This window comes from Geothrix paludis, from assembly GCF_022808815.1.
In the GTDB taxonomy this organism is placed as follows: domain Bacteria; phylum Acidobacteriota; class Holophagae; order Holophagales; family Holophagaceae; genus Geothrix; species Geothrix paludis.
The window spans coordinates 56,914-168,211 of sequence record NZ_JAKZLC010000004.1; the positions used below are offsets into that span (position 1 = coordinate 56,914).

Genomic DNA, 111,298 nt, shown 5'->3' on the forward strand with positions numbered 1-111,298 from the left:
AAGGTGGGCACGGACGGGCTGCTGGGTGGCACGGCCCAGGCGCAAGTCACCGGAAGCCGCGGCTGGATCGCCGCCGGCGCCGAAGCCCAGAAGCAGGAGAGCGGCTTTCCCGATGACGCCTTCCGCCAGGCCGGCGGCTTCCTGCGCATGGGCACGAAGCTGGGCGGGGCCGACCTGACCGCCTTCTACCGCAACAGCGGCCAGACGGCGACCATCCCCTTCACCACCTCCGGCTGGCCCGCGGCCCGCAGCTACGAACCCCAGCGCGAGATGCGCGCCCGCCAGGAGAGCTGGGGCGCCAGCCTGCGCTGGGCCCTGGCGCCCACGCTGTCGCTGGAGAACACCCTCCAGGCCCTGGAGGGCCGCACGGGAGATCCCGGCGGGCCTCATCGCGAGCAGACGGACCGGGACTTCCGCCGCGTGGAGGACCAGCTCACCCTGCACTGGACACCGGCCCCCACCTTCCGCCTCTCCGGCCGCCTCGAGGGCCGCCAGGACACCAGCCACGCCCGGAACTACTACGACCCCGACACCTTCGCCGCCGTGCAGTACCGGGGAGAGGGCACGGACGTGGCCGGAGCCCTGGAGCTGCGTTGGACGCTGGCCGAGGGCCTGGACTGGACCGCGGGTCTGCGCCGCGACGCCGGCCACCGGGACCTCACCCGCTCGGACACGGGCCTCCGCAGCCGCGCAGGCAGCGCCGAGGCCGGCACCTGGCGCACGGGCCTCAACTGGGTGGTGGCGCCGGAGCTGCGCCTCTACGCCAGCGCGGGCCAGGGCTTCCGCATGCCCAACACCACCGAGTTCGCCCTGAACGCCCAGGCGGAAAGCCAGGACGGCGTGGCCTATCCCATCCTGCCCGAGCGCAGCCGCACCGTGCAGCTCGGCGCCACGGGCCAGTTCGCCGGCCACTGGGAGTACCGGCTGGAGGCTCAGCGCACCCGTGTTTCCGAGCTGCTGGCCTACGTCTATGACACCAGCTTCGCCTTTCCGCCCCTCTTCACCTCGCACTACGCGAACCAGGGCTCCATCCGGGCCCAGAGCCTGGAGGGCGCGCTGGGCTGGCGGGGCGGCGAGGCGGTGGCCTACGGCTGGGACCTGATCCTCCGCAACCAGGAGACCCGAGACCTGGACCACAACACGGAGGCGGACCGCTTCGGCGCCCAGAACACCGCCATCGTGCGGCACCCCTTCTTCACCGCGGCCGTGGCGGGCTTCGTCCAGTCGCGGACTTGGCGTGCCGACGTGCGCTTCGCCCGAGTGGGGCCCCGCTACGACCTGAACGACACCACCTACGAGGTGACCTCCACGCGCAAGCCCTACCGCGACCTAAGCCTGGGCCTCTCCCACGAGCCGCTGAAGCACCTCACCCTGGCCCTGCGCGGCGAACACCTGCTGCAGCCGAAACAGACCGTCCAGGATTGGCTCAGCGGCCGCTACGATCAGGATGGCGACGCCAGCCTGGTCTACGGATTCCCGGCCCCGGGCCCCCGCTGGACCCTCGCCGCGACCTGGAGGTGGTGATGCGACGCTGGCTTGCCTTCCTGCTGCTGGCCGCGCTGCCTCTCCTGGCGGCACGGCCGCAGCGGGTGGTGAGCCAGGCCGTGGGCACGGACGAGCTGCTGCTGGCCCTGGCGGATCCCGGCCAGATCGCGGCCCTGAGCCACATCGGCCGCGACGCGCGGTTCAGCGCCGCGGCCGGCGAGGCCCAACGGTTCCCGGCCCTCAAGGACAGCGACGCGGAAAGCGTGCTCCGCTTCCGCCCCGACCTGGTGCTGGCCGCCAGCTTCACCCGCCCCGAGACCCTGGCCCTGCTCCGGCGGACCGGGGTCCGGCTCGTGGTGCTGGACCGCTTCGACACGCTGGAGGACGTCTACGCCAGCCTCAGGATCCTGGGTCGCGAGCTGGGCCAGGAGGCCCGTGCCGAGGCCCTCATCGCCCAGTGCCGCGGCCGGGTGCAGGCCCTCACGGATCGCCTCAAGGGTGTTCGTCCCGTCCGCGTGCTCACGGCCGGAGCCTATCCCTTCACCGCCGGTTCCGGCACCACCTTCCAGGACCTCTGCGACCACGCGGGGGCCCTGAACGTGGCCGCCGAGGCCGGACTCAAGGGCCACGCGCCCACGCCTTCGGAGAAGCTGCTCACCTGGAACGCCGAGGTGCTGGTGATCTCCGGAGACCGGCCCGACGGATCGGATACCCGCGCCCGCCTGGCGGAGATCCCCCACTATCGCGTCCTGCCCGCCTTCAAGGCCGGCCGCTTCGTGGTTCTCCCCGGCGCCCTCATGTCCAGCGTCTCGCATCGCCGCATCGACGCCTACGAGATGTTGGCCAGGGCCCTCCATCCCGAACGTTTCAGGTAGACCACCCATGAAAACGCCAACCGCGGAGAACGCATGAGAACGCAGAGGCCAGAAAGGTCCTTCTCTGCGTCCTCCGCCTTCTCGGTGGTGAACTTCCGGAAAGGGTGGGTCGGATTCCGGATGTCGCTGGGATCCCGCCTGCTGCCCGGGAGGAATCCTTGAGGAACCGCCTGGCCATCCCGGTCCTCGTGGCGCTGCTAGTCATGGCCTTCCTGGCCTCGCTGGCCTTCGGCGAGCTGCGGCTGTCCTTCTCGCAGGTCGTGGCCGCCCTGGGCGGCGGCAGCGATGACATCGCCCGGACGGTGGTACGCGACTTCCGCCTGCCCCGCGCCCTGGTGGGCATGGCGGCTGGCGCGGCCCTGGGCGCCAGTGGCGTGGTCATGCAGGCCTTCTTCCGCAACCCGCTCGCCAGCCCCGGCCTCCTGGGGGTGAGCAGCGGGGGCGCCCTGGGCGCCGTGGCGGTGCTGGCGCTGGGCCCCATGCTGGGTTTCGCCTCCGCCACGCTGTGGGCGCTGCCCGCGGCTTCGGTTCTGGGCGCCTTCGGTGCGACGGGTGCGGTGCTGATGCTCGCCCAGCGGGGCGCGGGCACCGAGCGGCTCCTGCTCTCCGGCGTGGCTCTGAACGCTCTCCTGGGCGCGGGGACCAGCTTCCTGCTCACCACCACGGTGGGCCACTTCGAGGTGAACGCCCAGATCCTCTTCTGGCTCATGGGCGGCCTGGAGAGCCGCAGCTGGGAGCACGTCTGGATGGGCGTGCCGGCCATCCTTGCGGGCTGCCTCCTCCTGCTGCCCCTGGGGCGGGCCATGGACCTGCTGAGCCTGGGCGAGCACAGCGCCCAGAGCCTGGGCGTGGACGTGCGCCGCCTGCGCCGCCAGCTCATTGCCCTGTCCACGGTGCTCACGGCCCTGGCCACGGCCACGGCCGGCGTCATCGGCTTCGTGGGCCTGGTGGTGCCGCACATCCTCCGACTGGCCTTCGGTCCGGCGCACCGGCGCCTGCTTCCCCATTCCATGCTGGGCGGCGCGGCCTTCCTCCTGGCCTGCGATCTCGTTACCCGCACCTTCCCCATCGGCCTGCGCCTGGGCGTCGTCACGGCCCTGGTGGGCGGCCCCTTCTTCCTGTGGCTGCTGCGGAGGCCGCGGTGAGGCGAGTCCCCGGTCCTCAGTCCTCAGTCTTCAGCCCGGACACGGAGGCGGCGCCATGAGCGCGCCCGCCCTCCATGCCGCTGGGTTGTCCGTGCCGGGCCGGCTGGATGCCGTGTCGCTCGATCTCGGCCCCGGTGAACTGGTGGCGATGGTGGGGCCCAACGGGGCGGGCAAGTCCACGCTGATCCAGGCCCTGGCAGGATTGTTGCCGGCCCACGGAGCCATCCATTGGAATGGCCAATCACTGTCGCACATCCCTGCCGCAGAGCGGGGCCGGCGCCTGGCCTGGGTGGGACAGGAGGCCCACTTCGAGTTCGCCTTCCCGGTGCGCGAGGTGGTGGCCCAGGGCCGCTACGCCTGGGGCGACGATCCCACGGGCGTGGCCGAGGCTCTGGCGGAACTGGACTTGACGTTCCTGGCGGACCGCCCGGCGACGCGTCTCTCTGGCGGCGAACGCCACCGAGTGGCCCTGGCCCGGGCCCTGGCCACCCAGGCGCCCATCCAGCTCTGGGACGAGCCTGTGGCTCAGCTGGACGTGCGGCACGCGCTGGAGGTCATGCGCCTGGCCCGACGCCGGGCGGACGGCGGCGGCACCGTCCTGGTGAGCCTCCACGACCTGCGCGCCGCCTATCGCTTCGATCGCGTGCTCGTCCTGGATCGGGGCCGCCTTGTGGGCAACGGCGGGCCCCACGAGGTCCTCACCGCCGACCTCATCCGCCAGGTCTTCCGCGTGGAGGCCACGTTCGTCGAGTCCCTGGTGCCTGAGCTGCCACAGGATTGAGCGGTCTATTCACCGCAGAAAACGCGGAGGGAAGAAGACCACCCTTCGCGTTCTTTGCGGTGAAAGGCTGTTTCAAGCTTTCGGCGCCTGCCGGGACAGCACCCACCCCAGCCCCACGGGCCCTGCCACGGTGGTGAGCAGGAGGGCGCCGATGATGCCGGCCTGGATGTCGGGGCTCAGCAGGGGGGTGCCATGCCACTGGAGCTGAGCGCCGGTGGCCACGAAGATGAGGCCCACCTCGCCGCGGGGGACCATGCCCCAGCCCACCACCGCCGCGCGGGTGCCCCGGCCTCCCGTGTAGCCCGCCACGTACTTCCCGACCACGCCGAGCAGGGCCAGCACGGCCGCGAAGCCCAGGGTCCTGGGTCGGAAGAGGGCCGTGGGATCCACCTTGGCCCCCATGAGCACGAAGAAGAGGGGGGAGAGCACCGTCACGAGGGGGTGGACCAGTTCCTCGAGGGAGTGCTTCTCCCGGTGCTCCAGGTCCACGATGTGGGCGGGCTCCAGGATGAGGCCCGCGGCGTAGGCGCCCACGATGGAGGCCAGGCCCGCCAGGCTGCCCAGCCAGGCCAGCAGGAAGGCGAAGCCGAGGCCCAGGGGCAGCAGCACCTGCTCGCCTCGGAACCGGCTGGCCAGGCGGAAGAGGCGCGGCGTCGCGACGCGACCCAGCGTGAGGGCCGCCGCGAGGAAGCCCAGGGCGAGGAGGAGGGTTCTCGCCAGCTCGGAACCCAGGGATCCGCCTGGTCCGCCCAGCCCGCCCGTGGCCGAGGCCCCCACGAGACCCGACACCGCCACCAGCACCAGCAGGCCCAGCACGTCATCTACCACGGCGGCGCCCACGATGATGCGGCCTTCCACCGAGTCTGCCGCGCCCTTCTCCCGCAGCACCTGGGCGGAGATGCCGATGCTGGTGGCGCAGAGGCAGGCCCCGATGAACAAGTCCAGCACGAAGGGCGCGCCCTTGGGCAGCAGCAGCCAGGCCCCCGCCAGGCCCGCGGCCATGGGCGCGACCACGCCGATGGAGGCCACCCGCAGCGAGGCCGCGCCCACCTTCATCATCTGCGGCACGGTGGATTCCAGCCCCACGGCGAACATGAGCACCACCACGCCGAGGCCCCCCAGCAGCTCGGCGGCCGGGGAGGCCGCCACCTCCGGCACCAGGGGCCAGGCCCGGTGCAGGGCCGTGAGGGCCAGCCCCACGGCCAGCTCGCCGGTGACCGCGGGCAGCTTCAGGCGCACGGCCAGCTCCCCACCCACCTTGGCGGAGAGCCACAGCAGCGCCAGCAGCATCAGGGTGCCGGCGAGGGGGTCGTGAACCAGGAAGGCCAGGGTCATCCGGTACCTCGGGAAATGGTGTGACCCGAGGATACCTCACGGTTCATGGACATTCCCGCTCAGCCGGAGCCACAACGGGCCTCCACCAGCGGATGGGCACCCTCAGCTCTCTGCCGTACCGGTTCCCTCGCCCTGCTTCAGCCAGGGCAGGTGGTGGACATGGATGCGGCCCTCGAAGGTCACGTGAAGCCCGTCGCGCGCGGCGTCCTGGTGGTTCAGCACGGAGCCCCGCGCCCGGGTCTGGTCCAGCACGGCCAGGTCGATGTCCCCCACCAGCACCATCTCGGAGTTCGGGGCGGCCTCGGTGGCGATGCCATCCATGGGGAAGTGGTAGTCGGAGGGCGTGTAGACGCCGCTCTGGGCGTACTGCGCCGTGAGATCCGTGATGAGGGGCAGGCTGCCCACCATGCCGGCAGTCACCACGTAGATCTGGTTCTCCACGGCCCGAGCCCGGGCGCAGGTGGTGACGCGGCTGTAGCCCCGGCGGTCGTCCGTGAGGTAGGGCACCACCAGCAGCTGGACCTCCTGCTCCGCCTGGATCCGCGCCACCTCGGGAAACTGCACGTCGTAGCAGATGGACACGCCCATCCGGCCGAAGTCCGTGTCGATGATGTGGATCTCCTGGCCCGGCTCAAAGCGCCAGACGTTCCGCTCCGTGGGGGTGAGGTGAAGCTTGGGCTGGTGGACCGGCCCGTGGCCCGGCACGAAGATGGAGGCCACGTTCTGCAGCTTCCCGTCCACGAAGCGGGGATGGGTGCCCGCCACGATGATGCGGTCGTACTTCCGCGAGAGGTGGAGGAACAGTCCCTCGTAGTCGACCGTGAACCGCTCCGCCAGCTCCCGCATGGCCTCCGGCGGCGGGAAGCCGGGCCGCAGACAGCTCAGCAGCTGGACCGCCAGCAGTTCGGGAAACACGATGACATCGGCGTCGTAGTCGTCGCCCACATCCACGTAGTTCTCCACCTGGGTGGCGAAGGCGGCAAAGTCGGCCACGGGGCGCAGGGCGTACTGGATGCCGCAGACCCGCACGGGACGGGACAGGAATGGGGTGGGAGCCTTGAATCGCATGCCGTCGCCTCCTCAGAGTTCCATGACGATGAGAGCCGCGTGGCCCAGGGTCTCCGGGTCCGGAGCGTAGTCCCGGAGCACGCCGCGGACCTGGAACCCCACACGGAGCTGCTTGGACAGGGTGGAGTCGAAGATCCGGCCGGCCACCACGGCCTCCACGTAGGCCTCCGGGCTCATCTCGTGGGCCACGCGGTGGTAGCCGGGGATGCGGGCCCCGGCCACGAAGGCGCGGCAGCCCAGACGCCGGCCCAGCTCGATGCGGCCCTCGTAGAGAAGCCGCCCGATGCCCTGGTCCTGCCAGGCGGGATCCACGGCGATGTTCACGCCGTAGAGGGCGTCCCCCTCGGGATCATGGGTGGACAGGCTGCCCCGCCCTGTGATCAGGGACCAGGTGTGGGGGGCCAGCGCCGCCGCCAGGGGCACACGCTGGGCCGTGGAGGTCCCGACGAGGCGCTCGCCCGCTTCCACCACCATCTGGCCCTCGGGGAACCGCTCGATGTGGCGCAGGAGATTCTCGGCGGACCACACGGCCTCGGGGCCATGGGGCGGCGGATAGACGCGGGCCATCAGGTCCCGGATCCCGGGCACGTCGTCCGGGCGCCGGAGGCGGCGCAGCACGGGGGTGGGTGGGCCGAGCTCGTCCATGACGCTCCCGGAGAGGCCCCCAGGTTAACCCACGCCGCCAGTCTGCCCGTTCGGGCTAGCCTGGGGCATGCCTTGGATCGACCTCGCCGCATGGATCGCCGCCACCCTGCTCCTCGCGGGGCTGGCCCTCCTGCGCCGGCACTGGACCCGGCTGCCCGCCCTGGCCCCGGATCCCGCCCTGCCAGCGGACCCGCCCTCCGTGTGCCTCTGCATCCCCGTCCGGAACGAGGCCCTCGAGCTGCCCGCCGCCATCGACTCCTGGCTGGCCCAGGACTACCCGGCCCTGCGGATCGTCGTGGTGGATGACGGCTCCACGGACGGCAGCACGGAGATCCTCCGAAGCCGCGAAGCCGCCCGGCCGGACCGCCTGCGGGTGGTGCGCAACGACGACCTGCCCCCGGGATGGCTGGGGAAGAACCACGCCCTGGACCTGGCCGCCCGCCAGCCGGAGGCCCAGGCGGCCACCTGGCTGCTCTTCGCGGACGGCGATGTGCAGGCCTCGTCGGACCTCCTGCGACGGGCCGTGGCCTTCGCCTTGGCCCAGCCGACGGACATCCTGGCGTTGATCCCTGGCGTGGACGCCGTGGGACCTGCCGAGCGGGTGGTGCTGCCCCTGGCGGCCTCGGCCTTCCAGCTGCTGGTGCCCCCCCACCAGGTGCCGAACCCCCGCCACCCGGCCTTCTGCGGCGTGGGAGGCTTCACCCTGGTCCGGCGGGAGGCCTACGAGGCTGCCGGCGGCCACGCGGCAGCTCCCCTGGAGGCCATCGATGACATGATGCTGGCCCGGCGGATGAAACAGGCCGGCTTCGTGAACCGGGTGGCCCGGGGCGGCCCGGACCTGCACCTGCGGATGTACCACGGCCTGGGGGAATTGGTGCGGGCCATGCGGAAGAACGCTGCTGCCCTGCCCGCCTGGGGGCTCCTCCCCCTGCTCCTCCCGCCCGTGGCCCTGGTGATGCTCGCCCCCCTCTGGCTGCCCTTCGCGGGCCACCCGGGCTTGGCCCTGCTGCTCTGGCTGCTGGTGCCGGCCCTGGCGGGGGACGTCCAGCAGCGCATGACCGGCCGGCCCATGGACCTGCTCTGGGCCCTCTGGCCCCTGGACGCCCTGGTCTTCGCGGCCGGAACCGCCTGGGCCTTCGCGGACCGCCTCCGGGGGGTGAACCACTGGCGGGGCCGGGACGTCAAGCTGCGCTAGGCTGGTGGACCCGCCTCTCGCGGGTGGCTGAAAAGATTTTCTTGTTTTTTTCGCTTTTTGAATCCATCCTGGAAAGCACCCCTTCCGGAGGACCCCATGGCCGCAGCCGAACAAGATGACCGCCTGAAAGCCCTGTCCCGCACCGTCGCCGACATCGAGCGGGCCTTCGGCAAGGGTTCCATCATGAAGCTGGGCGACCGCATGAGCCCCGCCGAGGGCCTCGAGGTCATCAGCACCGGCTCCATCGCCCTGGACAGTGCCCTGGGCGTAGGCGGCGTGCCCAAGGGCCGCATCGTGGAGGTCTACGGGCCGGAAGCCAGCGGCAAGACCACCCTGGCCCTCCATATGGTGGCCCAGGCCCAGAAGAAGGGCGGCCTGGCCGCCTACATCGATGCCGAGCACGCCCTGGACCCCGAATACGCCAAGAAGCTGGGCGTGGACGTGGACAACCTCTTCATCAGCCAGCCGGACAGCGGCGAGCAGGCCCTGGAGATCTGCGACCAGCTCGTGCGCAGCGGCGCCCTGGACATCATCGTGGTGGACTCCGTGGCGGCCCTGGTGCCCAAGGCCGAGATCGACGGCGAGATGGGCGACAGCCACGTGGGCCTGCAGGCCCGTCTCATGAGCCAGGCCCTGCGCAAGATGACGGGCACCATCAGCAAGACCCACAGCTGCGTGGTCTTCATCAACCAGATCCGCATGAAGATCGGCGTGATGTTCGGCAACCCCGAGACCACCACTGGCGGCAACGCGCTGAAGTTCTACGCCTCCGTCCGCCTGGACGTCCGCAGCATCCAGAGCATCAAGGGCAACACCGGCGATCCCCTGGTGGCCGCCAAGGACGAGGACTCCTCCGTGGTGGGCAAGAAGACCAAGGTGAAGGTCGTGAAGAACAAGGTCGCCCCGCCCCTCAAGATCGCCACCTTCGACATCATGTACGGCGAGGGCATCAGCCGCACCAGCGAACTGGTGGAGCTGGGCACCCAGCTGGAGATCATCCAGAAGAGCGGCTCCTGGTACAGCTACAAGGACAGCCGCCTGGGCCAGGGCGCCGAGAACGTGAAGAAGCTCTTCACCGACAACCCCGAGCTGGCGGACGAGGTGGAGGGCCTCATCCGCGAGCGCCTGGGCATGAAGAGCACCGCCGTGGAAGTGTAAGCATCATCGACCTGCGCGCCCTTGGAAGGGGTCGGCAGACGGCGGCGGTCCCCAAAGGCCGCCGCCGTTTTTGATTTGACCGAAGGCGAAAGACGGGAACGCGAAGGGCACGAAGGCGGCTCCATTGCTCCGGCACAGGACATCCGGGCCTACGGCCCCTGGTCCACTGATCGCGCCCGCAGGGCGTCTTGGCGCCCTTCGCGTTCCCAATCTTTCCGTTGGGCGGGTGAGGCTAGTCCTTGTCCTGCACGCCCAGGCCCGCGCCCCGGAGATGCTTCGGCAGGGGCGCCGCGCCCTGGGCGCTGAACGGTGCGCCTGCGGGGGCCGCGGCCTTAGGCGCGGAGGGCCGGGGCCCCGGCTGGGCACCCGGCTGCGCCCCGGGCTGGGCCTGGAGGGACTTCATCTGCTCCGCGGTGGCGAAGGGCTCCAGGCGGGCGATCTGCTCGGCGGTGGGGAAGCCTTCGTAGCGGACGCGCCGGGGCCCCCAGATGTCCACGGCGGTACCGCGGACCTCGTGCATGCGGGGCAGGGACTGGCGCCAGTAGATCCCCAGCGGCTCGCCGTCCGAACCGGCGAAGCCGATGAGATCGGCCTCGGGAAGCAGGGTCGGGGCCCCGTCAGTCCAGGTGGCCATGGTGAGGGGCTTGCCCTGGCCGGTCTTCAGCAGGAGGACCGGGGCCGGACGTCCCAGACTGGGATCCAGGTCCTTCTCCTGGTTCCGGAGGGCCTCCAGGAAGTCCATGTTCTTCAGCTCCCGCTGGGGGGCCGACATGGGATGGGGCTCCTGGAGCCGGGCGGTCACCAGCTTGTCGCCGATGCGCTCCAGCACCGCGAGCTGGAGGACCGGGGCGCCGGCCTGGCTCGCGGCCTGGCCCTTCGCCTGGAGGGCCCGGCCCACTTCCTCCATGAGCTTGGGCAGCAGGATCTGGGGTGCCGCCAGCAGGGTGTCCGCCGTGGGGATGGCCAGGAAGGGATGCTGGTCCTTGAAGAGGCCGTGCCAGACCTCGGGGAGCAGCAGGCGGGCCGCGTCGGCCCCGTCGTGCCAGGGCGCCTGGTAGATGCCCGAGGGCAGCCGCACGAAGGCGCCCTCGCTGCGGTGGCGCAGGTGGTCCAGGGCCAGATCCAGCACGTCCTCGGCGGGCTGGTCCCAGATCCGGAGCCAGGCGGCGGGCATCACCACCTCAGCCACGCGGATCCGCGCCGTCAGACCGTCAATGAAGGCGTGGCTCCAGCGACCCTCGCGCTCGGCCCGCCAGGTGGGCACCAGCTCCGGCAGCAGGTGGTCCTGGGCGTCGATCCAGGGTTCCGGGAGGGGCAGGCCCAGCCGATGGGTCTCCGCCACCGCATCTGCCCATGCTTCACGCTCTTCCGCCCGGCGGTGGGCCTCGAAGGTCGGCACGAGCGCCTCCAGTCCCGGCAGGGACGCGGGCAGGCCCCGAGTCTCCAGCAGGGTGGCCAGCGACGGCAGGGGCGCCTCGTCGGCGCGGGAACGGAAGCGATCGAAAAAGCCCATGTTCAGCGGTCCAATCAAACAGTCCATTCTGACGCATTAAATGAAATTATGCTTGGGGAATGGAGCCTCGCGACACCCTGGGCCGCCCCCTCAAGGCGCTGCGCATCTCGGTCACCGACCGCTGCAACTTCCGGTGCACCTACTGCATGCCCAAGGATGTCTTCGGGCCGGACTACCCTTTCCTGGCCCGGGAGGCCCTGCTCAGCTTCGAGGAGATCACCCGGCTGGCGCGGGTCTTCATCGGCCTCGGCGTCACCAAGATCCGCCTCACGGGCGGCGAGCCCCTCATGCGCCGGGAACTGCCGGTCCTGGTGCGCATGCTCTCGGCGCTGCCCGGCCTGGAGGATCTCGCCCTCACCACCAACGGCGTCCTCCTGCCCGACCTGGCTCGACCCCTGAAGGAAGCCGGCCTGAACCGGATCACCGTCAGCCTCGACACCCTGCGCCCCGACCGCTTCCGGGCCATCAGCGACACGGACCTGCCCCTGGACCGCGTGCTGGCGGGCGTGGCGGCCGCCCGGGCCGCTGGCTTCGGCCCCGTCAAGCTGAACTGCGTGCTCAAGCGCGGCCTGAACGACGACGAGATCCTCGACCTGGCCGCCTTCGCCCGAGAGGGCGGCCACACCCTGCGCTTCATCGAGTTCATGGACGTGGGCACCACCAACGGCTGGCGGATGGAGTCCGTGGTTCCCGCGGCCCAGGTGCACCAGATACTCAACGCCCGCTGGCCCCTGGAGGCCCTCGAGGCCGGCGAGGACGCCGTGGCGCGCGGCTGGCGCTACCGCGACGGCAAAGGCGAGGTGGGCCTCATCGCCTCCGTCACGGCTCCCTTCTGCCGGGGCTGCGACCGGGCCCGCCTGTCCGCCGAGGGCAGCCTCTACACATGCCTCTTCGCGGGGCAGGGCCTGGACCTCAAGGGGCTGCTCCGCAGCGGCCACAGCGACGGGGACCTCGCGAGTCTCCTGGGTTTCCACTGGAAGCGGCGGGAGGATCGCTACTCCGAGCTCCGGCGCGGGGCCACACCCGGGCTGCCCAAGGTGGAGATGTCGCGCATTGGCGGCTAGGAAATCCTCCAGTCATCCGGGGTAGGATCTCCCCATGACGCCCCGACACGCCCTCGTCACCCTGGCCCTGGCCACCTTCCTCGGCGCGGCCGCGCCTGCGCCTCCTCCTACGGCCGCCCCTCCCGCGGCGCCACCTGCCGCGGTGGTCCATGGCGGCGCCGGCAGCCCGCGCGCCCGCATGGACGGGACGGATCCGGCCGCGGCGAAGGCCCTGGCGGCCCTGAAGGCCGGCGGCAGCGCCCTGGAGGGGGCCCTGGCCGGCGTGGTGGTGCTGGAGGATGATCCCCGCTTCAACGCCGGCACCGGCGCCAACATCCGCCTCGACGGGAAGACCATCCAGATGGATGCCGCGTGCATGGACGGCGCCACCGGTGGCTACGGCGCCGTGGCCGCCATCGAGCGCGTGAAGAACCCCGTGCTGGTGGCCCGCAAGGTCATGGACACGCCCCACATCCTCATCGTGGGCGAGGGCGCCACGCGCTTCGCCCGGGCCATGGGCTTCCCCGACTATGATCCCACCTGTGCCGAGAACAAGGCCCGCTTCCAGCGCGTGCAGGCCATCCTCAAGGGCTCGGACCCTCGCCAGCTCGAGGCTTGGAAGCTCTACGACTGGAAGAAGGCCTGGAACTTCCCCACACCCCTGAAGGAGGCCCTGGGCCCCTCCGACACCGTGGGCTGCGTCACCCGCGACGCCAAAGGGCAGTTCGCCGCCGCCATCAGCACCGGCGGCACCACCATCACCTTCTACGGCCGCGTGGGCGACGTGCCCATGTTCGGCGCGGGCATCTACGCCGGCCCCAAGGGCGCTGTGGCCTGCACCGGCAACGGCGAGGACATCATCAAGCACCTGGTGGCCAAGACCACCTACGACCTGCTGGCCCAGGGTCTCCCCGCCCAGGAGGCCGTGGATCGCGCCCTCAAGGCCTTCCCGCGCACCATCGACCTCGGCATTGTGGCCGTCGGCCCCACCACCACCGGCGGCGGCTGCAACTACAGCGCCGAGAAGAAGGCCTTCGTCACCGACTACCGGAACCAGATGGCGTGGAGCGTCGCGCAGTAGCCTCACGCTCTCCGCATCATCTGCGCGATGAGGAAGGCCATCTCCAGGCTCTGGCTGCGGTTGAGGCGGGGGTCGCAGCCGCTCTTGTAGGCGCGCTCCAGGTCGGCCTCGACGAGGCCCTCGACGCCGCCGGTGCACTCGGTGACGGGCTCGCCGGTCAGCTCGAAGTGGACGGCGCGGAGCCTCGAGCCGTGGGCGCGGTGGAGGTCGGCCACTTCACGCAGTTCCTGGAGGATGTCGCCGAAGTCCCTCGTCTTGAGCCCGCCCTTGGTCGTGCGCCCGTTGCCGTGCATGGGATCGCAGCTCCACAGCACGGGATGGCCCTCAGCCCGGGCGGCCTCGATAAGCGCGGGGAGGACGCGACCCGCCTTCCCCGCCCCGAAGCGCGTGATGAGGGTGAGGCGGCCCGGCTGGCGCTGGGGATCCAGCTTGGACAGCACCTGTCGCAGCTGCTCCGACGTCATGGAGGCGCCCACCTTCAGGCCGATGGGGTTGGCGAGACCGCGGATGTACTCCAGGTGGGCGCCGTCGAGCTGGCGGGTGCGCTCGCCGATCCAGAGGAAGTGCGCGCCCAGGTTGTAGTGGGCCCCCTTCTCGGGCACCCAGCGGGTGAGCGCCGTCTCGAAGGGCAGGTGCAGGGCCTCGTGGCTGGTGAACAGCTCACCGGTGCGCAGGTGCTCGGGCAGGCCGCCCAGGCACTTCACGAAGTCGAGGGAGGCCCGCACCTGCTCCAGCGTCTCCAGGTAGTGGCCCGCGTCCTCGCGGCTCCAGGGCAGGTCCCAGTGCTCGGGGTTGTGCAGGTCCGCGAAGCCGCCGTCCACCAGGGCCCGCAGGTGGTTCAGGGTGGCGGCGGCGCGGTGGTAGGCCTCCAGCAGACGCCGGGGATCGGCTTCGCGCTGGGCCGGGTCGAGCCCGTTGATGAGGTCACCGCGGTAGACGGGCACCCGCTGGCCGTCCACCATCTCCGTGTCCCCGCTGCGAGGCTTGGCGTACTGGCCCGCGATGCGGCCCAGGTGGACCACACCCGTGCGGCCGCCGTGCGTGATGAGCACGGACATCTGGAGCAGCACGCGCAGCTTGTCCTGGATGAGACTTCCGCGGCAGTCCGCGAAGGCCTCGGCACAGTCGCCGCCCTGGAGGAGGAAGCGCCGGCCCGCGGCGGCCTCGGCGATGAGGCTCCGGAGGTGGTCCACCTCCTCGGCCACCACCAGGGGCGGCAGCTCCCGCAGTTCCACCAGGGCAGTCTCGACGGCGGCGGCATCGCGGTAGTGCGGCTGCTGGGCCGCGGGCAGGCCGCGCCAGGAATCGGGTGTCCAGTCCTTCGCCATCGTCGTCGCAGTCATCGCACCACCTCCAGCGCCCGGGGGTAGCTGCCCAGAACCTTCAGCGAGACGCAGACACCCCGCAGCTCCTCCAGGGCCTCAGCCAGGGCCGGGTCTGCCGCGTGGCCCTCCACGTCGAGGAAGAAGACGTATTCCCAGAGCTTGCGCCGGGTGGGCCGGCTCTGGATGCGGCTGAGGTTCAGGCCCCGCCGGGCCAGGGGCTCCAGCAGGCGCAGCAGGGCGCCGGGGCCGTCCTGGGCCATGGCCAGCAGGGTGGTGCGGTCGCGGCCCGTGGGCTCGGCGGACTTGGGCCCCAGCACCAAGAAGCGCGTGGCATTGGCGGCCAAGTCCTGGATCTTCGTCTCGGCCACGCGGAGGCCGAAGAGGTCCGCGGCCAGCTCGGAGGCCACGGCGGCCCCCTCGGCGTCCTCCCGGGCCAGGCGGGCGGCCTCCGAGGTGGAGGGGGCCTCGATGCGGTCCGCTCCTGGAAGGTGGGCCTCCAGCCAGCGGCGGCACTGGCCCAGAGCCTGGGGATGGGAGTAGACCCGGCGCACGCCGCCCAGGTCGAGGCCGGGCCGCAGCAGCAGGGCCTGGTCCACGGGCAGGAGGATCTCCGCGCAGATGGCCAGGGAGCTGTCGAGGAAGGCATCGAGCGTGGAGTCCACCGAGCCCTCAGTGGCGTTCTCCACGGGCACCACGCCGTAGTCGGCGCGCTGGCGCTCCACGGCCTGGAAAACAGCCTGGATGGTGCCCTGGGGCAGGGCCTGGCCTGAGCCGCCGAACTGGTGCCGGGCCGCCAGGTGGGTGAAGGTGCCTTCGGGCCCCAGGAAGGCCACCCGCAGCGGCTTCTCCAGGCTCAGGCAGGCGCTCATGATCTCCTGGAAGACCGTGCGCACCGCCGGGGCCGGGAAGGGTCCGGCGCTGGCGGCCTCCAGGCGGGCGAGCACTTCCCGCTCCCGGGCCGGGGCGTGGAAGGGGGCCTCGGGCGCGGCGGCGGCCTTGAGGCGGCCCACCTCCGCGGCCAGGGCCGCCCGGCGGTTCAGCAGGGCCAGCACCTGATCGTCCACGGCGTCGATGGCCTGGCGGAGGCCGGGGAGGGACGGGATCTCGGTCATGGTGGACTCCTGGAATGCGAAAACCCCCGAGCCTTGCGGTCTCGGGGGCGATGGTTCGAAGCGGTTCCGGTTCTAGACGCCGCCTACCCTCGCACCCGAGGTGCGAAAGCTAAAGAAGAAGGCGCGGGAGGCGGTCATCACGGTCTAGACACCTTGCCGGAAAAGACCTTGGCCTGCAAGGAGATTCAGGCCCCGAGGCAGGCCACGACCTCCGCCAGGCAGGCCGCCCACACCTCATCGGGGGTCTCGTCCAGGAAGAACTCCACGGCATGGCCGGCGGGTCGGGCCTCGGGGTGCTGCGACCAGGCCTCGAAGAGGGCGTCCAGCGGGGCCGCGTCCAGGGCATTGCGGCGGAGCTTGTGGGATTTCCGCGTGCGGTCGGGATCGGGCCCGCGCAGGCAGACGCCCTCCCGGCGGGTGGCCACGAAGGTGAAGGCCTGCACCCACTTGCCGTCCATGAGCTGGTTGAAGTGGAAGAAGGCCCCGTGGTGGCTGCGGGAGTAGTCGAACACCCGGTGCTTCCCCCGCCACTTGGCCACCCAGAGAGTGAGGATGGCGGCCAGCCGGGCCCGCTCCGAGGCATGCTTCAGGCAGCTCTGGGCGTAGGGCAGGAATTCGTCGAGCAGGTCCACAGGGAGGCCTCCGGGGCCTCCACCCTACCGCAGGCCCGGCCTCTCCCGGAGCGCCATTCCACGCGGCATGCCGCGGCTGCACGTCCCTCTTTGGATCGGGGCTGGGCGACAGAATCGATTCAGAGTCTCGATCCCGTCGCATCACCACCACCGCCCCACAGCCGGGGCCAGGCGGAGATCCCGAAGGACGCCGCTGTTCCGCCACCTGGCGGTGTTCTCCCGAAGCCCTTCCGGATCCGCCAGTTGCTGACCCGAGGTCAGGGGCCACCGGGCGGCGGGGGCCGGATATTAACAACCAGATAATCCATACAGAATGATTGATACTCTAGCTAAGTCCTTATGATTCCAGGCCCCTGTGGCATGAGTCACAAGTGGCCCCGATTAGGTTTTTAGACACAGAAATCCCCGGGCGGTCATCGCATGCTGAACGGATCTGGAGGCTTCCATGTCCGACACGGCCCGCCCGCTCATCACCGCCGAGAACCTGCCCGCGCCGCACTGGCATGCCACCCACCAGGAAGCCCAGAAGCAGCTGACCGACATGGCCAAGGCCATCGGGGCCGGAGACTGGAAGCGCGTGGACCTCGGGGCCCGGTGGGTGTACGAGGAGCTCAAGCCCCACAACGAGGCCGAGGAGCGGGAGCTGCTGCCCCTGCTGGAGGAGCTCGGGGCCGAGGCCCTGGTGCAGCGCATCCAGGACGAGCACCGCCAGATGTGGGACCTGACCCTCCAGCTGCTCTCCGAGATCAACGAAGGCCAGGTCCGGGCGCCCCAGGCCCTCACGCTCCAGGGGCAGCGGCTCGTGGACCTGGTCCGCGACCACATCGAGATGGAAGAGCGGCTCATGCTGCCCCTCCTCAAGGGGAAGTCCATGTACTGGTCCGATGAGGAGACCCAGGACGGCTACCTCATCCTCGAGAAGAAGCTCATCGCCCCCGAGACCTGGTCCTTCATCGTGCAGGCCCCCCAGGTGGCCCGTGGCCGCAAGCCCGGCCAGTTCTTCATGGTGGCCCCCTTCCCCGAGAGCGAGCGCATCCCCCTCACCCTGGCCGGCGGCGACGCGAAGAAGGGCTACATCCACTTCATCATGCAGGAGGTGGGCGCCACCACGAAGGCCATGGGCAGGCTCAGCGCCGGCGATCGCCTCTTCGCCGTGGCCGGCCCCATGGGCACGCCGACGGAGCTGGCGGAGGAGGGCACCATCGTGCTGATGGCGGGCGGCTACGGCTCCGCCGCCATCCTGCCCGCCGCCGAGGAGCTCCACGCCCAGGGCCGCCGGGTCATCACCATCCTGGGCGGCCGCAGCAAGGAGCGCGTGCTGCTGGCCGACGAGCTGGGCGCCGCCTCCGCCGAGCTCATCGTCACCACGGACGACGGCACTCTGGGCCGCCAGGGCCTGGTGACCGACGCCCTCAAGGACATCATCGCCCGGGAGAAGGTCGCCCAGGTGGTGGCCGTGGGGCCCCTGCCCATGATGCGGGCCGTCTCGGACCTGACCAAGCCTCACGGCATCTTCACGCTGGTGAGCCTCAACGCCCTCATGGTGGACGGCACGGGCATGTGCGGCGGCTGCCGCGTGAGCGTGGGCGGCCAGACCAAGTTCGCCTGCTTCGACGGCCCCGACTTCGACGGCCACCAGGTGGACTTCAACATGCTCCGCATGCGCCAGGACTGGTACAAGGCGGAGGAGCACGACGCCTGCGATCCCTCGGAGTGCAAGATCGGCCGCGTGGCCGCCACGGGCCCCGTGGACTACTCCAAGTACCTGAACGAGCCCGTGACCGAGCTGGACTGGCAGAACCTGGACCTGAACACCATCAAGCCCAGCCAGAAGATGAAGATCCCCCGCCAGGAGATGGCCTGCCAGCCGCCGGAGCTGCGCGTGTGCAACTTCGACGAGGTGAGCCTGGGCCTCTCGCCCGAGCAGGCCCGGCTCGAAGCCGCCCGCTGCATCCAGTGCAAGCACCCCGCCTGCATCGAGGGCTGCCCGGTCAACATCAACATCCCCGCCTTCCTCATGGAGATCGTCCACGAGGATCCCCAGGGTGCCGCCCGCATCATCAAGGAGAGCTCCTCGCTGGGTTCCGTCTGCGGCCGCGTCTGCCCGCAGGAGAAGCAGTGCGAGATCAAGTGCGTGGTGGGCATCAAGGGCCTGCCCGTCTCCATCGGCCGCCTGGAGCGCTTCGCCAGCGACTCCATGCTGGGCTCCGACGAGCTGCCCCCGGTGGAAGCCCCCACGGGCAAGAAGGTGGCCGTCATCGGCGCGGGCCCCGCGGGCCTCACGGTGGCCGGCGAGCTCATCAAGAAGGGCCACCAGGTCACGGTCTACGACGCCCTCCACAAGCCGGGCGGCGTGATGCTCTACGGCATCCCCGAGTTCCGCCTGCCCAACAAGATCGTGGACCAGGAAGTGGGGACCCTCCGCCGCCTGGGCGTGAAGTTCATCATGAACACCCTCGTGGGCCGCAGCATGACCCTCGATGACCTGCGCAAGGACCACGACGCCATCTTCATGGGCACCGGCGCCGGCCTGCCCAAGATGATGGGCATCCCGGGCGAGGAGTACAAGGGCGTCTACACCGCCAACGAGTTCCTCACCCGCATCAACCTCATGCGCGCGGACCTCTTCCCCGAGTACGGCACACCGGTGACCGTCGGCAAGAACGTCATCATCGTGGGCGCGGGCAACACGGCCATGGACGCCTCCCGCGCGGCCCGCCGCATGGGCGCCGAGAAGGTCACAGTGGTCTACCGCCGCACGGTGAAGGAATCCACCGCCCGCAAGGAGGAGCTGGAGCACGCGCAGGAGGAGGGCGTCGAATTCAAGTTCCTCACCACGCCCGTGCAGCTCCACGGCAACGACAAGGGCTGGATGACCCATGCCGAATGCGCGGTCATGGAGCTGGGCGAACCCGGTCCCGACGGCCGCCGCAGCCCCAAGATGACCGATGAGCGCATCATGATCCCCTGCGACACCCTGGTGGTCGCCCTGGGCTTCGATGTGAACCCCCTCATCGCCCAGACCGACAAGGGCCTCAAGACCCTCAAGGGTGGGGTTGTTGTCGTCGACAACGAAACCGGCGAGACCTCTCTCCCCGGGGTGTTCGCGGGCGGCGACGTCATCACCGGCGGCGCCACGGTCATCCTGGCCATGGGCCAGGGCCGGCGGGCCGCCGCCGCCATGCACCGCCGCCTCATGGGAGCGCCCCAGGCTGCGGTCTGACCACCGGACCATCTTGTGATGAATATTGACCGATCCATCAGATATGATGGGCCTGCTTTGTTGCCTGTCCCGATTCTGGATTGCCTGTCCTGAAACCTATCCCCGGAAGCGCCCCGCGTACCACCCCGGAAGGAGCGAAACCATGAGCCAGCGAGTCATGAAGACCCTGGATGGGAACGAGGCCACCGCCTCGGTCGCCCATCGCCTCAGCGAAGTCATCGCCATCTATCCCATCACGCCCTCCTCGAACATGGGCGAGTGGGCGGACGAGTGGAGCTCCCAGGGGAAGACCAACGTCTGGAAGACCATCCCCTCGGTCATCGAGATGCAGTCCGAAGGCGGCGCCGCCGGCGCCGTCCACGGCGCCCTCCAGGCCGGCAGCCTCACGACGACCTTCACGGCGTCCCAGGGCCTGCTCCTGATGATCCCGAACATGTACAAGATCGCCGGCGAGCTGACGCCCTTCTGCATGCACGTCACCGCCCGCACCCTGGCCGCCCACGCCCTCAGCATCTTCGGCGACCACTCGGACGTGATGGCCTGCCGCCAGACCGGCTTCGCCATGCTGAGCTCCGAGAGCGTCCAGCAGGCCCACGACTTCGCCGCCATCTGCCACGCCGCCACCCTGCGCAGCCGGGTGCCCATCCTCCACTTCTTCGATGGCTTCCGCACCAGCCACGAGGTGGCCAAGATCGAGATCCTCAACGACGAGGACCTGCGCCACATGGTGCCCGACGAGCTGGTGGCCGACTTCCGCAAGATGGCCCTGACGCCCGATCATCCGATGATCCGGGGCACCGCCCAGAACCCCGACACCTTCTTCCAGGCCCGCGAGGCCTGCACGCCCTACTACGCGGCCTTCCCGGCCATCGTGCAGCAGGAGATGGACCGCTTCGCCGCCCTCACCGGCCGCCAGTACCGCCTCTACGACTACTTCGGCCACCCCGAGGCCGAGCGCGTGATCGTGACCATGGGCTCGAGCTGCGACGTCACCCACGAGTACGTCGAGTGGGCCATGAAGCAGGGCGAGAAGGTCGGCGTGCTGAAGGTCCGCCTCTTCAGGCCCTTCGCCATCTCCGAGTTCGTCCGTGCCCTGCCCGCCTCCGTGAAGAAGATCGCCGTCCTGGACCGCTGCAAGGAGCCCGGCGCCCCCGCCGATCCCCTGCACCTGGACGTGATCGCCGCCCTGCGCGAGGGCCGCGAGGAAGGCCACACCAAGCTCGATCCCATCGTCGTGGGCGGCCGCTACGGCCTGTCCTCCAAGGAATTCACGCCGGCCATGGTCCAGGGCATCTACGAGAACCTGGCCAAGGACGCGCCGAAGAACCACTTCACCGTCGGCATCATGGACGACATCAGCCACAGCTCGCTGACCTACGACGCCAGCTTCGACGTGGAACCCGCCGACGTGACCCGCGCCCTGTTCTACGGCCTGGGCGCCGACGGCACGGTGGGTGCCAACAAGAACTCCATCAAGATCATCGCCGAGGAGACCCCGAACTTCGGCCAGGGCTACTTCGTCTACGACTCCAAGAAGTCCGGCGCCATCACCATCAGCCACCTGCGCTTCGGGCCCCGTCCCATCAAGAGCGCCTACCTGGTGACCAAGGCCAACTTCATCGCCTGCCACCAGACGAGCTTCCTCGACAAGTACGAGATGCTCGAGACCGCCGTCCCCGGCGCCACCTTCCTGCTCAACACCCCGAACAACGCCGAGACGGTCTGGGACACCCTGCCCGTGGAAGTGCAGTCGGCCATCGTCGAGAAGAACCTCAAGCTCTACGTGATCGACGCCTACGAAGTGGCCAAGAACACCGGCATGGGCGTGCGCATCAACACCATCATGCAGACCTGCTTCTTCGCCATCTCCGGCGTGCTACCCCGCGAGGAGGCCATCGAGCAGATCAAGAAGGCCATCAAGAAGACCTACGGCAAGAAGGGCGACGCCATCGTCCAGAAGAACTTCGTGGCCGTGGATGAGACCCTGGCCCACCTGCACCAGGTGACGGTGCCCGGCAAGGTGACCGCCACCCGCAAGCGGCCGCCCATGGTGGCCGACGAGGCCCCGGACTTCGTCAAGCGCGTCACCGCCGTGATGATGGAGGGCAAGGGCGACCTGCTGCCCGTCAGCGCCTTCCCCGTGGACGGCACCTGGCCCGTGGGCACCACCAAGTGGGAGAAGCGCAACATCGCGCTGGAGATCCCCGAGTGGGACGCCTCCATCTGCATCCAGTGCAACAAGTGCGCGATGGCCTGCCCCCACGCCGCCATCCGCGCCAAGGTCTACGATCCCTCCGAGCTGGACGGCGCGCCGGCCACCTTCAAGGCCGTCGACTACAAGGGCCCCGAGTACAAGGGCCAGAAGTACACCATCCAGGTGGCCCCCGAAGACTGCACGGGCTGCACGCTCTGCGTGGAAGTCTGCCCCGCGAAGGACAAGAGCAACCCCAAGCACAAGGCCATCGACATGGTGCCCCAGGCCCCGCTCCGCGAGCCCGAGGCGGCGAACTTCCAGTTCTTCCTCGACCTGCCCGAGGCTGACCGCACCACGGTCAAGCTGGACGTGAAGGGCACCCAGTTCCTGGAGCCGCTCTTCGAGTTCAGCGGCGCCTGCTCCGGCTGCGGCGAGACGCCCTACATCAAGCTCCTCACCCAGCTCTTCGGCGACCGCACCCTCATCGCCAACGCCACGGGCTGCTCCAGCATCTACGGCGGCAACCTGCCCACCACGCCCTACACCGTCAACAAGGACGGCCGCGGCCCCGCCTGGGCCAACAGCCTCTTCGAGGACAACGCGGAGTTCGGCCTGGGCCTGCGCCTCTCGGTGGACAAGCACCAGGAGTTCGCCCTGGAGCTGATGCACCGCCTGGCCGCGAAGCTCGGCGACGAGCTCATCACGGGCATCGCCACCGCCGACCAGACCACCGAAGCCGGCATCAAGGCCCAGCGCGAGCGGGTGGAAGCCCTCAAGCAGAAGCTGGCGGGCCTCAAGGAGCCCGAGGCCAAGATGCTCTACGACCTGGCCGACTACCTGGTCAACAAGAGCGTCTGGATCGTGGGCGGCGACGGCTGGGCCTACGACATCGGCTACGGCGGCCTCGACCACGTCCTCGCCTCCGGCCGCAACGTCAACGTCCTGGTGCTCGACACCGAGGTCTACTCCAACACCGGCGGACAGGCTTCCAAGTCCACGCCCATGGGCGCCGGCGCCAAGTTCGCCATGGCCGGCAAGGCCATGCCCAAGAAGGACCTGAGCATGATCGCCATGACCTACGGCGGCATCTACGTGGCCAAGGTGGCTTTCGGCTCCCGCGACATGCAGACCGTGAAGGCCTTCCAGGAAGCCGAGTCCTACAACGGACCCAGCCTCATCCTCGCCTACAGCCACTGCATCGCCCACGGCTACGACCTGGCCCACGGCGCCGACCAGCAGAAGATGGCCGTGGATTCCGGCCACTGGCCGCTGTTCCGCTTCGACCCCCGCCGCATGGACAGGGGCGAGACTCCGCTCCAGATGGACTCGGGCGCGCCCAAGATCGAGCTCGGCCAGTACGTGCGCAACGAGACCCGCTACCGCATGATTGAGCAGCAGAACCCCGAACACTTCAAGAAGCTGCTCGCCCAGGCGCAACACGACACCACCAACCGCTTCTCGGTCTATGAACAGCTCGCGAAGCTCTCCATCAAGGGCAAGGAAAGCTGAAGGGGGAATCCATGAACCTCTCCACCACCTACCTCGGCCTCAAGCTGGCCCATCCGTTGATGGCGGGCGCCTCGCCCATGGTCGACGACATGGGCATGGTCAAGCGCCTCGAAGATGCCGGTGCCTCCGCCATCGTGATGCACTCGCTCTTCGAGGAGCAGATCACCCGCGAGGAAGAGGGCACCATCATGGACATGCAGCTCAGCTCGCATTCCAGCGCTGAGGCCCTGTCCTACTTCCCGCAACCCGACGACTTCCGTCTGGGGCCCGAGAAGTACCTCGAGCAGATCCACCGCATCAAAGCGGCGGTCTCGGTCCCGGTCATCGCCTCCCTGAACGGCACCACCTCCGCGGGCTGGCTGCACTACAGCAAGCTCATGGAACAGGCCGGCGCCGACGCCCTGGAGCTGAACGTCTACTACCTGGCCACGGATCCCAAGGAATCCGCCGCCGCGGTGGAAAAGCGCACCCTCGACGTGATCCGGGTCGTGAAGTCCCAGGTGAAGATCCCCGTCGCCGTGAAGCTCTCGCCCTTCTTCTCCTCCCTGGCCCACTTCGCCGGCGAGCTGGAGGCCGCGGGCGCCGATGGACTGGTGCTCTTCAACCGCTTCTTCCAGCCCGACATCAATGTGGAGGAGCTGACCGCCGAGCCGAACCTCCAGCTGTCCAGCCCCGAGGAGCTGCTGCTGCGGCTTCGCTGGCTGGCCGTGCTGCGCAGCCATGTGAAGGGCAGCCTCGCGGTCACCGGCGGTGTCCACGATGGCATCGGCGCCCTCAAGGCCGTCATGGCCGGCGCGGATGCCGTGCAGATGGTGTCCGCCCTGCTCATCCACGGTCCCGAGCGGTTGGCCCAGTCCCGCGCCGCCCTGGACGAGTGGCTGGACGAACACGAATACGAGTCCCTGGCCCAGGCCCGGGGCAGCATGAGCCTCCAGAAGTGCCCCAGCACCCAGGCCTTTACCCGCGCGAACTACATGCGAATTCTCAATGGTTGGAAGGCCTAGTGCCTTCTTTTGCCCACAAGGCCCCCGGAGAACCGGGGGCCTTGGCCATTGTGAAAGAAATCACACTCTTTGGATGTGATTGACCTGAAGATCGTCTATCATTCTTGATCGAATCATCTTCCATTTCCGCGTAGGTGACCATGCTTCCACTGTCCCAGTCCTCCGGTTACGCAGTCCTGGCCATGAGCTGCCTCGAGGATCCCGGTGGCAAGCCGACGCTGGTGGTGGACGTGGCGGCCCGCACGGGCTTCCCCCGGCCCTACCTCTCCAAGATGATCCACAAGCTCGCCAAGGTGGGCCTGGTGCTGGCCAAGCGCGGCAACAAGGGCGGCGTGGTGCTGGCCCTGCCCGCCAAGGAGATCACCCTGGACCTCATCGCCGAGGCGGTGGATGGCTCCGAGTGGCGGAACCAGTGCCTGCTGGGCTTCAAGGAATGCAGCGACGAGCGGGCCTGCCCCGCCCACACCTTCTGGAAGTCCGAGCGCGACCACATCCATCGCTGCCTGAAGGACATCTCCCTGGAGGAGATCCGCGCCTTCGAGCAGCAGAGCCGCACCTGGCGCCTGGCGGATGCGCTCCCCGAGAAGAAGCTCAAGCCCAAGCCCAAGAAGGCCGCCAAGCCGGCCGGGGCGAAGGCGCCGGCCCGCAAGCCCGCGGCCGCGAGGGCCACCGCGAAGAAGGCCTGATCCCCCGCCCCGGACATCCGCTCCGGGTCTTCAGGCGTGAGCGTGATCCCGCTCCGCGTCGACCGTGGTCAGGAAGCCATGGTCGGCGCGGAAGCGCTCCACGCCCGGATCCTGATGACGGGCCATGTCCGCCAGGGTGACCGAGCGCAGCCGAACCAGGATCTCCTGCAGGGTCTGCTTCCAGTAGTCGTGGAGCACGCAGGGCGTCTCCTCCGTGCACCCGGCCAGCCCCATCAGGCAGCGCTTGCGCCAAGCCACGCCGTCGATGGCCTCGGAGAGGTCCTCCAGCGTGATCTCAGCCGAGGGCTTGGCCAGAACGACGCCGCCGTGGTGGCCGCGGCGGGCGGTCACCAGACCCTTCTTGGCCAGCTTGTGGACCAGCTTCGAGAGGTAGGATCTCGGGATGCCGGTGTAGTCCGCCACGGATTCCACCAGGACCGGCTGCCCACCGGGCTCCTGGAGGCATCGCATGGCGCGCAACGCGTAACCGGTGGTCTGTGACAAGGGGAGCACACGCACCTCCATGGAGAGGGTTGTCTTGAGGTCTCATCAATGAGGATCCGTCGGTAATCTAACGAGTCAACCACCCTTGTGATCTTCGTCACCATCTGGATGGAGATTGTAAAAAAGAACAGACCCCTTCCGGCCCCTCTCGGAAGAATTCGACCCGGATCCTGGGGGGATTCCGGGTCGAATGAGGTGGCGGAAGGGACGGGGAACCCCGCCCCTTCCGGGCTGTGGTGGCTGGCTAGTGCACCTTGGCGGGGTCGTAGGTGGCCCCGGCGCCATGGCAGATGGCGCAGGATTCGCCGGCGACATTGAGGGCGCTGCGGAGCACTCTGACCTGCCCGCCCTGCTGGTTCATGTGGGCCTTGGCGATGGCGCTGTCATGGCAGCTGACGCAGGCGGCCGTGAAGGGCGTGGTGACCACGTCATTCGCGTTGATGGTCGCCAGCGCGGCCTTGGCGTCCGCGGGGGTCCGGTTGGTGGTGTTGAGGAACACGCCGTTGTCCGCTTCCTGGCGGGAGGCCAGGGCGTTGGCGGGCACGCTGCTGTAGCCGGTGGGCGTATGGCAGCTCTTGCAGTCGTTCAGGATGCCCGGGAAGCCGATGTTCGCCCCGTCGATGAGGTTGATGGCGGACGGCGTCCGATCGCGGGCGATCTTGATGGAGTCGTTGCGATCCTTCCCGGCATGCAGGCCGTGGATCATGTCCTTGAAGTTGTTGGTGACCTGCGGGAGCGCCAGGGCGGCGTTCGGCAGGGTCTTGTCGAACTGCCAGGCGGTGAGGATGGCCTGGTCGGCGGCCGTGAAGGCATAAGCCTGGATGGCGGTGTCCGAGATGCCGCGGCCGCTGGTGGTCAGGCCGGGAACGTGGCACTGGACGCAGACCTGGACTTCGTAGACGCGGTTGCCGCCGTGGCCTTCGAACCACTCGTGGCACTTGCCGCACTTGGCGGAATCGATGACGGTGCGGCGGGCGGTGTCGCCGTTCACGGTCTTGATGACCGAGATGGCGTGGCGGGCGACGTTACCCGTGGAGATGATCTGGGTGAAGTAGCCCTGCAGGGACACGGACCGCATCTTCGCCCCGGCGGGGAAGGTCTTCGTGCCCACCAGGTTCGCGGTGTAGTAGCCGCTGGCGTCGGGGCCGGAGAGGGTCCCGCGGGTGGCGGCGTAGTTGGGATCCAGCAGGTTGGCGATGGAGACGCTGATGGGCTGGAAGTTGGAGGAGCCGCTGCCGATGTTGTTGTAGTCGGCGGGGGTGTTCACGCCATCCTGGGGCTGGGCGTAGGCGAGCAGGAAGCTCGGCGAACCCGTGAAACCGTCCAGAGGATCGGCCATGCCGGCGACGGGGGCCTTGAAGGCCGCGTCAGCGCCGTCCACCTTGACCTTGAAGACCACGGTCGCGGTCGTGTCGGTGGCCGAGGCGGACTTGATCTCGTAGGTGACGTTCTTGAGGCCGGCGGGGATCGTCGGGTTGTTGGGCGTCACGTTGTTGGCCAGGTGGTAGGTCGTGATGGCCGCGGAGTCATGGCAGATGGTGCAGGCCTTGTCGTCCGTCTGGGGGACGTTGCTGCCCGGCATGTGGTTGGCGCCGGTGGCGAAGTCCACGGCGTCGTGGCAGGATCCGCAGGCGAGGCGGGAGGGCTTGGTGTTCCAGTTGGTCGACTGCGGGACATTCGAGTGGCACTTCAGGCACATCTTCTGCCCGCCATCGAGGATGGAGTAGCCGATGTTGTTGTAGAGCACGTTCGCGTAGTTGTAGCCGGTCTTGGTCAGCTCCTTGCCCATGTGGATCTGGTGCACCATCGTGGGGAAGTCGCCAGCGGCGGCGCCGTTGACCTTGTAGGTGCTGCCGGAGTACCCGGTGGCCGTGGTGGTGGCTTCGGCGCGGCCGAACTTGCGCTGGTCCGTGTGGCAGACCACGCAGTAGCGGGCTTCCACGCGGCCGCCGCCATGGAAGGCCAGCTTGTCGTGGCATTCGTTGCAGCGGTTGATGGAGACGACGTCGCGGATGTCCGTGCCGGCCGCCACAGCGGCGCCGGTGGAGGGCACGAAGTCATAGATCACGTTGATGGGGTTCTCCAAGGCGACGCCCGGGGTGAGCGTCACGCCGTCGGCCGTGTTGCTGCCGGTGCCGCGAGCGTTGCCGGAGAACTGCAGGGCGATGCGATGGACGAGGGTGGGCGCGTAGGTCACGTCGCCGAGGTCGGCCTTGAGGCTGGGAGCCGTGTAGGTCGCCGCGTCCAGGGCCGCCTGGACCTTGGTGATGTCGCGGTAGAACGTGTACTTGTAGGTGCCGTCGCCGTTGTCCACCAGGGTGCCGGTGTTGTCGGTGGAAGGCCGCGTGGGAGCGGCGGCGGCGGTCGTGGTCGGGGTGGTGGTCACGATGTAGCTGACCCATTTGCTGGGGGCCTTGGTGGTGGCATCTTCGGGCACCAGCTTCGCGATGGCGAAGGCCAGGTTGGGATAGCTGGCCGCCACGGCGGTGGAGCTCTTCGAGGTGGCGGCGCCGAGGCCCACGATGGGCGTGCCGGCGGCGTCCGTGAGCTTGAAGCTCACCACCGGGGCGGCGCCCATGGTGACCCCGGTGATCTGGCCCACCGGCTTGAGGGCGGCCCACTGATCAGGGGACAGCTTGGCGATGTCGACAAGCGGAACGGCATTGGTGCCGTTGGTTCCGTTCGTGCCGTTGGTGCCGTTCGTGCCGTTGAGGCCGTTCGCGCCGGCGGGACCGGTCTTGCCGTCGCAGGCGATGAGCGTCAGAAGCGCCGCGGCCGTCACGAGGGCTCCGCAGAGCTGTTTCAGAGGTCTCTGGTGCATGCTTCATGCTCCTTTCAGGGAGTCGAGCTGCGTTGTGGGTAGGGGGTTGGAAAGGGATTCCGTCGTATCAACGCAGTCGTCGCCTTCTGCGAGCACGAACACTGGAGAACGCCTCCCGGGAAGGGCGTGCCCCGCACGGGCGTTGGCCTGTGACACGGACACCACACACCTCCCGGTAGGAATGTTCCGTCAGGGATTCGTCAATGATGATCTAACGGTAATTTAATGAGTCAACCACCCTTGTGACTCGAGTCACCGCCTGATTCCTGTTTGGAAAATCAATTGGGATGCTGCTGAATCCTAGATCTCTTCCTATGTAGCAATAAGATGCATAGAGGACCTCCGTGGCGGCAGATTTTCCAACCTTCCGCTGAGACTCAAGCGCGCACTTTTCCAGGGGGCCATCCGAAAACCGGGACCCGGAGCCTGAAGGCGCCGGGTCCCGGGAGGGGGTGAAATGGCGGACCAGGACCGAGGCCCTGGTCCCTCACGTCACTTGAACGTCATGTGGACAGCCTTGATGTCGGCCGTGCGGCCGGCGCCGTGACAGACCATGCACTGCTCGACCTTGAGAAGCGCCGTGGCGCGGGGTTCATAGAAGGCCCCGCCGTTGCCCTGGAAGTGGGCGATCTCCGCCGCGGAGTCGTGGCAGTTGGAGCAGGCGGCGGTGATCGGCGAGCTCACCAGGGTGGTCGGCGCCGCGTCGGCATACGGCGTGGCGCTGCCGGTGGCGAAGTTGGTCGCGAAGCCCGCGCCATAGGCGGCGCCGGCCGTCACGAACGGCGAGTAGTAGGTGCCCGGAAGGACATCCGTGCCATCGCCCTTCACGACGTTGATCGTCGCGGGCATGGTGCCGGTGGCGACGGTCGTCCACAGCAGGTTGGGCAGAGCCGCCTGGCTGGCGCTGTTCCTGAAGTCGTAGGAGCCGGGCACGTGGCAGGCCTCGCAGTTGTTCAGGATGGCCGGGTAGGTGACTTCCCAGTAGTAGTCGCCCGCGGAGACTTCCCACGAGTACTTGTTGGCCCGCTTGTCGGCGGCGTGGATGGCATGGACGGCGTCCTTGATGTTCACGCCCCAGCCGGCGTTCACGCGGTTCACGTTGTGGCAGAAGGTGCAGGTCGGCGCGTCGTTGCGCTGGCCCGCGTGGTACACCTTCTCGGTGAAGATGCCCAGCGTGGCGTGGCAGTCGTTGCACTTCTGGTTGCTGACGATGGCGCGGCGGGCCGCGTTTCCGCTCACCTGCTTGATGACGTTGGGCGCCGGGACGCTCACGCCGCCCTGGCCGGTCCCCAGGACCTGGACCCACTTGCTGGTGGTCGTGTTGAAGGTCACCTGCAGGGGCGTGTAGGCGTAGCCCGCCACGTCGGTCTGGGTCAGGGGCTGGGTGGAGCTCAGGCCGTAGGTGTAGCCGATGCCGCCCGTGAGGTTGGTGGCCGTGGCGGGGATGGCCACGCCCGTCATGGTCAGGGTGTAGTAGCCATCGGTGTCAGGTCCGGCGAGGGTCCCGGCCTGGGTGGCCGAGAGGGTGTTCCCGTACTGGTCCTGGCCGTCCCCGCGCCAGAGGTTCTTGACGTAGGTGCTGACCGTGGCGTTCCAGTCGGCCGGAGTCGCGATGCCGTCCTGGGGCACGGAGAAGGCCAGGTAGACGCTCGGCCCGCCCGCGTAGTTGTCCCAGAATTCAGGGGTGGTGGCCCGGTCCACGAAGGTCTTGAAGTCCTTCCGGAGGCCGTCCTCCAGGAACCGGAAGACGAAGACCGGCTGCCGGCTGGCATTCAGGCTGACGGACTTGAAATCCCAGGTCACGAGGTGGGCGCCGTTGGGCAGGATGCCCGTGTAGCCGGCCACGTAGGACGCGTTGGTGTTGTTGTTGCCGCCGGAGACCAGCCAGCCGTTGCTGGCATTGGGCGCCACCACCGGCGTGTGGATCACCTGCATCTGGGACGCGCCGTGGCAGCTGGTGCAGTCCTTGTCGCTGATCTGGGCACCGCCCGCGTGATTGGCGCCGCTGCTCCAGATGATGGAATCATGGCACCCGCCGCAGGCGAGGCGACTGGGCACGGCCCTCCAGTTGTCGCCCTGGGGGGCGGTGGCGGACTGAGTGTGGCACTTCGTGCAGTTCCGCAGGTCCTGCGGGTAGGTGACTTCGTTGTAGGGCAGGAACTGGTTGTAGCCCTGGTAGTAGAGGAGCTCACCCGTGTGGATGTGGTGGACCATGTTAGGGAAGTTGGCAAGGGCCATGCCCTGCAGCTTCTGGGTGCTGCCATAGACGCCGTTGGCTTGCAGGACGTTGCCGGAGGACGGCAGAGAGTCGCCGCTGGCGTACTTCAGCTGATCCGTGTGGCAGACCACGCACAGGTGGGTGTCGTTGATGGCCGGGAAGAAGTCAGCGTGCATGGACAGCTTGGTGTGGCAGGTGTTGCAGGAGGCGGTGTCCACGATCACCCGCTCCGTATCGGTGGCCGCGACCGGCTTCCCGGTGGAGGGGATGAAGTCGTAGTAGAGGTTCGCCGAGGCGAGCACCTGGGTGGTGGTGCCGGGCTGGTTCCCGCCCACGGCCACCATCATCCGGTGGGTCAGGGTCGGATCGTAGGTCAGGTCGTCGAGATCGGACTTGAGGTGGCTGGCGTCATAGGCGGCCCCGTCCACGTAGCCCTTGGCCTTGGTGAGGTCCAGGGCGAACGTGTAGGTGTAGGTACCGTCCAGGTTGTCCTTCAGGGTCCCGTTGTTCTCAGGCTCGGTGAAACCGGGCACGGCCGCCTGGCCCGCGGCCGGAGTGGTCACTACGTTGTAGCAGACCCAGCGGCTGGGGCTGCCGTTGGTCCCCGGCACCAGCTTGGAGATCGCGAATGCGAAGTTGGTGTAGTTCCCGTTCGCCGCCTTGGCGGCGAGGCCGCTCACCGGTGTGCCCACGCCGTCGGTGAGGGTGAAGTTCACCACGGGCGCGCCGCCCATGGTGACGCTGTTGACCGTGCCCTTGAGGGTCAGCTGGGCCCACTGGTCGCTGGTGAGCTGGGCGGCGTTCACGGTGACGACGGCGTTGGTGCCGTTGGTACCATTGATGCCGTTGGTGCCATTGGTGCCGTTGGCTCCGTTGGCTCCGGCCGAACCGGTCTTGCCGTCACAGGCGATCAGCGCCAGGAGCAGGGTGGTGGCCGCGATGGCGCCACAGAGGTGTTTCAAGGGCCGGTGCTGCATGGTTCATCCTCCTTGAGGGAATCGGATGCGTGGATGGGCGGGGTGCCGGGAGGGCTCAGCCAGGCGTGCGCTGACCGCCATCCTCCGGGTGGGGGAGGGTGGCGGTCAGGGCATGGCCGGTGGTCTGTGGCATGGGAGCACACACCTCCTGAGCAGCAACTCCATCAGGATTTCATCAATGACGATCCTCCGGTAATTTATGGCGTCAACCAACCTTGTGACATCTGTCACACGACCCGTGACAATGAGCCGGCCCGGAAAGTCCCTGCATGAAAAAGCCCCCGGGTCGCTCCCGGGGGCTTGGTTAGCGGCGGTGCCTGGATCTAGCGGATCTGGGGTTTCGCCCCGGGCTGCCGGGCCACGATGCGCTTCCGGAGGGTCTGGAAGAGGTCGTTCGGCAGGATGTTCTTCGTCACCAGGAAGGCCTTGGAGAGGTAGGGACGGCCCGCGATGATCTTGTCAGCATAGGCATCCGTGATGCCCGGAAGGGTCTTCAGCTGGTCCTTGGTGGCGCTGTTGATGTCGATGGCCTTCGCATCCGCTTCGGCCTTGGCCTTGACCCGCGCCTTGACCTTGGCCGCATTGGCTTTGGTCTTGGCTTCCGTGGCGCCCTTGGCGCTCTTGGATGCGGCCTTTCGCGGCGGCTCGGTCTCCTGGGCCCGCAGGGAGGTGGCGGGAGCCAGCAGGGCCAGGGCGACCAGGGCCATCTTCAGGAGGGGAGTCTTCATGGGAACCTCATGGACCGGGGCCGGGATCCGGCCTGCGCGGCAGTATAGTCCATCGGCCGGAACGGCCGGATCGTTCAGAACGAAGGACCCGGAGCTGGAAGGCGTCCGGGTCCTCGTTCTTCACAGGTGCTGGTCGCCAGGGCGCGAAACCGCGCCCTGGCGGGGAGACATTACTTGAAGTTCATGTGGACGGCCTTGATGTCAGCCGTGCGGCCGGAACCATGGCAGACCATGCACTGCTCGACCTTGAGGAGCGCGGTGGCGCGAGCCTCGTAGAACGCACCGCCGTTGCCCTTGAAGTGGGCGATGGCAGCCGGGGTGTCGTGGCAGTTGGAGCAGGCGGAGGTGATCGGGCTGTTCACCAGGGTGGTGGGCGCCGCGTTGGTGATCACCTGGGTGCTGGCGGCGTAGGAGAAGCCGCTGCCGAAGGCATAGGCGGAACCGTAGGCGGCCGCGAAGGGCGACCAGTAGACGCCGGGAACGGTCTCGTTGCCCGTCACGATGGCGTTGACGGGGGTCGGGGTCGTACCGGTGGCGACGGTGGTCCACAGCAGGTTGGGAATGGCGGCCGCGTTGGTGCTGTTGCTGAAGTCGTACGAGCCGGGAACGTGGCAGGCTTCGCAGTTATTCAGGATGGCCGGGTAGGTGACGTTCCAGTAGGTGTCGCCAGCGGAGACTTCCCACGAGAACTTGTTCACGCGCTTGTCGGCGGCGTGGATGGAGTGGATCGCATCCTTGATGTTCACGCCCCAGCCGCTGTTCACGCGGTTGACGTTGTGGCAGAAGGTGCAGGTGGGGGCGTCGTTGCGCTCACCGGCGTGGTAGGTCTTATCGGTGAAGACGCCCAGGACGGCGTGGCAGTCATTGCACTTCTGGTTGCTGACGATGGAGCGGCGGGCCGTCTGGGCGGTGAAGCCGCTGGGCAGGGTGCCGCTGACGAGCTTGGCCACGTTGGGCGCGGGCACGCTCAGACCGCCGGTGCCGGTGGTGCCTCCGGAGTACGGGAAGGCGGGCAGGTCGATCTGGGTGAGCGGCGGGTTGCCGTAGCTGTAGTTGTAGCCGATGCCAGCCGTGATCTGGGTGGCGGTCGCGGGGACCGACGCCGCGAAGGTCAGGGCGTAGTAGCCGTTCGCGTCGGGACCGACCATGGTCGCGGCCGTGGTGGTCTTGTTCCAGACGTTCCGGATGGTGGCGCTGAGCGTCGCGTTCCAGTCGGCCGGAGTGGTGATGCCATCCTGGGCCACGCCGAAGGCCACGTAGGCGTTCGGGCTGCCGATGTAACCGGTCATCAGCTCGGCGGTGGCGTCGGCCGCGGCAGGAGCCGCGTTGAAGGCGACCGCGGTGCCGTCCATCATGAAGCGGAAGGTGAGGACCGGCTGGCCGGTGGCGGTCAGGGTGACGCTCTTCAGGTCGTAGGTGATCTGGTGGGCGCCGGCCGGCAGGATGCTCTTGTAGTCGGCGATGTAGGAGCCGTTGGTGTGGCTGCCGGCGACATAGCCGGGGTTGGGCACGACCATCGGGGTGTGGATGACCTGCATCTGCGAGGCGCCGTGGCAGCTGCTGCAGTTCAGGTCGCTGGTCTGGGGACCACCGGCGTGGTTGGTGCCGGCCACCCAGTCGATGCCGTCGTGGCAGGCGCCACAGGCCATGCGGCTGGGGTTGGTCTTCCACGCATCACCCTGGGGGGTGGCGGCGATGGAAGCGGTGTGGCACTTGCTGCAGTTGCGCAGGTCCTGCGGGTAGGTGGTCTCGTTGAAGGGGATCCCGGCGTAGAGGTAGCCGGTCTTCTGCAGGAACTCACCCGCGTGGAGGCGGTGGATGAAGGCCGGGAAGTCGGCGACGCCCAGGCCGTTGATCTTATAGGTGTTGCCGGTGTAGCCCGTGGCCGTCGTGGTGGCTTCGGGGTTGCCGTACTTGCGCTGGTCGGTGTGGCAGACCACGCAGTAGCGGGGATCGACACGGTTGCCGCCGTGGACTTCGAGGCGGGTGTGGCAGGTGTTGCAGGAGGACATGTCCACAATGTTGCGCTGCACGTCCGTGGCCGCGGGGACGGCGCCGGTGGCGGGCACGAAATCGTAGGTGATGTTCGCCGGATTCAGGATGGGCACGCCGGTGATGCCGGTGTTGGAGCCATCGGGGGTGTTGGTGCTGGTGCCGCGGGCGTTGCCGCCGATCTGGATGCTGACGCGGTGGACCAGGCTGGGCTGGTAGCTCACGTCGCCGAGGTCGGCGCGGATCTGATTCTTGGTGGCATCGTAGGTGTAGCCGTCCAGGAAGGCCTGGGCCGCGGTGATGTCACGGTAGAAGGTGTACTTGTAGGAACCGTCGCCGTTGTCGACCAGGGTGCCGGTGTTATCGGTGCTGGGCTTGGAGGGAGCCGCGGCGGTGGTGGTGGTGGGCATCGTGGTGACGATGTAGTTCACCCACTTGCTGGGGCTGCCGTTGGTGCCGGGCACCAGCTTCGCGATGCTGAAGGCGAAGTTGGCGTAGCTGGGAGCCAGGGCGGTGGAGGTCTTGGTGGTGAAGCCGAGACCGCTGACAGGGGTGCCCTTGCTGTCGGTGACCGTGAAGTTGACGACGGGCTTGGTGCCCATGGTCACGCTGGTGACGGTGCCGTTGAGGCTCATCTGGCCCCACTGGTCGGGGGTGAGCTGGGCGGCGTTCACGGTGATGACGGCGTTGGTGCCATTGGTGCCGTTGGTACCGTTGGTGCCATTGGTGCCGTTGGTGCCGTTCGCACCGGCGGGGCCTGTCTTGCCGTTACAGCCGATCAGCACCAGGGCGACGGCTGCGGTGGCGATCAGGCCGCAGAGCTGTTTCAAAGGTCGGTGTTGCATGCTGCATTCTCCTTAGGGGAGTCAAACTGCGGTTGGGTGGGCGGTGGATGAAGGTGTCTGTCGGCTTGGCTGGATAGGCACCTCCTTACTGGAAGCTCGTGCCGTGGCACAGGGTGTTGTTGAAGCAGCCGGGCGCGGTGCCGGCAGGCGCCGGGGTCACGGGCTTGAGCGAGGAGTTGGCGCCGTTGGCGTGGCACTGGGCGCACGCGGGGGCGTTCCCGCCGTTCGTGTTGACGTGGCTGGGCGAGGTGAACGTGGCGCCGCGCCAGGGGGCGTCGGGGTGCGGTGCCTTGGTGTGGCAGGACTTGCAGGACACGGCCAAGCCGTCGGTGTAGTTGGGGCCGTGGCACTTGGTGCAGTAGGCGAAACCGGAACCACCAACCACGGTTCCGCCGATCACCTGGGTCACGGCCGGAACGCCCTGGGCCCCGAGACGGCCGTGCTGGCTGGGGTCCGCCCAGCCGGCGTAGTGGTTCACGCCGCTGGTGTGGCAGCTGAAGCAGCTCACCTTGGAGATGCCGCCAGCCTGGGCCGGGTCCGAGGTCGACCCGTGGCAGCTCCGGCACTGGTCGGGCGCCTTGACGTACTCGGACCAGTGGATCTGCAGCCAGTTGGCGGGGTGCTGCCCCGTGGTGGCGTTGAACGGAGCGGCCTTCCCGGCGGTCCCGGCGCATCCCCAGGCGAGGATCGCGAGGGCCATCGCGAAGCAGCTTCCGACCATCAGTTTCATTCGGCTCATGGTGTTCCCCTTGGACGCGATGCGGATCTCTACCGGTGGCAGGCTGCGCACTTGTCGTTGTTGGCTCGGCCGTGGCAGGCGTAGCAGCTGGACGGATCCATCTTTCCTTCGATGCGGTGCTGGGTCATGAAGTCGCCCCGGTGCGGCGATTCCCGGTCGGGCCGGTCGCTGAAGCGGGTGGCGGGCTTCATGGGGACCTTGCCGCCGTGGCAGTCCGCGCAGAAGGACTGGGCATGGCAGGCGGCGCAGGTGTTGGAGTCCTGGTTCGCCTGGAAGCGGTGGTCCTTCACGAAGGTGGGCGTGTGGTCGAAGGCGGCGAAGGGCTTCTGAGCGCCCTTGGCCACGTCGTTGCTGTGGCACTCGGAGCAGATGGGACGGCCCGCGCCCAGTTCCTGGGGGTGGGTCGCCGCGAAGCTCGCCTCAGGCGAGATGAGGCTGCACGCCATCAGGACGCCGAGCCCCAGGAAGATGGCGGCGATCTGGAAAAGAGTCTTCCGGGCCATTAGCGGCCTCCCTTCTTGGCAAAGCCGAAGCGGTACTCGGCCCGCAGCAGACCGCGGGTCTCGTGCTTGGCGACGGCGGTGCTGCCGTAGCTGACGTCGCCGGACACCTTCACGTTCGAGGTGGCCTGGTACCCGAGCGAGCCCACCACTTCATACAGGTTCCGGATTCCGACGAGGTAGGGGTTGTCGGTCTCGTAGCGCTGGAGGATGCCGTCCAGGCTGGCGGAGAGCTTGCCCCGGTTGACCATGCCCCAGATGCGGGCCTCCTTGTGGCTCAGGCTCCGGTAGGGGGTGGCGGGATCCACGAACTTGGTGTTGGCGGCGTTCACCCAGTGGGCGCCGATGCCGCCGAGGAAGGTCCGCTCGCTGGTGGACCAGCGGAACTCGCCGCCGGCGCGGTTCACGTCGCCGAAGGTCTCGCGGTGCATATGGCGGTAGTCGGCCACCAGCTGGACGCCCGTGGGAGCGTTCCAGGTGAGGCTGCCCCCGAAGCCGCGGAACATGTCGTTGTCGTCCTGGCGGAAGAGGGAGGGGAGGTTGGTCCCGGCGAAGTAGGCGTAGAAGTTCCGTTCCGCGTAGTTCCCGGTCATGGTGACCTGCTCGCCGAGCTTCACGGTGGCGGTGTAGTCATGCTCGGCGATGCGGGACCGCTCGCGGGTGCCCGGAAGCTGGTCCGGATGGCTGGCCACGTCGAAGATGGTCCGGCCGCGGAGGTCGAAGACGGTGGCGGGGGTGATCCGGATGTCCACGCCCAGCTGCTTCCGCGTGTAGTCGATGGGCGACGGGATGTCGAGGTCCTTGGCCGCCTTCGTCCCATCCTGCAGGTAGGACACGCCGATCTCGCCGACCTTAGGCATGCGCCAGGCGAACCGGGTCCCGAAGATGAAGTCGCCCTGGAACTCGTAGTCCGACTGGTTCCGGGGATCCACCGTCTTGTAGTAGACGGGCTTGCCGCCGAAGGCCGACACGGAGAAGCCGCCCCGCAGGTCGGTCCGGACGCTGACGCCGTCCACCTGCTCGAAGCCCGTGGCCTGGTTGGCGGTGAAGCGGCCGGCCTTGACCTCGGCATTGGCCTGGTCGAAGCGGTACTGGAGGTAGCCGTAGTTCAGGTAGCCGCCGGACTTCGAGCCATCGAAGTTGCTGGCGTCGCTGAGATCCGTCCGGCCCCAGCCGAAGAGATGGAGGGAGAGGTTGTCGGTGCCCAGCTTGGTGGCATCGATGCCCAGGTACTGGGTGGCCGGGGTGAAGGTGGCCTTGTCAAAGCCCGGCGTCTCCTGCTTCCACATCTGGGCCATGGTGGTGCCGTAGAGGCTCACCTCCTGGCCCCAGGCCGTGGCAGACATCAGTGTGGCAAGCAGGACCACTTGGGTTCGTGGCTTCATGATTCGCCTCATGCGGTGGCGTGAATGGACCGGGGTGGAATGGCAGAAGAAACAGGAGCGGAATCTTGGGAAAAGCCTGCCGGTGCGAGCCGGGACGCAGGTGAAAGCTGATCCTGGCGTCAGAAACAAAACTATAGTCCCCACTCTGGCTACCTCAAGGGTGAAAATGCTCGATTCATTTATGAATGTATGGTTAATTATGACATTTGTTGGCAATTTTTGATTCAACATAAAACATCTAAAATTAATTATTTATGAGACAAACAACCTCCAGAATGGAAACTTTGGAAGGATTTCAGTTTCAACAGATTTACCCTCAGCAGACAAAGTTGTGACCTTTGCCACTGGAGAAAGGTTCCCGCTTTCGAGGCTGATTTCTGGCACGGGAACACCTCGGCGCCCCGGAAACGGGGGCCACGTGTCCGCTCCCGGAAACCCGGTCTGCTTTCCCTGGTCGGACCACGCTCCCTGTGACCCCGGGCACTGGCGCGACTCTGCATACTTCCGGCTTGGAAAAGGTTGGAGGTTTTCAATGACACAGAGCACCCTCGCGCTGGGGGTGGAGGCGGTGGGATGCGCCGCCTTCGATGCCGGCATCAAGGGCGCGTTCGGTTACCCGGGCACGCCATCCACAGAGGGGTTCGAGGCCGTCGAGCTGCTCATCCATGGCGCCCGGGACGGCCGGGTGGCCCAGTGGGCGGCCAATGAGAAGGTGGCCTACGACCTGGCCCTGGGCCTGAGCTACACCGGGCACCGCGCCCTGGTGACCATGAAGCACGTGGGCCTGAACGTGGCCATGGACGCCTTCGCCAACTCGGCCCTCACGGGCGTCCGGGGCGGCCTGGTCCTCCTGGTGGCGGACGACCCGGGCATGCACAGCAGCCAGAACGAGCAGGACAGCCGCCGCCTGGCCGAATTCGCCTGGCTGCCCTGCCTCGAACCTTCCACCGTCCAGGAATGTTACGACTTCACGTTCCGGGCCTTCGAGCTGTCCGAGGCCCTCCAGGTGCCCGTGATGCTCCGCATCGTCACGCGCCTGGCCCACTGCCGCGCCGCCCTGGCCCGCCGGGCCACCCAGGCTCCCACCAGCCTCGGCTTGGCTCCCGAGTCCACCATCCAGGACTGGGTGCTCATCCCCTCCAACGCCCGCCGCCGCTATGTGGACCTGCTGGACAAGCAGCCCCGCCTCATGGCCGAGACCACCCCCCTCAACCGCCTGGTCCCCGGCACCGTCCGCCGCGGCGTGGCCCTGGCCGGCATGGGCCGGGCCTACTTCGGCCAGCTGCTGCACGAGAACCCCGGGCTCGCCGCCCTGCCCCGCCTGGAGATCGCCGCCTATCCCGTGGATCCCGCCCTGGAGCAGGCCTTCCTGGGCCAAGTGGACGAGGTGCTGGTCTTCGAGGAGGACTACCCGGTGCTGGAAGAGCGCCTCGGCCTCCGCGGCACGGCCGCCGTCCGGGGCCGCCTGGACGGCGCCCTGCCCCGGACCGGGGAGCTGTCCCCCCGCCTCTTGAAGAAGGCCCTGGACCTGGAGCCTCCCACGGGGAAGGCGGCCATCAGCCTGGAACTGCCCGTGCGCGCCCCACGCTTCTGCGACGGCTGCGGCCACGTGGACGCCTACGGGGCCGTGCAGCAGGCCCTGGCCAACGTGGGCGCCCCGGATGCCCGCGTCTTCGGGGACATCGGCTGCTACACCCTGGCCGCCCAGGAGCCCATGGCCGCCATCCACGCGGTGGTGGAGATGGGCGCCAGCATCAGCATGGCCGTGGGCGCCGCCCTGGCGGGCCAGACCCCCGCGGTGGCGGTCATCGGCGATTCCACCTTCGGCCACAGCGGCCTTCCGGCCCTGCTCACGGCGGCGGACGCCGGCGTGAACGTCACCGTCGTCATCCTCGACAACCGCGTGGTGGGCATGACGGGCCAGCAGCCCAGCCAGGCCCTCGACCAGGTGGAGCGCATGGTGCGCGGCATGGGCATCGCGGAGGACCAGCTCCAGGTGCTGCTGCCCGTGCCCAAGCAGCACGAGACCAACGTGGCCGCCATGGAGGCGGCCCTGCGGCACCCCGGTCCTTCCGTGGTGGTGTTCCGTCGCGAGTGCATCCAGTCCATCCGCCGGGGCGTGCTGAAGGAGCACGACCGGGAGGAGAAGGCCCGGCAGGAAACCGCCTGCTGCGGCGCGGAGGTCCGTCCATGAGCGAGTCCCGCATCCACGGCATCGTCCTGTCCGGCGTCGGCGGCCAGGGGGTGCTCTCCCTCGCGCAGATCCTGCTGGAGGCCCTGCGCCGCAGCGACCTCCATGCGCTGCAATCCGAGATCCACGGCATGAGCCAGCGGGGCGGCAGCGTCCACGCCCAGGTCTGCTACTCGAAGGTGCCCCTCACCTCGCCCATCCTCGACGAGGGCGGCGCGGACCTGCTCATCGCCCTGGAACCCCTGGAGGCCCTGCGCTACGTATCCATGCTCCGCATGGACGGGCACCTGGTCGTCTCGGAGGAGCCCCAGATGGACATGGCTGGCTACCCGCCCCTGGACGACGTCTACGCCGCCCTCAAGGCGGTACGGGGCGCCCACCTCCTCGACACCGAGGACCTGGCGCGGCGCCTCAACCACCGCCAGGCCGGCGGCATGGCCCTGCTGGGCATGGCCTCCCGGTTCCTGCCCATCGACGACGACGTCTGGCGCGAGGTCATCGCCCAGCGCTTCGAAGCCAAGGGTGCCCGCGTCACCGAGAAGAACCTCGAGGCCTTCGAGGCCGGCCGCGGCCTGATCCACGACCCCGTAGGAGCCTGACATGCACACGACCACGGGATTCCTCCACGAGGGGCGGGCCTACGGCCTGCTCGCCGCCGCGGGCCTGCGGGTGCCCCGCCACGGTTTCCTGGAGGCCGGGCCCCTGCCCTTCGCCCCCGGCGAGCCCATCGTGCTCAAGGGCATCGCCGACCAGCTCTGGCACAAGTCGGACCAGGGCGCCGTCCACTTCGGGACCTTCGAGCCGGAGGCCCTGAAGGCCGAAGCGGCCGCCATGAAGCAGCGCGTCTCTGGCCATCCCTGGATCGGCGGGCTGGTGTGCGAGAAGGTGGCCTTCAAGCGCCTGGCCGGCCTGCCCACGGAGGCTCTGGTCTCCTTGAAGCGCGATCCGGAGGCCGGCTGGCTCGTGGTCTGCGGCATCGGCGGCCTCCAGGCGGACGCCTGGGCCGCCCTGGCCCCGCCCATGATCTGGCCCCTGGCCCTCTGCACGCCGGAGCAGGCGCTGGCGGACCTGCGCGAGCACTGGCTGGGCCGCACCTGGCTGGGCCGCCAGCGGGGCGCCGAGGCGCTCACGGATGAACCGAAGCTGCTGGCCTTCCTCCAGGGCCTGTGGAAGGCGGCCGAGGGCCTGGCCCGCGAAGGCGTCACCCTCCTGGAGCTCAATCCCGTGGTGCTGGACAGCGAGGGCCTTCCCACGGCCCTGGACGGCGTGGGCACCTTCGAGGCGGCCGCGGCCGAACCGCCCGCCACGCCCAACCCTGCCTGGTACCGGGCCCTGGTGGCGCCCCGCGACCTGGTGATCGCCGGCGTCTCCAGCCGCGAAGGCACCGTGGGCCGGATCATCCTGGAGAACGTCCAGCGCTCTGTCCTCCCCACCGGGGCCATTCGCCTCATCAAGCCCGGGGCCACGGAGTTCCTGGGCCTGCCCTGCCTCGGCTCGGTCGCCGACCTGGCCGCGGCCCCCACGGACCAGCTCATCCTCTCCCTGCCCGCGCCCCTGACCCTGGAGGTGGTGGAGCAGCTCTGCCGCCAGGGGGGCGGCGCCACGGTCGTCTACGTGGTGGCCGGCGGCCTGGGGGACGGCGCCGACTGCGAGGGCCTCGGGAAGCGGCTGGTGGCCTGTCTCGATGAGCACCGCCGCGCCGGGAAGTGGACGCCGGCCCTGGTGGGACCCAACGGCCTGGGGCTCTACAGCCCGGACCTGGACCTGAACACCCTCTTCATCCCCGACGAGAAGCTGCCCCTGCGGCCCCGGCCCGGCCACGCGGCCCTGGTGAGCCAGAGCGGCGCCTTTCTCATCACCCGCCTGAGCCGCCGCCCCGAGTTGGGCCTCCGCGCCGCGGTGGCCATCGGCAACCAGATGGACCTGCGCTGCTCGGACTTCCTGGCGGGCTTCGGCGCAGATCCGGCGGTGAAGGTGGTGGGCGCCTACCTGGAGGGCTTCGCCCCCGGCGACCTCCAGGCCACGGCGGAAGCCGCCAAGAAGCTCCGCGCTGCGGGTCGCCGCGTGCTGCTCTACAAGGGCGGGCGCAGCCAGGAGGGCATGGCCGCCGCCAGCAGCCACACCGGCGCCCTGGCGGGCGACCACGCCCTGCAGGCCAGCCTGCTGCGCCGGGCGGGGGCCATGCTGGCCGAACGCATCGAGGCCTTCGATGCCGCCCTCTCCTGGCTGGCCGCCTACGCCGAGGGGACGCCCCGCCGCGTGGCCATCGTGACCAACGCGGGCTTCGAGTCCGTGGCCTCCGCCGACCTGCTGACAGGCCCTTTCCGGGGCGCGAAGCTCACGGAGGCCGAGACGGCGACCCTCACGGCCACCATCGAGGCCCACGGCCTCACGGGTCTCGTGAGCGCCCGTCTGCCCCTGGACCTCACGCCCATGGCCGACGAGGCCGCCTACCTGGCCGGCACCAGGCTGCTGCTCCAGTCGGAGGCCGATGCCGTGGTGGTGGGCCTGGTGCCCCTCACCCGCCGCCTGGGCACGGCCGACCCGGCGGCCTTCGGCCCCTTCGCGAAGGCCCTGGCCGACCTGGCCCGGGAAAGCGGCAAGTGGGTGGGCGTGGCCGTGGAGGGCGGCGCCATCTACGACGCCTACCGCCAGGGCCTCCGCGAAGCCGGCCTGCCGGTCTTCCTCACCATGGAGGAGGCCCTGGAGGGCCTGCGGCTCATCGCGTCGGAACAATAACGACAAGGACTGGAACGCGAAGGTATTCCGGCTTGTGGTGAACACCTCCTCGCAGAGTCCGAGATCCCTATTTCGCGCTATTCGCGCTTTTCCTCGCGCCCTTCGCGTTCCGACTCCTTTCTTTCCCGCCCCTCTGTGATCTCCGGCATGGCCAGGAGGCGGATCTGGGGTCAGACTCTATTTCGGACCTGAAAGGACCGAAATGTCCCGAATCCTGCCCCCCATGCGCACCCTCCTGCCCGCCGAGCACGGGAGCTGGTTCATGCTCGGATTCCCACTGGTGCTGGGGCTTCTGGTCCGACCGAGCCTGGCCGGGCTGAGCCTGGGCCTGGCCGCCCTGGCTTTCTTCCTGGCCCGGCCGCCCCTCCGGCGGGTACTCACGGGGCAGCGGGATCCCCTCCAGGTCCGCGCCCTTCTGATGTTTGGATGCCTCGCAGGGGCCTTCGGGGGGCTCGCTCTCTGGCTTTCGGGCCCGCGATTCCTGTTTCCCCTCGCCTTTGCGGCCCCCCTGGTCTTCCTCGCCCTCCGGGCCGACCTCCAGCGGGCCGTGCGTTCCCTGGCCGTGGAGCTGGCCGCCCAGGGCGCCTTCGCGGGCCTGGCCGCCGCCATCCTCGCGGCCGGCGGGAGTTCCTTTCCCGAAGCCGGCCGGGCCTGGCTGCTGACGGCCCTGGTGGGCGGCGCCAACCTCGCCCATGTCCGACGGCTCCTGGGCCATGCCCACCACCTCGCCCCAGAGGAACTGAACCGCCGGCGAATCCCCGTACATGTCCTGCATCTGCTGCTGATCGGTGCCTCGGCCATCCTGCTCGCGCCCCGGGGGACGAGCGGCCTCCTGTGGACCGCCTGGACCGGCCTGCTCTACCTCCGGGCCCTGGCCCCCTACCGGCCCCTCCCGGCCCGAACCCTGGGCTGGCGGGAGGGCGGCCTGAGCGTGCTGGGCCTGCTGCTCCTCTGGCGGGCCCTGCTCTGATCTCGATCACAACTGGGGATGGACTCCCGAATCCCCCTGCACGACCCCAAAATCGGAAGTAATATTCCGGAATGATCTTCTCGACCGCCACCGGCTACGCCCTCCGTGCCCTCGCCGCCCTTCCCGAGGATGGAAGCTTCTGCCTGGCCAAGGACCTGTCGTCCCGTCTGGAGATCCCCGGCCCCTACCTGGCGAAGATCCTCCAGGGCTTGGTGCAGGCGGAGATCCTCGAATCCGTGCGGGGCCCCAAGGGCGGCTTCCGCCTGCTGCGTCCCTCCCACCGCATCACCGTGGGCGAGGTGGTCGTGGCCCTGGAAGGTCCGAACTCCATGGACGGCTGCATCATGGGCTTCCCCACCTGCGGCGGCGACCACCCCTGCCCCCTGCACGAGGCCTGGGGCGCCGTGAAAGCCCAGGTCGCCACGTCCATGACCGAGGCCACCATCCGGGACCTCCAGCTCATGGACCTGCGGCACCAGAAGGATGGCAAGGGCCGGCCGCCCTGCGAGAAGCCCTGAGCTCAGGCCTGGATCTGGATCCTGCGCCTTGAATCGCCCCGGTTTTGCCCTAAATTAGGACTTATCGGTCCGTTTCCACCCCGCATGCCCCTGGAGCCCAGCCATGAGCCTCCTCGCCGAACTCGACCTCGAAGCCCGGCCCCTGCTGGGAGCCGCCCTCGCCACCCTGGCCCTTGGCGTGGCCGTGGCCCTGGGCAGCCGGGGCGGGCGCTGGCTGGATCCGGCCCTCCTGGGCTACCTGCTGGCCACCCTCTTCGCCTGCTTCGGCGTGGCCTACCGCTACGTCTCCTGGATCGAGCGGCCCGCCACGCGGATGTACTTCCGCCACACCCTGCGCACCCTGCTCTCGCCCCGGGTCTTCAGGGCCCTGCCGAAGATGGCCTTGCTGGCCCTGGACCAGATCCTCCTCCAGCGGTTCATCGAGAAGCGTTCCATCAAGCGCTGGGGAGCCCACGCCCTCCTGGCCTGGGGCTGCCTCCTGGGCTTCGCGGTGACCATCCCGCTGGTCTTCGGCTGGGTCCGGTTCACCAGCGAGGGCCTGGACGCCACCCGCTACCAGGCCTGGGTGCTGGGCTTCCCCGCGGGCTCCTTCCCCCTCGACAGCTTCATCGCCTTCTGCAGCTTCCACATCCTCGACCTGGCTGCCGCCATGGTCATCGCCGGCTGCGTGTTGAGCCTCATCCGCCGCAAGCAGGACGAAGGAGACACCGCCACCCAGCGCTTCGACCTGGACCTGCTGCCCCTGGTGCTCCTCATCGCCGTGAGCATGACGGGCCTGATGCTCACCGCATCAGAAAAGTGGCTCCAGGGCCGCAACTTCGCCACCCTGGCCTTCCTCCACGAGCTGACGGTCATTCTCCTCCTGCTGGGCCTGCCCTTCGGCAAGCTCTTCCACGTGGTGCAGCGGCCTGCCCAGCTGGGCGTGACGATCTACAAGGCCGAAGGCGAGGCCGAGGGCCGCCTGGCCTGCAAGGGCTGCGGCGCGCCCTTCATCCGGGCCAACCAGCGCCGCGACCTCGGCGAGCTATGGAAGGTGCTGGAGCTGGATGGCGCCCGGCACAGTGCATCCGTCCACCACCTGGACCTGTGCCCCAGGTGCAAGCGGCGCCTGGTGGCCAAGGCCCAGGGCGACCGGCTCCACGGGGCCTTCGATCCCTTCGCCACCATCCCGGTGCATGCCGAGCCCATCCCCGATCCCACCTCGCTGAAGGCCTGACCATGAGCACGCTTCCCCTGTCCCAGGACCAGCTCCGCGCCCAGTTCGGCCCCCACTTGAACCTCGCCCCTCCCGGGGGCTGGCTGTCCGATCCCACCCCCGACAAGGTGGTGGAGACCCACTGCTGCTTCTGCGGCCAGCAGTGCGGCATCAAGCTCAAGGTGAAGGACAACAAGGTCATCGGCTTCGATCCCTGGGAGGAGTTCCCCTTCAACCAGGGGAAGCTCTGCCCCAAGGGCGTGAAGCGCTACCTCCAGGGCAACCACCCGGACCGCCTCACCAAGGCCATGAAGCGCACGGAGCACGGCTTCGAGCCCATGGACTGGAACGAGGCCATGGACCGCACCGTCTCCGAAATCCAGCGCATCCAGAAGGAACATGGCAAGGACGCCTTCGCCGTACTGTCCGGCGTGTCGCTGACCAACGAGAAGAGCTACCTGGCCGGCAAGTTCGCGCGGTTGGGCCTGCAGACGAAGAACCTCGACTACAACGGCCGCCTCTGCATGGTGAGCGCCGGCGCGGGCAACAAGAAGGCCTTCGGCGTCGACCGCGCCGCCAACTCCTGGGCTGACATCGAGCTGGCCGAGGTGATCTGGGTGGCCGGCTCCAACGTGGCCGAGTGCTCGCCCATCACCACCGACTACATCTGGCGGGCCCGGGACCGCGGCGCCCTCCTCATCGTGGTGGATCCCCGCATCACGCCCCTGGCCCGCACCGCCGACCTGGTGCTGCCCCTGAAACCCGGCACCGACACCGCCCTCACCAACGGCATCCTGCACCTGCTGAACAAGTGGAAGCTCATCGACTGGGACTTCGTGAACGCCCACACCAGCGGCTTCGAGCAGGCCGTCGAGGCCGTGAAGGACTGCACGCCGGAGTGGACCAGCCAGGTCACGGGCCTGCCCGTGGAGGCCATCGAGAAGGCCGCCCGCATCTGGGGCGAGGCTCGCACCAGCTTCCTGCTCCATGCCCGGGGCATCGAGCACCAGAGCAAGGGCGTGGAGAACGTGCTGGGCTGCATCAACATGGTGCTCGCTACCGGCCGCATCGGGCGCCCCGGCTGCGGCTACGGCACCATCACCGGCCAGGGCAATGGACAGGGCGGCCGCGAGCACGGCCACAAGTGCGACCAGCTGCCGGGCAACCGCGACATCAGCAACCCCGAGCACCGGAAGTACATCTGCTCGGTCTGGGGCTGCACGGACGACGAGCTGCCCGGCGTGGGCCAGAGCGCCCAGGAGATCATGAACGCCATCCACGCCGGCGAGATCAAGGGCCTCCTGCTGCTCTGCTTCAACCCGCTGGTCTCGCTGCCGGACTCGCAGTTCACCCGCGAGGCCCTCAGCAAGCTGGAGTTCTTCGTCTGCCTGGACTTCTTCCTCAGCGAGAGCGCCCAGCACGCCGACATCGTGCTGCCCTCCGCCCTGCACGAGGAGGACGAGGGCACCACCACCAGCGCCGAGGGCCGCGTCATCAAGATCAACAAGGCCGTGGACTGCCCCGGCGACGCCCGCCCCGACTGGCAGATCATGGTGGAGCTGGCCAGGCGCCTGGGCCGCGGGAAGTACTTCGACCACTTCACCAGCCCCGAGGCCATCTTCAATGAGCTGCGGGTGGCATCGAAAGGCGGCACCGCGGACTATGCGGGCATCACCTACGAGAAGATCGTCAAGAACATGGGCGTGTTCTGGCCCTGCCCCACCGAAGATCACCCCGGCACGCCGCGCCTCTTCGAAGGCGGGCAGTTCTTCCATCCTGACGGCAAGGCGAAGTTCATCCCCACGCCCTGGCGCCCGCCCATGGAGGTGGTGGATGACGAATATCCCATCTGGCTCACCTCGGGCCGCGTGGTCTTCCACTACCTGAGCGGCACCCAGACGCGGCGCATCGGCTTCCTGGTGGAGCAGTGCCCGCATCCCTACCTGGAGATCCACCCCCGCCTCGCCGAGAAGTACGGCCTGGCGGAAGGCGATGCGGTGGAGATCACCTCGCGGCGGGGCTCCATGGTCCTGCCCGCCAAGGTGGTGAAGACCATCCGCCCCGACACCGTGTTCATCCCCTACCACTGGGCCGGGGCCCTGTCCGCCAACCGCCTCACGGCGAGGCATCTGGATCCCGTCTCGAAGATCCCCGAGTTCAAGGTGAGCGCCGTGCGGCTCAAGAAGACCACCAAGGACCAGTTCTCACCCGAGCTGGCGGAGCTGCAGCGCATGGCCTTCGAAGCCCGCAGCAACCAGACCGACATGCCTGAGCGGGTGTTCTGATGGTGCCCCAGGACTACGGCTTCTTTATTGATCCGCAGCGCTGCATCGGCTGCCGCTCCTGCGTGGGCGCCTGCGCCGAGTGCGGCACCCACCGCGGCCGCTCCATGATCCACCTGGACGAGATGGACCGCTTCGACAGCCCACAGACGGTGCCCACGGTCTGCATGCACTGCGAGGATCCCATCTGCGCCCAGGTGTGTCCCTCGGACGCCATCAAGCGCAGCGAGGACGGCGTGGTGCACGCGGCGCAGAAGCCCCGCTGCATCGGCTGCCAGAACTGCGAGCTGAGCTGCCCCTTCGGCGTGCCCATCGTGTTCTCGGGCCTGGAGCAGATGCTCAAGTGCGACCTCTGCTACGACCGCACCTCCGTGGGCCACAAGCCCATGTGCGCCACGGTCTGCCCCAGCCAGGCCCTGCTCTTCGTCCGCAAGGACGAGGTGGCCAACATGCGCCACAACAAGCCCCTGCGCGACTTCCTCATCGGCAGTGTGCGGGTGAAGACCAAGAACGCCATCATGGTGCCCGATCCGGACACGCCCCTGCACCTGGATGCGGCTTTGCTTATAGATGGAGGCCTCTGATGACCTGGTGGCGCCGCGCCTTCCCCCTGGAGCTCGCCGAGGAGGGCCACTTCTCCCGCCGCGAGTTCGCCCGCTTCCTGGCCGTGGTGAGCGCCGGGTTCACCGCCGGCATCGGCTACCTGTGGCTTCGGAAGAAGCCCCTGGAAGGGGGCTCGGATCCGGAACCCGGCCACCACGAGACGCCCGTGGCCCTGGGCCTGGCCTCGGACCTCCAGCCCGGCCAGAGCCGCCTCTTCAAGTTCCGCGATGAGCACGATGCCTGCATCCTGATCCGCACCCCCAAGGGCGAGCTGCGGGCCTACCGGCAGACCTGCACCCACCTGGGCTGCGCCGTGCGTTTCCGGGGCGAGCGCCTGGAGTGCCCCTGCCACGAGGGATTCTTCGAGGTGGATCGAGGCTTCCCCGTCCAGGGCCCGCCCAGCCGCCCCCTGGGCGGCATCACCCTGGAAACCCGTCCCGACGGCACCCTCTGGGCGGTGGGCGAGCTGCCCAAGCCCACGGACCTCCCGGAACGCGTCGCCACCGCCTGCCCCCGCGAGGCCCGCACGGAGGTGACCTCATGAGCCTCCCCTCCCGCCCCAGGCAGGGCCATTTCACGGAGGCCGCCCTCGGCATCACGCTGCTGGTCCTCGTCATCCAGCTCTACCTGTTCGAGACCGTGCTCCAGTCCGTGCTGGACGGCCACCGGACTCTGCTCGCCGGGGCCTTCATCGCCTCGCTCGCCCTCACCGTCGTGGCCCTGGTCTTGGCTTTCAAGGCCCCCTGCCTGGACGACGACCCGGGCGCCTGACCCCCTAGGAATCCCCCCGTATGGAGCCTTCATGACCGCCCCCCGCCCCTCGCTGGAGCTGCTGGAACCCGATGTCGCCCGGGGGCTCGTGGCCCGGTTCCGCCTCACGGCCCTCCTGGGCCGGTTCCCGGAACGTCAGATCTGGTCGGCCTTCATGTTCATCAACGGGCTCGTCACCATCGGCCTGCTGGCGGGCCTGGCCATGCTCACCCGCACGCCCTTCGTGTTCCCGTCCCTGGGTCCCACGGCATTCCTGTTCTTCTTCACGCCCACCCTGCCCACGGCCAGCCCGCGCCACACCATCTACGGCCACATCATCGGCATCGCCTGCGGCTACGGCGCGCTGTGGCTCATGGGCCTCCACCACGCGCCGCCGGCCATGGTGATGGGGGTGACGCCCGCGCGCATCGGCGCCGCGGCCCTGTCCCTGGCCGCCACGGGCGCGCTGATGATCCTCTTCAAGGCCGCCCACCCGCCGGCCGGCGCGACAACGCTCATCATCTCGCTGGGCATCATCACCAAGCCCCAGCACCTGGCCATCATGCTGCTGGCCGTGGCCCTGCTCACCGTCCAGGCCATCGTCATCAACCGCCTCGCGGGGATCGACTACCCCCTCTGGGCCAAGCGGACCCCACCGGCAGGCTGACCAGGACTGAGAAGTCACGGAGTAGGATCAGAGGATGGCCATGAGCTGCGACCATCCCGACCTGCTGCCCCTGGACGAGGCCCTGGCCCGGCTCTGGGCGGCCCTCCCCGCACCCGCCTTCCCCGAAGTGCGGGCTGACCGGGATGATCCCGCCGCGGACCTGGCGGCCATGGACGGCGTGGCGCTCCGCTCCGAGGACGGCCGGGCCCCGCGCCGGCTGCTGGGCACTCTCTACGCCGGGGATGACCCGACGGCCTTCACGATCACCCCCGGCACCGCGGTGCGCATCATGACCGGCGCGGCCCTGCCCGCGGGCGCGGACGCCATCCTGCCCGTGGAGCAGCTGCGCGAGGAGGCCGGCCTCATCCATCCCCAGGCCGGCGTCGAAGCCGGCGACCATGTGCGGCGCCGGGGCGGCCAGGCGCGGGCCGGGGACCTCCTGCTGCCCGCGGGGACCCCGCAGAATGTGGCCCGCGCGGCCCTGCGGGCCTGGGTGGGCCAGCCCATCCCGCTCCCGGCGCGGATCCGCGTGGCCGTGGCGTCCACTGGCGACGAGCTGGTGGACGATCCCCGGCCGCATCAGATCCGGGATTCCAACGGTCCCATGCTGGCGGCCCTGACCCATGCCCTGGGGGCGGACGTCGAGCGGCGCCCCGCCCTGCCCGACGATCCCGAGGCCCTGGCCGCGGCCCTCCGAAGCCCGGGCGGCGCCCGCATCCTCCTGACCTCCGGCGGCGTGAGCATGGGCGAGCACGATCACCTGCCCGCGGTGCTGAAGGATCTCGGCGCGACCATCCTCTTCCACAAGATCCGCCTGAAGCCGGGCAAGCCCATGCTGGCGGCCCAGCTCGGGGACCTGCTGGTGCTGGGCCTGCCGGGCAATCCCGTGTCGGCCTACCTCAACGCCCTGCTCTTCCTCCCCGTGGCGCTGGCGAGGCTGGAGGGCCGCGCCCTGCCGGATCCCTGGCGCCACGGCCGCCTGGCCGGCGCGGTGCGCCACAAGGGCGATCGCCCCCTGCTGCATCCCTGCTGCCTCGCGGAGGGTCAGCTCCACCCCCTGCCCGGCAAGGGTTCCGCCGACCTCGTCACCCTCGCCCGGGCCGATGCCTTCGCGTGGATCGAGGCCCCCGGCGAAGAGGCGGGGACCAAGGTGCGCTACCTCACGGTGGTGTAGCCCCGCTCCAAATCGCCTGCGGCGATTTGGAGATAGAAAAAGATCTTTCCCCATCTCCAAAACGCGAAGCGTTTTGGAGCGCGGCTCAGCCCTTGGCGTACCGCTGCAGCTTCCCCAGGTCCAGGATGCGCACCACCGGGAAGGTGCTCTGGATGAGGCCGAGGTCGGTCAGCAGACGCAGGGCTCGGCTGAAGGCCTCGCGGCTGGCGCCGATGCACTGGGCCAGGTCCTCCTGGGTCTCCTGGAACTCCACCAGGGACCGCATGGGATGGGACTCGTGGGCCTCCAGCAGGAGCTGGGCCACACGCTCGGGCACGCTGTGCAGGCTGAGGGTCTCCACCAGGGTCACCAAGTGGCGCACCTTGGCGGCGAAGTGGTGGATGAGCATCTCGGCCACTTCGGGGTGGCGGTGGACGATCTGACGCAGGGGCGCGGAGGGGATGAGCCAGCACTCCGTCTCCCCGTGGGACTCGGCGCTGGAGGCGATGGACGCGCCGTCGAACACGGCCACCTCGCCCACGCAGTCCCCGACCTTGAGGAACTGGAGCACCTGGACCCGGCCGCGGCCGTCCGTGCGGAAGACCTTGAGGCCACCCTTCACCACCACGTAGACGCCCGGCACCTGGTCGCCCTGGGTGTAGACCCGGGCGCCGTCAGGGAACCGCCGCATCTCCGCGATGCTGGCCAGTTCCTCGGCAGCGTTCATCGGCAGCCCAGCCAGGAACTCGATCCTTCTCAGGTTGAGGACTGCTTGAGGCATGGGGCTCCACCAAGGCGCTAAGTCAGTTATCGCACATTTCCATCGGATTGTGATCCTGGTCACGTAGACGGGAACGGAACGACCAGTACTTTACCGCGTGGTTGGAATTTAGTCTGGCGAAAATCACATAGAACAAGGCCCCGGCGGCATCTGCCTACCGGGGCCTCTCTTGATGCGAATGTGTCTACTTCACGCGCTCCATGAAGGTGCGGTCCACCGTGTTCACGCGGATCTTTTGGCCCGCCTCCATGTAGGGCGGCACGCCCACGGTGATGCCGTTGTTCAGCTTGGCGGGCTTGTAGGAGCCGGTGGCGTTGGCGTTCTTCATGACGGGATCGGTCTCGAGGATCTCCAGCACCACGCTGGCGGGCAGGGTGGCGCCCATGGGCTGGCCCTCGTAGAACTCGATCTCCACCTGCATGTTGGGCTCGAGGAAGACCAGGTCGTCGCCCAGGAGCTCCTTGCTCACTTCCATCTGCTCGTAGGTCTCGTTGTTCATGAAGACCAGGTGGTCGCCGTCCTCGTAGAGGTACTCGAGCATGTGCTGCTCGAGGCTGGCCTTGTCCACCTTGTCGGCGCTGCCGAAGCGGTTCTCGCGGTTGATGCCGTCCTTCAGGCGCTTCATCTTCACCACCACGCGGGCCGGCAGGTTGCCGGGCGTCTGGTGCTCGACGCTGATGACGCGGCAGAGCTCGTTCTCGAAGTTGACGATCATCCCGGCGCGGACCTGGGTGGCGTTGATGAAGGGCATGGGGGACTCCCGGAGGGATGGGATGGCGGGGAAGAAGAAAAGGCCCCGATCGCGATCAGGGCCTTTGGGTGGTGGGCGTACCAGGATTCGAACCTGGGACTTCTACCGTGTGAAGGTAGCACTCTACCGCTGAGTTATACGCCCGCGGTCGACCAGAATAACCCAGGATCCGTCCGTTTCCAAGCCCAGATCAGCGGGCGGCCACCTTCCGCAGCGCGTGGGCGAGCCGGGGGGCCTCGTCTCTTCGCATGGAGCACAGGCCCACGCGCAGCCCCTCCGGCAGCGGCACCGTGAACACGCCCTCGGCCTTCAGGCCCTCGCAGGCCGCGTCCGGATCCGCCGCGGGGGCCGTGACGAAGAACCCTCCGGTCCAGCGGAAGGGCGCCATGCCTTCGGCCTGCAGGGCCGCATCCAGGGCCTGGGCGCGGGCGGCCATCACCTCGGACCAGTGGCGGTGCTCCGCCGCCAGCCGCGCCTGGGCCTTGCCGTCCCGCGCCAAGCGCAGGAGCAGGGACTGGGGGGCCCGGGGACAGTTGGACCAGGTGCCCCGGCTGGACTGGGTCAGCGCGGCCTGCAGGACCGGATCCTCGCACCAGGGGAAGGCCAGCGCGCCACCGCGGCCCCCGTAGAGGGTCATGGCCTTGGAGAGGGACATGGCGGCCCCCACCAGCACCCGGCCCTCGGAGCCCAGGGCCGCGTAGTCCTTCAGGGCCGCCGCCACGGCCTCGGGCTCGCAGGTGTAGTCCAGGTAGGCCAGATCCAGGATCAGGGTGACGGGGCCCAGGGCCGACACGTCGCGGAGGAGCCCCGCCAGCGCCGCGCGGCCCGGGGCGGACAGGCTGCGCCCCGAGGGGTTGTGGCAGGGATCGTTGAGCCAGACCACGACCCGGCCCTGGGCCTTCATCTGGGCCCGCAGGGCCTGATCCCAGGCCGCCGCGTCGAGCGGCTGTCCCACCGCCGGCCAGGGGGCCGTCTCCACCCGCATGCCGTTCTCGCCCGCCATGGTCGCGTAGGGCCCCCAGTAGGGCGCCGTGGTGAGGAGCGCCTGGCCCGGCTCCAGGAAGTTCCGGAGGGAGAGGGAGAGGGCCCCGCTGCCGCCGGGCGTGGCGCAGGCTGCGCCCGCGCCGTCGAGGGTGGGCCAGTACCGCTGGACCAGGGCCTTCAGGAAGGCGGGATCGCCGGCGATGGGCGCGTAGGGGGCCACGTCCATGGCGCCCAGGCCCCGCCACAGGTCCATCACCGTCTCATGCACCACCAGCTGCCCGGCCTCGTCCAGCAGGACGCCCACGGTGGCGTTGAGGATGGACTCGCCCGCCGCCTTCCGGGTCTGGGCCTCGGTGTTCAAGGCGAAGATGGGATCGTCCGCGGGAAAGTCGCGCCGGGTGGGGATGAGCTGCTCAGTCATGCTCTAGCCTACCGTCCCGGCCCCCCGGACGGCGCGGGAGGATGCGCCAGGGCATGGCGCAGGAAGGCCGCGGCTTGGCCCGCGAGCCCCCCGCCTACCTGGGCCCATGAAAAAGTCCGGGGGATGCTCAGGTCCGGGAGGGGAATCAGCTCGAGGGTCCCCCGCTGCAGCTCCCGCTGGATGCTCCAGCGGGAAAGGAAGCCGATGCCAAGCCCCAGCAGGACGCAGGATTTGATGGCCTCGGTATCTCCCACCACCAGGTCCGTGGCCCGGGGGCCCTGGATCCGCCGTGTCCTCCGCAGGATGCGTTCCACCACCACCCGCGTGCCCGAACCCGGCTCGCGCCAGATGAGCGGGATCCCGGCCAAGTCAGCCGCCGTGCGCACGGCCTTCAGCGGATCCGGCGCCCGGGCCGCCCGGACGGCCACCAGCTCGTCCTTCAGGTAGGGCTGCAGGGACAGCCCGGGGGCCCGCGTGAGCCCCTCCACCAAGGCCAGGGGGACGCGCCCCTCCCGCACCCAGGCGAGCACTTCGTCCGTGTTGCCGACCTCCAGGACCAGCGGAGCGGGCCGATGGCTGGCGGCGAAGGCCTGGAGCAGCGGGGGCAGGATGTAGGCGGCGGCGGTGGTGCTCGCGCCCAGGCGCAATTCCCCGGCGGGCTGCTCTTCGGCCTGAAGCCGCTCCACCGCCTCTTCCAGCAGGCGGTGGACCCGACGGGCATAGTTCGCCAGGAGGCGGCCCGTCTCGGTGAGCTGAACCCCGGAGGCGTGGCGGGTGAAGAGGGAGCGGCCCAGATCCGCCTCCAGCTGCCGGATCTGGGCCGTCACGGCCGGCTGCGACAGGTTCAGGAGGCTGGCGGCCGCGGAGATCCGGCCCGCCTGGGCTACCACCCGGAACGTCTCCAGGCGGCGGGGGTCGAGGTCATCACGCATCGGAGTCCATCCATTTTTCTGATGAGTCATTCATTATTACTATTATTTTTTTGGATCGAATGGGCCTACCTTCAATCCCCATGAAGCACCTCGCCTCCCTCCTCCTTCCCCTCGGCGCCCTCCTGGCCCTGGCCCCCTTCACCCCTGCCGCGGCGGCCCTGGTGGGGGGCGCCGCGCTAGCCCTCACCCTGGGCAATCCCGCGGCCAGCCTCACCCGCCGGTGGACCCACCGCCTGCTGCCCCTGGCGGTCATCGGCCTGGGCGCGGACATGAACCTGCGGGCCGTGGCCAAGGCGGGCCTGCACGGCCTCGGCTACACGGCCCTGAGCCTGGCCCTGGTGCTGGCCCTGGGCCTCTGGCTGGCGCGGACGCTGAAGGTGGACAGCGAGACCGGCCTGCTGATCTCCGTGGGCACCGCCATCTGCGGCGGCAGCGCCATCGCGGCGGTGGCCCCGGTGATCCGCGCCAAGGACCACGGCATCTCCGTGGCCCTGGCCACGGTCTTCCTGCTCAACGCCGCGGCCCTCGTGATCTTCCCGCCCCTGGGCCACGCGGCCGGACTGGGGCAGGACGCCTTTGGCCTCTGGTCGGCCCTGGCCATCCACGACACCAGCTCCGTGGTGGGCGCCGGGCTGGCCTACGGCCCCCGGGCCCTGGAGGTGGCCACCACCGTGAAGCTGGCCCGGGCCCTGTGGATCGTGCCGCTCACCTTCGGCATCGGCTGGGTCATGGCCCGCCGCGAGCCCGCCTCCGCCGACGCCCCGCCGGTGAAGAAGCCCTGGTTCATCGCCGGCTTCCTGGCCATGGCGGCTCTCGTCACCTTCGTGCCCGCCCTCCAGGTGCCGGGCCACCTGGTGGCCGCGGCCGCCCGGCGCGTCCTCGTGCTCACCCTCTTCCTCATCGGCGCGGGACTCAGCCGCGAAGCCCTGCGCAGCGTGGGCCTGCGCCCCTTCCTGCAGGGCCTGCTGCTGTGGCTGATCGTGGGTTCGCTGGGGCTTGGCGCCGTGAAGCTGGGGCTGCTCACGGTCAACTGAAGGCAACCGCGAAACACGTGAAATGACACGAAAACAAAGCGTGAAAGGCTGCTCTTGCCCTTTCGCGTTCATTCGCGCCTTTCGCGGTTCCAGCCTTTCATCCATTCATGTGAGCCCGATAATGCAGGTCTGGCTATTCGAGGTGTCCATGATCCGCCCCTTCCAAGGCATGGTTCCCAAGCTCGGCTCGCGGGTGTTCCTGGCGGAGAGCGCGCTGGTGCTGGGTGATGTGGCCATCGGCGACGACGCCAGCATCTGGTTCAACTGCGTCCTCCGCGGCGACGTGAACTGGATCCGCATCGGCGCCCGCACCAACATCCAGGACGCCTGCTGCCTGCATGTCACCAATGGGAAGTGGCCCCTGCTCATCGAGGAGGAGGTGAGCATCGCCCACCACGTGATGCTGCACGGCTGCACCATCCGGAAGGGCGCCCTCATCGGCATGAGCACGACGATCATGGACGGCGCCGAGATCGGGGAGGGCTGCCTCGTGGCCGCGGGCAGCCTGGTGCGCGAGGGCCTCCAGGCGCCTCCCCACAGCCTGGTGGCGGGCTGGCCCGCCCGGGTGAAGGGCCCCCTCAGCGAAACGCAGCGGGAGCTCGTGGCCAGCGTCTGGACCCGCTACGTGCGCTACAAGGAGGCCTACTTCGCCGACGGTTGGCCCGTGGCGGAGGCGCCGTCGATCCCCGACCCCCGGCCTGGATTCGCCGAGGGCCACCCCTTTCCCTGACCCTCAGTTCTGGGCCGCCGGCGGGTTCACCACCTCCCAGCCGTCCTCGGTGCGGCCCTGCACCTGCTCCTGGGTGTGGGTGACGACCTCGGCCGTCAGCACGCGCTGCTCGTTCCGCCGCGGAATCTCGGCCCGGAACTTCACGGACCAGGTGGTGACGCCCCCTTCCTCGCTGCGGTCCGGGTGGATCATCACCGCCCCGCCGGGGCCGGTCTCGCCGCCCAGGAAGGCCGGGCTCTGGGGATCGAAGGGGTTCTTCAGGACCGCCAGCTCCGGGTCCCGGAGGAGGTCCCGGATGAGGGTGTCCTGGAGCACGGGCTGGCTCGGATTCCGGGCCTGCCAGGCCAGGACGGCGGCGTCGGCCTTGGCCCTCGCCCGGTCGAGGTTGTGCTGAACGGCCGCCTCCCGGGCCAGCTCCCGCTGGAGCATCACGGTGGGGATGGCGAAGGCGCTCACGATGCCCATGACGGGCAGCATCAGCGCAGCCAGCACGAGGCCGATGATGCCCGTGACCAGGCCCGTGGAGGGGACGGGCGCGTAGCTCTGGGGGTCCGCCTTGGCCAGGCGCTTCGCCTTGGCCTGCTGCACCAGGGCCACGATGCCCAGGATGAGCGCCACGGGAAGGCCCACGCAGGTGAGCGCGAAGATGATGGAGAGGATGCCGCAGACCTTGGCAGCCTGGGCGCCGGGGGCAGGAACGAGCGCGGACGTCGGGAAGGCGTCGGACATGGGCATCTCCAATGGGGATGCATCCAGCTTCCCAGAAGACGGGGCTTCCCAGAAGGCGGAGCGATCCGGAAGATCGTCCCTCCCGCCCATTGACAGGCTGGGCTAGACTCTCGGGATCATGTCCCCCCTGCTGATCCTCCGCGTCCACGCCGATCTGCGCCTCGGGCTGGGGCACGTGGCCCGCGCCCTGGCCCTGCAGGAGGCCTGGCGCGCCCTCGGCGGCACGGCCTGCATCGCCGCCTCGGGGGATGAACGCGCCCGCCGGGTGGGCGGCGGCCGGCACCCCTTCCTGGACCAGGCCCTGCCCTGCGAGGCGATCTACCTGGGCGAGGCGATCCACGCGCCCCTGCCGGCGGAGCTGAAGGCCCGCGCCGCCGTGGCGCTCGTGGACCAGTGGGACACCAGCACCGAGTTCCTCCAGGCCCTGCGCCCCCTGAGGGTGGCCGTCATGGAGGACGACACGGATGCCCATGAGGTGGCGGACCTGCTCTTCCAGCCCTTCCTGGAGGGTGTCCACTGGGCGGACCACCCCGTGAAGGTGGTGGATGGGCGCAAGGTCCGGCCCTACGAGACCACCTCCGGCGCCTGCCGCGTGGTGCGCGGCGCCAACTTCATCGTGGTGGACAAGGCCGCGCTGGAGCTGCGTCCCAAGCGGATGCCCCTCCAGCCCCTGGCCGTCCACAAGCTGCTGGTCACCTTCGGCGGCAGCGACGGCCCCAACCTGGCGCAGAAGGCCTTCGACACCCTGGCCAGGCTGGCCTCCGAGGACCGCTGGCACGGCGCCTGCACGCTCCTGGCCCCCAACGGCATCCAGGGCGACCCCTTCCCGGGCTGCACCGTGGCCCGGAGCCTGCCGGCCCTCACCCGGCGCATCCAGGACCACGACGCCATCTGGTGCTCGGCCGGCGTGACCCTGGCCGAGGCCCTCTGCATGGGCGTCCCCGCCACGGTCTGGGGACAGAACGACCGGCAGCACGGCATCCTGGCGGACCTGGCCATGGCGAACGGCTGCTTCGACCTGGGCATGGGCCCCGAGGCCGACCTCGGCATCGTGCAGGAGGCGCTGACGCAATGGCTGGGTCCCGAGGGCCAGGACAACCGCCAGGAGCAGGTGCGCGACGGCATGGCCCTGGTGGACGGACTGGGCGCCTCGCGCATCGCGCAGGAGCTGTGGCGGTTGGCCGCGCCCCAGGGCTGAAATCCCGGCTTGACCCCACCGGCCTCCAACGATAAGCTTTCCCTTCTGTGGACTCGTCGCCCGTAGGGTGGTGTCTTCGCAGCCTGATGTGATCCCGGAGCAGGCCATGAGCACGTACTTCCCGAAAGCCGACGATCTGAAGCGCCAGTGGTTCCTGGTGGATGCCACCGGCATTCCCGTGGGCCGCCTGAGCACCGCCGTGGCGGATGTCCTCTCCGGCAAGAACAAGCCGACCTGGACCCCCTTCCTCGACACCGGCGACCATGTCGTCGTCATCAACGCCGAGAAGGCCGTCCTGACCGGCAAGAAGGGCGTGCAGAAGTTCTACCGCCGCACCACCACCCAGCCTGGCTCCATGAAGGAGGTCAAGGCCGAGGTGATGAAGGCCACCTACCCCGAGCGCATCATCGAGAGCGCGGTCAAGGGCATGCTGCCCAAGGGCCCCCTCGGCCGGGCGATGTACCGCAAGCTGAAGGTCTATGCCGGCCCCGAGCACGAGCAGGCCGCCCAGCAGCCCCAGATCCTGACCATCCAGAAGTAGAGGCGAGGACCCCATGGCCATTTCCCAGAACTACGGAACCGGTCGCCGCAAGAGCGCGGCCGCCCGCGCCTTCCTCCGCCCCGGCACCGGCAAGATCACCGTCAACGGCCGCAGCCTCGAGAGCTACTTCCCGAACGCCGTGCTCCGCATGATGGTCCACCAGCCCCTGGTGCTGGCCGACCTCGACGGCAAGTTCGACATGGTCATCAGCGTCGTCGGCGGCGGCCCCGCCGGCCAGGCCTCGGCCATCCGCATGGGCATCTCCCGCGCCCTGCTTGGCTACAACGAGCAGCTGAAGTCCCTCCTGCGCGGCGCCGGTCTCCTGACCCGCGACCCCCGCATGAAGGAGCGCAAGAAGCCCGGTCGCAAGGCCGCCCGTCGCCGCTTCCAGTTCAGCAAGCGCTAGTCGTTTCTCTGGAAGGGGGATCTTCGGGTCCCCCTTCCGTTTTTCCGGTCCACGGGATGCCGTGGGCGATTCGGGCGAAGGGATCCAACCCCGAGCCTTTCATCCCACCCGCGGCGCCTTCACCCCTACCGCCGCTTGACCAGGGAGGCCAGCATGGCTGCCATCCAGATGAAGGAACTCCTCGAGGCCGGTGCCCACTTCGGGCACCAGACCAAGCGCTGGAACCCCAAGATGAAGAAGTACATCTTCGGGGCGCGCAACAGCATCTACATCATCGACCTCCAGAAGACCCTGCGCCTCTGGAACTCCGCCGCGAACTTCCTGACCAAGGCCGCCAGCGAGGGGAAGAACTTCCTCTTCGTGGCCACCAAGCCCCAGGCCCAGGAGCTCATCGCCGAGCAGGCCGCCCGCTGCGGCGCCTTCTACGTCAACAACCGCTGGCTGGGCGGCATGCTGACCAACTTCGCCACCATCAAGAAGAGCCTCGAGAAGTTCCGCGAGATCGAAGCCACCCTGGCGGACCCCGCCCGCACGGCCATGCTCTCCAAGAAGGAGCTGCTGAACCTCGACCGCCAGCGCCTCAAGCTGGAGGCATCCTTCCACGGCATCCGCGACATGCGCTCGCTGCCCGAGGTCATCTTCGTCATCGATCCCCATCGCGAGGACATCGCCGTCACCGAGGCCAAGAAGCTGGGCATCAAGGTGGTGGGCATCGTGGACACCAACTGCGACCCCGACATGGTCGACTACGTGATCCCCGCCAATGACGACGCCATCCGCTCCATCCTGCTCTTCTCCGAGCGCGTGGCCGATTCCATCCTCGAGGGCCGCCAGTCCTTCCGCGACAAGGGCGACAGCGACGAGATGAAGAAGATGATGGCCGAAAAGATGGAAGTCGAGGGCTAGTCCCTCCCCGCCCCATTCGTCAGCCATCAGAGGGCCCGCCCGCTGATGGCTGATGGTCTGAAGACCCCACCCGATTTCAGGAGATCCCATGGCATTCACCGCCAATGACGTGAAGACGCTGCGCGAGAAGACCGGCCTCGGCATGATGGACTGCAAGAAGGCCCTGGAAGAGAACAACGGCGACATGGAGCAGGCCATCGAGTGGCTGCGCAAGAAGGGCATGGCCGCCTCCGCCAAGAAGGCCGACCGCATCGCCGCCGAAGGCATCGTTGAGGCCTACATCCACCCCGGCGGCCGCGTGGGCGTGCTGGTCGAGGTCAACGCCGAGACCGACTTCGTGGCCCGCAACGAGGCCTTCCAGCGCCTGGTGAAGGAGATCGCGATGCACATCGCGGCCGCCGACCCCGCGCCCCGCTTCGTCACCAAGGACGAGGTCACCCAGGACTTCCTCGACACCGAGAAGCGCATCGCCACCGAGCAGGCCCTGGCCACCGGCAAGCCCCAGAACATCGTCGAGAAGATCGTCGAGGGCAAGATGAACAGCATCTTCAAGGAGGTCTGCCTCCTGGAGCAGCCCTTCATCATGAACCCCGACCTCACGGTGCAGCAGTACCTGTCCCAGAAGACCGCCGAGATCGGCGAGAAGCTCAGCGTCCGCCGCTTCACGAAGTACATCATGGGCGAGGGCCTCGAGAAGCGCAGCGAGAACTTCGCCGCGGAAGTTGCTGCCGCCAAGTAGCTTTTCATCTGCTACAAAAAGGGCGGCCGTTCCGGCCGCCCTTTTTGTAGCCAGGACCACACCTCTGGATCGGAACCTCCATGAAATTCAAGCGCATCCTCCTCAAACTCTCCGGCGAAGCCCTCATGGGCGATCAGAAGTACGGCATCGATCCCGCGGTGGTCAACATGATCGCCGATCAGGTCAAGGCCATCCGGGAGCTGGGCGTGGAGGTGGGCCTCGTCATCGGGGGCGGCAACATCTTCCGCGGCGTGGCGGGCGCCACCAAGGGCATGGACCGCACCACCGCCGACCACATGGGCATGCTGGCCACCATGATCAACGCCCTGGCCCTCCAGGACGCCCTGGAGCACAAGGGCGTCCACACCCGCACCCTGTCGGGCCTGGAGATGCCCAAGGTGGCTGAGAGCTACATCCGCCGCCGGGCCACCCGCCACCTGGAGAAGGGCCGCGTGGTGATCTTCGGCGCGGGCACCGGCAACCCCTACTTCAGCACCGACACCGCCGCCGCCCTGCGTGGCAACGAGATCGCCGCCGAGGTGGTGATGAAGGCCACCAACGTGGACGGCATCTACACCGCCGACCCCAAGCAGGATCCCACCGCCACCCGCTTCGACCGCATCTGCTTCCAGGACGTGCTGGAGAAGGGCCTGCGGGTCATGGACGCCTCCGCCATCGCCCTGTGCATGGAAAACAAGCTGCCCATCCTCGTCTTCGACATGAACAAGCCCGGCAACCTCGTGGCCGCCGTGCAGGGCGAGGCCGTGGGCACGCTGGTCTCCTGACCGCCCGAAGACATGGCCCGGTTCCCGAACCTCCCCGATGCCACGGTCCTCACGGACCCGGAGGCCCTGGAACCCTACCGCGGCGATGAATCCCACGTGCAGGGGAGCCCGCCTCTGGCCGTGGTGCTGCCCAGGGGCCCCGCGGCCCTGAAGGAGCTGGTGCGTCTGGCCAAGGCCGAGGGCTTCGGCCTGGTGCCCCGGGGCGCGGGCACGGGCAAGGCGGGCGGCTGCGTGCCCGCGGGCGAACGGGCCGTGGTCGTGGATTTCTCCGCCTGGCGCGGTGAGCTGCGGCTATCGCCCCAGGACCTCTGCCTCAGCGCCCCCGTCAGCGCCCCCCTGCGGGAGGTGAAGGCCACGGCCGCCGCCGGGGGCCTCTTCTACCCGCCGGATCCCAACTCCTGGGAGAGCTGTGCCCTGGGCGGCACGCTGGCCACCAACGCCGGCGGCCCCAACGCCTGCAAGTACGGCATGACCCGCCACTGGGTGCTGTCCGTGGACGCGCTGCTGGAGGACGGCGAGGTGCACACCTTCGGCATCCACAGCGTGAAGGCCAACGCGGGCCCGGCCCTGGGCCAGCTCCTCATCGGCAGCGAGGGCATCTTCGGGTTCATCCTGGGCGCCACCCTGCGCCTCACCCCCCTGCCCCGGGAGCACGCCACCCTGCTGCTGCCCGTGAAACGCTGGGAGGACCTGCTGGACCTGCCGGGCCGCCTTGTGGGCGCGGGCTACCTGCCCAGCGCCTTTGAGTTCTTCGACCCGGCCGTGTTGGCGGAGCTGCGGGCCCACGGGCCCGAGGAAGCCCGCCGCCTGCCCGGCGAGGCCCTGGCCATCCTGGAGTTCGACGACCGCGGCTGCACCTCAGACGCCTTCCTCGAAGGTCTCATGGACCTGCTGGGCCCGGTGGCGGAGAACCTGGAGATCGCCTCGGACGCGCGCCAGCGCGCGGGCATCTGGGCCGTGCGCCGCATGACCAGCGCCTTCCTCAAGGAGCGCCACCCGAGGAAGGTGAGCGAGGACATCGTCGTGCCCCGCAGTCGCCTGCGCGAGTTCTTCGCGGGGCTGGAGCGCTTGGCCATCCCCAGCGTCACCTACGGCCACCTGGGCGACGGCAACCTGCACGTGAACCTGCTGGGCGCCGGCGACGCCGATCCGGCCCAGCTAGAGGGCCAGCTCCTGGACCTCTTCCGCCTCGCCCTCAGCCTGGGCGGCACCCTCAGCGGCGAGCACGGCATCGGCCTCGCCAAGCGGGAGGCTTTCCTGGCCCTGTCCGATCCCGGCCAGATCCGGGCCCTCCGCGCCCTCAAGCAGGCCCTGGATCCCAGCGGCCTCTTCAATCCGGGCAAGGTCATCTGATCAAGAGGCCCCGGGAGTAGACTCGCTCCATGACCGCCTGGGACCCCGACCTGCTGGCCGCGCCGCCCCTGCTGGACGGAGAGGACCGGCTGCCGCCGGAGCATAAGCTCTTCGCCCTGCGCACCCTGCCTCTGGGCGAGATCAGGGCCATCGGCTTCGACATGGACCACACCCTGGCGCGCTACCGGGCGCCGGAGATCGACGAGCTGGCCTTTAAGAAGGCGGTCCGCCTGCTGGTGCGGGACCGCGGCTACTCGCCGTGGCTCCTGGAGATCGGCTACGATCCGGCCTTCGCCGTGCGCGGCCTGCTGCTGGACGGGCTGCGCGGCAACGTGCTCAAGCTCAACCGCGAGCGCCAGGTGGTCCGCGCCTGCCACGGCACCCGGATCCTGCCCCGGCCAGAGCTGGACGCCGTCTACGGCCGGCGCCGGCTATCCATCTCCGCCAAGGGCTTCCGCAACCTCGACACGCTGTTCGAGATCCCCGAGGGCTACCTCTACGCGCGGATGGTGGATGGCTTCGACCAGGGCATCCTTCAGGCCGGGAACTACCTCCAGATCTTCCATGACGTGCGCTGGGCCATCGACACCGCCCACCGGAACGGGGAGATGAAAGGGGAGATCCTCGAACACCGCGACTTCTTCATCCCGAGGGATCCCCAGCTCGCCCTGGCCCTGGACCGGCTCAAGCGCGAGGGGAAGAAGCTCTTCCTCCTGACCAACAGCGAGTGGAGCTTCACCGCGGGCGTCCTGGGCCACCTGCTGGACGGCCAGGACGAAGCCCGGCCCCGCTGGACCGACTACTTCGACCTGATCGTGGTGAGCAGCCGGAAGCCGGATTTCTTCCTCGGCACGCCACCACCCGCGGCCATCGAAGGCCAGCCCCGCTGCTTCACCGGTGGCCATGCCGCCTGGCTGGAGGCCCAGCTGGGGGCCGAGGGCGAGCAGATCCTCTACGTGGGCGACCACATCTACGGCGATGTGCTCCGGTCCAAGAAGAACGCCTCCTGGCGGACCCTGCTGCTGGTGCCGGAGCTGGAGCACGAGATCAAGCTGCTGGAGGCGAAGAACCATGACATGCGGGACATGCTCCGCCTGGAGACCATCCGCCGCCGCACGCTCCGCCGGGCCTCCGTGCTCATGGACCAGTGGAAGCGCAACCGGGTGCGGCGGCACGTGCTGGGCCCCCGCCTCAGCGCCGAGGCCACCGTCGCCCTGGACCATGAGGCCGCCCACCTGGCCAGCAGCGCAGAGGCGCTCCAGCGGCGGGCCGAGATCCACAGCCTCGAGCTGGACACCCTCACGAAGTCCGTGGAGGCCGCCTTCAATCCCACCTGGGGGCCCATGTTCCGGGACCGGGACGAGCCGACCCGCTTCGCGGACCAGCTCCAGCAGTTCGCCTGCGCCTACACCGGCCGCGTGGCCAACCTCTACATGTACGACCCGCACATGACGGTCTACGCCCCGGTGCCCACCCTGCCCCACGAACGGGTGGGGTGAGACGGGTTTGGGCCGGAAGCTCGGAGAAAAGATTTTCTTGCCACCGATTTCAGTGATTTCGGTGATGAAAAGATGAACCCCGGCCCGACGCAGCATGGGCTCCATGGGGGGGGGGGGGGGGGGGGGGGGGGGGGCCCCGCGCCCCCCCCCCCCCCCCCCCCCCCCCCCCCCCCCCCCCCCCATGACTTCCGGCAAAGCCGGAAGCGGCCTCCGGCCGGCCCACGCGGGACACATCCGAGACGCCATCACCGCAATCGGCGAAATCGGTGGCGAAAAGGGCCCTTTTTCTTTCCCCCTCCGCGAGTTCGCGGTTGGCCGAGGTCAGCGGGTGACGCGGCTCCGGGCCTTGGCCTGGGCGATCACGTGCTTGATGGCGCCCACGGTCTGGTCCTGGTCGGCTTCGCTGAGGCCGGGCCAGAGGGGCAGGCTCATGAGGCGCTCACCGCTCCACTCGGTGTGGGGCAGGCCGTCCTGGGGCAGGTGCTGCGGGTGCGCGGCGTAGAAGTCCCGGTACCAGGGGTGGATGTGGGCCGGGCGGTAGTGGATGCCCGTGCCGATGTTCTCCTCCTTGAGGGCCGCCACGAAGGCATCCCGGTCCAGGCCGATCTTCTCGGGGTGGATGCGCAGCACGAAGAGGTGGAAGCAGTGGCCGTGGTCCGCGTCGCCGGGCCAGGGCAGCATCACTTCGTCCATGTCCTTCATCAGCTCCAGGTAGCGGTGGAACAGCACGCCGCGCCGCTCGTTGAAGCCGTCCAGCTTGTCGATCTGGTGCAGGCCCATGGCGGCCTGGAGGTCCATGAAGTTGGCCTTGCGGGCGGGCTCGTACACCTCCGTGTGGGGGCTGCCCTCCTTGGCGAAGCGCTTCCAGGCGTCCCGGTCGATGCCGTGGAAGCGCAGACGCTTGATGCGGCTTTCGTACTCGTCGTTGAAGAAGGCGATGGCGCCGCCCTCGCCCGTGGTCATGTTCTTGTTCGGGTGGAAGCTGTAGACGCTCATGATCGAGCGCGGGTTCCCGCCGATCTTGGTGCCCTTGTAGTGCGCGCCCATGGCCTGGGCCGCGTCCTCGATGACCCACAGGCCGTGCTTCTCCGCGATGCGCCAGATCTCGCCCATGGGGCAGGGCAGGCCCGTGAGGTGCACGGGGATGATGCCCTTGGTGCGGGGCGTGATGGCGGCTTCGAGCTTCACGGGATCGAGGTTCAGGGTCACCGGGTCGATGTCCACCAGCACCGGCACACCGCCCTGCAGCACCACCGTGCTCAGCGTGCTCACCCAGGTGAGGGAGGTCGTGATGACCTCGTCGCCCGGCTGCAGGTTCAGCACCTGCATGGTGATCTCCTGGGCCGTGGTGGCGCTGTTCATCGTCAGGCAGTGGGGCACACCGTTGTAGGCCTTCAGCTTCTCCTCAAAGGCCGCCGATTTCGGCCCCGTGGTGATCCACCCGCTGTGGATCGTGTCGATCATCTCCGCGATCTCCTCCTCGCCGACCATGGGGCGGGTGAAGGGGAGGAAGTGCAGGCGGCGAACGTAGGACATGGAAGCTCCGTACACGAGCGATCATTTTCACACATCGCGGAGGGAAGCTCCGCGATCGACCACAGACCGCCAGCTCGCCAGGTCCTAGGCGATCGGCATCGTGATCGTCAGGGTGCTGCCCTTGCCGAGGCCCTCGCTTTGGAGGTGGATGGTGCCGCCCATCATGCCCATGAGGTGCTTGCAGATGACGAGGCCGAGCCCGGTGCCACCGTATTCGCGGGCGTGGCCACCTTCGGCCTGGGCGAACTTCTGGAAGAGGCGTGCCTGGCCTTCGGGGCTCACGCCGATGCCCGTGTCCACCACCATGAGGGCGATGACGCCGGGGCGCCGCTCCACCTGGACGGCGACGCTGCCATCCTTGGTGAACTTCAGGGCGTTCGACAGCAGGTTGAGGAGCACCTGCTTCAGGCGGCTCGGATCCACCATCACCTCGGGCAGGCTGGTGGCGTCGGGCCAGACCAGCTCCACCCCGGGCCTGCGGGGGTAGGCCTCCGCGATGGGCTTCACCTCGTCCAGCAGCCGGTCGAGGCCGAAGGGTTCGGGATGGACCTCCAGGCGTCCCGATTCGATCTTGGCGAGGTCGAGAATGTCGTTCAGCAGAGCCAGGAGGTGCTGGCCGGAGCTGTAGCTGTCCTGGAGCATGGACCGCATCTCCTCGGCGTCGTCGTAGAGGCCGTCCATGACCAGGCGCGTGAAGCCCAGGATGCCCGTGAGCGGCGTACGCAGCTCGTGGCTGGTGAGGGCCAGGAACTCGCTCTTGAGCTGGTCCGCCTCGCGCAGGGCGTCATTGACGCGCTCCAGCTCCAGGGTCTGGCTCTGCAGCGCATCCCGCTGCTCAGAGAGGTCCCGGAACAACCAGGCGTTGTAGAGGGAGATGGCCGTCTGCCGCTGGAGGATGGAGATGGAATCCAGTTCCTCCTCCTCCACGCGCCGGTCCGCCGGCACCGCCAGGATCACGAAGCCCATGAGGAGGAGCTGGTGCTCGAAGGGGACGAAGTAGAGGAGGGCGCCATCGGGCCCCCGGAGCGGCGCCAGGGTGGCCCCGCCGCAGGGCTTGTCCAACCACTGGCTCTGGAACAGCACCAGGGGCATCTCCGGGAAGGGGTTCGGGGCGGGGAGCCGCATCTCCGACCATTCGACGCGGGTGAGCCCGGCCGCCTCCTTGGGCAGGTAGCTGGAGCCCCCGTCCTCCAGCGTCCACACCACGGCGCGAGGGCAACGGAATTCCTGCACCAGCACATCGAGGACCACGCTGACCACCTGGCCCCCCTTGGAGGTGGCGGCCAGGATCTCGGACACGTGCTGGAGGACCTGCATCTGATGCGACCGGCGGTTCAGCTTGGCGCGCAGCTCCCGCACCTCGTGCATGGCGACGGTGAACTGCCGCTGGGCCTGCATCAGCTCCGCCAGCAGCTCCGCGCCCTGGGGCCGCGGGGCCTGGCTCGCGGGGGCATGCTTGGGCCCGGAACCCGTGGCCGAGCCGAGGGGCGCGGACTTGCCCCCGGAGTCCGTCCTTGTGGCGGGCGGGGTCGGCTTGGGGCCGGAAGGCGGGGATGAGGAGGGCATCGGACTCCAGGATGGCCTCATGGGGCGACACTGCCAAGATGGAGGCATGGCCCCTCGCGCCCAGACCTTCCCCCTGCAACGGATCATCTTCCTGTCCGTGTCCGTGGTCCTGTGCCTGCAGGTGGGCTGGTGGATCCGCCTGCAGATCCGGGATTCGGGCCGGCTGCTGGAGGTGCGCACCCAGGGCCTGCTGGCGGCCCGGGCCCAGGCCTGGCAGATGGACACCCAGAGGATGCTCGACGTGCTCCACGCCCAGCGCGATCCCGCCTCCCCGGGCGGCGCGGTGGTGGGGCAGCTCCCGGTCATGCCCAGCCTGGCCGAGCGCCGGCAGGCCATCCAGGAGGCCTACCCCCAGGTGGAGCTGGTCCCGCGCCCCATGGCCCCGGACGACCCCCTCCTGCTGGACGGGACCGCCTACCTCACGGTGCGCCCGGGCCCTTTCCGGGAGCTGAAGGACCAGCGCTGGCACGCCGTCTTCCGGGCGAGCACCGAGGGCGCATTCATGGTGTTCGCGGTGCTGTTCGGCTTCGTCCTCCTCTACCGGAAACTCGCGGAAGAACTGGATCTCAAGCTGCGCCAGCGGAACTTCACCTCGGCCGTGACCCACGAGCTGAAGACGCCCATCGCCTCCCTTCGGGTGTGGACCGAGACCCTCTTCACCCGCGAGCTGGGCCCGGACCAGCGCCAGCGGATCCGCGGTCTCATGGAGAAGGACCTCGAGCGGCTGAACGAGCTGGTGGGCAACCTGCTGGATGTGGCGCGGGCCGAATCCGGAAGCCTGGTCCTCCACATGGGCCCCCTGGAGCTGGGGCCCTGGCTCCGGACGGTCTGCGAGGGGATGGACCATCGCCTGGGCCCCGGCGCCCTCGGCCTGACGCTGGAATGCACCCCCGAGGCCCTGTGGGTGGAGGCGGACCCCAAGGCCCTGGGCACCGTGGTGGAAAACCTGCTGTCCAACGCCTACAAGTACTCGGCCGAGCCCCGGAAGACCACCGTCACCCTCGACGGCGACGGCGAGGACGCCCTCATCGTGGTGAGCGATCAGGGCCACGGCATCGCCGCCAAGGACCTGCCCCGGGTCTTCCACCGGTTCTTCCGGGTGGGCGACGAGATGACCCGGCAGGTGGCGGGCACGGGCCTGGGCCTCTTCCTGGTGAAGGAGATCGTGACCCGCCACGGGGGGGACGTGCGCGTCGCCAGCCGCGGGTCCGGCTTCGGCTCCGCCTTCACCATCCGCCTGCCCCGGCGGACCGCTCCGGAGGCCGCATGAGCCAGATCCCCGCCCCCCCCGAGGCGGCCCTGGTCCTGGCCGCGGCCGGAGGCGATCCCGAGGCCTTCGAGACCCTCGTGCGCCCGCACCTGGGCATGCTTTTCCGGGTCATCGACCGCATCCTGGGCAACGAGGCCGAGAGCCAGGACGCCCTGCAGGACGCCCTCCTCACCATCCTCCGGGAACTGCCTGGGTTCCAGGGCGCCAGCAAGTTCAGCACCTGGGCCTACCGCATCTGCGTGAACCAGGCCCTCATGGCCCGGCGGAAGCGGATCCGGCGCCGGGAGGATGCCATTGAGGATCTGATGCCACGTTTCGCCGACGACGGGCATCACAAGGACGTGGACCTGCTCCTCGAATGGAGCGAGGACGCGGAGGCATTGATGAAGGTCGAGCGGGATGAGCTGAAGGCCAGGGTCCGGATGGGCCTGGACCGGCTGTCCGACGACCAGCGCGCCGTCTTCGTCCTGCGGGACCTCGAGGGCTGGGACACGGACGAGATCAGCCGGCACCTGGGCATCACGCGCGAGCTGGTGCGCCAGCGGGTCCACCGGGCCCGCCTGGCCCTGCGGGCCCTGCTGCCGGAATTCGCCCCCCGTCTGGCGGAGGACCGATGACGCTGCTCATGCCCACCTGCGCGGAAGTCGTCGACCTGCTCACGGACTACGAGGAGGGGGCACTGGGGCCCTTCGATTGGCTGGGCGTCAAGCTGCACTTGAGTCTCTGCCCGCCCTGCCGGGCCTTCCTGGACAGCTTCGAGCGCACCCCGGACCTGCTCCGGCGCCTCTGGCCCGAGCCCCCCGCCCCCTCCGCCGAGCGCGCCCTGGATGGCGCCCTGACGGCCCTGCGGCAGGGCCGGGTACCCCGCGGTCCCGTGCACCACCCCGAGGAGGTGGCCTGGCAGGCGCTGGAGCCCGGCGGGGACCCCCTCACGGCCCTGCTGCTGAAGGTGCACCTGGGGCATTGCGACAGCTGCCGGAGCCAGCATCCCGCCAGCGAAGCCATCCCCGCCGCGGGGCCTTCCGGCCGGGACGTCCTCAGCCTCCTCCGGCCCCACCTGCCCGCGGAGGATCGCTGGCGCTGGACCCGGCGGGGCCTCGGCGGCGCCCAGGTGGCCCGGCTTCTGCAGGATCCGGCCACCGGCGCCACGCTGAACCTGGCCCGCATGCCCGGCGGCATGAGCATGCCCCGCCACAGCCATGGAGGGGCCGAGCTGTCCCTGGTCCTGTCCGGCGCCATGCAGGACGGCCCCGCCCACCTCCGCCCCGGCGACTGGCTAGCCTGCGGCCCCGGCCAGCAGCACGGCCCAAGCACGGAGCCGGGCCTTGAATGCTGGGCCCTCCTCCGCATCGAGGGCGGCATCCGCTTCACTGGCTGGCGGCGTGTCCTGGGGACCGTGGGCTGAGGTGGTTCTCGTTCCGTAAGGCCAAGGATCTCCACGAAGGACACGAAGGAAAGACAAGGGCACGAAGGTGTTGCCCAGGGAAGACCCTACGTGGTCGTTCCCGCGCCCGCAGGGTGTATTCGTGCCCTTCGTGGAGGCCTTTAAGGGCTGGGTTGGGCCACTGGTTCCGGCCATGATCCAATGGGCCCATGACCGGACCTGCTGATCGGACGAAGGGCGCGGCCCTGGTGGCCCTGGCGGCGCTGTTGTGGAGCTCCAGCGGCCTCTTCATCAAGGTGCTGCCCCTGGGGGCGCTGCAGATCGCGTTCGCCCGGAGCCTGGTGGCGGCCCTCACCATCGCCCTGGTGGTGAAGCTCCGGGGCGGGCGGCCCTTCCCCCGACCCGACGCCCTGGCCCTCGCCTGCGCCCTCTCGTACGCCGGGGTGCTGGTCTGCTTCGTGGCCGCCACCAAGCTCACCACCGCGGCGAACGCGATCTTCCTCCAGTTCTCCGCTCCCATCTACCTCGTGTTCCTCGAGCCCTTCCTCGCCGGCCGCCGGGTGGCGGGCCGTGACCTCACGGCGGTGATGGTCTGCGTCGGGGCCATGGCGCTCTTCTTCGTGGGGCGCCTGGAGGCGGGCACCCTATCCGGCAACCTCGTCGGCATGGCCGCGGGCCTCTGCCTGGCCCTCTTCTCCCTCACCCTCAAGCTGCAGCGGGAGCGCCGGCCGGAGGCGGACCCCATCAGCTCCATCATCCTCGGGAACCTCCTGGTGGCGGCCCTCTGCGCCCCGCCAGCCCTGCGGGATTTCCATCCCTCCGCGGTCCACGCGGGCATCCTGCTCTACCTCGGCGTCTTCCAGATCGGCGTGGCCTACCTCTTCTTCAACGCCGGCATGAAGCACCTCAGCGCCACCGCCGCCGTGGTGACCGGCACCCTGGAGGCCGTCCTCAACCCCATCTGGGTGTTCCTGGGCATCGGGGAACGCCCTTCCGGCTGGGCCCTGCTGGGGGGCGCGATGATCCTCGGCACCATCGCCTGGTACAGCCTGCCGCCGAACCGCAAACCGGCCCGGGCCTGATCCGGGGCCCGCCTCCGAGTGGAGGAATCCGGGGGTGGCGCAAAGATGACTTAAGGGTTATCTTCTGCCCCAGGTCTCCCCGGCGGAGGTTCTTTTCATGCGCGGTCCATCCGAAGCCTTCCCCCTGGACGAGGCGTCCCTCCTCGCGGCCCTGGCGAGTGCTCCCGCACCGGACGCCCCGCGCATCCGCGAGCTGCTCGCCAAGGCGCGGGAGCTGAAGGGCCTGGACGAAGCCGACCTCCCGGCCCTCATGGCCCTGGAGGACCCGGAGCTGACGCAGGAGCTCTTCGCCACGGCCCGCTGGGTGAAGGAGCAGATCTACGGCAGCCGCATCGTGCTGTTCGCCCCGCTCTACGTCTCGAACCTCTGCGGGAACGAGTGCCTGTACTGCGCCTTCCGGGCCTCGAATCGCACCCTGCCCCGGCGGGCCCTGGACCAGGCGGAGATCGCCGCCGAAGTGGGCCAGTTGCTGGCCCAGGGCCACAAGCGGGTGCTCCTGGTGGCGGGCGAGGCCTACCCCGACGATGGGCTCGACTACATCCTGAAGGCCATCCGCACCGTGTACGCCACCCGCCACGGGGGCGACGCCATCCGCCGGGTGAACGTCAACATCGCGCCCCTGGAGGTGGCGGACTTCCGTCGCCTGAAGGATGAGGGCATCGGCACCTACCAGCTGTTCCAGGAGACCTACCATCGCGGCACCTACGCCCGGATGCACCCCCGTGGACAGAAGGCCGACTTCGACTGGCGCCTGGGCTGCATGGACCGGGCCATGGAGGGCGGCATCGACGACATGGGCCTCGGCGTCCTCTTCGGCCTCCACGACTGGCGCTTCGAGGTGCTGGCGCTGCTGCGCCACGCCCGGCACCTGGAGGCGCGCTTCGGCTGCGGCCCGCACACCCTCAGCGTGCCGCGCATCGAGCCCGCCGAGGGCTCGGCCACCAGCGCGGCCCCGCCCCACGCCGTCAGCGACGCGGCCTTCCGCAAGATCGTCGCCATCCTGCGCCTGGCCGTGCCCTACACCGGGCTCATCCTCAGCACCCGGGAGCGGCCCGAGATCCGGCGCGAGGCATTGGAGCTGGGCATCAGCCAGATCAGCGCCGGCAGCCGCACCAACCCCGGCGGCTACGAGGAGGACGCTCCCGAAGGCGGAGCCCAGTTCTCCCTCGGCGACCACCGGAGCCTCGACGAGGTGGTCCGGGAGCTGGCCGGGAGCGGCTTCCTCCCGAGCTTCTGCACCGCCTGCTACCGCCTGGGCCGCACGGGCGCGGACTTCATGGACCTGGCCAAGCCCGGCCAGATCAAGGCCCACTGCCTGCCCAACGCCCTCGCCACCCTGCAGGAGTACGCAGCGGACCACGCCAGCCCGGCCACGCGCGAGGCGGCGGAGCGGCTGCTGGCCGCGACCCTCGGGGACCTGGAGGGCCTGCCGCGGCGCCGGGCCGACGGCCTGGTGGACCGCATCCGGAAGGGGGAACGCGATGTGTTCTGCTGAGCTGCCCTCCGCCCCCCGCGGGCTCCGCCTGCACATCGGGCTCTTCGGCCGGCGCAACGTCGGCAAGTCCTCGCTGCTGAACGCACTCACCCGCCAAGAGGTGGCTCTCGTCTCGCCCCAGGCCGGCACCACCACCGACCCGGTGGAGAAGCCCATGGAGCTAGTCCCGCTGGGGCCCGTGCTCTTCGTGGACACGGCGGGGCTGGACGACGAAGGCGACCTGGGCGCCGCCCGCACCGCCCGCTCCCGCGCCGTGCTGGACCGCGTGGACCTGGGCATCCTGGTGGCCGAGCAGGGCGCCTGGGGCCCCTTCGAGCGCGGCCTGCTGGCCGAGCTGCGGGCCCGCGGCATCCCCGCGGTGGTGGCCCTGAACAAGGCCGACCTCGCGCCGGGCGGCGCGCCTCCTGATCCGGACGGGGCCACGGCCGTGGCGGTCTCGGCGGTGACCGGCGAGGGCCTGGAGGCGCTGAGGGCCGCCCTGCTCGTGGCGGCGCCCGGCGATCCCCCGGCCAGCCAGCACCTCATCGCGGACCTGGTGCCCGCGGGCGAGGTGGCGGTGCTCGTCATGCCCATCGACGCCTCGGCCCCCAAGGGGCGGCTGATCCTGCCCCAGGTCATGGCCATCCGCGACCTCCTGGACGGCGCGTGCCTCGCGCTGGTGCTCCAGGCCCGGGAGCTGCCCGTCGCGCTCGCCTGCCTGCGCCGCCCGCCGGCCCTGGTGGTCACCGACTCCCAGGCCTTCCGCGCCGTGGCCGAGGCCGTGCCGGAGACCATCCCCATGACCTCCTTCAGCATCCTCCTGAGCCGCCTCCAGGGGGACCTCCCGGCCCAGGCCCGGGGCGCCCTCGCGCTGGATGCGCTGCGCCCGGGCGATCGGGTGCTGGTGGCCGAGGGCTGCACCCACCATCCCACCGGGGAGGACATCGGCCGCGTGAAGCTGCCCCGCTGGCTGGCGCAGAAGGCGGGCGGCTCCCTGCGCTTCGACACAGTCCAGGGCCGGGACTTCCCCGGCGACCTGTCGCCCTACCGCCTCGTCGTGCACTGCGGGAACTGCATGGGCAACCGTGGGGAGATGCTGTCCCGGATCCGCCGCTGCGACGCTGCGGGCGTCCCCATCACCAACTACGGCCTCGCCATCGCGCACAGCCTCGGCATCCTCGAGCGCGCCCTGCGGCCCTTCCCCGGGATCCTGGAGGCGACCCATGCCTTGCAGCCCTGAGTTCCGCCTCGACCACGCGGGCCTGATGGCCTGGCTCCGGGAGGAGGATCCCCGGGAACTAGAGCGCCTGTGGGCCGAGGCGGACCGGGTCCGCCGCGAGCACGTGGGCGACGCGGTGCACCTCCGCGGCCTCATCGAGGTGTCTAGCCACTGCGTCCGGAGCTGCCTCTACTGCGGGCTCCGGGCCCAGGAGGAGGACCTGGACCGCTACCGGCTGGAGGCGGACGAGATCCTCGCCTGCGCGCGCCAAGCCGCGGTCCTGGGCTACAGCACCGTGGTGCTCCAGGGCGGCGAGGATCCCGGCCTCACGCGGGCCTTCATCGCGGAGGTCGTCCAATCCATCAAGCGCCAGACGCATCTGGCGGTCACCCTGTCCCTCGGAGAACGCGACGACGAGGACCTGCTCGCCTGGCGGGAGGCCGGCGCCGACCGCTACCTGCTCCGCTTCGAGACGGCGGACCGCGCGCTCTACCGGCGGGTCCACCCCAGCCTGCCGGGCCGCCTCAGCGACCGCCTGGGCCAGCTCCACCGCCTGCGGGCCATGGGCTACGAGATCGGCTCCGGCCTGATGATCGGCCTTCCGGGGCAGACCTGGGACACGCTGGCCACTGATCTCCTGCGGTTCCGGGAGCTGGACCTGGACATGATCGGCGTGGGCCCCTTCCTGCCCAGCCCCCGCACGCCCCTCGGCGGCCCCGGCGCTCTGGCCTTCCTCGCACCCCCGGCAGTGCAGGTTCCCAACGACGGGCCCACCACGCTCAAGGCCGTGGCCCTGAGCCGGCTGCTCTGCCCCGACGCGAACATCCCCGGCACCACCGCCCTGGCCACGCTGGACCGCGCCCAGGGACGGGAGCTGGCGCTCCTGCGCGGCGCCAACGTGGTGATGCCCAACGTGACGCCCCCGGCCTTCCGGGCGCGCTATGAGATCTACCCCGGCAAGGCCTGCGTGGGCGAGACGGCGGAGGCCTGCCGGGACGGCCTTGCGGAGCGTCTCCGTGCGCTCGGACGCTCCATCGCCAGGGGACCAGGAGGGCGCCTTAGCACACTCCGTCAAGAAAGGACGTTGTTCGCATCTCATCGTTGACATGAAGGTTGTCAATGGCCAGACTCCCTGCAGCCGGCGCCTCCGCCTTCAGGATTCCCAGCCTGATCCGCCCGCGCCTTTGACATCCGCCCCGGCCCAGCGGCCGGGGGTAGGAGATTCCATGCCGCAGCCCGTGCATGACTTCTATCAGGCCATGGCCGACCGGGTCGGCCGGAGCCTCGCCGACCGGGACGCCGAGCACCAGGTCGTGGTGCAGGTCGGATCCGCCACCTGCGAGCACGCGGCCGGCTCCCAGGCCGTGGCGGACGAGCTGGTCCGCCACATCCGGGCCTCGGGCCGGAAGGACATCCTCCTGCACCGCACCGGCTGCACGGGCCGCTGCTCCCGCGAACCCATCCTCGGCGTCCGGCTCCCCGGGCGGCTCCCGGTGAAGTACGAGCGGGTGAACCGCGACCTGGTCCACCGCATCTTCACCGAGCACATCCAGGGCGGCACCCCCGTGGCGCAGCATGTGCTGGACCACGAGGCCGGGCCGTTGCCGGAGCGCGAGCTGCTGTTCTGTGAGGGTTCCCGCTGCCACGGCTCCGGCCCCGGCCCGCGGGAGCGCTTCGCGGCCATGCTCGCGGAACGCGGCGTCTCCCGGGAGTCCGTCCGGATCGGCGCGGCGAGCTGCTTCGGCGCCTGCGGCCTGGCCTCCGATCATCTGGCCTCCGCCGGCCCGGCCACCTACGTGCTGGCGCGCCCCGAGAAGGTGCTCTACCGGGTGACCGGGGAGGAGGACCTCGCCGCCATCCTCGACGGCCACCTGATCGGCGGACAGGTCGTCGAGCGCCTGCGGGCCCAGGAGGAACCCATCGCCCTGGCCTTCATGGAGCGCTACGGCGACGTGGCCTTCTTCAACCGCCAGAGCCGCGTCGCGCTCCGCAACGCCGGCGTGGTGGACCCGGAGAGCCTCGACGAGTACGTGGACATGGACGGCTTCAAGGCCCTGGCCGACGTGCTCGAGCGCCGCGACCCCGACTGGGTGATCGGGGAGCTGACCAAGGCCCGGCTGCGCGGCCGGGGCGGCGGCGGCTATTCCACCGCCGCCAAGTGGACGATGGCACGGAAGCAGGCCGATGCCACCCGCTTCATCATCTGCAACGGCGACGAGGGCGACCCCGGGGCCTTCATGGACCGCTCCATGCTCGAGAGCGATCCCTTCAACATCGTCGAGGGCATGATCATCGGCGGCTTCGCCATCGGGGCGCAGAGGGGCTTCTTCTACATCCGCGCCGAGTACCCGCTGGCCATCCGGCGCATCCAGCAAGCCATCGAGACCTGCCGCGCCCACGGCCTCCTCGGCCGGAACATCATGGATTCCGGCTGGGACTTCGACCTGGAGATCCGGCTCGGTGCGGGCGCCTTCGTCTGCGGCGAGGAGACCGCCCTCATCCGCTCCATCGAGGGCGAGCGTGGCCAGCCCCGGGTCCGCCCGCCCTACCCCACGGACCGCGGACTCTGGGACCACCCCACCGTCATCAACAACGTGGAGACCTTCGCCAACATCTCGGCCATCCTCCGCTACAGCGGCGACTGGTACGCCCGTCTCGGAACGGAGAAGAGCGGCGGAACCAAGGTCTTCGCCCTGGCCGGGAAGGTGCGCCACACGGGCCTCGTGGAAGTGCCCCTGGGGACGCCCCTCGCGCGGGTGGTGAACGACATCGGGGGCGGCGTCACCGGCGGAAGAGAGCTCAAGGCCATCCAGACCGGCGGCCCCGCCGGCGGGTTCATCCCGGCTTCCATGCAACACATGGAAGTGGACTTCGAGCCCCTGCAGAAGGCCGGCTCCATCATGGGCTCCGGCGGGATGATCGTCCTGAGCGAGGACGACTGCATGGTCGATATCGCCAAGTTCTACATCGCCTTCAGCCAGGACGAGAGCTGCGGCAAGTGCACGCCCTGCCGCGAGGGCACCACGCGCCTCCTGGAGATCCTGGAGCGCATCACCCAGGGCAAGGGGGAGCTCTCGGACCTGGACAAGCTCGAGCGCCTGGCCCGCCTCTGCCAGCGCACCAGCCTCTGCGGTCTTGGCCGCGCCGCGCCGAACCCCGTGCTGTCCAGCCTCAAACATTTCCGCGGGGAGTTCCTGGCCCACATCGTGGACAGGCACTGCCCGGCGAAGAAGTGCGTGGCCCTGATCCACTACGAGATCAACCCGGAGAAGTGCGTCGGGTGCACGATCTGCGCCCGGAACTGCCCCGTGGCGTGCATCGCCGGCACCCGGAAGGAGGCCCACGTCATCGACCAGGCCGCCTGCGTGAAGTGCGGAAACTGCTTCGACGTCTGCAAGTTCGCCGCGGTCGACCGGGTGTAGGAGCGTGCCATGTCCCAGATGATCAACCTCACGATCGACGGCGAGACCATCCTGGTCCCGGCCGGCACCACGGTCATGGACGCGGCGGAGCGGCTCGGCATCCACATCCCGCGCCTCTGCTACCACCCGAACCTCAGCCTCGAAGGCAGCTGCCGCGTCTGCGTGGTGCAGGTGGAGGGCTTCGACCACTGCCTGGCCTCCTGCGCCACCACGGCCTGGGAGGGCATGGAGGTCCAGACCAACAGTCCGGTCATCCGGCAAGCCCGGCGCGACATCGTGGAGCTCCTGCTGGACAATCACCCGAAGGACTGCCAGACCTGCGACCGCGACGGCGTCTGCGAGCTGCAGAACCTGGCCTACCGGCTGGGCGTGCGGGAGCGCCACTTCGAGGGCCGTCGCAAGCAGTTCCCCGTGGACGACAGCGGCGCCTCGGTCGTGCGGAACGCCGAGAAGTGCATCCTCTGCGGCCGCTGCATCCGGGTCTGCGATGAGATCCAGGGCGTGGCCAACCTCAGCCAGCACGGCCGCGGCTTCACCACCGTGGTGGGCCCCGCGAACCTGGCCCCCATGGACGAGAGCGCCTGCATCCAGTGCGGCCAGTGCGTGAGCGTCTGCCCCACAGCCGCCTTCCTGGAGCAGGACCACACCGAGCGGGTCTGGGAGGCCCTGGGCCATCCCCGCACAGAGAAGCACGTGGTGGCCACCACCGCGCCCGCCATCCGCGCCGCCCTGGGCGAGGCCTTCGGCCTTCCGGTCGGAACCCCGGTCACGGGGAAGATGGTGACGGCCCTCCGCCGCATGGGCTTCGATGCCGTCTTCGACGTCAACTTCAGCGCGGACCTCACCGTCATGGAGGAGGCCCACGAGCTGCTGAAGCGGATGGAAGGCGGCGGCCCCCTGCCCCTGCTCACCTCCTGCAGCCCCGGCTGGGTCAGCTTCCTGGAGAAGTTCTACCCCGAGCTGATTCCGCACATGTCGAGCTGCAAGAGCCCGATGCAGATGCAGTCCACCCTCATCAAGAGCTACTACGCCCAGCAGAAGGGCCTCGACCCCCAGAACATCTACGTGGTCTCGGTCATGCCCTGCGTGGCCAAGAAGTTCGAGGCGGCCCGGCCCGAGCACACCCTGGACGGCCGCCCCACCACCGATGCCGTCGTCACCACGCGCGAGCTGGCCCAGATGATCAAATCCTACGGCATCGACTTCACCCGCCTGCCGGACGGCGAGTTCGACCATCCCCTGGGCACCTCCTCCGGAGCCGCCGACATCTTCGGGGCCACGGGCGGCGTCATGGAAGCGGCCCTGCGCACGGCGGCCTTCAAGCTCACGGGCCGGAACCTCGGGAACCTCGAGCTGACGGAGGTGCGCGGCGCCGCTGGCGAGATTCGCGAGGCGTCGGTGACCCTGGCGGGGAGGACCCTCAACGTGGCCGTGGCCAACGGCCTCCAGAACGCCAAGGTCCTGCTGGACGCGGTGAAGCGGGGCGAGAAGGAGTACCACCTCATAGAGATCATGGCCTGCCCTGGCGGCTGCATCTGCGGCGGCGGCCAGCCCTATCCCCCGATCGGCAGCTACACCATGAACCGGGACCTGGCGAAGGGCCGCGCCCGGGCCCTCTACGGCATCGACTCAGGCAAGACCCTCCGCTGCAGCCACGACAATCCCGACGTGCAGAAGCTCTACGAGGCGCTCCTGGACGAGCCCCTCAGCCCAAAGGCGCACTCCCTGCTCCACACGCACTACACCGCCCGCACCCCCCGGGGGATCCGATGACCACCTGCCCGCATTGCCCCACCGACAACTGGCCCGAACTGGAGCGGGGCTACCGCGCCATGCTCCCCGGGGACGTCCTCGCGTTCATCGACGGAAACCGGGATCGCGAGCACAGCGAAAGCCTGCTCATCGCCACGCTCCACATGGTCCAGGACCACTTCGGCCACCTGGGTCCCGGCCACCTCGAGGCCGTGGCCCAGCTCATGCAGATCCCCCTGGCCAAGGTCACAGGCGTGGCCACCTTCTACCACTACTTCCGCCTCCAGCCCCGGGGGAGGTACCTTATCAACGTCTGCCTCGGCACCGCCTGCTACGTGAAGGGCGCGGAGAAAGTGGCCCAGAAGCTCATGGACGAACTGGGCATCCACTTCGGCGAGACCAGCAAGGACGGCGTCTTCAGCCTGGAGAGCACCCGCTGTGTGGGCACCTGCGGCCTGGCGCCGGTGGTGATGATCGGCGAGGAGGTCCACGGCCCGCTCACCCCCGGCCAGGTCCCCGCCCTGCTGGAGACTTACCTCGCCCGCGCCGCCGAGGAGATGGCGAAGGTCTGAAGGGTCACAGCCTTCCCGAGGCCCGCATCTCCACGAACCCGGTGCTCAGCGGCACCAGCAGCACGCCCACCGCCAGGCCCACCACCCCGTGCCATCCCGCCAGGTGGTAGGCGTGGCCGCTGAGGGTGATGCCCGTGGCTCCGCCCAGGTAATAGAAGAGCACGTAGAAGGCGTTGGCCCGCCCCCGGCCGGCAGCGAGCCTCCGGTTCAGGGCCCCGGCCGCCGAGGCATGGATGGTGAAGAAGCCCGCGCAGACCAGGGCCAGGGCGAGGGCCATGGCCCATCCCCGCGGGATGAGCGTCACCGCCAGTCCCGCGCCGAAGACCAGCGATCCCGCCGCCATGGCCGCGCCGTTGCCGATGCGGTTGCTGAGACGGCCCGCCAGCGGCCCCGCCACCACGCCCACGAGGTAGGAGAGGTAGAGCAGGGTCACGGCGCGGGTGGACCAGTGGAAGGGCGCCCCGTGGAGGTAGAAGGGCATGTAGTTGAAGACCGAGGAGAACACGAAGAAGCCGCCGCCGCTCACGCAGTAGAGGCGGAACAGGTCGTGACGGAACAGCACGTCGCGGAAGCGCACGGTCTCCGTGCCATGGGCCGCCCCGCGGTCCTCCCGAGGCAGGCCCGCATGGGCCGCCAGGGTGGCGGCCAGCAGCAGGATCGCCGCCATGAGGAAGGCCCAGCGCCAATGGGCGGGCGGCAGCACGAAGCCTCCCAGCAGGCGGCCCGATAGCCCACCCACCACGGTGGCGGAGACGTACGACCCCATCACCACGTTGAGCCGCTCCGCGGGCATCTCCCGGGCCAGGTAGGCGGCCAGGCAGGTGGTGAGGGCCGGCACGAAGAGCCCCTGGACGAACCGGGCGGCCACGAGCAGGGGCAGCGTCGGCGCCAGGGCCGACGCCACTCCGGCGGCGGCCACCACCAGGCCCCCCGTGAGCAGGATGGGCCGGATGGCCATGCGGTCCGCCAGGGCGCCGAAGGGCAGGTTCGCCAGGGCGATGCCCAGCACCACGGCGGACACGGTGAGCGAGGCCGTGCCCTCGCCCACGCCGAAGGTCTGGCGCAGCACCGGCAGCACCGGCTGGGGGATGTAGACCGTGGTGAACACCGCGCTGACCAGGGCGAAGACCAGCCACTGGAGCCTGGAGAACGGGTCGCGGGACATCCTTTCAGCATAGCTTCCCCGCTCGGCGGACGGCGGGCTTGCGCGGCTCCGCTATGCTGGGTCCGTCCCCTGGAGTCGCCATGGCCGCGCCACGTCCTTCCATCCCCGGCCCCCTCATCCTCGGTCACCGCGGGCTCTCCTCGAAGCACCTGGAGAACTCCATGGAAGCCTTCCGCGCGGCCCTGGCCGCGGGCATGGACGGCTTCGAGCTGGACGTGCAGCCAACCCGCGACGGCGTCTGCGCCATCCTCCACGATGACGACCTGGCACGCACCGCGAACGGCTCGGGAATCCTGCGGAAGATGAGGGCCGCCGAGCTGCCCGCCCTGAAGAACGGCGAGCCCGTGCCCCGCCTGGCGGACGCGCTGGAGCTGCCCGCCAAGCTCATCAACGTGGAGCTGAAGGGCGAACCCGGCTGGCAGCAGGCCCTGGCCACGGTGGAGGCCGCCGAGGTCCTGGACCGCGTGCTCTTCAGCAGCTTCGAGCACAGCGAGGTGCTCCAGCTCTGGGCCGCCTGCGAGACCGCCCGCTGCGGCTTCCTGTGGGAGACGGACGAGGCCCTGGACCTCACGCCCGAGGAGCTGGCCGACCTGCCGGAGGCCCTCTGGCTGCACCCACCCCTCAAGGCCGTGAAGGCCCAGCCCCGCCTCTGGCAGCCCTACGCCGACCGCCTGGCGATCTGGGGCATGAAGACACCGGCCGAGGCCAAGGACCTGCCCTTCACCCCCGCCGTGCTCATCGTGGACGGGCTGTAGCCCTCAACCCGCCCGCTCTGCCCGGGCCAGCGCCTCCCGCACCTTGACCCGGAGCTTCGAGGGCGTGAAGGGTTTCTGGAGGAAGGGCACCTGGGCCTCCAGCACGCCATGGCGCAGGATGGCATCGTCGGTGTAGCCCGACATGAACAGGACCGCCAGGCCCGGATGGTGCACGAGCACCTGCTCGGAGACCTGGCGCCCGTTCATCCCCGGCATGATCACGTCGGTGAGGAGGAGGTGGATGCGGCCCGCGCCCTGGGCGTGCTGGGCGCACAGGGCCAGGGCCTCGTCCCCGTTCCGCGCCTCGAGGACCGTGTAGCCCGCCTGTCGCAGCACACTCCCCGCCACCTCGCGCACCTGGTCCTCGTCCTCGACCAGCAGGATGGTCTCGCTGCCACCCTCATCAACCGGCAGGGCGGAGGCCCCGGGGGCGTCCGGGCAGTCCTTCTCGCGGATCTCCGGGAAGTAGATCTTGAAGGTCGAACCCACGCCGACCTCGCTGTAGAGCCAGATGTGCCCGCGGCTCTGCTTCACGATCCCGAAGACCGTGGCGAGGCCGAGGCCCGTCCCCTTCCCCCGCGCCTTCGTGGTGAAGAAGGGCTCGAAGATGCGCGCCTGCGTGGCCTTGTCCATGCCCAGCCCCGTGTCGCTGACGGCCACCATGACATGGGGCCCCGGGGCCACGCCCAGATGCTCGGCGGCGTAGGCCCCATCGAGATCGGCGTTGGCCGTCTCCAGGGTGAGCGTCCCGCCTTCCGGCATGGCGTCCCGCGCATTGATGGCCAGGTTCAGGATCACCTGCTCGACCTGGCTGGGGTCCGCGAACACCTTCATCAGGCTTTCCGGGCAGCGGATCTTGATCTCGATGTGCTCGCCCAGGAGCCGCCTGAGGATCGGGCTGATGCCCTGCAACACCCCGTTGAGGTCCAAGGCCTGGGGAGCCAGGATCTGCTGGCGGCTGAAGGTGAGGAGCTGCCGGGTCAGGCTGGCCGCCCGCTCGGAGGCCTGCCGGATCGCCTGCAGGTGGGCGTTCCCCGGGTGGCCCATCTCCAGCACCTCGGACGCGCCGAAGATCACGGTCAACAGGTTGTTGAAGTCGTGGGCAATGCCGCCGGCCAGGCGGCCGACCGCCTCCATCTTCTGGGCCTGGCGGAGCTGCTCCTCGCTGCGCAGCAGCGCCTCGTTCGCCTGCTGGAGCTCCGCCGTGCGCGCCTCCACCCGAGCCTCGAGGTGGACCTGGAGGTCCCGCAGCTGCCGGTTCGCCTCCTGGATCTCCTGGGCCCGCTGGAAGATCTCCGCCTCCACCTGGGAGGCCCGGTCCCTCAGTTCATCCGCCAGATGGCCCTGGGCGCGATGGGCCTCCTTGAGCCGGACGAACTCCGTCACGTCCTCCACCCGGTGGAGGATGAACCGCACCTCGCCGGCCGGGGACAGGACCGGGGCGTTCAGCGGGCTCCAGTAGCGCCGCTCGAACCCTCCTCCTTCGGAGGACGGTCGCTGGATGTCGTACTTCTGCACGGCCATCGCGTCGGGCCGTTTGAGGGAGAGGACCCGGTGGAGCGACTCGCGGAGGTTGGCCACGCCGGTGGCGGCCGGATCATCCGGATTGTCCGGGAACACCTCGAAGATGCCCCGGCCGAGGATGTCCTCCCGTTGGGTCAGGGAGGCCGAGAGGTAGGCGTCGCTGACGCCCACGATCACCAGGCCGGGGTCCAGGACCAGGTACAGCCCCGGCAACGATTGGAAGAGGAGCCTGAAATCAGGCTCCGGAGGGCCTGGTCTGGCGTCCGCAAGCGGCATGTCGCGACCTCCCGCATCCTCCGCGGTGTGCGCCAGTATAGTCAGCGCCTCATCACGACTTCCACCCTTGGGGGAGGTCCGCCGGGAAAGGAATCCCTCACAGCAACCGCCGCTTGAGCGCCGCCTGGTCCGCCGCCAGGGGCTCGCAGAGCAGGGGCTTGTCCAGCAGGTCGCTGAGGGACTTGGGCAGCGGGATCTCCCGGCCCAGGGTGGGCTCCAGGGACTCGCGGAACTTCGCCGGGTGTGCGGTGGCGAGGAAGACGCCCTGCTCGCCTTCGCGCAGCTGGTTCTGCAGGACGCCGCAGGCCACGGCTCCGTGGGGATCCGCCAGGTAGCCGTCGCGGTCGAGGTCGAGCACGGTCTGCCGCGTCTCTTCGTCCGTGCGGCTGCCCCAGCGCAGGGCCGTGGCCATGGCGCCGTGGTCGCCCCGGAACAGCGCGTGGATGCGCTCCCAGTTGCTGGGCGCGCCCACGTCCATGGCGTTGGAGAGCGTGGCCACGGAGGGCCGGGGGCGGTACTCGCCCGTGTCCAGGTAGTCCGGCACCACGCGGTTGGCGTTCGTGGCCACCACGAAGCGGGCGATGGGCGCGCCCGTGGCCTGGGCCAGCAGGCCCGCGTAGAGGTTGCCGAAGTTGCCGCTGGGCACGGCCACCACCAGCGGGGCGCCGCGTTCCGCCTGGGCCGCAGCCTCGTAGTAGTACAGCAGCTGCGCCAGGAGGCGGGCGATGTTGATGCTGTTGGCCGATGTCAGCCCTAGGCCGCCGACGAGGTCAGGGTCCTCGAAGGCCCCCTTCACCAGCCGCTGGCAGTCGTCGAAGGCGCCCTCCACCGCCAGGGCCAGCACGTTGGCGCCGCAGGTGGCGAACTGGCGCTCCTGCAGGGGCGACACGCGGCCCGCGGGATAGAGCACCACGGCCCGGACGCCCGGCACCCCAAGAAAGGCGCTGGCCACGGCCGCGCCCGTGTCGCCGGAGGTGGCCGTGAGCACGGTGCGCGGCTTCGCGGCGGCATCCAAGGCCAGCACCCGGGCCAGGAAGCGGGCGCCGAAGTCCTTGAAGGCCAGGGTGGGCCCGTGGAAGAGCTCCAGGGCCGAGAGGCCGGGCCGCACGGGCACCAGGGGCGCGGGGAAGGTGAAGGCGGCGCGGGCCATGCCCTCCACCTCGGGGCGGGACAGTTCGTCGCTCAGGAGGCGGTGGAGGGTCTCTGCGGATCGCGTCTGGAAATCCAGCTTCAGCAGATCCACCGCGTCGGCGAAGCGGGGGATCTCGACCGGGGCGAAGAGGCCACCGTCCGGGGCCAGGCCCTGGTGGGCGGCCTCCAGGAACGTGGCCTGGATGGCAGGATTGCGAGTGCTGGCGAGCTTCATGGCTGGGCCTCGAGGAAGAGGGGGCGGGGCACGGGCGAGAGGAGTCGGGCGCCCTCCAGATCCAGGGCGCAGATCCAGGTCCGGCTGGCGAGGCCGGCCTGCGCGAAGCCGTGCTGGAGGGCCACCGCCACGGCGCCGGCGTCCGTCTCGTCGCCGGCCACGGCGAAGATCGACGGACCGGATCCCGACAGGGTGCAGCCCATGGCCCCGGCAGCCAGGGCCCCGTCCTGGGCGGCGCGGAAGCCCGGCACCAGGGGGGCGCGGTGGGCCTCCACCAGGGGATCGCGCAGGCAGCGCACCAGGAGGGCCCGATCGCCGGTGTGCAGGGCATGCACGAAGCCCGCGAGGTTGCCGGCGAAGTCCACCGTATCCACCCAGGCCGGGCGCGCCGGCAGGGCCGCCCGGCTTTGGGCCGTGGGCAGCTGGAACTCCGGGTGGGCCACCACCAGGAGCAGGTCCGGGGGCCAGGGCAGGCGACGGGCCGCGGGCTTCCCGTCCCGGCCAGGAACGGTCAGCTGGAGGCCGCCCAGCAGGGAGGGGGCCACGTTGTCCAGGTGGATGCCGCCGCTGGTCGAGCCCTCGGCCCGCCCCGCCAGCTCCAGCAGCTCGGGCACGCCGAGGGGATCGCCACAGAGGGCCTGGAGGGCCGCCAGGGTGGCCACGATGGAGCTGGCGCTGGAGCCCAGGCCGCTGGCCACGGGGAGGCGCTTCTCCAGGCGCAGGGCGAAGGGGCCGGCCGGGCGGCCCTGAGCCTTGAGCGCGTCCTGGTAGAGGCCCGCGGCGCGCAGCACGAGGTTGGGACGCGTGTCCCCGGCCAGAGCCGCCGCGAAGGGGCCCTCCAGATGGAAGGAGGCCTCCGCCGCCGGGGCCGCATGCACGAGGTCGCCCAGGAGGCTGCCATCCAGGGGGGCCAAGGCCCCGCCCAGCAGGTCGAAGCCCGCGGCGAAGTTGCCGATGCTGGCCGGGGCATAGGCCGTCACGCCGTTCGAACCAAAGCCGGGCTCCGTCATGAGGACCTCCGCCGCGAGGGCCGGGCGCCGCCGGGCACCAGGCGCAGCACGTCCGCCAGCACACCCGCGGCCGTCACCTCCGCGCCCGCACCATAGCCGCGGATGACCATGGGATGCGGCTGGTAGCGCTCGGTGAGCAGGGCCAGGGCGTTCTCGCCGCCCTTGATGGCCATGAAGGGATGCTCCCCATCCACGGGCAGCAGCCCCACGCGACAGCCGCTGTCCGAAAGACTGCCCACGTAGCGCAGGGTCTTTCCCTCGGCTTTCAGGGCCGCCAGGCGCTCGCGGAAGGGCGCGTCCAGCTCCGGTAGCCGCGCCATGAAGGTGGGGATGTCGCCGCTGGCGTCGAAGGACGCGGGCAGCAGGCCCTCCACCTGGACATCGGCCAGCTCCAGCTCCATGCCCAGCTCCCGGGCCAGGATGAGGAGCTTGCGGGCCACGTCCATGCCGCTGAGGTCGTCCCGGGGATCGGGCTCGGTGAAGCCGCTCTCCTTGGCGGACCGCACGGCCTCCGACAGGGGCACGCCGTCCCCCAGCAGACCCAGGATGTACGACATGGACCCGGAGAGGATGCCCTCGGCGCGCAGTACGCGGTCGCCGGTGAGCACCAGGTTCTTCACGGTGTCGATGATGGGCAGGCCCGCGCCCACGTTGGCCTCGTAGAGGAAGCGCAGGCCGCGCCGCGACGAGCGCTCCCGCAGCTCGCGGTAGAAGGCCTGGGAGGCGCTGTTGGCCTTCTTGTTGGCGGTGACCACGTGGAAGCCCGCGTCGAAGAGCTCCGGATAGCGGCCCGCCAGCTCGCCGCTGGTGGTGCAGTCCACCAGCACGGAGAGGGCCGGCGGGCCGTTGCGTACCACCGCCATCAGGCGGTCCAGGTCCATGGGCTCGCCCTGGGCCAGGTCCTCGCGCCAGTGGTCCAGGTCCAGGCCCTTGGCGTCCAGGCGCATGCGGCGGCTGGTGGCGATGGTGGTCACCCGCAGGTCCAGGCCCTGCGCAGCCAGCTTGGCCTGCTGCCGCTGGATCTGGCCCAGGAGGCTGCCGCCCACGTTGCCGGCCCCCAGCAGGTGCACGTCCACCACCACCTGGGTCCGGAAGAAGCGGCGGTGGATGTGTGGCAGGGCGCGGGCGCCCTCGGCCTCCTCCACCACGGCGGAGATGATGCGCTCGCTGGCCCCCTGGGCGATGGCCACCACGTTGCAGCCCACCTCCGCCAGCGCGTCGAAGAAGGTGCCCGCCACGCCGGCCCGGGTGCGCATGCCGTCGCCCACGATGCTGAGGACGGAGAGGCCGTCACGCAGGTCCAGGGGATCCAGGAAGCCCGCCGCCAGCTCCGCGGGGAAGGCCTCCTGGATGGCGGCCACGGCGCCAGGCCCGTCCGCCTGGCGCACGGCGAAGCAGATGGACAGCTCGGACGAGCTCTGGGTGATGAGCACCACGGAGATGCCCTTGCGCGCCAGGGCGCCGAACACGCGGCCCGCGATGCCGGGCACGCCCAGCATGCCCGGGCCCGTGAGGTTTACCACCGACAGCCCCCGCAGGAAGGAGATGCCCCGCACGCCGCTGGGGGGCGGCGGCACGGCCTCGCGGATCACGGTGCCGGGGTGGGCGGGATCGAAGCTGCTGCATACCCGCACGGGGATGCCCCGCTCCCGCACGGGGGGGATGGTCTTGGGATGGAGCACCTTGGCGCCGAAGAAGGAGAGCTCCATGGCCTCCTCGAAGCTGGCCTCCGGCAGGGGGAAGGCCTCGGGCACCAGCCTGGGATCGGCGCTGTAGAGGCCCACTACGTCGGTCCAGATCTCCAGCAGGTCCGCCTCCAGGGCCGCGGCGGCGAGCGCCGCGCTGTGATCGGAACCGCCCCGGCCCAGGGACAGGATGCGCCCCTGCTCGTCGCCGCCGAAGAAGCCCGGCAGCACCCACAGGCCGCCCTCCCCCGCCTTCACCGCGGCGAAGCGGGCCCCGGTCTCCGCCAGGCAGGGCCGGGCCTGGAGGGGGTCGCCCTCCACACGGACGTATTCCACCGGATCCAGGTAGCGGGGCTCCAGCCCCCGGGCCCTCAGCAGGGCCACGAGGATGGCGCAGGAAGCCCGCTCACCCAGGCTGGAGACCTGCGCCCGCACCGAAGGCGGCCCCTCCTCCAGCAGGGCCATGCCGTGGAGCAGGCGGCGGCCCAGTGTCTCCAGCTCGTCCAGCTCCGCGCGGAGGCTTGCCGCGCCCGGCCCCAGCTCCCCCGCCAGGGCTTCCACCACCTCGGCGTGGAGGGCCCGGAAGGTGTCCATGAGGCGGTCCGCCGCGGCGGGGTCCGGCACGCGTCCGTCGTTCACCAGCAGGTTCGTCACCCCGGCCATGGCGGAGGCCACGACGCAGACGCGGTGGGTGGTCCGGGCGGCGCCCACCAGGTCCGCCACGGTGCGGAGCCGCGCGGCGCCGGCGACGCTGGTGCCGCCGAATTTCATGACGCGGATGGGAGTGGGCTGCATGGGGGGCTCCGTCGGATCAAAACAGTCGGATCAAAACAGAAAGCCCCGCGGGGTGCGCGGGGCCGAATCTGAAGGAAGGGTCAGGTCAGGCGCCGCGGTGGTCCGGGTGCGTAATGGTACCGTTGGTGGTGGTCATAAAGCTGGACATGCCGGTGCCCATCGCGCCCAGGCGCGCGGCGCCCATCGCGGAGATCCGCGAGGCACTCAGGAGCTGTTCAGACACTCGAACCATGTCCGACATCATCCGGGAAGATGGTGGAAAGTCAATCAAATTGCTTCACACGACGGCCCAGGGCCACGCTGCTGCCCAGCCACAATCCTGAGCAGCCCACCGCGGCCAGGCCCACGGGGATGGCCAGGGCCGCGAAGGCCGTGGGGGCCCAGACCCCCAGCAGGTCGCCGCCGCGGTAGATGAAGGTGTCGATGAAGGGCTTCGACTTGTAGCGCTCCTCGGGGCCCAGCGGGATGTAGAGGATCTCCCGGGCCGGGCGGTCCACAGCGTAGTGGAGGCCCCGGCGCAGCACCTGGAACAGGGCCATGACGCCGAAGGTGGGCCAGGCCCACAGGGCGCCGAAACCCGCCAGGCTCAGCACCGGCAGGATGGACAGCACCACCGGGACGCCCAGGGCCGTGATGAGGCGGCCCGTGAAGAACACCTGGGTGACCAGGGTGAGGACGTTCACCCAGAGGTCGATGCGGGCGAAGGCCGCCGTGCGCGCCGCCGTGCCGTGGAAGGTGCGCTCGACGATGGCGCCCTGCTGCAGGTAGAGGAAGGTGCTGGTGATGGTGAAGAGCAGGATGTAGGCGCAGATGAGCTGGAGGTAGCGGGAGGTGGCGATGAGGCGCAGGCCCGCCAGCAGGCCCGGCCCCGGTTCCCGCGCTCCGTGGGCCACGTCGCCCAGGGCGAAGATCGCCGCCAGGCGCTTCACGCACTGCACGGCCAGTTCCAGCGTCAGCGCGGAGAGCAGCAGGAGGGAGAGAGGATCCACCTTCACCTGGAGGCCGCCCAGGGCGGCCCCCTTCGTGAGGGCCCCCGTCACCGCCGCGCCGGCGATGGCCCCCAGGCTCCCGCCCATGGCGATGAACCCGAAGAGCCGCTTGCCCTGGGGCTCGGACCACACGTCGGACATGAGGCCCCAGAACACGGACACCACGAAGAGGTTGAAGACGCTGAGCCAGATGTAGAAGGCGTAGCCCAGCGCCGCGCCGCCGTGGCCCGGCAGCAGGCGGAAGGCCAGGAAGAAGGCCACCATGTTCAAGGCGAAGAAGCGGTAGGCCCAGGGGATGAAGCGCCGCCGCGGCAGCTTCGACACCAGGGCGGCGAAGGCCGGGTTCGCCAGGGCCATGGCCAGCAGGGTGCCCGTCATGAGCCAGGGCAGCTTGTCCGCGCCCCGGGCGATGCCCATGGCCTCGCGCACGGGCCGCAGCAGGTAGTAGCCGAAGAGCAGCAGGAAGAAGTACAGGGCGGACCAGGCCAGGGCCGGGGCCTCGCCCTCCTCCAGCATCACGAGGCGACGGAGCAGGCGGGCGGGCGTCATGGGACTCCGGAAAAGATGTTGCGGATGCGAATGGGAGGAGTATATATCGATTCACGATGCATCAGCCCCAACCCGATCGCCGGAGGTTCCTATGACCGTCTCCCGCCGCGAGTTCCTCCAGTGGTCAGCCGCCGCCTCGGCCCTGGCGGCCACGGGATGCCGCCTGTCCACCACGCCCGCCAAGGCCGCGCCCAAGCGCATCCTCATTCTCGGCGGCACGGGCTTCCTGGGCCCCGCCACCATCGAGATCGCCCAGAGCCGCGGTCACCACGTGACCATGTTCAACCGCGGGAAGACGCGCCCCGACCTCTTCCCCGGTGTGGAGAAGCTGCACGGCGATCGCGACCCGAAGAAGGGCGAGGGCCTGAAGGCCCTGGAGACGGGCACCTGGGACGCCGTCATCGACAACAGTGCCTACTACCCGCGCATGGTGGCCGCCTCCGCCGGCATGCTGGCGCCTCGCGTGAAGCAGTACCTGATCATCTCCAGCATCAGCGCCTACAAGGAACCCAACCCCGAGAACGGCACCGAGGACGCGCCCCTGGCGACCCTGGCCGATCCCGCCGTCGAGGAGATGGGGAAGGAATACCAGAACTACGGCGGCCTCAAGGCCCTCTGCGAGCAGGCGGCCCAGAAGGCCCTGCCCGGCCGCACGGCGGTGATCCGGCCCGGCTACATCGTGGGCCCCGATGATCCCTCGGGCCGCTTCACCTACTGGCCCGTGCGCTTCGACAGGGGCGGCGAGCTCGCCGTGCCCGGCGGCGCGTCCGATCCGGTGCAGATCATCGATGTCCGCGACCTGGCGGCCTGGCTGGTGCATCTGGTGGAGCAGGGCACCGTGGGCACCTTCAATGCCTGCGGCCCCGACAAGCGCCTGGCCTGGGGCAGCCTCGTGGAAGCCTTCCAGAAGGCCGGGAACGCGAACGCCAAGCCGGTCTGGATTCCCACGGAGTTCATGGCCAAGCAGAAGGACATCGAGTTCCCCATCTGGGCCCCCTACGCGGGCGAGACCAAGGGCTTCCACACCTGGCGCAACGACCGCGCCGTGAAGGCCGGCCTGCGCTTCCGCCCCGCCCTCGAGACCGTGAAGGACACCCTGGCCTGGTACAAGACGCAGGAGAAGGTGGAGAAGGGCCGCACCAAGCTCGCCGGCCCCAGTGCCGAAGCCGAGGCCAAGCTCATCGCAGCCTGGCGTGCGGCATCCAAGCTCAAGGGCTGACCGGATCCGCCCCTCCGTGGATGCAGGCCCCATGCGACAATGGCCTCCATCCACGGCGAGCGACAAGGATCCCCATGACCTCCCAGCCCGATAAAGCGCCCAAGAAGGACAAGCCGAAGAAGCAGACGCCGGAGCAGCGCCAGGAGCTCATGCGCTACAACCGCATGATGTACGGCCCCACGGCGAAGGAGATGAAGCCCGCCGCGAAGAAGGTCAACTTCGGGGCGGCCTACCTGGATCACCCGAAGTTCCAGAGCCTGATGACCGCCTTCAAGCGGGGCACGGCCTTCAAGTTCGAGGTCACGGACAAGGGCAAGACCTACACCATCGCCACGGATGGGACGGACATCCTGTTCAACGGGAAGACCATCTTCTATTCCCGCCCCATGAACAAGTACGAGGACCACCTGCTCCTCGACCGCGTCTCCATGACCCAGTACCAGACGACGGATGCGCTCATCCACCTGGCCTTCGCCGTGCTGCGCAGCCTTCCGGAGCTCGCCGGGCATTCGCTGGTGTACATGGAGCATCAGTTCTACTACGGCGCGGAGCCCCTGGAGGACGGCGTGGCCCAGCAGGGACCCAACCTCCTGCTCGGTTCCTATCGGCACAGCAAGGTCCAGGAAAAGACCCGGGGCTAGGCACAGGCCGGACGGGTCAGTTCTGGATGTAGTGCACCAGCTGCTCGATGGTGAACTGCTGGTCGGAGATGGTCTCCTTCACCAGGTCGCCGATGGAGAGGATGCCCAGCACCTCGTTGTGCTCCGAAAGGACCGGCAGGTGGCGGATGTGCTTGCCCGTCATGAGGGCCATGCACTCCTCCACGGTCTCGCCCAGGGTCACGCAGCTCACCCGCTCGCTCATGATCTCTCGCACGAGGGTGTCCTTCGAGGACTTGCCCTTGAGGATGATCTTCCGCGCGTAGTCCCGCTCCGAGAAGATCCCCACCAGGCGGCCCCCCTCCAGCACCAGCAGGGCGCCGATGTCGTGCTGGGCCAGCAGGGTCAGCGCCGTGAACACCGTGTCGTCGGGGCCTACCGAAACCAAGGGCTTCTTGCCTTGGATCAACTGGGCGAGTGGTCGCATGCGTGCCTCCCCGGCGCCGGGCTGGATGGAATGGATGGCCCTGACTATACGGCCAAGGGCGGCCCAGTGGGACCCTCCGGTTCCGGGAATTCGTGATCCATGGCGTGGATTTCCCCGGGGCAACGCATTTATGATGCATGGGTCAGCTTTTTGAAAGCCTGCCCGGACCTGCGCTCAGGGCCGCGGAATGCCTCGAAGGATCGCCCATGTCCCTGCCCAGGAAACTCAAGGATCACGCCGCCCGCCAAGCCGAAGCCACGGAGCCCCACCCGGAGGCGGCCCGGAAGCAGGTTGCCCAGGGCAAGCTCCTGGCGCGGGAGCGCATCACGGCCATCCTCGATCCCGATTCCTTCCACGAGTACGACCTCTTCGTGGAGCACAAGTGCTCCGACTTCGGCATGGCGAAGAAGCAGCTGCCCGGGGACGGCGTCATCACCGGAACGGGCACCATCGCGGGCCACCCGGTGGCCATCTACGCCCAGGACTTCACCGTGGCCGGGGGCAGCCTGGGCCTGGCCCACGCCCGCAAGATCACCAAGATCATGGACCATGCCATCAAGCTGGGCATCCCGCTGATCGGCATCAACGATTCCGGCGGGGCCCGCATCCAGGAGGGGGTGAACTCCCTGGCGGGCTACGGCGAGATCTTCTACCGCAACACCCTGGCCTCGGGGGTCATCCCCCAGATCTCCATCATCCTGGGCCCCTGCGCGGGCGGGGCGGTGTATTCCCCGGCCCTCACGGACTTCGTCTTCGTGGTGGACAAGATCTCCAAGATGTTCATCACCGGGCCCGAGGTCATCAAGACCGTGCTGGGCGAGGAGATCTCCATGGAGGACCTGGGCGGCGCCCGAGTGCAGTCCGAGATCTCGGGCAACGCCCATTTCTATGCCGAAAGCGAGGCCACCTGCTTCGAGCAGGTGAAGCGCCTCGTCACCTTCATCCCCTGGAACAACCGCAAGAAGGCCGATCCCTTCAACACCAGCCCCTCCCGCACCGAGGAGGACCTCGAGCGCATCATCCCCTCCGAGGCCCACCGGCCCTACGATGTGCGCGACGTCCTGCGGGCCGTCTGCGACGGCTCGGACTTCATGGAGGTCCAGGCCCTCTGGGCCGCCAACATCGTGGTGGGCTTCGCCCGCATGAACGGCCGCACCGTGGGCATGGTGGCCAACCAGCCCGCCGTGCTGGCCGGCGTCCTCGATGTGGACAGCTCGGACAAGGCCGCGCGGTTCATCCGCTTCTGCGACGCCTTCAACATCCCCCTGGTGACCTTCGTGGACCTGCCGGGCTACCTGCCGGGCGTGGATCAGGAACATGCGGGCGTCATCCGCCACGGCGCCAAGCTGCTCTACGCCTACAGCGAGGCCACGGTTCCCAAGATCACGGTCATCCTGCGCAAGGCCTACGGCGGCGGCTACATCGCCATGTGCTCCCGCCACCTGGGCGCCGACTTCGTCTTCGCCTGGCCCTGCGCGGAGATCGCCGTCATGGGCCCCGAGGGCGCCGCCAACATCATCTTCAAGGGCGAGATCGCTGCCGCCGCCGATCCCGAGGCCTTCCGGAAGCAGAAGGTCCAGGAATACACCGAGAAGTTCGCCAGCCCCTACGTCGCCGCGGCCAATGGCCACGTGGATGCGGTCATCGCCCCCCGGCAGACCCGCGACTTCCTGCTCCACGCGCTGGAGATCTCCGAGCAGAAGGCCGAGCCCCGGCCCGCCCGGAAGCACGGCGTGCCGCCCTTCTGATGCGGCGCTCCGACCTCCCATCGATCCGCGAGGCATCATGACCCACTCAGCGACCCACCCAGCGCCCCATCCATCCAAGCCGGTCCGGCAGTCCATCGCCCTCGACGGCACCGTGTACGAAACCACCCTCACGAGGAAGTACGCTCAGCGGAAGCCCTTCGTGCCAAAGGATCCCAGCCGGCTGACAGCCATCATCCCGGGCCTCATCCTCGACCTCCTCGTGAAGCCCGGCGACCCGGTGCGCAGCGGCCAGAGCCTGCTGGTGCTCGAAGCCATGAAGATGCAGAACCACATCGCCGCCCACGACGCGGGGACCATCAAGGCCATCCACGTGGCCCCGGGCGACACGGTTGCCAAGGGACAGCTGCTGCTGGAATTCCAGTAGGCGGCCCCGGAGCGCGGCTGTCGGCCGGCTTGCGGAATATACACAAACTTGTATACTTCGAGCCTTCCCCGAGGTTCCCATGCGCCCCTCCTGCTCCTTCCGCGTCTTTGGCCTGGCCTTGGCCCTGACGCCTGCGGCCATGGCCCAGACCGTGGCCTTCACGTTCGACGACGGTCCCAAGCTGGAAGCCACGCCCCGCCTGAACCCTGCCCAGCGCAACGCGGCGCTGCTCGCGGCCCTGAAACAGCACCAGGTGCAGGCGACCCTCTTCGTGACCCTGGGCAACGGGGCGGACCGGCCCGAGGGCTTGGCCCTGGCTCGGGCCTGGGGCGAGGCGGGCCACCTGATCGGCAACCACACCGTCACCCACCTGGATCTCGACGCCGCCGCCACCACCCTGGCCAGCTACGAAGGCGAAATCCAGGCCTGCGACCAGGTGATCCGGACCCTGCCGGGCTACCGTCCATGGTTCCGCTTCACCTTTCTCCGGGAAGGCAACACGCCCGAGAAGCGGGACGGCCTGCGGACCTTCCTCCAGGCCACCGGCTACCGCAATGCCTACGTGAGCCTCGACACCTCCGACTGGCGCCTGGATGAGGCCATGCGCAAGCAGCTGGCCCGGCACCCCGACGCGGACCTCGCCCCCTTCCGGACCGCGTACCTGGCCCACCTGCGGCAGCGGTCCGAAGCCTACCGCGACCTCTCGCGGAAGCTGTTCGGCCGGGACATCCCCCAGGTGATGCTGCTGCACCACAACCTGATCAACGCCCTCTTCCTGGGAGACGCCCTGCAACAGTTCAAGGCCATGGGCTGGACCTTCGTGTCCCCCGAGACCGCCTTTCAGGATTTCATCTACACCCTGACGCCCCAGCGCCCGGCCCCCGGCCAGAGCCTGCTGCTCTCGGCCGCCCGCAGCCTGGGCTACCGGCCCGAGGGCTGGGAGCGGTTGGTGGACGACGGCGAGGCCGACATCCAGGCCCTGGTGAAGCAGGGTGTGCTGCCCGCCGCGCCTTGATCGCCCGCGGGGTGACTCCGGCCTTCGGGACTTACACAGTGTCAATGCCCCTGGGCTTGTGACGCCGATTTCTTGTGGATTTCTCGGCCCCCTGGTTACCCTTCGTCCTTACCAATTGGAGGCTCCCATGGCCGTCAACCTCAAGGGACGCAGCTTTCTCACGCTGATGGACTTCACCCCCTTGGAGGTGCGCTACCTCCTCGACCTCTCGCGGGACCTGAAGGCCAAGAAGCGCATGGGCCTCCATGGCGAGGCGCTGAAGGGCAAGAACATCGTGCTGCTCTTCGAGAAGACCAGCACCCGCACCCGCTGCGCCTTCGAGGTCGGCGCGCTCGAGGAAGGCGCCCACGTCACCTTCCTGGACAGCGCCAGCTCCCAGGTGGGCAAGAAGGAATCCATCGAGGACAGCGCCAAGGTGCTGGGCCGCTTCTACGACGGCATCGAGTACCGCGGCTACAAGCAGGAAGTCGTGGAGGCCCTGGCCAAGCACAGCGGCGTGCCCGTGTGGAACGGCCTGACCGACACGGACCACCCCACCCAGATCCTGGCGGACTTCCTCACCATCGAGGAGCACGTGGCCAAGCCTCTGAACAAGGTGAAGCTGGTGTTTTGCGGCGACATCCGCAACAACATGAGCTACGCCCTGATGTACGGCGCCGCCAAGACCGGCATGCACATGGTGGCCCTGGGGCCGAAGGACCTCGCCCCCGATCCCGCCGTGCTGGCCGCCGCCCGCAAGGCCGCCGAGGAGACCGGCGCCACCATCGAAGTCACCGATGACGTCACCGCCGCCGTCAAGGGCGCCGATGTGCTCTACACCGATGTCTGGGCCAGCATGGGCGAGGAGGACCAGATCCCCCAGCGCGTGAAGCTCCTCACGCCCTTCAAGGTCACGATGGAGATGGTGCAGAAGACCGGTAACCCGGACGTGAAGTTCCTTCACTGCCTGCCCGCCTTCCACGACTTCGAGACCAAGCTGGCCAAGGAGCAGAAGGCCCTGGGCCACGACATCCGCGAGGTGACCGACGAGGTCTTCCGGTCCCGCCACAGCGTCGTCTTCGACGAAGCCGAGAACCGCATGCACACCATCAAGGCCGTCATGGTGGCGACCATCGGGTAGGGGACGGCCCAGCCCCATCCGTTGCTTCACCGCAGAGAACGCAGAGAGCGCAGAGGATGTTTTTCTCCGCGTTCTCTGCGTTCTCTGCGGTTGGCGTTTGCAGGTGTTGCCACGGATCACCCGGTGCTATGGTGGGACCACCCATTCCACGGAGGTCCCCATGCGCGCAGCCCGGCTGTTCATCGTCCCTGTACTCGCGGCCCTGTCCCTGGCGGCCCAAGAGCCTTCCCTCTCCGGCGCCTGGACCCAGACCAAGGCCGATGACATCGCCGCCGCCATCGACGCCACCGTGAAGGAGATGGCCTTCTACAAGCGGCCCATCGCCCGCGGGCGGCTCAGGAAGCTGAACCCCGCCTATCGGAAGGTCACCATCACCATCACCGACAAGGGGGTGGCCGTGAAACTGGACGACCGGGCCCCCATCCTCATGCCCGCCGGCGGCAAGGCCGCGCCCTGGACCCGCGAGGACGGCGAGAAGTTCATGGTGGCCGCCCAGGTGGGCAAGGACCAGCTCGTCCAGACCTTCAAGAATGAGGACGGCGAGCGCACCAACCTCTTCAAGTTGAGCCCCGACGGCAAGGCGCTGACCCTCACCGCCACGGTGAAGAGCCCCCAGCTGCCGAAGCCGCTGACGTACTCGATCAGCTTCGGGCGATAAACATCGGTGAGTTTCGGCTAATCCATTGTTAGGGCTCCTCCGAGGATGCCGATCAACCAAATGCACGAAGAATTCTGGAAGCGAACCTGAGAACGCCCATCAGGAGTGACCATGAAACGAAGTATTTCGTATGCCGTAATCTTCGTCGGACTCTTCTTGGGTTGCGCGACTACGCCCGTTGCAGTTCCGAATGCTCGGCCGATCGAGGCAAATCGAATCTTGGAATTCAAGGCACCCACAGAAGAGCGATCAGCTCATATCGTAGTGATTCGAGACGAAGGATTCGGCGGCAGTGGTTGCTTCTATGCAGTCCATATAAATGGGGTACTTGCTGCCCGAATGGCGGTAGCGGAGCGTGTGGATCTTTTCGTGCCTCCGGGAGAAATTCTGTTCCGAGTCGGCAGAGATCCGTTAGGTCGCGGCCTTTGTGCGGTCGGCAGCGATAATTGGACACAGCGAGAATCGGTACTAAAGGCTGGTGAAACCAAGTTCTACCGGCTATCCATTGATGCAAATGGGAAATGCGATATTTTCAGAACAGACCAATAAACCCTTTCTTCGCCTTAAGCTCGCCTAGCCTTCCGCTCCGCTCGGGCCCGGTCAGCATTGCGTTCCGCTCTCCCAACTTTTCGCTTCCTCGATTCCGTTCAGCGCATCAGTACGGGCGGGTTGGATTCGCTTCATTCGTCAACCATGCGATCACCTCGTCATCGTGATGGCACTCAATTCTCCTTTGCCGGCGCCGTGAATAGCTCCAGGTCACCCGAGCCACCAACCCATCCTATTTCAGGCGGTAGAATCCCACCTGGCAGGTCAGTTCAGGGACTCAACAGTTCTGGGAGGCAGTCCCATGAAGCACCCTGTACAGTTCCTCGCACTCTCCATGGCCGTGTTTCTGGCCTCGTGTCATCCGTCACCTGTCTCTCAACCATTCCCCAGCGACGCGAACGCCAAGATCGTCCTTGATTTCCTTAACGCCTACGGCCGCCGGGATCTCGATGGGATGATGCGGTGCCTGACCGAGGACGCCGTCTTCCAGGGGTCCGGCGGGACCCTTGCGAAGCCGCAGATCCGGGCCTTCTTCCAGAACACCTTCCGCAAGCACCCCGGCCTCCGCGTGGAGGTCGGGACGCTGACGGTGGTCCAGGGCACGATCCAGGCCCGGGTCAAGGTCCAGACCGACGCCATCTGGTCTGACACCTGGATCTTCGAGATGCGGGACCACAGGATCCACGCCTATTCGCTCGCCTCGGGGAAGCGCTAGGCCGGCGCGGCCGGGCAGAGTCCAAGCCGGAGGCCGAAGGGGGTCCATGGACGCGATGACCGAGGGGGACCGGGAACTCCGGGAGCGCCGCTGGGCCCTCCTGGCCCTCACGAGCGTGGGGGCCTTCATGACACCCCTGGACGGCTCCATCGTGTCGGTGGCGCTCCCCCGGATGGGCCCTCTGCTGAACCTCAGCTTCGCGGCCTCGCTGTGGGTGCAGGCCGCCTATCTGCTCACCATCGCCGTGCTGCTCATCCCGGTGGGACGCCTGGCGGACCAGCGCGGCCGCGTGCCCTTCTACCTGGCCGGCACGGTCTGCTTCACCCTGGGCTCGCTCATGGCCGCCCTCAGCCGCAACGACGCGGCGCTGATCCTCGCGAGGATCGTCCAGGGCGCGGGAGGCGCCCTCCTGTCGGCCACCTCCGCGGCCATCGTCACCGCGGCGTTCCCCCCCGAGGAGCGCGGCCGCGCCCTGGGCCTCAACGTGATGGCCGTCTACCTCGGCCTCAGCGTGGGGCCGCCCCTCGGCGGCTTCCTCGTGGATCGCTTCGGCTGGCCTTGGATCTTCCTGGTGAACCTGCCCATCGGCGCCGTGGTCTTCCTGTGGGGCTGGCGCCTCCTGCCGCGGGGCGCCGTCCATCCCCCGCATCACGCCGCAGCGCCGCTGGATGTGGCGGGGGCGGCCCTGCTGGCCGTGGCCCTGGCCGGGCTGCTGGTGCCGCTCACCTTCGCGGCGGAATGGGGCTGGCACGGCCTCCGCACCTGGGGCCTGTGGGCCTCGCGCTGCTGGCCATGGCCGCCTTCATCCGCCGGGAGCAGGGGGCTCCGACCCCCTTGGTGGACCTGGGTCTCCTGCGGCGGAACCGGCTCTTCGCGGCGGCCAACCTCGCCGCGCTGCTCAACTACATGGCCCTCTACGCCATCGCCATCCTCACCGCCGTCGAGCTGCAACTGGTGCAGGGACGCTCCGCCCGGTCGGCGGGCTGGATCATGCTGGGGCAGCCCCTCATGCAGGCCGTCCTGAGCCCCGTGGCCGGGCGTCTCAGCGACCGCTTCGGCTCCCGGCTCCTGAGCACCCTGGGCATGCTGCTCACGGCCCTGGGCATGGGTCTGCTCGCCCTCCTGGGGCGGCGCCCGGAGGTCTTCCCCATCGTCGCGGCCCTGGCCGTGGTGGGTGTGGGGCTGGCGGCCTTCAGCGCGCCGAACACCAGCGCCATCATGGGCAGCGTGGGCCGGGACCAGCTGGGCATGGCCAGCGCCTTCGTGAGCACCATGCGGGTGACGGGGCAGGCCCTCAGCGTCGCCATCCTCGGCGGCATCGCCGCCAGCCACCTGGGCCCCGGCGGTTGGCGGCTGCTGCTGCGCGCGGGCGGATCCCCGGAGGCGGCGGCCGCCTTCGCCTCGGGCTATGCCGCGGCCATGGCCACGGGAGCGGGGCTGGCGCTCCTGGGGGCCTGGGCCTCCCTGGTCCGCGGACCGCACGCCGGAACCCGGGGGGCCTGAATCCAGGCGGCAGGGCTCACTTGGTCAGCGTGACCGCGTCCAGCTCCCGTCCTTCCGCGTCGAGCTGCCGCAGCTTCAGCCGGCGGCCATCCACGCCCAGCACCGTGAAGGAATGTCGGTCGGAGACGAAGGCGCGGGTCCAGGGCTGCCAGCTGGTTCGGACATCTGTCTGCCAGCGATCGTAGAGCTCGGCCCCGCCGGCGCCGGTGACGATGTGGATGACGCCCTTGGCCCGAGTGATCGTCGTCCCGTCGAAGGCCTCGTCGACGATGAAGGTGCCCTCCACTGGTTTTCCCCGGGGTCCCAACTTCGTGGGCATGAAGCGGAGGGGGGCCGTGCGCTGGTAGTTGTGGACGTGGCCGGCCAGCACCAGGTCCACGCCGTATTTCTCGAGGAGGGGGCTGATGGGGCGCATCCACTGGTCATCCATGTGGCTGCGGGAGCTCTGGAACAGGGGGTGGTGGAGCGCCACGATCCGCCAGGTGGCATGCTGCGCGGCTTTCAGGTCCTCCTCGAGCCACGCCTTCATCCCGGGGGCCATCCAGTCCACGTAGGCGTTGGAATCCAGGACCGTCCAGTGGACCTTGCCGTAGTCGAAGCTGTAGCTGGCCATGCGGGGAAAGGCCGGGCCCGCGGCGGCCACCACCGCGTCATGCACGCCTCTGACCGCCGGCGCCGCACCGGGCTCTCCGGCCTTGAGGCCGGGGCCATTCAGCGGCAGGGACCAGTAGGCGAAGTAGGCCAGGGTGTCGGGCCAGCGCTGGAGGTCCCAGGGCACGTCGTGGTTGCCCGGCACGCCCAGGAAGGGCACTCGGCGCATCAGCGGCACCGCCTCGCTGTTGTAGACCGGGAAGAAGTGGGCACGGTATTCCGAGGCCCGCCCTCGGCCGTAGACCAGGTCGCCGGTGAGGAAGACCGCGTCGGGATTCTGGGCCGCCACGGCCTGCGCGAGGGCCCCCTGTTCCCTAGACCCGTCCGCCGCATCCCCGAACACCACCACCCGATGGGCGCCCGGCTTGCGCACCTGCGCCTGAGCCTCGAACACCACCGCGCCATCCCGCTTCACCCGGTAGGGCACGCGGGCCCCCGGTGGCAGGTCCCTCAGGGTGGCCTGGTAGATGCGATGGGCCGGCAGGGGCGGCGCGCCCAGCCGCCGGAAGGCGGGCACCTGGGGCTTCCAGCGGCCGCCAACCTTCACCTCCACGCGCCAGGCGGCGTCGCGGTCCTCCGTCTGCCACAGCAGGTCCAGCCGGTCCGCGGCGGCCGCCTTCGGGGCATCGCCCAGCTGCAGGTAGGGCTGCACCAGGAAGGCCCCCTGGGCCCGGAGGAGCGAGGCGAGCAGGAGGAGGACCGGGAGGCGCATCCTCCCAGGGTAGGAGGTCCCGGGAGAAGGCTCCAGGCGATCCGGGCCTTGCCTGCGCCCGGGAAGGCCTTATGTTCCAAACGCCGGCCGTCCTCGCCTGGCTGTCCCGCCACTGGAGGTCGTATGCCCAAGCCCCTGGCGTCCCTCGTCCCGAGCATCGAGAAGCGGGAATGCACGTGGACCGAGCTGCAGGAGCGGCTCGCGCGCTCCCATCAGAGGCGGATCCTGCCCACCATCACCATCTCCAGGGAGTTCGGCTGCCAGGGCTACCCTCTGGCCCTCCACCTGAAGACCCTCCTCGACGAGGTGACGGGCCTGCCCTGGACCATCTTCGACAAGGCGCTGGTGGATCAGGTGGCCTCCGACGAAAAGCTCTCCCGGGAGCTCCTAGCCCACCTCGGGAACGAGAGCCATGCCCAGGACGTCCTCCGGACCCACTTCGGCTTCCTCACCCACGACGACGCCTACGCCAAGGTGGTGCAGCACCTGGTCCCCATCGCCATGGCCGGAGGCGCCATCATCGTCGGCCGGGGCGGGGCCGTCGTCTGCCAGGACCTGAAGAACTGCTTCCATTTCCGCCTGGTGGGCAGTTTCGATTTCCGCGTCCGGTCCATCGCGCGGCGCCTCGAGATGCCCATGGAGGACGCCGAGGAGGTGGTCCGGATCCAGTCCAAGCTCCGGGAGAAGTTCATCAGCGAATGCCTGCACACGGACATCACCTCCTTCCACTGGTACGACGCCGTCTTCAACAACGGACGGCAGCGGGTGGAAAGCATCGCCCAGGCCTGCCTCCGCCTCGTCGAGTGCGGCTGGCCCGACCTGAAGGGCGGCTACAAGGCCGGCCCCGCCCACCCGACCCTGGTCGGCTCCTGAACCCGCGGAAGCGGCTCTCCCCCGAAAATGGAACCGGGCGCCGTCGGCGCCCGGTTCTGCGGGATGGAAGGACGACGGCTAGTGCGCGCCCACCGCGGTCAGCAGCCGCGAGCCCTGGGCGTAGCAGGTCTTGTGGGTGATGTGATGCTCGAACTCGTGGCGGAACTTCTGCAGCGCCGAGTCCATGGGGCCGCAGGCGGCGTCGCCCAGGGGGCACAGCGTCCTCAGGCCAATGCGGGGCGTCAGGCCGGCCAGCAGATCCAGGTCCTCCATGCGGCCCTCGCCGTGCTCGATGCGGTAGAGCACCATCTCCATCCAGTTGCAGCCTTCGCGGCAGGGCGTGCACTGGCCGCAGCTCTCGTGGGCGTAGAAGCGGATGAGGCGCAGCGTGGCCTGCACCATGCAGGTGTCCTCGTCCATGCAGATGAGGCCGCCGGAGCCGGCCATGGAGCCGCGGGCCTTCACCGTGTCGAAGTCCAGCGGGCAGTCGAAATCCTTCTCGTCGAACATGGGGGCGCTGGAGCCGCCGGGGATGATCGCCTTGATCTTCTTGCCGGTGCTGGAGCCGCCCGCCAGTTCGTTCACCACAAAGTCCATGGGCGTGCCCAGGGGCAGTTCGAAGAGGCCGGGCCGCTTCACGTGGCCGCTGACGCCGAAGATGCGGGTGCCCGTGTTCTTGGGGGTGCCCAGCTTGGCGTACTCGGCGCCGCCCATGCGGAGGATGGGGGGCACGGCCGCGAGCGTCTCCACGTTGTTCACGGTGGTGGGCTGGCCGAAGGCGCCCTTGGCCGCCGGGAAGGGCGGCTTCACGCGGGGCTCGCCGCGGCGGCCTTCGAGGGAGTTCAGCAGGGCGGTCTCTTCGCCGCAGATGTAGGCGCCGGCGCCGCGGTAGACGAGGATGTCGTAGTCCCAGCCCGTGCCCATGATGTTCTTGCCGAGGTAGCCGGCGTCGCGGGCCTGCTGGAGCGCGGCCTCCAGCTTCTCGATGAGCCAGAGGAACTCGCCGCGGATGTAGACGAAGCCCAGCTTGCACTGCATGGCCCAGCCGCCGATGATCATGCCCTCGATGAGCTGGTGCGGGTTGTACTCGAGGATGGCGCGGTCCTTGAAGGTGCCGGGCTCGCCCTCGTCGCCGTTGCAGACCAGGTAGCGGGTGAACTTGCGGTCGGCGGTGTCCTTGGGCATGAAGGACCACTTCAGGCCGCAGGGGAACCCCGCGCCGCCTCGCCCGCGGATGCCGGAGGTCTTCATCTCCTCGACCACGGCCACGGGTTCCATCTTCAGCGCGGCCTTCAGGGCCACGTAGCCCTCGTGCTTCTGCTCGTAGACCTTGAGGTTCCAGTTGTCCAGGTCCCCCGCCCCACGGAGCATCAGGTTCGGGTACTTCTCCGTGCCGAAGCCGGGGAAGGTGTAGATCTGGGGATCGGGCTTGGTGCGAATGGCGGCCATGTCTGTGTCTCCGCTCAGTGGGCCCAAGGCCGATAATCACCGCGCTTGCAGGCTTCCATCACTTCGATGAGCTTCTTTTCGTCCACGAACTCGTCGTAGACGTCGTGGTTCACCTGCACGCAGGGGCCGCTGCCGCAGCCGGCGAGGCACTCGACCTCCTCCACGCTCCACATCCCGTCGGCGCTGGGGCCCTGGCCGGGCTTCACGCCGGTCTTCTCGCAGACCTTCTCCAGCAGCTGGGCGGCGCCACGCAGGGCGCAGCTGATGTTGGTGCAGACCTGGAGGTGGAACTTACCCACCGGGGCCTTCTGGTACATCGTGTAGAAGGTGGCGACGCCGAAGACATGACCCTCGGGGATGCCGATGGCCTTGGCCACGGCCTTCATGGCCGAGAGGCTCACGAAGCCGAACTCGCGCTGGGCGATGTGCAGCGCCGGCAGCGTGGCCGCGAGCTTGTCCGGGAACTTGACCATGAGGGCCTGGATCTCCGCCAGGGCCTCGGGGCTGAACTCCTTCCGATCGGATTCCGGCAGCCGCTGGCCCGGGGCCATGGGCTCGTTCGAGGTCTCGGGAGGCAGAGGATGGTTCATGGGCGCGCTCGCATGAACGGCCAGTTTAGCCCAAAGACGCTGGGGGGCACCGGGGTAAACCCCTGTGCCCCCCATCACGAAACGGGACGTCTGGTTACTTCTGGGCGGCCGGAGCGACCTTGCCGGCCTCGGCGTTCAGGCTGACGGCCACGGTCTCGCCGATGACGCCGGGGAAGGTCTTGATGCCGTACTCATTGCGGTTGAGGCTGAGGGCGCCGTCGATGAAGCCCGCCACCACGCTGCCGGGCGCCATGCCGGGCTGGGTTCCCGCGTTGGTGATGGGGAAGGTGATGCGCCTGGTGACGCCGTGCAGGGTGAAGTCGCCGGTGATCTCCAGCTTGCCCTTGGCCACTTCCTTCACGGAGGTGCTCTTGAAGGTGATGGTGGGGAACTTCGCCACGTCGAAGAAGTCGGGGGACTTCAGGTGCTTGTCCCGGGCCTCGTTGTCCGTGGTCAGGCTGGTCGCGTCGATGGTGACGGCCACGCTGGACTTGCTGATGTCGGCGGTGTCGACCTGGATGGTGCCTTCGAACTTCGTGAAGCGGCCGCTGACCTTGGCGAGCAGGTGGCTGACCTTGAAGCTCACCTCGCTGTGGACGGGGTCGATCTTGTAGGTGTCCTGGCCGGCCAGGGCGGGCACGGTCGCCAGGGCGAGGGTGGCGAGCAGGGAGCGGAAGGGGTGTCGCATGGAGCCTCCAAAGATTAGGTGTTTCACCATGCAATTCAGTCTAGGCATTTCCAATGAAGTTGCAACACCTTTTTTGAGAAAATCATGTCAATCTTGTACCAGCCGGAGCAGGACCATGCACATCCAGGAAGAACTCCAGATCACCAAGCCCCTCGAACCGGGCCACGAGGTGGCCCTGGCGATCCTCCTGACCCGGGAGTATGTCGCGCGGCTCTTCGACCAGGCGCTCTATGAGCCGGAGGATCTCTCCGACCAGCAGTTCAACGTCCTGCGCATCCTCAAGGGCGGCGGGAAGGACGGCTACCTGGTGAAGGACATCCGCTGCCGGATGATCTACCGGTTCGCGGACGTGCCGCGCCTCGTGAACCGCCTGGAGGCCCGGGGCCTGGTGAAGCGCTGCGAGAACCCGGCCGACCGGCGGGGCAGCCGGGTCCAGATCACGGCCAAGGGCCTGGCCCTGGAGGCCCGGATGCACGACCGCCACCAGGCCCTCAGCCAGCAGGTGGACCGCTGCCTCTCCGTGGAGGAGCGCACCCAACTCCTGGCCATGCTGGAGCGCCTGCGGGACGACTACCGGGCCCAGCTGGAAGCGCTGGGGAAGTAGTCAAGCGGCCGCGCACTACCGCTGCAGGCGTTCAACAGGGAAGAACAGAGCTCATCTACCACCAAGACACCAAGAACCGCAAAAGCACTTGGCCCTGGCTTTTCTTGGTGCCTTGGTGGTGATTCTTTAGTTCTTGAAGGCAGGTTCCGATCAGCGGTCGAGCTCGCCTGCGATGACGCTCACTCGGCGCTCCGCGCCTCGCCCTCCGGGCGGTGCCTGCGGCACCGTGGGACTCGCTGCGCTCGTCCTCATGGCGCTTGTGCCGTTACAGGCTGTGGTTTCTTAGCGATCGAGCTCGCCTGCGATGACGTTCATAGCGCCGAGGACGGCGACGGCGTCGGCGATCAGGCAGCCCTTCACCTGCTCCTCGAAGCTGCTGAAGATGGGCAGGCAGGGAGGACGGACCCGGATGCGATAGGGGTTCTTGCCGCCATCGCTCACGATGTAGAAGCCCAGCTCGCCGTTGGCGGCTTCGGTGGCGCTGTAGACCTCGCCCACTGGCATGTCGATGCCGTGCATGATGAGCTTGAAGTGGTGGATGAGGCTCTCCATCCGCGTGTAGACCTTCTCCTTGGGCGGGAGGGCCACCTTGTAGTCGTCCACGATGACGGGCCCGGGCTCGAGGCGGTCCAGCACCTGGCGGATGATGCGCAGGCTCTGCCGCATCTCCTCGATGCGCACCAGGTAGCGGTCGAACACGTCGCCGGTGGTGCCCACGGGGATGTCGAAGTCATAGGTCTCGTAGCCCAGGTAGGGCTGGGCCTTGCGGAGGTCCTGGGGCACGCCGGCGGCGCGCAGGCAGGGGCCCGTGTAGCCGCTGTTCACGGCGTCCTCGGGGCTGATGGCGCCGATACCCTTGGTGCGGTCGTACCAGATGGGATTGTGGGTCAGCAGGCGCTCGCACTCGTCCACGGCCGCCTCGCACTCCACCAGGAAGCGTTCGGTCAGGGGCACGAACTCCGGGGGAATGTCGCGGAAGAGGCCGCCGATGCGGGTGAAGCTGGTGTGCAGGCGCTGGCCCGCCGCCATCTCGAAGAGGTCGTAGACGGTCTCGCGCTGCTTGAAGAGGTAGAGGAAGGCGGTGAAGGCGCCGATGTCCACGGCGTTCACGCCCACGCAGACGATGTGGTCGGCGATGCGGGCCAGCTCGGAGACCAGCACGCGGATCTGCTGGGCCCGCTTGGGGATCTCGATGCCAAGCAGCTTCTCCACGGCGCAGGCGTAGCCCACGTTGTTCATGATGGAGCTGCAGTAGTTCAGACGGTCGGTGAGCGGGATGAACTGCTGGTAGCTAAGACTCTCGCCCAGCTTCTCCACGCCGCGGTGCAGGTAGCCCATCTCCGGGGTGGCGCGGATGATGGTCTCGCCTTCGAGCTCGAGGACGATGCGCAGGGTGCCGTGCGTGGTGGGGTGCGAGGGCCCGAAGTTGACGATCATGTGATCGCCGTCGAGCTGCTGTCGGGAGAGGGCGATGGAATCCATGGTCATAGCGTCCTCAGCCCCGGGTCCGTTCGCCGTTGTTGTAGGGAGCGGTGCAGCCTTCCATGCAGAAGGGATCGCCGCCATCCAGGGGGAAGTCCTTCCGAAGGGCGTGCCCCTGGAAGTCATCCCAGGTGAGCAGGCGCTTCAGGTTGGGGTGGCCTTCGAAGCGGATGCCGAAGAGGTCGAAGACCTCGCGCTCGAACCAGTCGGCGGTCTTGAAGCGGCCGGTCAGGGTGGGCATGGTCTCGCCGTCGGCCACGGGCACCTTCACCCGCAGGCGCTCCTGGCTCGCGAGGTTGAGCCAGTGGTAGACCACGTCGAACCTCTCCTCACGCTCCGGCCAATCTACCGCCGTGATGTCCACGAGGAGTTGGAAGCCCTCGCGGTGGAGCAGGTCCACCAGGGCGAGGAGGTTCCCCTTCGCCACCACGATGGTCTGGTCGCCCCGGAAGTCGTGGCGGTCGGTGATGGCGCCCGGCAGCTGTGCGTCGATGTGCTCGATGATCATGGTCCATCCCGCCTAGAAGATCGTGCCCGCGCCGTGCTCGGCCGCGTCCAGCAGCATCTCGCGGATGGTCTGCTGGCCCGTGAGGCCCTTTTCCGCCTGGAGCGCGTCCTGCCGGGCCAGGCTCTCGTAGAACCGCGCGATGTGGTCCTTGCGCATGGAGAGGGATTCCTTCTCGATCTTCTCCTGCAGCTTCATCACGCCGTAGAGCATGCTCTCGGGCCGGGGCGGGCAGCCGGGGACGTAGACGTCCACGGGAATCACCCGGTCCACGCCCTGGAGGGTGGCGTAGGTGCGGTACATGCCGCCGGAGCTGGCGCAGACGCCGAAGGAGATCACCCACTTGGGCTCGGCCATCTGGGCGTAGATGGTGCGCAACACGGGCGCCATCTTGTTGGTGACGGTGCCCAGGATCATCATCATGTCGCTCTGGCGCGGGCTGAAGCGCATGGCCTCGGCGCCGAAGCGGCTCATGTCGTACTTGGACGCCTGCATGCTCATGAACTCGATGGCGCAGCAGGCGGTGCCGAAGGGCATGGGCCAGAGGCTGTTCTTGCGGCCCCAGTTGACCACCGCGTCCAGGCGGGTGGTCACCACCGCGTCGTTGATGTTCATCTCGGCCATGGTCAGTGCTCCCACTCGAAGGCGCCCTTGCCCCAGGCGTAGATGAAGCCCACGAGCAGGGTGGCCATGAAGCTCAGCATGGCCGCGAAGGTCCACAGGGCCTGTTTGAAGGTCACGGCCCAGGGCAGGAGGAAGGCGGCTTCCACGTCGAACAGGATGAACAGCATGGCCGTGAGGTAGAACCGCACGGAATACTTGTGCCGCGCCCCGGGCTGCTGGATGGGCACGCCGCACTCGTAGGGGCGCAGCTTGGCCTCCTGCGGGTTGCGGGGCTTGAGCAGCGCCAGCGCCTTGCCGGAGAGGAACAAGATCGCGACGGCCGTCACGGCGGCGACCAGCAGCAGGATCAGGACCGGCAGGAAGGGCGATACGGGTTGGGCCATGGCGCTCTCGGGCGGAGGGTTCCGCGAGAATCCAGCTTAGCGCCCTTTGCGGATCCCGAAACCGTGCCAATATCACAACCCCACCGGGCCCCCGGGTTGAGGATAGAATCACCACTTCCACTGATCTGCCGGGATTGTCATGAGCGACCTCAAGCTGCGCGTCAAAGAGATGATCATCGAGCGCCTGAAGCTTGAGGGCCTGACCCCGGACCAGATCGAGGACCAGGCCCCCCTCTTCGGAGAAGGGCTGGGGCTCGACTCCATCGACGCCCTGGAACTCGTGCTGGGCATCGAGCAGGTGTTCGGCGTGAAGATCGAGGACGAGGCCGCGGGCATGCGGGCGTTCAAGTCCGTCCAGGCCCTCACGGACTTCATCGCCGAGCACGCCAAGGCCTGACGTCCCGCCCATGGACATCCTGGCCCACCTCCCGCACCGCGCGCCCCTGCTCCTCGTGGACCGGCTGCTGGAGCGGGAGCCAGGCTTGCGGGTGGTGGCCGAAAAGCTCATCACGGCCAGCGAACCCTACCTCCAGGATCATCCCGACGGGCGCGCCCAGGTCCCCGGCCCCCTGCTGCTCGAGATGCTGGCCCAGGCCGGCGGCTTCCTGGAGGCCGGGACCCTCCACGGGGCGTCCATTTTCCTGGCGGGCGTGCGGGACGCCCGGTTCCTTGCCCCGGCCCTTCCCGGGGACCGGCTGCGCCTGGAGGTGGCCGCGGAGGGCGCCTTCGCCGGACTGATGCGCCTGCAGGGCACGGCGAGCTGCGAAGGGCGCGACCTCTGCACGGCGACCCTTCTGGTGAAGCGCCTATGAACCGCGTGGTGGTCACAGGCCTGGGCATCGTGAGTTCGCTGGCGCTGGACCGCGAAGGCACCTGGTCCGCCATGCTCGCCGGAGGGGACGGCCTGGGGGCCCTCTCCCGCCTGGACCTGCCGGCGGAACCGGCCCAGATCGCGGGCCAGGTGGCCCTGAAACCCCTCCGGCACCAGACCCTCTGCGAGGTCGCCGCACTGCGAGCCCTGGCGGAGGCGCTTGGCGGCTTCCAGCCCGGTGGCGACCCGGCCCGCATCGGCGTCTTCCAGGGGGCGGGCACCAGCGGCCTGCCCGTGGCCGAGACCTACCTGAACGACCGGCTGGCCGGGTGTCGCGGTCGGGCCGCGGAGTCCGCCTACCAGAGCCCCTGCACCGTCACGGATGCCCTCGCCCGGGGGCTCGGCGCCGAAGGCCCCCGCGCCACCGTCATGAACGCGTGCTCTTCGAGCCTGCTGGCCCTGGGCCAGGCCTGGGAGCGCCTGGCCGCTGGCGAGCTGGACCTGGCCGTGGCCGGCGGCGCCGAGGGTCTCTGCCGCACCACCTACGCCGGGTTCTCCAGCCTCAAGGCCGTGGATGCCCAGAAATGCCGCCCCTTCAGCCGGGACCGGGCAGGTCTCAACCTGGGCGAGGGCGCCGTGCAGATCCTGCTGGAACCCCTGGACCGGGCCCTGGCCCGGGGCGCCACCATCTACGCCGAAGTGCTGGGCTACGGCGCCAGCATGGACGCCCACCACGCCACGGCGCCCCATCCCGAAGGCGAGGGCGCCGCCCGGGCCATGGCCATGGCCCTCCGCACGGGCCGGCTGGATCCCGCCGAGGTGGACCTCGTTTCCGCCCACGGCACAGCCACCCCCGCCAACGACGGCGCCGAGTGCCTGGCCATCCGCCGGGCCCTGGGCGCGGCCGCCGACGCCGTGTCCATCACCAGCACCAAGAGCCAGTTCGGCCACACCCTGGGCGCCGCCGGAGCCTTCGGGGCCGCCGCCACCATCCTGGCCCTGCGCGATCAGGTGGTGAGCCCCACCCTGCGACTGGAGGACCCGGACCCGACCTGCGACCTGGACTGCACGCCCCTGGTGGCGAAGCAGCGCCGGATCCGCGCGGCGCTGGTGAATGCCTTCGCCTTCGGCGGCAACAACGTGAGCCTGCTGCTGGCCCGCTGGGGTGGCGCATGACACACGCAAGCGGTTCAGCCCGATTCTTTTCTTGCTGCACGGCCTCTGCGCCAGAAAAGCGGAACACAGAAGACACGGAATTCCACGGAAGACACGGAAGGGGCTGTGTCGCTCGTCGCGCGGGCCCGCCGAAGGCGGCTTCCGGCGCAGCCGGAAGTGATCCCGGGGGCGCCTGGACCGCGTCCCAAAGCGCGGCGCTGGCGCCCCCGGGATACAGCCCGCGCTTTCGGAGTGGACGCCCCGTGCCTTTTCCCGTGTCTTCCAGCTTTCTTCCGTGGCTTCCGCGACCAGCTCTTTCCCGCTTTGAATGCGAATCACCATGAGCCACCCAGCCGATCTCGTCATCACGGGCCTCGGCCTGGTGCTCCCCTGTGGAGATGGCGTCGAAGCCGCCCGGGCCAACCTTGCGTCCGGCACACCCTGCTTCTCGGATCTGCCCGAGTCCCTAGGCGCCGGCCGGGGCGCGGCCTGCGCCGCGTTCAACCCGGCTGGCATCATCCCGCCCATGCAGCTGCGGCGCCTGGATCGCGTCTCGCGCTTTGCGTGGGTCGCGGCGCATCAGGCTTTCGGGGACGCGGGCCTGGATCCGAAACCGGTGGGCGACCGCATCGCCGTGGCCGTGGGCACCATGACCGGCGGCAGCGAGGCCAGCGAGGCCTTCATGCGGCCCTACCTCCAGCGGGGGCCCGACGGGGCCTCGCCCCTGCTCTTCCCCAACACCGTGGCCAATGCCGCCAGCGGCCACCTGGCCCTGGCCTTTGGCCTGAAGGGCCCCAGCGCCACCTT

General features: G+C 69.2%; 98 protein-coding genes and 1 tRNA gene (2 of these 99 running past the window's edge). 61 read left to right on the top strand and 38 right to left on the bottom strand.

The annotated features are described in order from the left end of the window. The 4 genes from MLE64_RS10780 to MLE64_RS10795 all read left to right on the top strand — a co-directional run. A protein-coding gene (locus MLE64_RS10780; protein ID WP_243317735.1) for a TonB-dependent receptor plug domain-containing protein crosses the window boundary here: on the top strand, positions 1-1,524 show its 3' portion. It extends 504 nt beyond the left edge of the window; only the last 1,524 of its 2,028 coding nucleotides appear in the window; its start codon lies beyond the left edge, outside the window; it ends in the stop codon at positions 1,522-1,524. Next, positions 1,524-2,360 carry an ABC transporter substrate-binding protein gene (locus MLE64_RS10785; protein ID WP_243317736.1) on the top strand — a complete coding sequence of 279 codons (837 nt, stop codon included), beginning with the start codon at positions 1,524-1,526 and terminating at the stop codon, positions 2,358-2,360. The genes MLE64_RS10780 and MLE64_RS10785 overlap by 1 nt, the downstream gene beginning before the upstream one ends. 158 nt (positions 2,361-2,518) lie before the next feature. Continuing rightward, positions 2,519-3,505, top strand: a complete 987-nt coding sequence (locus MLE64_RS10790) for a FecCD family ABC transporter permease (protein WP_243317737.1) — start codon at positions 2,519-2,521, stop codon at positions 3,503-3,505. A 55-nt stretch (positions 3,506-3,560) separates the two neighbouring features. Further along, positions 3,561-4,286, top strand: coding sequence for an ABC transporter ATP-binding protein (locus MLE64_RS10795; RefSeq protein ID WP_243317738.1), 726 nt, complete (start codon positions 3,561-3,563; stop codon positions 4,284-4,286). A gap of 72 nt (positions 4,287-4,358) precedes the next feature. Here the strand turns inward: MLE64_RS10795 and MLE64_RS10800 are convergent, their stop codons facing one another. The 3 genes from MLE64_RS10800 to MLE64_RS10810 form a co-directional block, all read right to left on the bottom strand. Then, positions 4,359-5,621, bottom strand: a complete 1,263-nt coding sequence (locus tag MLE64_RS10800) for a cation:proton antiporter (RefSeq protein ID WP_243317739.1) — start codon at positions 5,619-5,621, stop codon at positions 4,359-4,361. A 102-nt stretch (positions 5,622-5,723) separates the two neighbouring features. After that, entirely contained in the window at positions 5,724-6,689 is a 966-nt protein-coding gene (locus MLE64_RS10805; protein WP_243317740.1) for a carbon-nitrogen hydrolase family protein, read from the bottom strand. Positions 6,690-6,701: 12 nt separating this feature from the next. Next, entirely contained in the window at positions 6,702-7,334 is a 633-nt protein-coding gene (locus tag MLE64_RS10810) for a GNAT family N-acetyltransferase (protein WP_243317741.1), read from the bottom strand. A gap of 67 nt (positions 7,335-7,401) precedes the next feature. Between MLE64_RS10810 and MLE64_RS10815 the strand changes: the two genes are divergently transcribed. Together MLE64_RS10815 and recA are read left to right on the top strand one after the other, a co-directional pair. Beyond that, entirely contained in the window at positions 7,402-8,529 is a 1,128-nt protein-coding gene (locus MLE64_RS10815) for a glycosyltransferase family 2 protein (protein ID WP_243317742.1), read from the top strand. A 96-nt stretch (positions 8,530-8,625) separates the two neighbouring features. Further along, a complete protein-coding gene (gene recA / locus MLE64_RS10820; RefSeq protein ID WP_243317743.1) occupies positions 8,626-9,687 on the top strand; it encodes a recombinase RecA in 1,062 nt (353 codons plus the stop codon). A gap of 232 nt (positions 9,688-9,919) precedes the next feature. Here recA and MLE64_RS10825 read toward each other — a convergent pair whose 3' ends face one another. Further along, positions 9,920-11,200: a hypothetical protein gene (locus tag MLE64_RS10825; protein ID WP_243317744.1), complete on the bottom strand. Its 1,281-nt coding sequence runs from the start codon at positions 11,198-11,200 to the stop codon at positions 9,920-9,922. Between the two features lie 59 nt (positions 11,201-11,259). Here MLE64_RS10825 and moaA point away from each other — a divergent pair, with 59 nt between their 5' ends. Both moaA and MLE64_RS10835 read left to right on the top strand, forming a co-directional pair. Beyond that, positions 11,260-12,264, top strand: coding sequence for a GTP 3',8-cyclase MoaA (gene moaA, locus MLE64_RS10830; protein WP_243317745.1), 1,005 nt, complete (start codon positions 11,260-11,262; stop codon positions 12,262-12,264). A gap of 34 nt (positions 12,265-12,298) precedes the next feature. Further along, positions 12,299-13,324 (top strand): isoaspartyl peptidase/L-asparaginase, encoded by a 1,026-nt coding sequence (locus MLE64_RS10835; protein WP_243317746.1) that lies wholly within the window; start codon positions 12,299-12,301, stop codon positions 13,322-13,324. Positions 13,325-13,326: 2 nt separating this feature from the next. On the opposite strand, the gene MLE64_RS10840 is transcribed toward MLE64_RS10835, so the two are convergent. The 3 genes from MLE64_RS10840 to MLE64_RS10850 all read right to left on the bottom strand — a co-directional run bounded on the left by MLE64_RS10840 (position 13,327) and on the right by MLE64_RS10850 (position 16,393). After that, complete coding sequence (locus tag MLE64_RS10840; RefSeq protein ID WP_243317747.1) at positions 13,327-14,667, bottom strand: 3-deoxy-7-phosphoheptulonate synthase class II; 1,341 nt, start codon at positions 14,665-14,667, stop codon at positions 13,327-13,329. After that, positions 14,664-15,761, bottom strand: coding sequence for a prephenate dehydratase (gene pheA / locus MLE64_RS10845; RefSeq protein ID WP_243317748.1), 1,098 nt, complete (start codon positions 15,759-15,761; stop codon positions 14,664-14,666). Before pheA ends, MLE64_RS10840 begins: the two co-directional genes overlap by 4 nt. Before the next feature lie 185 nt (positions 15,762-15,946). After that, entirely contained in the window at positions 15,947-16,393 is a 447-nt protein-coding gene (locus tag MLE64_RS10850) for a hypothetical protein (protein ID WP_243317749.1), read from the bottom strand. Between the two features lie 445 nt (positions 16,394-16,838). Here MLE64_RS10850 and gltA point away from each other — a divergent pair, with 445 nt between their 5' ends. The 4 genes from gltA to MLE64_RS10870 all read left to right on the top strand — a co-directional run bounded on the left by gltA (position 16,839) and on the right by MLE64_RS10870 (position 25,009). Beyond that, entirely contained in the window at positions 16,839-19,616 is a 2,778-nt protein-coding gene (gene gltA / locus MLE64_RS10855) for an NADPH-dependent glutamate synthase (RefSeq protein ID WP_243317750.1), read from the top strand. 142 nt (positions 19,617-19,758) lie between these two features. Continuing rightward, a complete protein-coding gene (gene nifJ / locus MLE64_RS10860; RefSeq protein ID WP_243317751.1) occupies positions 19,759-23,319 on the top strand; it encodes a pyruvate:ferredoxin (flavodoxin) oxidoreductase in 3,561 nt (1,186 codons plus the stop codon). An 11-nt stretch (positions 23,320-23,330) separates the two neighbouring features. Next, positions 23,331-24,323 (top strand): dihydroorotate dehydrogenase-like protein, encoded by a 993-nt coding sequence (locus tag MLE64_RS10865; protein WP_243294650.1) that lies wholly within the window; start codon positions 23,331-23,333, stop codon positions 24,321-24,323. Positions 24,324-24,463: 140 nt separating this feature from the next. Then, positions 24,464-25,009 (top strand): RrF2 family transcriptional regulator, encoded by a 546-nt coding sequence (locus tag MLE64_RS10870; RefSeq protein WP_243317752.1) that lies wholly within the window; start codon positions 24,464-24,466, stop codon positions 25,007-25,009. A 30-nt stretch (positions 25,010-25,039) separates the two neighbouring features. On the opposite strand, the gene MLE64_RS10875 is transcribed toward MLE64_RS10870, so the two are convergent. From MLE64_RS10875 to MLE64_RS10910, 8 genes are all read right to left on the bottom strand, one after another. After that, positions 25,040-25,522: an RrF2 family transcriptional regulator gene (locus tag MLE64_RS10875; protein ID WP_243317753.1), complete on the bottom strand. Its 483-nt coding sequence runs from the start codon at positions 25,520-25,522 to the stop codon at positions 25,040-25,042. A 235-nt stretch (positions 25,523-25,757) separates the two neighbouring features. Then, positions 25,758-28,334 (bottom strand): OmcA/MtrC family decaheme c-type cytochrome, encoded by a 2,577-nt coding sequence (locus MLE64_RS10880; protein ID WP_243317754.1) that lies wholly within the window; start codon positions 28,332-28,334, stop codon positions 25,758-25,760. A gap of 492 nt (positions 28,335-28,826) precedes the next feature. Continuing rightward, the gene (locus tag MLE64_RS10885; RefSeq protein WP_243317755.1) at positions 28,827-31,529 is read right to left on the bottom strand and encodes an OmcA/MtrC family decaheme c-type cytochrome; all 2,703 of its coding nucleotides are present in this window, start codon (positions 31,527-31,529) and stop codon (positions 28,827-28,829) included. Positions 31,530-31,852: 323 nt separating this feature from the next. After that, positions 31,853-32,257 carry a ComEA family DNA-binding protein gene (locus MLE64_RS10890; protein WP_243317756.1) on the bottom strand — a complete coding sequence of 135 codons (405 nt, stop codon included), beginning with the start codon at positions 32,255-32,257 and terminating at the stop codon, positions 31,853-31,855. 170 nt (positions 32,258-32,427) lie between these two features. Further along, positions 32,428-35,094 (bottom strand): OmcA/MtrC family decaheme c-type cytochrome, encoded by a 2,667-nt coding sequence (locus tag MLE64_RS10895; RefSeq protein ID WP_243317757.1) that lies wholly within the window; start codon positions 35,092-35,094, stop codon positions 32,428-32,430. An 85-nt stretch (positions 35,095-35,179) separates the two neighbouring features. Beyond that, a complete protein-coding gene (locus MLE64_RS10900; protein ID WP_243317758.1) occupies positions 35,180-35,833 on the bottom strand; it encodes a hypothetical protein in 654 nt (217 codons plus the stop codon). Between the two features lie 29 nt (positions 35,834-35,862). After that, the gene (locus tag MLE64_RS10905; protein WP_243317759.1) at positions 35,863-36,336 is read right to left on the bottom strand and encodes a hypothetical protein; all 474 of its coding nucleotides are present in this window, start codon (positions 36,334-36,336) and stop codon (positions 35,863-35,865) included. After that, positions 36,336-37,718: a hypothetical protein gene (locus tag MLE64_RS10910; protein ID WP_243317760.1), complete on the bottom strand. Its 1,383-nt coding sequence runs from the start codon at positions 37,716-37,718 to the stop codon at positions 36,336-36,338. Before MLE64_RS10910 ends, MLE64_RS10905 begins: the two co-directional genes overlap by 1 nt. A 532-nt stretch (positions 37,719-38,250) precedes the next feature. On the opposite strand from MLE64_RS10910, the gene MLE64_RS10915 reads away from it, so the two are divergent. The 12 genes from MLE64_RS10915 (at position 38,251) to MLE64_RS10970 (ending at position 50,807) form a co-directional block, all read left to right on the top strand. After that, the gene (locus tag MLE64_RS10915; protein ID WP_243317761.1) at positions 38,251-39,912 is read left to right on the top strand and encodes a thiamine pyrophosphate-dependent enzyme; all 1,662 of its coding nucleotides are present in this window, start codon (positions 38,251-38,253) and stop codon (positions 39,910-39,912) included. Beyond that, on the top strand, positions 39,909-40,508 hold the full coding sequence (locus tag MLE64_RS10920) for an indolepyruvate oxidoreductase subunit beta (RefSeq protein WP_243317762.1): 600 nt from the start codon (positions 39,909-39,911) through the stop codon (positions 40,506-40,508). Before MLE64_RS10915 ends, MLE64_RS10920 begins: the two co-directional genes overlap by 4 nt. A gap of 1 nt (position 40,509) precedes the next feature. After that, positions 40,510-42,648, top strand: coding sequence for an acetate--CoA ligase family protein (locus MLE64_RS10925; protein WP_243317763.1), 2,139 nt, complete (start codon positions 40,510-40,512; stop codon positions 42,646-42,648). A gap of 202 nt (positions 42,649-42,850) precedes the next feature. After that, positions 42,851-43,618: a YwiC-like family protein gene (locus tag MLE64_RS10930; protein WP_243317764.1), complete on the top strand. Its 768-nt coding sequence runs from the start codon at positions 42,851-42,853 to the stop codon at positions 43,616-43,618. Between the two features lie 71 nt (positions 43,619-43,689). Beyond that, complete coding sequence (locus MLE64_RS10935; RefSeq protein WP_243294635.1) at positions 43,690-44,136, top strand: RrF2 family transcriptional regulator; 447 nt, start codon at positions 43,690-43,692, stop codon at positions 44,134-44,136. A gap of 103 nt (positions 44,137-44,239) precedes the next feature. Beyond that, positions 44,240-45,352 carry a hypothetical protein gene (locus MLE64_RS10940; RefSeq protein WP_243317765.1) on the top strand — a complete coding sequence of 371 codons (1,113 nt, stop codon included), beginning with the start codon at positions 44,240-44,242 and terminating at the stop codon, positions 45,350-45,352. 2 nt (positions 45,353-45,354) lie between these two features. Continuing rightward, positions 45,355-47,616 (top strand): molybdopterin oxidoreductase family protein, encoded by a 2,262-nt coding sequence (locus MLE64_RS10945; RefSeq protein ID WP_243317766.1) that lies wholly within the window; start codon positions 45,355-45,357, stop codon positions 47,614-47,616. After that, a complete protein-coding gene (locus MLE64_RS10950) occupies positions 47,616-48,197 on the top strand; it encodes a 4Fe-4S dicluster domain-containing protein (RefSeq protein WP_243287158.1) in 582 nt (193 codons plus the stop codon). The genes MLE64_RS10945 and MLE64_RS10950 overlap by 1 nt, the downstream gene beginning before the upstream one ends. After that, positions 48,197-48,760, top strand: a complete 564-nt coding sequence (locus MLE64_RS10955; protein WP_243317767.1) for a QcrA and Rieske domain-containing protein — start codon at positions 48,197-48,199, stop codon at positions 48,758-48,760. Before MLE64_RS10950 ends, MLE64_RS10955 begins: the two co-directional genes overlap by 1 nt. Then, a complete protein-coding gene (locus tag MLE64_RS10960) occupies positions 48,757-48,987 on the top strand; it encodes a DUF6755 family protein (protein WP_243317768.1) in 231 nt (76 codons plus the stop codon). Before MLE64_RS10955 ends, MLE64_RS10960 begins: the two co-directional genes overlap by 4 nt. A gap of 31 nt (positions 48,988-49,018) precedes the next feature. After that, the gene (locus MLE64_RS10965; protein WP_243317769.1) at positions 49,019-49,633 is read left to right on the top strand and encodes an HPP family protein; all 615 of its coding nucleotides are present in this window, start codon (positions 49,019-49,021) and stop codon (positions 49,631-49,633) included. Positions 49,634-49,667: 34 nt separating this feature from the next. Then, positions 49,668-50,807 carry a molybdopterin molybdotransferase MoeA gene (locus MLE64_RS10970; RefSeq protein ID WP_243317770.1) on the top strand — a complete coding sequence of 380 codons (1,140 nt, stop codon included), beginning with the start codon at positions 49,668-49,670 and terminating at the stop codon, positions 50,805-50,807. An 85-nt stretch (positions 50,808-50,892) separates the two neighbouring features. Here the strand turns inward: MLE64_RS10970 and MLE64_RS10975 are convergent, their stop codons facing one another. From MLE64_RS10975 to MLE64_RS10995, 5 genes are all read right to left on the bottom strand, one after another. Beyond that, the gene (locus MLE64_RS10975; protein WP_243287177.1) at positions 50,893-51,567 is read right to left on the bottom strand and encodes a Crp/Fnr family transcriptional regulator; all 675 of its coding nucleotides are present in this window, start codon (positions 51,565-51,567) and stop codon (positions 50,893-50,895) included. Between the two features lie 184 nt (positions 51,568-51,751). Further along, the gene (efp, locus tag MLE64_RS10980) at positions 51,752-52,318 is read right to left on the bottom strand and encodes an elongation factor P (protein ID WP_243317771.1); all 567 of its coding nucleotides are present in this window, start codon (positions 52,316-52,318) and stop codon (positions 51,752-51,754) included. 69 nt (positions 52,319-52,387) lie between these two features. Next, positions 52,388-52,462: transfer RNA gene (locus tag MLE64_RS10985), tRNA-Val, on the bottom strand. 46 nt (positions 52,463-52,508) lie between these two features. Then, the gene (locus MLE64_RS10990) at positions 52,509-53,723 is read right to left on the bottom strand and encodes a pyridoxal phosphate-dependent aminotransferase (protein WP_243317772.1); all 1,215 of its coding nucleotides are present in this window, start codon (positions 53,721-53,723) and stop codon (positions 52,509-52,511) included. An 8-nt stretch (positions 53,724-53,731) separates the two neighbouring features. Next, the gene (locus tag MLE64_RS10995; protein ID WP_243317773.1) at positions 53,732-54,655 is read right to left on the bottom strand and encodes a LysR family transcriptional regulator; all 924 of its coding nucleotides are present in this window, start codon (positions 54,653-54,655) and stop codon (positions 53,732-53,734) included. An 80-nt stretch (positions 54,656-54,735) separates the two neighbouring features. Between MLE64_RS10995 and MLE64_RS11000 the strand changes: the two genes are divergently transcribed. Together MLE64_RS11000 and MLE64_RS11005 are read left to right on the top strand one after the other, a co-directional pair. Then, on the top strand, positions 54,736-55,689 hold the full coding sequence (locus tag MLE64_RS11000; RefSeq protein ID WP_243317774.1) for a YeiH family protein: 954 nt from the start codon (positions 54,736-54,738) through the stop codon (positions 55,687-55,689). A gap of 148 nt (positions 55,690-55,837) precedes the next feature. Continuing rightward, positions 55,838-56,419 (top strand): gamma carbonic anhydrase family protein, encoded by a 582-nt coding sequence (locus MLE64_RS11005; RefSeq protein WP_243317775.1) that lies wholly within the window; start codon positions 55,838-55,840, stop codon positions 56,417-56,419. Between the two features lie 3 nt (positions 56,420-56,422). Here MLE64_RS11005 and MLE64_RS11010 read toward each other — a convergent pair whose 3' ends face one another. Beyond that, a complete protein-coding gene (locus MLE64_RS11010; protein WP_243317776.1) occupies positions 56,423-57,148 on the bottom strand; it encodes a DUF4190 domain-containing protein in 726 nt (241 codons plus the stop codon). Between the two features lie 118 nt (positions 57,149-57,266). Here MLE64_RS11010 and MLE64_RS11015 point away from each other — a divergent pair, with 118 nt between their 5' ends. From MLE64_RS11015 to MLE64_RS11050, 8 genes are all read left to right on the top strand, one after another. Next, a complete protein-coding gene (locus MLE64_RS11015; RefSeq protein WP_243317777.1) occupies positions 57,267-58,346 on the top strand; it encodes a hypothetical protein in 1,080 nt (359 codons plus the stop codon). A 106-nt stretch (positions 58,347-58,452) separates the two neighbouring features. Continuing rightward, a complete protein-coding gene (gene rplM, locus MLE64_RS11020) occupies positions 58,453-58,887 on the top strand; it encodes a 50S ribosomal protein L13 (protein ID WP_243287185.1) in 435 nt (144 codons plus the stop codon). 13 nt (positions 58,888-58,900) lie between these two features. After that, entirely contained in the window at positions 58,901-59,293 is a 393-nt protein-coding gene (gene rpsI, locus MLE64_RS11025; protein ID WP_243287186.1) for a 30S ribosomal protein S9, read from the top strand. A gap of 153 nt (positions 59,294-59,446) precedes the next feature. Then, complete coding sequence (gene rpsB, locus MLE64_RS11030) at positions 59,447-60,199, top strand: 30S ribosomal protein S2 (RefSeq protein WP_243317778.1); 753 nt, start codon at positions 59,447-59,449, stop codon at positions 60,197-60,199. 88 nt (positions 60,200-60,287) lie between these two features. Beyond that, on the top strand, positions 60,288-60,938 hold the full coding sequence (gene tsf / locus MLE64_RS11035) for a translation elongation factor Ts (RefSeq protein ID WP_243317779.1): 651 nt from the start codon (positions 60,288-60,290) through the stop codon (positions 60,936-60,938). An 80-nt stretch (positions 60,939-61,018) separates the two neighbouring features. Next, positions 61,019-61,723 carry a UMP kinase gene (pyrH, locus tag MLE64_RS11040; protein WP_243317780.1) on the top strand — a complete coding sequence of 235 codons (705 nt, stop codon included), beginning with the start codon at positions 61,019-61,021 and terminating at the stop codon, positions 61,721-61,723. Between the two features lie 12 nt (positions 61,724-61,735). Further along, entirely contained in the window at positions 61,736-63,076 is a 1,341-nt protein-coding gene (locus MLE64_RS11045) for an FAD-binding oxidoreductase (RefSeq protein WP_243317781.1), read from the top strand. A 29-nt stretch (positions 63,077-63,105) separates the two neighbouring features. After that, the gene (locus tag MLE64_RS11050; protein WP_243317782.1) at positions 63,106-64,575 is read left to right on the top strand and encodes an HAD-IG family 5'-nucleotidase; all 1,470 of its coding nucleotides are present in this window, start codon (positions 63,106-63,108) and stop codon (positions 64,573-64,575) included. 321 nt (positions 64,576-64,896) lie between these two features. Here the strand turns inward: MLE64_RS11050 and MLE64_RS11055 are convergent, their stop codons facing one another. Both MLE64_RS11055 and MLE64_RS11060 read right to left on the bottom strand, forming a co-directional pair. Next, complete coding sequence (locus tag MLE64_RS11055) at positions 64,897-66,111, bottom strand: DegT/DnrJ/EryC1/StrS family aminotransferase (protein WP_243317783.1); 1,215 nt, start codon at positions 66,109-66,111, stop codon at positions 64,897-64,899. A gap of 84 nt (positions 66,112-66,195) precedes the next feature. Further along, complete coding sequence (locus tag MLE64_RS11060) at positions 66,196-67,677, bottom strand: sensor histidine kinase (protein ID WP_243317784.1); 1,482 nt, start codon at positions 67,675-67,677, stop codon at positions 66,196-66,198. 46 nt (positions 67,678-67,723) lie between these two features. On the opposite strand from MLE64_RS11060, the gene MLE64_RS11065 reads away from it, so the two are divergent. The 10 genes from MLE64_RS11065 to nuoE all read left to right on the top strand — a co-directional run bounded on the left by MLE64_RS11065 (position 67,724) and on the right by nuoE (position 79,852). Beyond that, positions 67,724-68,947, top strand: a complete 1,224-nt coding sequence (locus tag MLE64_RS11065) for a sensor histidine kinase (RefSeq protein ID WP_243317785.1) — start codon at positions 67,724-67,726, stop codon at positions 68,945-68,947. Then, positions 68,944-69,564 (top strand): RNA polymerase sigma factor, encoded by a 621-nt coding sequence (locus tag MLE64_RS11070; RefSeq protein ID WP_243317786.1) that lies wholly within the window; start codon positions 68,944-68,946, stop codon positions 69,562-69,564. Before MLE64_RS11065 ends, MLE64_RS11070 begins: the two co-directional genes overlap by 4 nt. Continuing rightward, on the top strand, positions 69,561-70,352 hold the full coding sequence (locus MLE64_RS11075; protein ID WP_243317787.1) for a cupin domain-containing protein: 792 nt from the start codon (positions 69,561-69,563) through the stop codon (positions 70,350-70,352). Before MLE64_RS11070 ends, MLE64_RS11075 begins: the two co-directional genes overlap by 4 nt. Before the next feature lie 188 nt (positions 70,353-70,540). Beyond that, complete coding sequence (locus tag MLE64_RS11080; RefSeq protein ID WP_243317788.1) at positions 70,541-71,413, top strand: DMT family transporter; 873 nt, start codon at positions 70,541-70,543, stop codon at positions 71,411-71,413. A 97-nt stretch (positions 71,414-71,510) separates the two neighbouring features. Further along, positions 71,511-72,908, top strand: a complete 1,398-nt coding sequence (hydG, locus tag MLE64_RS11085; protein ID WP_243317789.1) for a [FeFe] hydrogenase H-cluster radical SAM maturase HydG — start codon at positions 71,511-71,513, stop codon at positions 72,906-72,908. After that, on the top strand, positions 72,895-74,127 hold the full coding sequence (gene hydF, locus MLE64_RS11090; RefSeq protein WP_243317790.1) for a [FeFe] hydrogenase H-cluster maturation GTPase HydF: 1,233 nt from the start codon (positions 72,895-72,897) through the stop codon (positions 74,125-74,127). The genes hydG and hydF overlap by 14 nt, the downstream gene beginning before the upstream one ends. Continuing rightward, on the top strand, positions 74,111-75,211 hold the full coding sequence (hydE, locus tag MLE64_RS11095; RefSeq protein ID WP_243317791.1) for a [FeFe] hydrogenase H-cluster radical SAM maturase HydE: 1,101 nt from the start codon (positions 74,111-74,113) through the stop codon (positions 75,209-75,211). The genes hydF and hydE overlap by 17 nt, the downstream gene beginning before the upstream one ends. A gap of 121 nt (positions 75,212-75,332) precedes the next feature. After that, positions 75,333-77,528 (top strand): NADH-ubiquinone oxidoreductase-F iron-sulfur binding region domain-containing protein, encoded by a 2,196-nt coding sequence (locus tag MLE64_RS11100; RefSeq protein ID WP_243317792.1) that lies wholly within the window; start codon positions 75,333-75,335, stop codon positions 77,526-77,528. A gap of 9 nt (positions 77,529-77,537) precedes the next feature. Further along, complete coding sequence (locus tag MLE64_RS11105) at positions 77,538-79,301, top strand: NADH-dependent [FeFe] hydrogenase, group A6 (protein ID WP_243317793.1); 1,764 nt, start codon at positions 77,538-77,540, stop codon at positions 79,299-79,301. Then, positions 79,298-79,852, top strand: coding sequence for an NADH-quinone oxidoreductase subunit NuoE (gene nuoE, locus MLE64_RS11110; protein WP_243317794.1), 555 nt, complete (start codon positions 79,298-79,300; stop codon positions 79,850-79,852). The genes MLE64_RS11105 and nuoE overlap by 4 nt, the downstream gene beginning before the upstream one ends. 4 nt (positions 79,853-79,856) lie before the next feature. Here nuoE and MLE64_RS11115 read toward each other — a convergent pair whose 3' ends face one another. Next, positions 79,857-81,017: an MFS transporter gene (locus tag MLE64_RS11115; RefSeq protein WP_243317795.1), complete on the bottom strand. Its 1,161-nt coding sequence runs from the start codon at positions 81,015-81,017 to the stop codon at positions 79,857-79,859. Between the two features lie 80 nt (positions 81,018-81,097). On the opposite strand from MLE64_RS11115, the gene MLE64_RS11120 reads away from it, so the two are divergent. After that, positions 81,098-81,772 carry a glycerophosphodiester phosphodiesterase gene (locus MLE64_RS11120; RefSeq protein ID WP_243317796.1) on the top strand — a complete coding sequence of 225 codons (675 nt, stop codon included), beginning with the start codon at positions 81,098-81,100 and terminating at the stop codon, positions 81,770-81,772. Between the two features lie 3 nt (positions 81,773-81,775). Here MLE64_RS11120 and MLE64_RS11125 read toward each other — a convergent pair whose 3' ends face one another. From MLE64_RS11125 to MLE64_RS11145, 5 genes are all read right to left on the bottom strand, one after another. Further along, entirely contained in the window at positions 81,776-83,572 is a 1,797-nt protein-coding gene (locus tag MLE64_RS11125; RefSeq protein ID WP_243317797.1) for an ATP-binding protein, read from the bottom strand. A 97-nt stretch (positions 83,573-83,669) separates the two neighbouring features. Then, the gene (thrC, locus tag MLE64_RS11130; protein ID WP_243317798.1) at positions 83,670-84,938 is read right to left on the bottom strand and encodes a threonine synthase; all 1,269 of its coding nucleotides are present in this window, start codon (positions 84,936-84,938) and stop codon (positions 83,670-83,672) included. Beyond that, positions 84,935-85,948, bottom strand: a complete 1,014-nt coding sequence (locus MLE64_RS11135; RefSeq protein ID WP_243317799.1) for a homoserine kinase — start codon at positions 85,946-85,948, stop codon at positions 84,935-84,937. Before MLE64_RS11135 ends, thrC begins: the two co-directional genes overlap by 4 nt. Beyond that, the gene (thrA, locus tag MLE64_RS11140; RefSeq protein ID WP_243317800.1) at positions 85,945-88,428 is read right to left on the bottom strand and encodes a bifunctional aspartate kinase/homoserine dehydrogenase I; all 2,484 of its coding nucleotides are present in this window, start codon (positions 88,426-88,428) and stop codon (positions 85,945-85,947) included. The genes MLE64_RS11135 and thrA overlap by 4 nt, the downstream gene beginning before the upstream one ends. 263 nt (positions 88,429-88,691) lie before the next feature. Continuing rightward, positions 88,692-89,966 carry an NTP/NDP exchange transporter gene (locus MLE64_RS11145; protein ID WP_243317801.1) on the bottom strand — a complete coding sequence of 425 codons (1,275 nt, stop codon included), beginning with the start codon at positions 89,964-89,966 and terminating at the stop codon, positions 88,692-88,694. A gap of 91 nt (positions 89,967-90,057) precedes the next feature. Here MLE64_RS11145 and MLE64_RS11150 point away from each other — a divergent pair, with 91 nt between their 5' ends. Both MLE64_RS11150 and MLE64_RS11155 read left to right on the top strand, forming a co-directional pair. Then, positions 90,058-91,185 (top strand): twin-arginine translocation signal domain-containing protein, encoded by a 1,128-nt coding sequence (locus MLE64_RS11150; protein WP_243317802.1) that lies wholly within the window; start codon positions 90,058-90,060, stop codon positions 91,183-91,185. Positions 91,186-91,259: 74 nt separating this feature from the next. Next, on the top strand, positions 91,260-91,826 hold the full coding sequence (locus MLE64_RS11155) for a hypothetical protein (protein WP_243317803.1): 567 nt from the start codon (positions 91,260-91,262) through the stop codon (positions 91,824-91,826). 16 nt (positions 91,827-91,842) lie between these two features. Here MLE64_RS11155 and MLE64_RS11160 read toward each other — a convergent pair whose 3' ends face one another. Beyond that, positions 91,843-92,271 carry a CBS domain-containing protein gene (locus MLE64_RS11160; protein ID WP_243317804.1) on the bottom strand — a complete coding sequence of 143 codons (429 nt, stop codon included), beginning with the start codon at positions 92,269-92,271 and terminating at the stop codon, positions 91,843-91,845. A 206-nt stretch (positions 92,272-92,477) separates the two neighbouring features. On the opposite strand from MLE64_RS11160, the gene MLE64_RS11165 reads away from it, so the two are divergent. The 8 genes from MLE64_RS11165 (at position 92,478) to MLE64_RS11200 (ending at position 99,964) form a co-directional block, all read left to right on the top strand. Continuing rightward, positions 92,478-94,019: an acyl-CoA carboxylase subunit beta gene (locus MLE64_RS11165; RefSeq protein WP_243317805.1), complete on the top strand. Its 1,542-nt coding sequence runs from the start codon at positions 92,478-92,480 to the stop codon at positions 94,017-94,019. Positions 94,020-94,056: 37 nt separating this feature from the next. After that, positions 94,057-94,404, top strand: a complete 348-nt coding sequence (locus MLE64_RS11170) for an acyl-CoA carboxylase biotin carboxyl carrier protein subunit (protein WP_243317806.1) — start codon at positions 94,057-94,059, stop codon at positions 94,402-94,404. A 79-nt stretch (positions 94,405-94,483) separates the two neighbouring features. Beyond that, positions 94,484-95,419, top strand: a complete 936-nt coding sequence (locus MLE64_RS11175) for a polysaccharide deacetylase family protein (protein ID WP_243317807.1) — start codon at positions 94,484-94,486, stop codon at positions 95,417-95,419. 127 nt (positions 95,420-95,546) lie between these two features. Beyond that, complete coding sequence (gene argF, locus MLE64_RS11180) at positions 95,547-96,539, top strand: ornithine carbamoyltransferase (RefSeq protein ID WP_243317808.1); 993 nt, start codon at positions 95,547-95,549, stop codon at positions 96,537-96,539. Positions 96,540-96,699: 160 nt separating this feature from the next. Further along, positions 96,700-97,197, top strand: a complete 498-nt coding sequence (locus MLE64_RS11185; protein WP_243317809.1) for a hypothetical protein — start codon at positions 96,700-96,702, stop codon at positions 97,195-97,197. Positions 97,198-98,047: 850 nt separating this feature from the next. Next, positions 98,048-98,461, top strand: a complete 414-nt coding sequence (locus MLE64_RS11190) for a nuclear transport factor 2 family protein (RefSeq protein ID WP_243317810.1) — start codon at positions 98,048-98,050, stop codon at positions 98,459-98,461. Positions 98,462-98,507: 46 nt separating this feature from the next. Further along, on the top strand, positions 98,508-99,485 hold the full coding sequence (locus tag MLE64_RS11195; protein ID WP_243317811.1) for an MFS transporter: 978 nt from the start codon (positions 98,508-98,510) through the stop codon (positions 99,483-99,485). Then, positions 99,368-99,964 carry an MFS transporter gene (locus MLE64_RS11200; RefSeq protein WP_243317812.1) on the top strand — a complete coding sequence of 199 codons (597 nt, stop codon included), beginning with the start codon at positions 99,368-99,370 and terminating at the stop codon, positions 99,962-99,964. Before MLE64_RS11195 ends, MLE64_RS11200 begins: the two co-directional genes overlap by 118 nt. Positions 99,965-99,980: 16 nt before the next feature. Here MLE64_RS11200 and MLE64_RS11205 read toward each other — a convergent pair whose 3' ends face one another. After that, complete coding sequence (locus MLE64_RS11205) at positions 99,981-101,327, bottom strand: metallophosphoesterase (RefSeq protein WP_243317813.1); 1,347 nt, start codon at positions 101,325-101,327, stop codon at positions 99,981-99,983. A 123-nt stretch (positions 101,328-101,450) separates the two neighbouring features. On the opposite strand from MLE64_RS11205, the gene MLE64_RS11210 reads away from it, so the two are divergent. Continuing rightward, the gene (locus MLE64_RS11210) at positions 101,451-102,200 is read left to right on the top strand and encodes a cytidylate kinase-like family protein (protein WP_243317814.1); all 750 of its coding nucleotides are present in this window, start codon (positions 101,451-101,453) and stop codon (positions 102,198-102,200) included. Positions 102,201-102,278: 78 nt separating this feature from the next. Here MLE64_RS11210 and nuoF read toward each other — a convergent pair whose 3' ends face one another. From nuoF to MLE64_RS11225, 3 genes are all read right to left on the bottom strand, one after another. Then, on the bottom strand, positions 102,279-103,649 hold the full coding sequence (gene nuoF, locus MLE64_RS11215; RefSeq protein WP_243317815.1) for an NADH-quinone oxidoreductase subunit NuoF: 1,371 nt from the start codon (positions 103,647-103,649) through the stop codon (positions 102,279-102,281). Positions 103,650-103,663: 14 nt separating this feature from the next. Further along, on the bottom strand, positions 103,664-104,239 hold the full coding sequence (locus MLE64_RS11220) for an NADH-quinone oxidoreductase subunit NuoE family protein (RefSeq protein WP_243294570.1): 576 nt from the start codon (positions 104,237-104,239) through the stop codon (positions 103,664-103,666). Positions 104,240-104,333: 94 nt separating this feature from the next. Next, entirely contained in the window at positions 104,334-104,927 is a 594-nt protein-coding gene (locus MLE64_RS11225) for a YceI family protein (RefSeq protein ID WP_243317816.1), read from the bottom strand. A 115-nt stretch (positions 104,928-105,042) separates the two neighbouring features. On the opposite strand from MLE64_RS11225, the gene MLE64_RS15810 reads away from it, so the two are divergent. Continuing rightward, positions 105,043-105,531 (top strand): MarR family winged helix-turn-helix transcriptional regulator, encoded by a 489-nt coding sequence (locus tag MLE64_RS15810; protein WP_279343064.1) that lies wholly within the window; start codon positions 105,043-105,045, stop codon positions 105,529-105,531. 282 nt (positions 105,532-105,813) lie between these two features. Here the strand turns inward: MLE64_RS15810 and nuoD are convergent, their stop codons facing one another. The 4 genes from nuoD to MLE64_RS11250 are packed head-to-tail and all read right to left on the bottom strand — an operon-like array spanning position 105,814 to position 108,525. Further along, positions 105,814-106,968, bottom strand: a complete 1,155-nt coding sequence (nuoD, locus tag MLE64_RS11235; RefSeq protein ID WP_423748256.1) for an NADH dehydrogenase (quinone) subunit D — start codon at positions 106,966-106,968, stop codon at positions 105,814-105,816. A gap of 58 nt (positions 106,969-107,026) precedes the next feature. After that, a complete protein-coding gene (locus MLE64_RS11240; protein ID WP_243317818.1) occupies positions 107,027-107,521 on the bottom strand; it encodes an NADH-quinone oxidoreductase subunit C in 495 nt (164 codons plus the stop codon). A gap of 12 nt (positions 107,522-107,533) precedes the next feature. Beyond that, entirely contained in the window at positions 107,534-108,142 is a 609-nt protein-coding gene (locus MLE64_RS11245) for an NADH-quinone oxidoreductase subunit B (RefSeq protein ID WP_243287228.1), read from the bottom strand. Positions 108,143-108,144: 2 nt separating this feature from the next. Continuing rightward, positions 108,145-108,525, bottom strand: coding sequence for an NADH-quinone oxidoreductase subunit A (locus MLE64_RS11250; RefSeq protein WP_243317819.1), 381 nt, complete (start codon positions 108,523-108,525; stop codon positions 108,145-108,147). Between the two features lie 139 nt (positions 108,526-108,664). Here MLE64_RS11250 and MLE64_RS11255 point away from each other — a divergent pair, with 139 nt between their 5' ends. From MLE64_RS11255 to MLE64_RS11270, 4 genes are all read left to right on the top strand, one after another. After that, positions 108,665-108,922 (top strand): phosphopantetheine-binding protein, encoded by a 258-nt coding sequence (locus tag MLE64_RS11255; protein ID WP_243295036.1) that lies wholly within the window; start codon positions 108,665-108,667, stop codon positions 108,920-108,922. A 10-nt stretch (positions 108,923-108,932) separates the two neighbouring features. After that, positions 108,933-109,337, top strand: a complete 405-nt coding sequence (locus MLE64_RS11260) for a 3-hydroxyacyl-ACP dehydratase FabZ family protein (protein ID WP_243317820.1) — start codon at positions 108,933-108,935, stop codon at positions 109,335-109,337. Then, positions 109,334-110,512, top strand: coding sequence for a beta-ketoacyl-[acyl-carrier-protein] synthase family protein (locus MLE64_RS11265; protein WP_243317821.1), 1,179 nt, complete (start codon positions 109,334-109,336; stop codon positions 110,510-110,512). Before MLE64_RS11260 ends, MLE64_RS11265 begins: the two co-directional genes overlap by 4 nt. A gap of 319 nt (positions 110,513-110,831) precedes the next feature. Next, positions 110,832-111,298, top strand: partial view of a beta-ketoacyl synthase N-terminal-like domain-containing protein gene (locus MLE64_RS11270; RefSeq protein ID WP_243317822.1) — the beginning only. The gene runs 622 nt beyond the window's last position; only the first 467 of its 1,089 coding nucleotides appear in the window; it begins with the start codon at positions 110,832-110,834; the stop codon falls past the right edge of the window.

What these genes read in the sequence shown, in the direction of transcription:
- MLE64_RS10815 (WP_243317742.1), top strand. Translation starts at nt 7,402, where the DNA reads ATGCCTTGGATCGACCTCGCCGCATGGATCGCCGCCACCCTGCTCCTC.
- MLE64_RS11195 (WP_243317811.1), top strand. Translation starts at nt 98,508, where the DNA reads ATGGACGCGATGACCGAGGGGGACCGGGAACTCCGGGAGCGCCGCTGG.
- MLE64_RS10840 (WP_243317747.1), bottom strand. Translation starts at nt 14,667, where the DNA reads ATGACTGCGACGACGATGGCGAAGGACTGGACACCCGATTCCTGGCGC.
- MLE64_RS11175 (WP_243317807.1), top strand. Translation starts at nt 94,484, where the DNA reads ATGCGCCCCTCCTGCTCCTTCCGCGTCTTTGGCCTGGCCTTGGCCCTG.
- MLE64_RS11100 (WP_243317792.1), top strand. Translation starts at nt 75,333, where the DNA reads ATGCCGCAGCCCGTGCATGACTTCTATCAGGCCATGGCCGACCGGGTC.
- MLE64_RS10785 (WP_243317736.1), top strand. Translation starts at nt 1,524, where the DNA reads ATGCGACGCTGGCTTGCCTTCCTGCTGCTGGCCGCGCTGCCTCTCCTG.
- MLE64_RS11255 (WP_243295036.1), top strand. Translation starts at nt 108,665, where the DNA reads ATGAGCGACCTCAAGCTGCGCGTCAAAGAGATGATCATCGAGCGCCTG.
- thrC (WP_243317798.1), bottom strand. Translation starts at nt 84,938, where the DNA reads ATGAAGCTCGCCAGCACTCGCAATCCTGCCATCCAGGCCACGTTCCTG.
- MLE64_RS10810 (WP_243317741.1), bottom strand. Translation starts at nt 7,334, where the DNA reads ATGGACGAGCTCGGCCCACCCACCCCCGTGCTGCGCCGCCTCCGGCGC.
- MLE64_RS11115 (WP_243317795.1), bottom strand. Translation starts at nt 81,017, where the DNA reads ATGTCCCGCGACCCGTTCTCCAGGCTCCAGTGGCTGGTCTTCGCCCTG.
- MLE64_RS11155 (WP_243317803.1), top strand. Translation starts at nt 91,260, where the DNA reads ATGACCTCCCAGCCCGATAAAGCGCCCAAGAAGGACAAGCCGAAGAAG.
- nuoD (WP_423748256.1), bottom strand. Translation starts at nt 106,968, where the DNA reads ATGATCGTCAACTTCGGGCCCTCGCACCCCACCACGCACGGCACCCTG.
- MLE64_RS11050 (WP_243317782.1), top strand. Translation starts at nt 63,106, where the DNA reads ATGACCGCCTGGGACCCCGACCTGCTGGCCGCGCCGCCCCTGCTGGAC.
- MLE64_RS11075 (WP_243317787.1), top strand. Translation starts at nt 69,561, where the DNA reads ATGACGCTGCTCATGCCCACCTGCGCGGAAGTCGTCGACCTGCTCACG.
- MLE64_RS11240 (WP_243317818.1), bottom strand. Translation starts at nt 107,521, where the DNA reads ATGATCATCGAGCACATCGACGCACAGCTGCCGGGCGCCATCACCGAC.
- MLE64_RS11000 (WP_243317774.1), top strand. Translation starts at nt 54,736, where the DNA reads ATGAAGCACCTCGCCTCCCTCCTCCTTCCCCTCGGCGCCCTCCTGGCC.
- MLE64_RS10895 (WP_243317757.1), bottom strand. Translation starts at nt 35,094, where the DNA reads ATGCAACACCGACCTTTGAAACAGCTCTGCGGCCTGATCGCCACCGCA.
- rpsB (WP_243317778.1), top strand. Translation starts at nt 59,447, where the DNA reads ATGGCTGCCATCCAGATGAAGGAACTCCTCGAGGCCGGTGCCCACTTC.
- MLE64_RS10940 (WP_243317765.1), top strand. Translation starts at nt 44,240, where the DNA reads ATGAGCCTCCTCGCCGAACTCGACCTCGAAGCCCGGCCCCTGCTGGGA.
- MLE64_RS10835 (WP_243317746.1), top strand. Translation starts at nt 12,299, where the DNA reads ATGACGCCCCGACACGCCCTCGTCACCCTGGCCCTGGCCACCTTCCTC.
- MLE64_RS10955 (WP_243317767.1), top strand. Translation starts at nt 48,197, where the DNA reads ATGACCTGGTGGCGCCGCGCCTTCCCCCTGGAGCTCGCCGAGGAGGGC.
- MLE64_RS10990 (WP_243317772.1), bottom strand. Translation starts at nt 53,723, where the DNA reads ATGACTGAGCAGCTCATCCCCACCCGGCGCGACTTTCCCGCGGACGAT.
- recA (WP_243317743.1), top strand. Translation starts at nt 8,626, where the DNA reads ATGGCCGCAGCCGAACAAGATGACCGCCTGAAAGCCCTGTCCCGCACC.
- thrA (WP_243317800.1), bottom strand. Translation starts at nt 88,428, where the DNA reads ATGCAGCCCACTCCCATCCGCGTCATGAAATTCGGCGGCACCAGCGTC.
- MLE64_RS10965 (WP_243317769.1), top strand. Translation starts at nt 49,019, where the DNA reads ATGACCGCCCCCCGCCCCTCGCTGGAGCTGCTGGAACCCGATGTCGCC.
- rpsI (WP_243287186.1), top strand. Translation starts at nt 58,901, where the DNA reads ATGGCCATTTCCCAGAACTACGGAACCGGTCGCCGCAAGAGCGCGGCC.
- MLE64_RS10930 (WP_243317764.1), top strand. Translation starts at nt 42,851, where the DNA reads ATGTCCCGAATCCTGCCCCCCATGCGCACCCTCCTGCCCGCCGAGCAC.
- hydF (WP_243317790.1), top strand. Translation starts at nt 72,895, where the DNA reads ATGTGTTCTGCTGAGCTGCCCTCCGCCCCCCGCGGGCTCCGCCTGCAC.
- gltA (WP_243317750.1), top strand. Translation starts at nt 16,839, where the DNA reads ATGTCCGACACGGCCCGCCCGCTCATCACCGCCGAGAACCTGCCCGCG.
- MLE64_RS10890 (WP_243317756.1), bottom strand. Translation starts at nt 32,257, where the DNA reads ATGAAGACTCCCCTCCTGAAGATGGCCCTGGTCGCCCTGGCCCTGCTG.
- MLE64_RS10970 (WP_243317770.1), top strand. Translation starts at nt 49,668, where the DNA reads ATGGCCATGAGCTGCGACCATCCCGACCTGCTGCCCCTGGACGAGGCC.
- MLE64_RS11210 (WP_243317814.1), top strand. Translation starts at nt 101,451, where the DNA reads ATGCCCAAGCCCCTGGCGTCCCTCGTCCCGAGCATCGAGAAGCGGGAA.
- MLE64_RS11120 (WP_243317796.1), top strand. Translation starts at nt 81,098, where the DNA reads ATGGCCGCGCCACGTCCTTCCATCCCCGGCCCCCTCATCCTCGGTCAC.
- MLE64_RS10915 (WP_243317761.1), top strand. Translation starts at nt 38,251, where the DNA reads ATGACACAGAGCACCCTCGCGCTGGGGGTGGAGGCGGTGGGATGCGCC.
- MLE64_RS10900 (WP_243317758.1), bottom strand. Translation starts at nt 35,833, where the DNA reads ATGAGCCGAATGAAACTGATGGTCGGAAGCTGCTTCGCGATGGCCCTC.
- MLE64_RS11245 (WP_243287228.1), bottom strand. Translation starts at nt 108,142, where the DNA reads ATGGCCGAGATGAACATCAACGACGCGGTGGTGACCACCCGCCTGGAC.
- MLE64_RS11070 (WP_243317786.1), top strand. Translation starts at nt 68,944, where the DNA reads ATGAGCCAGATCCCCGCCCCCCCCGAGGCGGCCCTGGTCCTGGCCGCG.
- MLE64_RS11105 (WP_243317793.1), top strand. Translation starts at nt 77,538, where the DNA reads ATGTCCCAGATGATCAACCTCACGATCGACGGCGAGACCATCCTGGTC.
- MLE64_RS11060 (WP_243317784.1), bottom strand. Translation starts at nt 67,677, where the DNA reads ATGCCCTCCTCATCCCCGCCTTCCGGCCCCAAGCCGACCCCGCCCGCC.
- MLE64_RS10800 (WP_243317739.1), bottom strand. Translation starts at nt 5,621, where the DNA reads ATGACCCTGGCCTTCCTGGTTCACGACCCCCTCGCCGGCACCCTGATG.
- rplM (WP_243287185.1), top strand. Translation starts at nt 58,453, where the DNA reads ATGAGCACGTACTTCCCGAAAGCCGACGATCTGAAGCGCCAGTGGTTC.
- MLE64_RS10885 (WP_243317755.1), bottom strand. Translation starts at nt 31,529, where the DNA reads ATGCAGCACCGGCCCTTGAAACACCTCTGTGGCGCCATCGCGGCCACC.
- MLE64_RS11145 (WP_243317801.1), bottom strand. Translation starts at nt 89,966, where the DNA reads ATGACGCCCGCCCGCCTGCTCCGTCGCCTCGTGATGCTGGAGGAGGGC.
- MLE64_RS11220 (WP_243294570.1), bottom strand. Translation starts at nt 104,239, where the DNA reads ATGAACCATCCTCTGCCTCCCGAGACCTCGAACGAGCCCATGGCCCCG.
- MLE64_RS11265 (WP_243317821.1), top strand. Translation starts at nt 109,334, where the DNA reads ATGAACCGCGTGGTGGTCACAGGCCTGGGCATCGTGAGTTCGCTGGCG.
- MLE64_RS11165 (WP_243317805.1), top strand. Translation starts at nt 92,478, where the DNA reads ATGTCCCTGCCCAGGAAACTCAAGGATCACGCCGCCCGCCAAGCCGAA.
- MLE64_RS10975 (WP_243287177.1), bottom strand. Translation starts at nt 51,567, where the DNA reads ATGCCTCAAGCAGTCCTCAACCTGAGAAGGATCGAGTTCCTGGCTGGG.
- MLE64_RS11200 (WP_243317812.1), top strand. Translation starts at nt 99,368, where the DNA reads ATGGCCCTCTACGCCATCGCCATCCTCACCGCCGTCGAGCTGCAACTG.
- MLE64_RS11055 (WP_243317783.1), bottom strand. Translation starts at nt 66,111, where the DNA reads ATGTCCTACGTTCGCCGCCTGCACTTCCTCCCCTTCACCCGCCCCATG.
- efp (WP_243317771.1), bottom strand. Translation starts at nt 52,318, where the DNA reads ATGCCCTTCATCAACGCCACCCAGGTCCGCGCCGGGATGATCGTCAAC.
- MLE64_RS10950 (WP_243287158.1), top strand. Translation starts at nt 47,616, where the DNA reads ATGGTGCCCCAGGACTACGGCTTCTTTATTGATCCGCAGCGCTGCATC.
- hydG (WP_243317789.1), top strand. Translation starts at nt 71,511, where the DNA reads ATGCGCGGTCCATCCGAAGCCTTCCCCCTGGACGAGGCGTCCCTCCTC.
- MLE64_RS10905 (WP_243317759.1), bottom strand. Translation starts at nt 36,336, where the DNA reads ATGGCCCGGAAGACTCTTTTCCAGATCGCCGCCATCTTCCTGGGGCTC.
- MLE64_RS11185 (WP_243317809.1), top strand. Translation starts at nt 96,700, where the DNA reads ATGCGCGCAGCCCGGCTGTTCATCGTCCCTGTACTCGCGGCCCTGTCC.
- MLE64_RS10865 (WP_243294650.1), top strand. Translation starts at nt 23,331, where the DNA reads ATGAACCTCTCCACCACCTACCTCGGCCTCAAGCTGGCCCATCCGTTG.
- moaA (WP_243317745.1), top strand. Translation starts at nt 11,260, where the DNA reads ATGGAGCCTCGCGACACCCTGGGCCGCCCCCTCAAGGCGCTGCGCATC.
- MLE64_RS10925 (WP_243317763.1), top strand. Translation starts at nt 40,510, where the DNA reads ATGCACACGACCACGGGATTCCTCCACGAGGGGCGGGCCTACGGCCTG.
- MLE64_RS11150 (WP_243317802.1), top strand. Translation starts at nt 90,058, where the DNA reads ATGACCGTCTCCCGCCGCGAGTTCCTCCAGTGGTCAGCCGCCGCCTCG.
- MLE64_RS11205 (WP_243317813.1), bottom strand. Translation starts at nt 101,327, where the DNA reads ATGCGCCTCCCGGTCCTCCTCCTGCTCGCCTCGCTCCTCCGGGCCCAG.
- tsf (WP_243317779.1), top strand. Translation starts at nt 60,288, where the DNA reads ATGGCATTCACCGCCAATGACGTGAAGACGCTGCGCGAGAAGACCGGC.
- MLE64_RS11015 (WP_243317777.1), top strand. Translation starts at nt 57,267, where the DNA reads ATGTCCCCCCTGCTGATCCTCCGCGTCCACGCCGATCTGCGCCTCGGG.
- MLE64_RS11080 (WP_243317788.1), top strand. Translation starts at nt 70,541, where the DNA reads ATGACCGGACCTGCTGATCGGACGAAGGGCGCGGCCCTGGTGGCCCTG.
- pyrH (WP_243317780.1), top strand. Translation starts at nt 61,019, where the DNA reads ATGAAATTCAAGCGCATCCTCCTCAAACTCTCCGGCGAAGCCCTCATG.
- MLE64_RS15810 (WP_279343064.1), top strand. Translation starts at nt 105,043, where the DNA reads ATGCACATCCAGGAAGAACTCCAGATCACCAAGCCCCTCGAACCGGGC.
- MLE64_RS11260 (WP_243317820.1), top strand. Translation starts at nt 108,933, where the DNA reads ATGGACATCCTGGCCCACCTCCCGCACCGCGCGCCCCTGCTCCTCGTG.
- MLE64_RS10825 (WP_243317744.1), bottom strand. Translation starts at nt 11,200, where the DNA reads ATGGGCTTTTTCGATCGCTTCCGTTCCCGCGCCGACGAGGCGCCCCTG.
- MLE64_RS10880 (WP_243317754.1), bottom strand. Translation starts at nt 28,334, where the DNA reads ATGCACCAGAGACCTCTGAAACAGCTCTGCGGAGCCCTCGTGACGGCC.
- MLE64_RS10995 (WP_243317773.1), bottom strand. Translation starts at nt 54,655, where the DNA reads ATGCGTGATGACCTCGACCCCCGCCGCCTGGAGACGTTCCGGGTGGTA.
- MLE64_RS10945 (WP_243317766.1), top strand. Translation starts at nt 45,355, where the DNA reads ATGAGCACGCTTCCCCTGTCCCAGGACCAGCTCCGCGCCCAGTTCGGC.
- MLE64_RS10920 (WP_243317762.1), top strand. Translation starts at nt 39,909, where the DNA reads ATGAGCGAGTCCCGCATCCACGGCATCGTCCTGTCCGGCGTCGGCGGC.
- nuoF (WP_243317815.1), bottom strand. Translation starts at nt 103,649, where the DNA reads ATGGCCGCCATTCGCACCAAGCCCGATCCCCAGATCTACACCTTCCCC.
- MLE64_RS10935 (WP_243294635.1), top strand. Translation starts at nt 43,690, where the DNA reads ATGATCTTCTCGACCGCCACCGGCTACGCCCTCCGTGCCCTCGCCGCC.
- nifJ (WP_243317751.1), top strand. Translation starts at nt 19,759, where the DNA reads ATGAGCCAGCGAGTCATGAAGACCCTGGATGGGAACGAGGCCACCGCC.
- nuoE (WP_243317794.1), top strand. Translation starts at nt 79,298, where the DNA reads ATGACCACCTGCCCGCATTGCCCCACCGACAACTGGCCCGAACTGGAG.
- MLE64_RS11045 (WP_243317781.1), top strand. Translation starts at nt 61,736, where the DNA reads ATGGCCCGGTTCCCGAACCTCCCCGATGCCACGGTCCTCACGGACCCG.
- MLE64_RS10795 (WP_243317738.1), top strand. Translation starts at nt 3,561, where the DNA reads ATGAGCGCGCCCGCCCTCCATGCCGCTGGGTTGTCCGTGCCGGGCCGG.
- argF (WP_243317808.1), top strand. Translation starts at nt 95,547, where the DNA reads ATGGCCGTCAACCTCAAGGGACGCAGCTTTCTCACGCTGATGGACTTC.
- hydE (WP_243317791.1), top strand. Translation starts at nt 74,111, where the DNA reads ATGCCTTGCAGCCCTGAGTTCCGCCTCGACCACGCGGGCCTGATGGCC.
- MLE64_RS11135 (WP_243317799.1), bottom strand. Translation starts at nt 85,948, where the DNA reads ATGACGGAGCCCGGCTTTGGTTCGAACGGCGTGACGGCCTATGCCCCG.
- MLE64_RS11225 (WP_243317816.1), bottom strand. Translation starts at nt 104,927, where the DNA reads ATGCGACACCCCTTCCGCTCCCTGCTCGCCACCCTCGCCCTGGCGACC.
- MLE64_RS10910 (WP_243317760.1), bottom strand. Translation starts at nt 37,718, where the DNA reads ATGAAGCCACGAACCCAAGTGGTCCTGCTTGCCACACTGATGTCTGCC.
- MLE64_RS11160 (WP_243317804.1), bottom strand. Translation starts at nt 92,271, where the DNA reads ATGCGACCACTCGCCCAGTTGATCCAAGGCAAGAAGCCCTTGGTTTCG.
- MLE64_RS11065 (WP_243317785.1), top strand. Translation starts at nt 67,724, where the DNA reads ATGGCCCCTCGCGCCCAGACCTTCCCCCTGCAACGGATCATCTTCCTG.
- MLE64_RS10805 (WP_243317740.1), bottom strand. Translation starts at nt 6,689, where the DNA reads ATGCGATTCAAGGCTCCCACCCCATTCCTGTCCCGTCCCGTGCGGGTC.
- MLE64_RS11170 (WP_243317806.1), top strand. Translation starts at nt 94,057, where the DNA reads ATGACCCACTCAGCGACCCACCCAGCGCCCCATCCATCCAAGCCGGTC.
- MLE64_RS11190 (WP_243317810.1), top strand. Translation starts at nt 98,048, where the DNA reads ATGAAGCACCCTGTACAGTTCCTCGCACTCTCCATGGCCGTGTTTCTG.
- MLE64_RS11010 (WP_243317776.1), bottom strand. Translation starts at nt 57,148, where the DNA reads ATGTCCGACGCCTTCCCGACGTCCGCGCTCGTTCCTGCCCCCGGCGCC.
- MLE64_RS10870 (WP_243317752.1), top strand. Translation starts at nt 24,464, where the DNA reads ATGCTTCCACTGTCCCAGTCCTCCGGTTACGCAGTCCTGGCCATGAGC.
- MLE64_RS11125 (WP_243317797.1), bottom strand. Translation starts at nt 83,572, where the DNA reads ATGCCGCTTGCGGACGCCAGACCAGGCCCTCCGGAGCCTGATTTCAGG.
- MLE64_RS11005 (WP_243317775.1), top strand. Translation starts at nt 55,838, where the DNA reads ATGATCCGCCCCTTCCAAGGCATGGTTCCCAAGCTCGGCTCGCGGGTG.
- MLE64_RS11250 (WP_243317819.1), bottom strand. Translation starts at nt 108,525, where the DNA reads ATGGCCCAACCCGTATCGCCCTTCCTGCCGGTCCTGATCCTGCTGCTG.
- MLE64_RS10960 (WP_243317768.1), top strand. Translation starts at nt 48,757, where the DNA reads ATGAGCCTCCCCTCCCGCCCCAGGCAGGGCCATTTCACGGAGGCCGCC.
- pheA (WP_243317748.1), bottom strand. Translation starts at nt 15,761, where the DNA reads ATGACCGAGATCCCGTCCCTCCCCGGCCTCCGCCAGGCCATCGACGCC.